This window comes from Deinococcus hopiensis KR-140 (genome assembly GCF_900176165.1).
GTDB lineage: Bacteria > Deinococcota > Deinococci > Deinococcales > Deinococcaceae > Deinococcus > Deinococcus hopiensis.
The window spans coordinates 1465913-1577125 of the sequence record NZ_FWWU01000009.1; the positions used below are offsets into that span (position 1 = coordinate 1465913).

113 protein-coding genes and 1 pseudogene (1 of these 114 running past the window's edge) are annotated in these 111213 nt (G+C 69.1%); 61 read left to right on the plus strand and 53 right to left on the minus strand.

Annotated features, from left to right (window positions below; all coding sequences use genetic code 11):
• Positions 1–492: the 3' portion of an MDR family MFS transporter gene (locus tag B9A95_RS20660; protein ID WP_084048995.1), read on the plus strand. 1602 nt of this gene lie to the left of the window's left edge; 492 of the gene's 2094 nt are visible here — the last part of the coding sequence; the start codon falls outside the window, past its left edge; the stop codon is at positions 490–492.
• A gap of 63 nt (positions 493–555) precedes the next feature.
• On the opposite strand, the gene B9A95_RS20665 is transcribed toward B9A95_RS20660, so the two are convergent.
• From B9A95_RS20665 to B9A95_RS20675, 3 genes are read right to left on the minus strand one after another with little or no spacing between them, the layout of a single operon-like run.
• Positions 556–1284 (minus strand): DUF4388 domain-containing protein, encoded by a 729-nt coding sequence (locus tag B9A95_RS20665; RefSeq protein ID WP_084048996.1) that lies wholly within the window; start codon positions 1282–1284, stop codon positions 556–558.
• A 17-nt stretch (positions 1285–1301) separates the two neighbouring features.
• A complete protein-coding gene (locus B9A95_RS20670) occupies positions 1302–2780 on the minus strand; it encodes an NAD(P)H-hydrate dehydratase (RefSeq protein WP_245808414.1) in 1479 nt (492 codons plus the stop codon).
• Positions 2777–3631 (minus strand): tetratricopeptide repeat protein, encoded by an 855-nt coding sequence (locus B9A95_RS20675; RefSeq protein WP_084048997.1) that lies wholly within the window; start codon positions 3629–3631, stop codon positions 2777–2779. The genes B9A95_RS20670 and B9A95_RS20675 overlap by 4 nt, the downstream gene beginning before the upstream one ends.
• A gap of 24 nt (positions 3632–3655) precedes the next feature.
• On the opposite strand from B9A95_RS20675, the gene rsmA reads away from it, so the two are divergent.
• The 3 genes from rsmA to B9A95_RS20690 all read left to right on the plus strand — a co-directional run bounded on the left by rsmA (position 3656) and on the right by B9A95_RS20690 (position 7307).
• Positions 3656–4516 carry a 16S rRNA (adenine(1518)-N(6)/adenine(1519)-N(6))-dimethyltransferase RsmA gene (rsmA, locus tag B9A95_RS20680; protein ID WP_084048998.1) on the plus strand — a complete coding sequence of 287 codons (861 nt, stop codon included), beginning with the start codon at positions 3656–3658 and terminating at the stop codon, positions 4514–4516.
• A 157-nt stretch (positions 4517–4673) separates the two neighbouring features.
• Entirely contained in the window at positions 4674–5606 is a 933-nt protein-coding gene (locus tag B9A95_RS20685) for a carbohydrate kinase family protein (protein WP_084048999.1), read from the plus strand.
• Positions 5607–5711: 105 nt separating this feature from the next.
• The gene (locus B9A95_RS20690; RefSeq protein ID WP_084050874.1) at positions 5712–7307 is read left to right on the plus strand and encodes a gamma-glutamyltransferase family protein; all 1596 of its coding nucleotides are present in this window, start codon (positions 5712–5714) and stop codon (positions 7305–7307) included.
• 8 nt (positions 7308–7315) lie between these two features.
• Here B9A95_RS20690 and B9A95_RS20695 read toward each other — a convergent pair whose 3' ends face one another.
• The 12 genes from B9A95_RS20695 to B9A95_RS20745 all read right to left on the minus strand — a co-directional run bounded on the left by B9A95_RS20695 (position 7316) and on the right by B9A95_RS20745 (position 20328).
• On the minus strand, positions 7316–8140 hold the full coding sequence (locus tag B9A95_RS20695; protein ID WP_084049000.1) for an SDR family oxidoreductase: 825 nt from the start codon (positions 8138–8140) through the stop codon (positions 7316–7318).
• Between the two features lie 159 nt (positions 8141–8299).
• On the minus strand, positions 8300–10645 hold the full coding sequence (gene recG, locus B9A95_RS20700) for an ATP-dependent DNA helicase RecG (RefSeq protein WP_084049001.1): 2346 nt from the start codon (positions 10643–10645) through the stop codon (positions 8300–8302).
• A 164-nt stretch (positions 10646–10809) separates the two neighbouring features.
• A complete protein-coding gene (locus tag B9A95_RS20705) occupies positions 10810–11742 on the minus strand; it encodes a DUF808 domain-containing protein (RefSeq protein ID WP_084049002.1) in 933 nt (310 codons plus the stop codon).
• Between the two features lie 104 nt (positions 11743–11846).
• A complete protein-coding gene (locus B9A95_RS20710) occupies positions 11847–12389 on the minus strand; it encodes a DinB family protein (RefSeq protein WP_084049003.1) in 543 nt (180 codons plus the stop codon).
• Positions 12377–13201 carry a Cof-type HAD-IIB family hydrolase gene (locus B9A95_RS20715; RefSeq protein ID WP_084049004.1) on the minus strand — a complete coding sequence of 275 codons (825 nt, stop codon included), beginning with the start codon at positions 13199–13201 and terminating at the stop codon, positions 12377–12379. The genes B9A95_RS20710 and B9A95_RS20715 overlap by 13 nt, the downstream gene beginning before the upstream one ends.
• A gap of 155 nt (positions 13202–13356) precedes the next feature.
• Positions 13357–14280 (minus strand): PhzF family phenazine biosynthesis isomerase, encoded by a 924-nt coding sequence (locus tag B9A95_RS20720; RefSeq protein WP_084049005.1) that lies wholly within the window; start codon positions 14278–14280, stop codon positions 13357–13359.
• Positions 14281–14452: 172 nt separating this feature from the next.
• Positions 14453–15793: an asparagine--tRNA ligase gene (gene asnS, locus B9A95_RS20725; RefSeq protein ID WP_084049006.1), complete on the minus strand. Its 1341-nt coding sequence runs from the start codon at positions 15791–15793 to the stop codon at positions 14453–14455.
• Positions 15771–15953 (minus strand): hypothetical protein, encoded by a 183-nt coding sequence (locus B9A95_RS34030; RefSeq protein ID WP_170928732.1) that lies wholly within the window; start codon positions 15951–15953, stop codon positions 15771–15773. Before B9A95_RS34030 ends, asnS begins: the two co-directional genes overlap by 23 nt.
• A 798-nt stretch (positions 15954–16751) precedes the next feature.
• Complete coding sequence (tpiA, locus tag B9A95_RS20730) at positions 16752–17492, minus strand: triose-phosphate isomerase (RefSeq protein ID WP_084049007.1); 741 nt, start codon at positions 17490–17492, stop codon at positions 16752–16754.
• A gap of 83 nt (positions 17493–17575) precedes the next feature.
• Positions 17576–18745: a phosphoglycerate kinase gene (locus tag B9A95_RS20735; RefSeq protein ID WP_084049008.1), complete on the minus strand. Its 1170-nt coding sequence runs from the start codon at positions 18743–18745 to the stop codon at positions 17576–17578.
• 82 nt (positions 18746–18827) lie between these two features.
• A complete protein-coding gene (gene gap, locus B9A95_RS20740; protein ID WP_084049009.1) occupies positions 18828–19823 on the minus strand; it encodes a type I glyceraldehyde-3-phosphate dehydrogenase in 996 nt (331 codons plus the stop codon).
• Positions 19824–19995: 172 nt separating this feature from the next.
• On the minus strand, positions 19996–20328 hold the full coding sequence (locus B9A95_RS20745) for a hypothetical protein (RefSeq protein WP_084049010.1): 333 nt from the start codon (positions 20326–20328) through the stop codon (positions 19996–19998).
• A 149-nt stretch (positions 20329–20477) separates the two neighbouring features.
• Here B9A95_RS20745 and B9A95_RS20750 point away from each other — a divergent pair, with 149 nt between their 5' ends.
• From B9A95_RS20750 to B9A95_RS20775, 6 genes are read left to right on the plus strand one after another with little or no spacing between them, the layout of a single operon-like run.
• Positions 20478–20921 carry a DUF1775 domain-containing protein gene (locus B9A95_RS20750; protein WP_084049011.1) on the plus strand — a complete coding sequence of 148 codons (444 nt, stop codon included), beginning with the start codon at positions 20478–20480 and terminating at the stop codon, positions 20919–20921.
• 60 nt (positions 20922–20981) lie between these two features.
• Positions 20982–21380, plus strand: coding sequence for a copper resistance CopC family protein (locus B9A95_RS20755; RefSeq protein ID WP_084049012.1), 399 nt, complete (start codon positions 20982–20984; stop codon positions 21378–21380).
• Positions 21380–22189 (plus strand): CopD family protein, encoded by an 810-nt coding sequence (locus B9A95_RS20760; protein WP_084049013.1) that lies wholly within the window; start codon positions 21380–21382, stop codon positions 22187–22189. The genes B9A95_RS20755 and B9A95_RS20760 overlap by 1 nt, the downstream gene beginning before the upstream one ends.
• Positions 22161–22715 carry a hypothetical protein gene (locus tag B9A95_RS20765; protein WP_084049014.1) on the plus strand — a complete coding sequence of 185 codons (555 nt, stop codon included), beginning with the start codon at positions 22161–22163 and terminating at the stop codon, positions 22713–22715. The genes B9A95_RS20760 and B9A95_RS20765 overlap by 29 nt, the downstream gene beginning before the upstream one ends.
• The gene (locus B9A95_RS20770; protein ID WP_084049015.1) at positions 22694–24103 is read left to right on the plus strand and encodes an aspartate kinase; all 1410 of its coding nucleotides are present in this window, start codon (positions 22694–22696) and stop codon (positions 24101–24103) included. Before B9A95_RS20765 ends, B9A95_RS20770 begins: the two co-directional genes overlap by 22 nt.
• Positions 24104–24127: 24 nt before the next feature.
• Positions 24128–25108, plus strand: coding sequence for a PIG-L deacetylase family protein (locus B9A95_RS20775; RefSeq protein WP_084049016.1), 981 nt, complete (start codon positions 24128–24130; stop codon positions 25106–25108).
• On the opposite strand, the gene B9A95_RS20780 is transcribed toward B9A95_RS20775, so the two are convergent.
• Both B9A95_RS20780 and B9A95_RS20785 read right to left on the minus strand, forming a co-directional pair.
• Complete coding sequence (locus B9A95_RS20780; protein WP_084049017.1) at positions 25091–25741, minus strand: GNAT family N-acetyltransferase; 651 nt, start codon at positions 25739–25741, stop codon at positions 25091–25093. The genes B9A95_RS20775 and B9A95_RS20780 overlap by 18 nt on opposite strands.
• Entirely contained in the window at positions 25734–26450 is a 717-nt protein-coding gene (locus B9A95_RS20785) for a phosphatase PAP2 family protein (RefSeq protein WP_084049018.1), read from the minus strand. The genes B9A95_RS20780 and B9A95_RS20785 overlap by 8 nt, the downstream gene beginning before the upstream one ends.
• A 177-nt stretch (positions 26451–26627) precedes the next feature.
• Between B9A95_RS20785 and B9A95_RS34035 the strand changes: the two genes are divergently transcribed.
• On the plus strand, positions 26628–26801 hold the full coding sequence (locus B9A95_RS34035) for a hypothetical protein (protein WP_170928733.1): 174 nt from the start codon (positions 26628–26630) through the stop codon (positions 26799–26801).
• Positions 26802–26962: 161 nt separating this feature from the next.
• Here B9A95_RS34035 and uvrC read toward each other — a convergent pair whose 3' ends face one another.
• A complete protein-coding gene (uvrC, locus tag B9A95_RS20790) occupies positions 26963–28813 on the minus strand; it encodes an excinuclease ABC subunit UvrC (protein ID WP_084049019.1) in 1851 nt (616 codons plus the stop codon).
• Between the two features lie 335 nt (positions 28814–29148).
• Here uvrC and B9A95_RS20795 point away from each other — a divergent pair, with 335 nt between their 5' ends.
• Positions 29149–30555: a GGDEF domain-containing response regulator gene (locus tag B9A95_RS20795; protein WP_170928734.1), complete on the plus strand. Its 1407-nt coding sequence runs from the start codon at positions 29149–29151 to the stop codon at positions 30553–30555.
• Positions 30552–32840, plus strand: coding sequence for a PAS domain S-box protein (locus B9A95_RS20800; protein ID WP_084049021.1), 2289 nt, complete (start codon positions 30552–30554; stop codon positions 32838–32840). The genes B9A95_RS20795 and B9A95_RS20800 overlap by 4 nt, the downstream gene beginning before the upstream one ends.
• Before the next feature lie 32 nt (positions 32841–32872).
• On the opposite strand, the gene aspS is transcribed toward B9A95_RS20800, so the two are convergent.
• From aspS to B9A95_RS20815, 3 genes are read right to left on the minus strand one after another with little or no spacing between them, the layout of a single operon-like run.
• Positions 32873–34612 carry an aspartate--tRNA ligase gene (gene aspS / locus B9A95_RS20805; RefSeq protein ID WP_084049022.1) on the minus strand — a complete coding sequence of 580 codons (1740 nt, stop codon included), beginning with the start codon at positions 34610–34612 and terminating at the stop codon, positions 32873–32875.
• Positions 34609–35901: a histidine--tRNA ligase gene (gene hisS, locus B9A95_RS20810; protein ID WP_084049023.1), complete on the minus strand. Its 1293-nt coding sequence runs from the start codon at positions 35899–35901 to the stop codon at positions 34609–34611. The genes aspS and hisS overlap by 4 nt, the downstream gene beginning before the upstream one ends.
• A 55-nt stretch (positions 35902–35956) precedes the next feature.
• Positions 35957–36325 (minus strand): IPT/TIG domain-containing protein, encoded by a 369-nt coding sequence (locus tag B9A95_RS20815; protein ID WP_084049024.1) that lies wholly within the window; start codon positions 36323–36325, stop codon positions 35957–35959.
• Positions 36326–36363: 38 nt separating this feature from the next.
• Here B9A95_RS20815 and B9A95_RS20820 point away from each other — a divergent pair, with 38 nt between their 5' ends.
• The gene (locus B9A95_RS20820) at positions 36364–37320 is read left to right on the plus strand and encodes a diacylglycerol/lipid kinase family protein (protein ID WP_084049025.1); all 957 of its coding nucleotides are present in this window, start codon (positions 36364–36366) and stop codon (positions 37318–37320) included.
• Between the two features lie 20 nt (positions 37321–37340).
• Here B9A95_RS20820 and B9A95_RS20825 read toward each other — a convergent pair whose 3' ends face one another.
• The 3 genes from B9A95_RS20825 to lnt form a co-directional block, all read right to left on the minus strand.
• Positions 37341–38309, minus strand: a complete 969-nt coding sequence (locus B9A95_RS20825) for a tyrosine-type recombinase/integrase (protein ID WP_084049026.1) — start codon at positions 38307–38309, stop codon at positions 37341–37343.
• 152 nt (positions 38310–38461) lie between these two features.
• The gene (locus tag B9A95_RS20830) at positions 38462–39544 is read right to left on the minus strand and encodes an aldose epimerase family protein (RefSeq protein ID WP_084049027.1); all 1083 of its coding nucleotides are present in this window, start codon (positions 39542–39544) and stop codon (positions 38462–38464) included.
• Positions 39545–39620: 76 nt separating this feature from the next.
• Positions 39621–41066, minus strand: coding sequence for an apolipoprotein N-acyltransferase (lnt, locus tag B9A95_RS20835; RefSeq protein WP_084049028.1), 1446 nt, complete (start codon positions 41064–41066; stop codon positions 39621–39623).
• Positions 41067–41155: 89 nt separating this feature from the next.
• On the opposite strand from lnt, the gene B9A95_RS20840 reads away from it, so the two are divergent.
• Entirely contained in the window at positions 41156–41860 is a 705-nt protein-coding gene (locus B9A95_RS20840; protein WP_084049029.1) for a metallophosphoesterase family protein, read from the plus strand.
• A 35-nt stretch (positions 41861–41895) separates the two neighbouring features.
• A pseudogene (locus B9A95_RS20845) lies at positions 41896–42391 on the plus strand (transposase); the annotation flags it as partial.
• Between the two features lie 107 nt (positions 42392–42498).
• Here B9A95_RS20845 and B9A95_RS20850 read toward each other — a convergent pair.
• On the minus strand, positions 42499–43659 hold the full coding sequence (locus tag B9A95_RS20850; protein WP_084049030.1) for an alanine--glyoxylate aminotransferase family protein: 1161 nt from the start codon (positions 43657–43659) through the stop codon (positions 42499–42501).
• 256 nt (positions 43660–43915) lie between these two features.
• Between B9A95_RS20850 and B9A95_RS20855 the strand changes: the two genes are divergently transcribed.
• The 6 genes from B9A95_RS20855 to B9A95_RS32565 all read left to right on the plus strand — a co-directional run bounded on the left by B9A95_RS20855 (position 43916) and on the right by B9A95_RS32565 (position 49193).
• On the plus strand, positions 43916–44605 hold the full coding sequence (locus B9A95_RS20855) for an HAD family hydrolase (RefSeq protein ID WP_084049031.1): 690 nt from the start codon (positions 43916–43918) through the stop codon (positions 44603–44605).
• A gap of 5 nt (positions 44606–44610) precedes the next feature.
• Entirely contained in the window at positions 44611–45582 is a 972-nt protein-coding gene (locus B9A95_RS20860) for a dipeptidase (protein WP_084050875.1), read from the plus strand.
• Between the two features lie 3 nt (positions 45583–45585).
• Complete coding sequence (locus B9A95_RS20865) at positions 45586–46464, plus strand: C40 family peptidase (RefSeq protein ID WP_084049032.1); 879 nt, start codon at positions 45586–45588, stop codon at positions 46462–46464.
• A complete protein-coding gene (locus B9A95_RS20870; RefSeq protein ID WP_084050877.1) occupies positions 46452–47480 on the plus strand; it encodes a dipeptide epimerase in 1029 nt (342 codons plus the stop codon). Before B9A95_RS20865 ends, B9A95_RS20870 begins: the two co-directional genes overlap by 13 nt.
• Positions 47477–48679, plus strand: coding sequence for a Gfo/Idh/MocA family protein (locus tag B9A95_RS20875; protein ID WP_084050876.1), 1203 nt, complete (start codon positions 47477–47479; stop codon positions 48677–48679). The genes B9A95_RS20870 and B9A95_RS20875 overlap by 4 nt, the downstream gene beginning before the upstream one ends.
• Before the next feature lie 247 nt (positions 48680–48926).
• Positions 48927–49193 (plus strand): hypothetical protein, encoded by a 267-nt coding sequence (locus B9A95_RS32565; RefSeq protein ID WP_139806916.1) that lies wholly within the window; start codon positions 48927–48929, stop codon positions 49191–49193.
• Positions 49194–49281: 88 nt separating this feature from the next.
• Here B9A95_RS32565 and B9A95_RS20885 read toward each other — a convergent pair whose 3' ends face one another.
• From B9A95_RS20885 to fsa, 7 genes are all read right to left on the minus strand, one after another.
• Positions 49282–50028 (minus strand): alpha/beta fold hydrolase, encoded by a 747-nt coding sequence (locus B9A95_RS20885; protein ID WP_084049034.1) that lies wholly within the window; start codon positions 50026–50028, stop codon positions 49282–49284.
• Entirely contained in the window at positions 50025–50798 is a 774-nt protein-coding gene (locus B9A95_RS20890) for an alpha/beta fold hydrolase (protein WP_084049035.1), read from the minus strand. The genes B9A95_RS20885 and B9A95_RS20890 overlap by 4 nt, the downstream gene beginning before the upstream one ends.
• Positions 50799–50958: 160 nt before the next feature.
• Positions 50959–51588 carry a pyridoxal 5'-phosphate synthase glutaminase subunit PdxT gene (pdxT, locus tag B9A95_RS20895; protein WP_084049036.1) on the minus strand — a complete coding sequence of 210 codons (630 nt, stop codon included), beginning with the start codon at positions 51586–51588 and terminating at the stop codon, positions 50959–50961.
• 52 nt (positions 51589–51640) lie between these two features.
• A complete protein-coding gene (gene pdxS / locus B9A95_RS20900) occupies positions 51641–52537 on the minus strand; it encodes a pyridoxal 5'-phosphate synthase lyase subunit PdxS (protein WP_084049037.1) in 897 nt (298 codons plus the stop codon).
• A 62-nt stretch (positions 52538–52599) separates the two neighbouring features.
• A complete protein-coding gene (locus tag B9A95_RS20905) occupies positions 52600–52971 on the minus strand; it encodes a response regulator (protein ID WP_170928735.1) in 372 nt (123 codons plus the stop codon).
• A 58-nt stretch (positions 52972–53029) separates the two neighbouring features.
• The gene (gene rho, locus B9A95_RS20910) at positions 53030–54307 is read right to left on the minus strand and encodes a transcription termination factor Rho (protein WP_084049039.1); all 1278 of its coding nucleotides are present in this window, start codon (positions 54305–54307) and stop codon (positions 53030–53032) included.
• Positions 54304–55029 (minus strand): fructose-6-phosphate aldolase, encoded by a 726-nt coding sequence (fsa, locus tag B9A95_RS20915; RefSeq protein WP_084049040.1) that lies wholly within the window; start codon positions 55027–55029, stop codon positions 54304–54306. Before fsa ends, rho begins: the two co-directional genes overlap by 4 nt.
• A 518-nt stretch (positions 55030–55547) precedes the next feature.
• Here fsa and ileS point away from each other — a divergent pair.
• A complete protein-coding gene (gene ileS / locus B9A95_RS20920) occupies positions 55548–58838 on the plus strand; it encodes an isoleucine--tRNA ligase (protein ID WP_084049041.1) in 3291 nt (1096 codons plus the stop codon).
• 211 nt (positions 58839–59049) lie between these two features.
• Positions 59050–59838, plus strand: a complete 789-nt coding sequence (locus B9A95_RS20925) for a methyltransferase domain-containing protein (protein WP_084049042.1) — start codon at positions 59050–59052, stop codon at positions 59836–59838.
• Here the strand turns inward: B9A95_RS20925 and B9A95_RS20930 are convergent.
• Positions 59819–60646, minus strand: coding sequence for a DegV family protein (locus B9A95_RS20930; RefSeq protein ID WP_245808416.1), 828 nt, complete (start codon positions 60644–60646; stop codon positions 59819–59821). The two genes, B9A95_RS20925 and B9A95_RS20930, sit on opposite strands and share 20 nt — an antisense overlap.
• A gap of 132 nt (positions 60647–60778) precedes the next feature.
• On the opposite strand from B9A95_RS20930, the gene bshA reads away from it, so the two are divergent.
• Together bshA and B9A95_RS20940 are read left to right on the plus strand one after the other, a co-directional pair.
• A complete protein-coding gene (gene bshA, locus B9A95_RS20935; protein WP_084049044.1) occupies positions 60779–61924 on the plus strand; it encodes an N-acetyl-alpha-D-glucosaminyl L-malate synthase BshA in 1146 nt (381 codons plus the stop codon).
• Between the two features lie 3 nt (positions 61925–61927).
• The gene (locus B9A95_RS20940) at positions 61928–62638 is read left to right on the plus strand and encodes a GNAT family N-acetyltransferase (RefSeq protein ID WP_212648362.1); all 711 of its coding nucleotides are present in this window, start codon (positions 61928–61930) and stop codon (positions 62636–62638) included.
• Between the two features lie 53 nt (positions 62639–62691).
• Here the strand turns inward: B9A95_RS20940 and B9A95_RS20945 are convergent, their stop codons facing one another.
• Positions 62692–63258, minus strand: a complete 567-nt coding sequence (locus tag B9A95_RS20945) for a hypothetical protein (RefSeq protein WP_084049045.1) — start codon at positions 63256–63258, stop codon at positions 62692–62694.
• Between the two features lie 286 nt (positions 63259–63544).
• Here B9A95_RS20945 and B9A95_RS20950 point away from each other — a divergent pair, with 286 nt between their 5' ends.
• Positions 63545–63751 (plus strand): VOC family protein, encoded by a 207-nt coding sequence (locus B9A95_RS20950; RefSeq protein ID WP_139806917.1) that lies wholly within the window; start codon positions 63545–63547, stop codon positions 63749–63751.
• A gap of 168 nt (positions 63752–63919) precedes the next feature.
• Here the strand turns inward: B9A95_RS20950 and sucD are convergent, their stop codons facing one another.
• The gene (gene sucD / locus B9A95_RS20955) at positions 63920–64831 is read right to left on the minus strand and encodes a succinate--CoA ligase subunit alpha (RefSeq protein WP_084049046.1); all 912 of its coding nucleotides are present in this window, start codon (positions 64829–64831) and stop codon (positions 63920–63922) included.
• On the minus strand, positions 64831–65979 hold the full coding sequence (sucC, locus tag B9A95_RS20960) for an ADP-forming succinate--CoA ligase subunit beta (RefSeq protein ID WP_084049047.1): 1149 nt from the start codon (positions 65977–65979) through the stop codon (positions 64831–64833). Before sucC ends, sucD begins: the two co-directional genes overlap by 1 nt.
• A 183-nt stretch (positions 65980–66162) precedes the next feature.
• On the opposite strand from sucC, the gene B9A95_RS20965 reads away from it, so the two are divergent.
• The 3 genes from B9A95_RS20965 to B9A95_RS20975 all read left to right on the plus strand — a co-directional run bounded on the left by B9A95_RS20965 (position 66163) and on the right by B9A95_RS20975 (position 68332).
• Positions 66163–67209, plus strand: a complete 1047-nt coding sequence (locus B9A95_RS20965) for a M24 family metallopeptidase (protein WP_084050879.1) — start codon at positions 66163–66165, stop codon at positions 67207–67209.
• On the plus strand, positions 67206–67712 hold the full coding sequence (locus B9A95_RS20970; RefSeq protein ID WP_084049048.1) for an RlpA-like double-psi beta-barrel domain-containing protein: 507 nt from the start codon (positions 67206–67208) through the stop codon (positions 67710–67712). The genes B9A95_RS20965 and B9A95_RS20970 overlap by 4 nt, the downstream gene beginning before the upstream one ends.
• Positions 67713–67870: 158 nt before the next feature.
• Positions 67871–68332, plus strand: coding sequence for a type III secretion system chaperone family protein (locus B9A95_RS20975; RefSeq protein ID WP_084049049.1), 462 nt, complete (start codon positions 67871–67873; stop codon positions 68330–68332).
• A gap of 104 nt (positions 68333–68436) precedes the next feature.
• Here the strand turns inward: B9A95_RS20975 and pepF are convergent, their stop codons facing one another.
• Positions 68437–70254: an oligoendopeptidase F gene (pepF, locus tag B9A95_RS20980; RefSeq protein WP_084049050.1), complete on the minus strand. Its 1818-nt coding sequence runs from the start codon at positions 70252–70254 to the stop codon at positions 68437–68439.
• Between the two features lie 57 nt (positions 70255–70311).
• A complete protein-coding gene (locus B9A95_RS20985; RefSeq protein ID WP_084049051.1) occupies positions 70312–70899 on the minus strand; it encodes an isochorismatase family protein in 588 nt (195 codons plus the stop codon).
• A gap of 70 nt (positions 70900–70969) precedes the next feature.
• Between B9A95_RS20985 and B9A95_RS20990 the strand changes: the two genes are divergently transcribed.
• Positions 70970–71860, plus strand: a complete 891-nt coding sequence (locus B9A95_RS20990) for a LysR family transcriptional regulator (RefSeq protein ID WP_084049052.1) — start codon at positions 70970–70972, stop codon at positions 71858–71860.
• Here the strand turns inward: B9A95_RS20990 and B9A95_RS20995 are convergent.
• Positions 71857–72639 (minus strand): TrmH family RNA methyltransferase, encoded by a 783-nt coding sequence (locus B9A95_RS20995; protein WP_084049053.1) that lies wholly within the window; start codon positions 72637–72639, stop codon positions 71857–71859. The two genes, B9A95_RS20990 and B9A95_RS20995, sit on opposite strands and share 4 nt — an antisense overlap.
• Positions 72640–72745: 106 nt before the next feature.
• Here B9A95_RS20995 and B9A95_RS21000 point away from each other — a divergent pair, with 106 nt between their 5' ends.
• The 3 genes from B9A95_RS21000 to B9A95_RS21010 all read left to right on the plus strand — a co-directional run bounded on the left by B9A95_RS21000 (position 72746) and on the right by B9A95_RS21010 (position 74679).
• On the plus strand, positions 72746–73126 hold the full coding sequence (locus B9A95_RS21000) for a YchJ family protein (protein ID WP_084049054.1): 381 nt from the start codon (positions 72746–72748) through the stop codon (positions 73124–73126).
• A gap of 78 nt (positions 73127–73204) precedes the next feature.
• Positions 73205–73756 carry a hypothetical protein gene (locus tag B9A95_RS21005; protein WP_084049055.1) on the plus strand — a complete coding sequence of 184 codons (552 nt, stop codon included), beginning with the start codon at positions 73205–73207 and terminating at the stop codon, positions 73754–73756.
• Between the two features lie 35 nt (positions 73757–73791).
• The gene (locus B9A95_RS21010) at positions 73792–74679 is read left to right on the plus strand and encodes an NAD(P)-dependent oxidoreductase (RefSeq protein WP_084049056.1); all 888 of its coding nucleotides are present in this window, start codon (positions 73792–73794) and stop codon (positions 74677–74679) included.
• Between the two features lie 11 nt (positions 74680–74690).
• Here B9A95_RS21010 and B9A95_RS21015 read toward each other — a convergent pair whose 3' ends face one another.
• From B9A95_RS21015 to B9A95_RS21030, 4 genes are all read right to left on the minus strand, one after another.
• The gene (locus B9A95_RS21015; protein WP_084049057.1) at positions 74691–75596 is read right to left on the minus strand and encodes a GNAT family N-acetyltransferase; all 906 of its coding nucleotides are present in this window, start codon (positions 75594–75596) and stop codon (positions 74691–74693) included.
• A complete protein-coding gene (gene nagZ, locus B9A95_RS21020) occupies positions 75593–77053 on the minus strand; it encodes a beta-N-acetylhexosaminidase (protein ID WP_342744604.1) in 1461 nt (486 codons plus the stop codon). Before nagZ ends, B9A95_RS21015 begins: the two co-directional genes overlap by 4 nt.
• A 46-nt stretch (positions 77054–77099) precedes the next feature.
• The gene (locus B9A95_RS21025; protein WP_084049059.1) at positions 77100–77288 is read right to left on the minus strand and encodes a hypothetical protein; all 189 of its coding nucleotides are present in this window, start codon (positions 77286–77288) and stop codon (positions 77100–77102) included.
• Between the two features lie 61 nt (positions 77289–77349).
• Positions 77350–78102 carry a serine/threonine-protein kinase gene (locus B9A95_RS21030; RefSeq protein ID WP_084049060.1) on the minus strand — a complete coding sequence of 251 codons (753 nt, stop codon included), beginning with the start codon at positions 78100–78102 and terminating at the stop codon, positions 77350–77352.
• A gap of 85 nt (positions 78103–78187) precedes the next feature.
• On the opposite strand from B9A95_RS21030, the gene lepB reads away from it, so the two are divergent.
• Positions 78188–78964, plus strand: coding sequence for a signal peptidase I (lepB, locus tag B9A95_RS21035; RefSeq protein WP_084049061.1), 777 nt, complete (start codon positions 78188–78190; stop codon positions 78962–78964).
• 73 nt (positions 78965–79037) lie between these two features.
• Here lepB and B9A95_RS21040 read toward each other — a convergent pair whose 3' ends face one another.
• From B9A95_RS21040 to B9A95_RS21055, 4 genes are all read right to left on the minus strand, one after another.
• A complete protein-coding gene (locus B9A95_RS21040; RefSeq protein WP_084049062.1) occupies positions 79038–79370 on the minus strand; it encodes a DUF503 domain-containing protein in 333 nt (110 codons plus the stop codon).
• Between the two features lie 11 nt (positions 79371–79381).
• A complete protein-coding gene (locus tag B9A95_RS21045) occupies positions 79382–79606 on the minus strand; it encodes a heavy-metal-associated domain-containing protein (RefSeq protein ID WP_084049063.1) in 225 nt (74 codons plus the stop codon).
• Positions 79606–80103: a DUF1999 domain-containing protein gene (locus B9A95_RS21050; RefSeq protein ID WP_084049064.1), complete on the minus strand. Its 498-nt coding sequence runs from the start codon at positions 80101–80103 to the stop codon at positions 79606–79608. The genes B9A95_RS21045 and B9A95_RS21050 overlap by 1 nt, the downstream gene beginning before the upstream one ends.
• A 151-nt stretch (positions 80104–80254) precedes the next feature.
• Positions 80255–80797 (minus strand): nucleoside deaminase, encoded by a 543-nt coding sequence (locus B9A95_RS21055; protein WP_084049065.1) that lies wholly within the window; start codon positions 80795–80797, stop codon positions 80255–80257.
• 197 nt (positions 80798–80994) lie between these two features.
• Here B9A95_RS21055 and B9A95_RS21060 point away from each other — a divergent pair, with 197 nt between their 5' ends.
• From B9A95_RS21060 to ilvD, 5 genes are all read left to right on the plus strand, one after another.
• Positions 80995–82692 (plus strand): long-chain-fatty-acid--CoA ligase, encoded by a 1698-nt coding sequence (locus B9A95_RS21060; protein WP_084049066.1) that lies wholly within the window; start codon positions 80995–80997, stop codon positions 82690–82692.
• Positions 82693–82776: 84 nt separating this feature from the next.
• Positions 82777–85191 (plus strand): transglycosylase domain-containing protein, encoded by a 2415-nt coding sequence (locus tag B9A95_RS21065; protein ID WP_084049067.1) that lies wholly within the window; start codon positions 82777–82779, stop codon positions 85189–85191.
• 105 nt (positions 85192–85296) lie between these two features.
• Positions 85297–85698 carry a penicillin-binding protein gene (locus B9A95_RS21070; RefSeq protein WP_170928736.1) on the plus strand — a complete coding sequence of 134 codons (402 nt, stop codon included), beginning with the start codon at positions 85297–85299 and terminating at the stop codon, positions 85696–85698.
• A gap of 12 nt (positions 85699–85710) precedes the next feature.
• Positions 85711–86235 carry a hypothetical protein gene (locus B9A95_RS32570; RefSeq protein ID WP_139806918.1) on the plus strand — a complete coding sequence of 175 codons (525 nt, stop codon included), beginning with the start codon at positions 85711–85713 and terminating at the stop codon, positions 86233–86235.
• Positions 86236–86315: 80 nt separating this feature from the next.
• Positions 86316–88010, plus strand: a complete 1695-nt coding sequence (gene ilvD / locus B9A95_RS21080) for a dihydroxy-acid dehydratase (protein ID WP_084049070.1) — start codon at positions 86316–86318, stop codon at positions 88008–88010.
• A gap of 463 nt (positions 88011–88473) precedes the next feature.
• Here the strand turns inward: ilvD and B9A95_RS21085 are convergent, their stop codons facing one another.
• Both B9A95_RS21085 and B9A95_RS34720 read right to left on the minus strand, forming a co-directional pair.
• Positions 88474–88938 (minus strand): DUF4291 family protein, encoded by a 465-nt coding sequence (locus tag B9A95_RS21085; protein WP_212648363.1) that lies wholly within the window; start codon positions 88936–88938, stop codon positions 88474–88476.
• Positions 88931–89140: a DUF4291 family protein gene (locus B9A95_RS34720; RefSeq protein WP_212648364.1), complete on the minus strand. Its 210-nt coding sequence runs from the start codon at positions 89138–89140 to the stop codon at positions 88931–88933. Before B9A95_RS34720 ends, B9A95_RS21085 begins: the two co-directional genes overlap by 8 nt.
• Positions 89141–89380: 240 nt before the next feature.
• On the opposite strand from B9A95_RS34720, the gene B9A95_RS36370 reads away from it, so the two are divergent.
• From B9A95_RS36370 to B9A95_RS21130, 10 genes are all read left to right on the plus strand, one after another.
• Positions 89381–89626, plus strand: coding sequence for a class I SAM-dependent methyltransferase (locus tag B9A95_RS36370; protein WP_281255884.1), 246 nt, complete (start codon positions 89381–89383; stop codon positions 89624–89626).
• Positions 89623–89931: a class I SAM-dependent methyltransferase gene (locus B9A95_RS36375; RefSeq protein ID WP_281255885.1), complete on the plus strand. Its 309-nt coding sequence runs from the start codon at positions 89623–89625 to the stop codon at positions 89929–89931. The genes B9A95_RS36370 and B9A95_RS36375 overlap by 4 nt, the downstream gene beginning before the upstream one ends.
• A gap of 199 nt (positions 89932–90130) precedes the next feature.
• Positions 90131–90430 (plus strand): hypothetical protein, encoded by a 300-nt coding sequence (locus tag B9A95_RS21095; protein ID WP_084049072.1) that lies wholly within the window; start codon positions 90131–90133, stop codon positions 90428–90430.
• A 392-nt stretch (positions 90431–90822) separates the two neighbouring features.
• The gene (locus B9A95_RS21100) at positions 90823–91143 is read left to right on the plus strand and encodes a hypothetical protein (RefSeq protein WP_245808417.1); all 321 of its coding nucleotides are present in this window, start codon (positions 90823–90825) and stop codon (positions 91141–91143) included.
• 71 nt (positions 91144–91214) lie between these two features.
• Positions 91215–91898, plus strand: a complete 684-nt coding sequence (locus B9A95_RS21105) for a cytochrome c biogenesis CcdA family protein (RefSeq protein WP_084049073.1) — start codon at positions 91215–91217, stop codon at positions 91896–91898.
• Positions 91883–92563: an ABC transporter ATP-binding protein gene (locus B9A95_RS21110; protein ID WP_245808418.1), complete on the plus strand. Its 681-nt coding sequence runs from the start codon at positions 91883–91885 to the stop codon at positions 92561–92563. Before B9A95_RS21105 ends, B9A95_RS21110 begins: the two co-directional genes overlap by 16 nt.
• Positions 92564–92597: 34 nt before the next feature.
• Positions 92598–93383 (plus strand): heme exporter protein CcmB, encoded by a 786-nt coding sequence (locus tag B9A95_RS21115; RefSeq protein ID WP_084049074.1) that lies wholly within the window; start codon positions 92598–92600, stop codon positions 93381–93383.
• Between the two features lie 251 nt (positions 93384–93634).
• The gene (locus B9A95_RS21120; protein WP_084049075.1) at positions 93635–95449 is read left to right on the plus strand and encodes a sensor domain-containing protein; all 1815 of its coding nucleotides are present in this window, start codon (positions 93635–93637) and stop codon (positions 95447–95449) included.
• Positions 95446–96180 (plus strand): hypothetical protein, encoded by a 735-nt coding sequence (locus tag B9A95_RS21125; protein WP_084049076.1) that lies wholly within the window; start codon positions 95446–95448, stop codon positions 96178–96180. The genes B9A95_RS21120 and B9A95_RS21125 overlap by 4 nt, the downstream gene beginning before the upstream one ends.
• On the plus strand, positions 96177–96809 hold the full coding sequence (locus B9A95_RS21130) for a response regulator (RefSeq protein WP_084049077.1): 633 nt from the start codon (positions 96177–96179) through the stop codon (positions 96807–96809). The genes B9A95_RS21125 and B9A95_RS21130 overlap by 4 nt, the downstream gene beginning before the upstream one ends.
• Positions 96810–97003: 194 nt before the next feature.
• Here B9A95_RS21130 and B9A95_RS21135 read toward each other — a convergent pair whose 3' ends face one another.
• The gene (locus tag B9A95_RS21135; RefSeq protein ID WP_084049078.1) at positions 97004–97723 is read right to left on the minus strand and encodes a hypothetical protein; all 720 of its coding nucleotides are present in this window, start codon (positions 97721–97723) and stop codon (positions 97004–97006) included.
• A gap of 154 nt (positions 97724–97877) precedes the next feature.
• Here B9A95_RS21135 and ccsA point away from each other — a divergent pair, with 154 nt between their 5' ends.
• From ccsA to B9A95_RS21175, 8 genes are all read left to right on the plus strand, one after another.
• A complete protein-coding gene (ccsA, locus tag B9A95_RS21140) occupies positions 97878–98588 on the plus strand; it encodes a cytochrome c biogenesis protein CcsA (protein ID WP_084049079.1) in 711 nt (236 codons plus the stop codon).
• Positions 98589–98696: 108 nt separating this feature from the next.
• Positions 98697–99155, plus strand: a complete 459-nt coding sequence (gene ccmE / locus B9A95_RS21145; protein WP_084049080.1) for a cytochrome c maturation protein CcmE — start codon at positions 98697–98699, stop codon at positions 99153–99155.
• Positions 99156–99165: 10 nt separating this feature from the next.
• Entirely contained in the window at positions 99166–101163 is a 1998-nt protein-coding gene (locus B9A95_RS21150; protein WP_084049081.1) for a heme lyase CcmF/NrfE family subunit, read from the plus strand.
• A gap of 11 nt (positions 101164–101174) precedes the next feature.
• Entirely contained in the window at positions 101175–101753 is a 579-nt protein-coding gene (locus B9A95_RS21155; RefSeq protein WP_084049082.1) for a TlpA family protein disulfide reductase, read from the plus strand.
• The gene (locus B9A95_RS21160; RefSeq protein ID WP_084049083.1) at positions 101750–102274 is read left to right on the plus strand and encodes a cytochrome c-type biogenesis protein; all 525 of its coding nucleotides are present in this window, start codon (positions 101750–101752) and stop codon (positions 102272–102274) included. The genes B9A95_RS21155 and B9A95_RS21160 overlap by 4 nt, the downstream gene beginning before the upstream one ends.
• Positions 102271–103314 (plus strand): c-type cytochrome, encoded by a 1044-nt coding sequence (locus B9A95_RS21165; protein ID WP_084049084.1) that lies wholly within the window; start codon positions 102271–102273, stop codon positions 103312–103314. The genes B9A95_RS21160 and B9A95_RS21165 overlap by 4 nt, the downstream gene beginning before the upstream one ends.
• Complete coding sequence (locus tag B9A95_RS21170) at positions 103311–103874, plus strand: Rieske (2Fe-2S) protein (RefSeq protein WP_245808419.1); 564 nt, start codon at positions 103311–103313, stop codon at positions 103872–103874. Before B9A95_RS21165 ends, B9A95_RS21170 begins: the two co-directional genes overlap by 4 nt.
• A gap of 20 nt (positions 103875–103894) precedes the next feature.
• Positions 103895–104386 carry a GNAT family N-acetyltransferase gene (locus B9A95_RS21175; protein WP_084049085.1) on the plus strand — a complete coding sequence of 164 codons (492 nt, stop codon included), beginning with the start codon at positions 103895–103897 and terminating at the stop codon, positions 104384–104386.
• Here the strand turns inward: B9A95_RS21175 and B9A95_RS21180 are convergent.
• Entirely contained in the window at positions 104378–105445 is a 1068-nt protein-coding gene (locus B9A95_RS21180; RefSeq protein ID WP_084049086.1) for an LLM class flavin-dependent oxidoreductase, read from the minus strand. The genes B9A95_RS21175 and B9A95_RS21180 overlap by 9 nt on opposite strands.
• A 112-nt stretch (positions 105446–105557) precedes the next feature.
• Here B9A95_RS21180 and B9A95_RS21185 point away from each other — a divergent pair, with 112 nt between their 5' ends.
• Entirely contained in the window at positions 105558–106421 is an 864-nt protein-coding gene (locus B9A95_RS21185; protein ID WP_084049087.1) for an HpcH/HpaI aldolase/citrate lyase family protein, read from the plus strand.
• Positions 106418–106909, plus strand: a complete 492-nt coding sequence (locus B9A95_RS21190; RefSeq protein ID WP_084049088.1) for a MaoC family dehydratase — start codon at positions 106418–106420, stop codon at positions 106907–106909. The genes B9A95_RS21185 and B9A95_RS21190 overlap by 4 nt, the downstream gene beginning before the upstream one ends.
• Before the next feature lie 131 nt (positions 106910–107040).
• Here B9A95_RS21190 and B9A95_RS21195 read toward each other — a convergent pair whose 3' ends face one another.
• Together B9A95_RS21195 and B9A95_RS21200 are read right to left on the minus strand one after the other, a co-directional pair.
• Positions 107041–108405, minus strand: a complete 1365-nt coding sequence (locus B9A95_RS21195) for an MATE family efflux transporter (protein ID WP_084049089.1) — start codon at positions 108403–108405, stop codon at positions 107041–107043.
• Between the two features lie 98 nt (positions 108406–108503).
• Complete coding sequence (locus B9A95_RS21200; protein ID WP_084049090.1) at positions 108504–109499, minus strand: aldo/keto reductase; 996 nt, start codon at positions 109497–109499, stop codon at positions 108504–108506.
• A 124-nt stretch (positions 109500–109623) separates the two neighbouring features.
• Here B9A95_RS21200 and B9A95_RS21205 point away from each other — a divergent pair, with 124 nt between their 5' ends.
• The gene (locus tag B9A95_RS21205; RefSeq protein ID WP_084049091.1) at positions 109624–111177 is read left to right on the plus strand and encodes a sensor histidine kinase; all 1554 of its coding nucleotides are present in this window, start codon (positions 109624–109626) and stop codon (positions 111175–111177) included.
• The last annotated feature ends 36 nt before the right edge of the window (positions 111178–111213 follow it).

The following is a 111213-nucleotide window of genomic DNA, read 5'->3' on the forward strand; positions in this document are numbered from 1 at the left end:
GACGTTCCTGCGGGCGGTGTTGGGGCTGCCGTTCGCACGGGCTTCGCCCAGACCTACGCCGCCATCGCCGCCGCCGTGAACAGTGGTCAGCCGGCCCGCCTCGCGGCCGTGGCTGCCAACCCGCGGCTGCCCGCCGAGCTGCGCGCCCGCCTCACGCAGCTGCCGCCCCAGGCGCTGCAAAACCCGCAGGCCCGCGCGCAGGTACTGGCCGGAATCAAGCGGGGCCTGGACGCGGCCGGAGCGGCCGCGTCCAGGCAGGCCCAGCAGAAGGCGCTGGACGCTGCCCTGGCGGGTGTGAACGATGGTGAGCAGCTGGCCCTTGTCGCCGTCCGCGCCCAGAAGGTCGCCTTCGCCAACACCATTTCCAGCATCTACCGCTACTCCATCCTCGTCGCGGTGCTGGCCTTCCTCGCCACGCTGATGATGCCCAATCTTCAGATGCCCACCCGTAGGGCGGGCGAGCGGATGGCTCCAGCGCACGTCGAGGTGTAGGGACATTCGGAAAAGGAGGCGGGGTGGGATGTGCTCCACGCCCGCCTCCTTCCTGTCCCCAACTTATTCCAGATCCAGGTCCCCGCCGTTCGACAGGTACTTCTGCTCCCATACCAAGTCGCGCAGCACCCAGCCGGTACCCGGAAAACGCAGTCCGGCCCGGATCTCGGCCACGATGTGGGCCCGCACGTCCTCCTCGGGAAGGCCGCTGGCAATCACGTCACCGAGGTTGCGCTCGCCGTCGAGGGCCGCGGCGACGGGCGAAGGCGTGCTCCGGGTCGTGCCCGCGCGCAGGCGCAGGTTGTGCCACGCGAATTTTCCGGTCGGCTCCGCCTGGCCCGCCCGCACAGCCTCGGACAGCGTCTGCGCGACCTCGAACAGGGGCCGCTCGGCTTCTCTCGTGGCGGCGCGCACGCTGCGGCCCTCCGGCACATCGAACAGGGGGAGTGTTCCCCGGTAGACCCGGCTGGGGCTGCCGATCACGTCGCAAATCATGTCCCACTCGTCCGAGGCGCGCGCCCAGTCGGTCGTGAAGTGGTCGTACGGCCCCAGCGAGGTCCCGGTCACGCTGCTCATGCGGAACTCAAATTCTCCTTCGGTGGGCAGCAGCGGACTGGCGTGGATGGCGTCCAGCCCCAGCCAGTCCAGAATGCCGCCGCCGACGATCTCGCCGTTCAAAAAGGCCACCGAGTAGGGGACCTCGGTCCGGACCTCCAGCACGCCGGTCTGACGGGTGGTGTTCACCAATTCCATAATCCCCATCAGGGGCAGGTCGGAGAGGAGTCCTTGCATCTGTGGGGTTCAGGCTATCATTCCCGGCCCCGGGCGGCAAAGGCACCGGCCAGATCCCGCCACGCGCCGCCCAGCTCAGCGCTGACATCGCTGGCGATCAGCCCATACCCGTGCCGCGCTCCCGCCCGTTCGCCCGCCCGCGCGTGCAGCCGCACCCCCGCTACCGCCGCGTCCCTGGCCGTCATTCCCTGTCCCATCAGCGCGGCGATCACCCCTGAAAGCGTATCGCCCATGCCTGCGCTCGCCATGCCCGGGTGCCCGCCCCGGCTGACGGTCAGGCCTTCAGGGTGCGCCACGACGCTCGGTCCGCCCTTCAGGACGAAGACTCCGCCGAAGCGTTCTCGCAGGGCCCGGGCGGCGGCGAGCGGGTCTGCCGCCACCTCGCCCGGCTTCACGCCCAGCAGCCGCCCCGCCTCACCGGGGTGTGGAGTCCACACGCAGCGTTCGTGCCCCGCGCCCGCCAGCTCCGGCTGCAAGGCGTCGGCGTCCAGCACGGTGGAACGGCCCCAGCCCAGCACCTGCCGCGCGAGAGCGGCCGCGTCCGGTCCCAGGCCCATGCCCAGGCACACGGCGTCCGGCGCCCCCGCTCCGTATGCCTCGGACAGCGCCGTTCCCAGGTCCGCACGCCTCCGCACCATCAGCTCGGGCGTGATCAGCGGCACCTCTGCCGCCGAGTGGACCGTCACGAGTCCCGCTCCTGCCCGCAGCGCTCCCAGCCCCGCGAGCGCCGCCGCCCCTACCGTACCCGGATGCCCGCCGATCACCCACACGCGCCCGGCCGTGCCCTTGTGGGCGTCAGGGAAGCGCACCGGGAGCAGCGCCCCGACCTCCGCGTCCCCAGGACAGTCTGCCAGCGCCTCGGCCCGCCGCCACTCCTGCGGCAAGGTGAGCGGCGCGACCACCACCTCGCCCGCCCGGTGCGCCGCCGGGCCGAACAGCAGGGCCACTTTCCATCCGGTCAGCGTTACCGTGAGGTCCGCCCGCACCGCTGCCCCCGGCACCTGCGCCCGCGCTGCGTCCAGACCACTGGGCAGGTCGATCGACACCACGGGCCGCCCCGCCGCGTTCACCGCCTCCACCACCCCGGCCAGTGTCTCCCTCAGGGGAGGGGTAAATCCCGTGCCCAGCAACCCGTCCACAAGCACGTCCGCTTCCCGCGCCCACCGCGTCACCGCCCCCGCCGACAGGGGCAGCGGCCTCACGCCGAACGCCCCCAGCCGCCGGCGGTTGAGCCGCGTCAGGAAATGCCGCGCCGGCGCGGCCAGCACCCGAACTTCGTGGCCCCACGCGGCCAGCAGCCGGGCGGCCACGAGGGCGTCACCACCGTTTGCGCCGCCCCCCGCCAGCAGCAGCGCGCGCCGCCCCGCAAAGTTGGCCTGCACCTGGGCGGCCACCGCCCGCCCCGCCTCCTCCATCGCCGCATCGAGCAGCCCGGCGTCCGAGAGCCGTGCGTCGATGGCGCCCAGGCCAGCCGGGGAAAAGACCTGCCCGGTCACGCGCCGCCCCCACTCCGCAGCAGCAGGAACAGCACCAGCGCCCCGGCAGCGATCAGCACCCAGCGCACGAGCTGGGGATTGGTCGCCAGCCCACCGCCCCGGCCGCGCATCTCCTCGCGCGAGTCCTCCTGCGCGCGCCGCACGCTCAGGCGCTGGGCCCGGCGAATGGCCCCCACCGACTCTTGAACCTTGCCCTGCCGCCGCAGCGCCACACCGAGGTTGTGGTGCGCGCCGTCGTACTCGGGATTCAGGCGCAGCGCCTCGCGGTACTGCGCCTCGGCCGCCGCTGGGTTCCCCCCCTCCAACTCCAAGTTCCCCAGATTCGTCAGGGCCCGGTAGTGCCCCGCGTCCGCCGCCACGGCTTCGCCGAACAGGGCGCGGGCCTCGCCCGCTTCCTCGCGCAGCGCGTGCAACACGCCCAACAGGTTCAGCGCCTCGGGCCGGGTCAGGGGATGGTCCAGCGCGGGGACCAAACGGACGCGCAGCGCCTCCGGTTCCGTCTCTCCGCCCGTGCCGCGCCCCAGACCGTCCAGCGCAGCGAGCGCTGCCTCCAGCGTTCCGGGCCGCAGCAGCGAGCGCAGCAGCGCGGCCTCGCCGGTCAGCCCCACTTCCGCTGCCCGGTCCAGGGCCTCGCGCAGCCCCGCCCCCACCCGCTTCGCCTGGGGCAGTTTGCGTGCCCGTACGGCGTCTTGCACGTTCACCACGTCCTCCAGCACGTCCGTTACCTCGGGCCGTACACCCGAGAGCCGCGCCGTCGCCAGCGCCCGACGCCACTCGCCCGTGCGGGCGAAGGTCTCCCACCTAAGCGGGGCGTCGGGCGTCGAGAGGGTCGCGGGGCCGGGGTCCGTCATGGGCGGAGTATACTGACGCGCTCTGTGACCCGCCCTGACCCCACCGATTTCCCCACGTCCACGCTGCCCCTGTACTCGCCTACCCGGGTGCGCGACCTGCTGGCCCGCCACGGATTGAAACCCACCAAGAGCCTGGGGCAGAACTTCCTGATCGACGGCAACATCCTGCGCGCCATCGCCGAGGCAGGTGGGGCCGCGCCCGGCGTGCCCGTGCTGGAAATCGGTCCTGGCCTGGGTGTGCTGACCCGCGAGATCGCCTCCCGGGGCGCGCAGGTTACGGCCCTGGAGAAGGACGAGCGGCTCAGGCCGGTCCTGTCCGAGACGCTCGCCGGACTGGACGTGCGCGTGATCTGGGGCGACGCCCTCGACTTCGACTACGCCTCGCTTCCCGAGGGCACCCGCGTCATCGCCAACCTGCCCTACTACATTACCGGCGTGCTGCTCTCGCGCTTCATGCACGCGCCGGGCGTGGTGTCGGCCACAGTCCTGGTGCAGAAGGAAGTGGGTCAGCGCCTCGCCTCGCGCCCTGGCGAGGACAACTACGGTTTCCTCAGCGCCCTGGCCGCCCTGCACGGAACGGTCCGGCACATCCGCGACGTGCCCAAGGGGGCTTTCCTCCCCGCGCCCGACGTCACGAGCAGCGTGGTGCGGCTGGACTTCGACCGCACCCGCCCGCTGCCGGACCCGGCCTTCCTGAAATTCGTGGAGACCGCGCTGCACCACCGCCGCAAGACCCTGCGCAACAACCTGCGCCTGAGTGGCCTGGACGGCGAGGCCGTCGGTGAGGCCCTGCAGGAAGCAGGACTGCGCTCCGATGTGCGCGCCGAGGACGTGCCCCTGGCGGACCTGCAGCGGGTCGCCGCTGTGCTCGGCGTGATACGTTAGCGGCACGTCTCCCGCAGACCCCGCGAGCGCCCTGCCCCGACGGGGAGCGGACGCCTCGCATTCAGGGCCTGTCCGTCCAGACGCCATTTGACTTCTTCCCGCCCCCACGGCGTATTCGAGGGCCGTTCTGCTTTCTCCGGCCCGGAGGTTTCCCCACGTGAAGTTCTACGTCATCGGTGACGTCACCGTCGATCATCTGTACCACCTCTCCCGCCTCCCCGAACCCGGTGAGGAGGTGGCCCCCACGCGCGCCACCATGCAGCCCGGCGGTGCGGGCGGCACCATCAGCGTGACCCTGGCCCGGCTCGGGCACACGGTCACGCTCGCCGCGCGGGTGGGGGACGACCCCTTCGCAGAGTACGCCCTCGCCAGCGTGCGCGAGAGCGGCGTGTCGCAGGCCGCGATTCAACAGGACCCCGAACTGCTCACCAGCACCATCACCGTCATGCAGACGCCCGACGGCCAGCGCGCCATGATCAGTCACGGAGCTGCCAACCGCCAGCTTGACCCCGCCAAGCTCAAGAAAAAGGACATTGAGGGCGCTGACGCCCTGATCGTCAGCGCCTACAGCCTCACCGAGGGGCCTCAGCGCGAGTACGCCCTCAAGGCGATCGAGATGGCGCAGAAGGCCAAGAAACCGGTGCCGGTCTTTATCGACCTCGGCACGGGGGCCGTGAACAAGGTGGGGGGCGAACTCATCGCCAACGTGACGGGGGCGGACTACCTCACCCTTAACCAGCAGGAACTCCTCGCCCTGACCGGCACGAACAGCATCTCCACCGCACTCGCCAAGCTCGGGGCAGCGGGCGCGCGGCGCGTGGTGGTGAAGGTGGGCCGCATGGGCTCCATCGTCTGGACGCCCACCGAGACCGAACTTGTGGACGCGATCAAGCCCGAGGGCCAGGTGGTGGACAGCACGGGGGCCGGCGACACCTTCACCGCCGCGTTCGCCCACGCCGTCCTGACGGGGCAGCCCTTGCCCCAGGCCGCCCGCATCGCCAACGCCGCGGGTGGCCTCGCTGCCACCCGCGTCGGCGCGCAGGCCCGCTCCATCACCCCCGCTGACCTCGAAGCGGCGCTCGCCCGCTGAGTTCGCCGTTGTCCCGTTCCCGGCCTGAGAAGGCCGGGGTTTTCGCTTCAAGGGTGGTTTTTGCTCCCCGCCCTCCGCCCCCCCTTCTGCCTTACCCTGTCTTGCATGCCCTTCCAACCTGAATACTCCGCCGTCCGGCGCCCGGTCTACGCCCAGCGGGGCATGGTGGCCACCTCACAGCCCCTCGCCGCGCAGGTGGGGCTGGGTATTCTCCAGGCGGGTGGCAATGCCGTGGACGCGGCCATCGCCACCGCCGCCGCCCTGACCGTGCTGGAGCCCACCAGCAACGGCATCGGCGGCGACCTCTTCGCCCTGGTGTGGAGCGGGGGAGAGCTGTACGGTCTGAACGCCAGCGGCGCGGCTCCGGCCGCCCTGAGCCTCGACAGCCTGCCTGGAGGTGCGATGCCCCGGCACGGCTGGACACCCGTGACGGTGCCCGGTGCAGTGCGGGGCTGGGCCGATCTCCACATGCGTTTCGGCCGCCTGCCTTTTGCGGACGTGCTCGCACCCGCCATCGGTTATGCCCGCGGAGGCGCCCCCCTCTCGCCCGTTCTCGCCGCCAACTGGGCGCGGGCGACCCGCATCTACCGCGCCCTGGGCCTGCCGTTTTTTGGCGAGTGGTTCCGGACTTTTGCCCCGGACGGCTTTGCTCCTGCCCCGGGGGCCCTGTGGCGCAGTGAGGCCCATGCCCGGACGCTGGAGCAGATCGCCGCCACGGGGGGAGGGTCCTTCTACGAGGGCGAACTCGCCGCGCAGATCGGCGCGCACTCGCAGGCCACCGGTGGTTTTCTGCGCGCTTCGGACCTCGCCGCCCACCGCTCGGAATGGGTGACGCCCATTCACGTCCGCTACGGTGACCACCTCGTTCACGAGATTCCCCCCAACGGCCAGGGCATCGCCGCCCTGATCGCCCTCCAGGTCCTGGACGGCCTGGAGCTGCCCGATCACCGCGACGATCCGGACGGCCTGCACCTCGGGATCGAGGCGATGAAGCGCGGTTTCCACGACGCCCATACGTTCGTGGGTGATCCCCGTCATACGCCTGTGAACGTAGAACACCTTCTCTCGGACGCGAATACGCAGGCCCACCGCGCCTACCTCTCGGGGGCCGCCCACGATCCAGCCACCCATGCCCCCAGTGCGGGCGGCACCGTCTACCTCGCGGCGGCTGACGGAGAGGGCAATATGGTCAGCCTGATTCAGAGCAACTACATGGGGTTCGGCAGCGGCATCGTGGTGCCCGGCACCGGCATCGCCCTGCATAACCGGGGCCACAACTTTAGCCTGCAGGCGGACCATCCCAACGCCCTCATGCCCGGCAAGCGCCCGTACCACACCATTATTCCCGGCTTCCTGACGCGTGCCGACGGCACGCCCGTCGGGCCTTTCGGCGTCATGGGCGGTTTTATGCAGCCCCAGGGGCACGTGCAGGTCATCTTGAACACCCTGCGCTACGGCCTGGACCCCCAGCAAGCGCTGGACGCTCCGCGCTGGCAATGGCTCTCAGGCCGGGCGGTGGAGCTGGAACCGGCCTTCGGTGCAGGGGTGGCGCGTGCCCTCGCTGCCCGTGGGCACGAGGTCCGGGTGCAGCTCGATTCCGGTTCCTTCGGGCGCGGCCAGATGATCCGCCGCAATCCCGGGACAGGGGTGCTGGAGGGCGGCACCGAGAGCCGCGCGGACGGGCATATCGCGGTGTGGTAGGCCCCCGTCTACCCCTGGCCTCCCACATACTCCTCGCTGAGGTTCCATAGCCTCAGCGCTGCCCCGTCGTCCAGCGCCTGCGCAGCGGGGCGCGCCTCGCGCTCCTGATCGAAGTAGCGCCCGGTGGCGGTGATGCTCGCGTCACTGGCCAGCAGGATGCTCGTCCGTGCGCCCTGCTCGGGCGAGATGGCGAAGCGGTCTATCACGCCCCATACGCGGTTAAAGAAACCGCCGTTGTTGTACCCGAAACCCGTTCGGACGCGGCCCGGATGCAGACTGTTGCTCCGTATTCTCGGCTCGCGGCGGGCGAGCTCACGGGCAAACAGCACGTTGGCGAGCTTGCTCTGGTTATACGCTGCCCACCCGCTGTAGCCGTGCCGGAACTCCGGGTCATCGAAGCGGACGCGCCCAAAGGCGTGCGCCGATGACGAGACGGTGATCACCCGGGCCTCCGCCGCCCGCAGCAGCGGCAGCAGTTCGCGCGTCAGCAAGAAGGGCGCGAGGTGGTTGAGCGCCCACGTGGTCTCGGTGCCCTCCCGCGTTTCCTGCCGCCGGTTGAACAGGCCTCCAGCGTTGTTTACCAGCACGTCGAGTCGCCTGGACCGCTCCTGGAACTTGGCGGCGGCCTGCCGCACTCCCGCGAGTTCGGACAGGTCCTCCACCAGCGTCCCCGCGGCACCGATTTCCCGCGCCACCTCCGCCGTCTTCTCCGGGTTGCGCCCCAGAACCCACACCCACGCCCCCTTGCGCGCCAGTTCCCGCGCCGTCACCAGGCCGATGCCGCCCGTCGCGCCCGTGACCAGCACCGTCTTGCCCGCCATTCCCTCAGTCATGCGGCCAGGATAGGGCGGTGCCCATCCCAGACCAAAAAAGGTAAGGCTGACCCGTTTGACGTCAGCCTCCCGGCGCGGCGGGGATCACTGACCCGCCTTTAAATTGTTGCGCTGATGACCCCAGTGTACGGGGCAGATCTCACGGCGCTGTCACAACCGCTAGATCACCTCGCGGAAGGCGACGCTGTGGCTGCGGCTTTGCAACTCGCCCTTGAGGTACTGAAGGCGCGGATGCTCCAGTTTCGGATCGTGCGCCAGGATGTGCTTGGCGAGTTCGCGGGCCTGCTCGATGATCTCGGTGTCGTTCGCGAGGTCGCCCAGCCGCAAGTCTGGAACGCCGCTCTGCCGGGTGCCGCGAATCTCGCCGGGGCCGCGCAGCTTGAGGTCTGCCTCCGCGATCACGAAGCCGTCCGTGCTGCCCTCGATGATCTTGAGGCGCTGCCGCGTCTTCTTGCTGTGCTCCCCCGCGATGAGCAGGCAGTAGCTCTGCGCGCTGCCGCGTCCCACCCGGCCCCGGAGCTGGTGAAGCTGCGAGAGCCCGAAGCGCTCGGCGTTCTCGATCACCATCACGCTGGCGTTGGGCACGTCCACGCCCACCTCGATCACGGTGGTGCTCACCAGAATGTCGAACGCGCGCGAGCGGAACCGCTCCATGATGTGCTCTTTTTCCGCTGCCGACATCTTGCCGTGCAGCAGTTCGATGCGGGCCTCGGGCAGGATCACCCGCAGATCGTCTGCCAGTTGCGTGGCCGCCAGCAACTCCAGATTCTCGTTTTCCTCGATCAGGGCCGTGACCACGAAGGCCTGTCGCCCCTCCCGAATCTGGCGCATGACAAAGCCGTAGGCCTGCTGCCGGTGCGTGTCCTGAATCAGCTTCGTCTCTACGGGCGTCCGTCCGGGCGGCAATTCGTCGATGATCGACAGTTCCAGGTCCCCGTACGCCGTCAGCGCCAGGCTACGCGGAATGGGTGTGGCGCTCATGACGAGCACGTCCGGGCGACCCGCCAGCAACTTGCGCCGCTGCATCACCCCGAAGCGGTGTTCCTCGTCCACCACCGCCAGCCCGAGGTTGTCGAAGCGCACGTTCTCCTGAATCAGCGCCTGGGTGCCCACCACCACATCCACCTCGCCCTCGGCGATGCGCGTTTGCATCTCCAGCTTCGCCTTCGGCGTCATCGCGCCCACCAGATACCCCACCCGCACGTCGAGCTTTGCCATGTACCCCACGAGGTTTTCAAAGTGCTGCCGCGCCAGGATCTCGGTGGGGGCCATCAGCGCGCCCTGGTAGCCGTCGCGCACGGCGAGGTACAGCGCGCACGCGGCCACCGCCGTCTTGCCGGATCCGACGTCCCCCTGCACCAGCCGGGCCATCTGCCGCTCGGCGCGCATGTCGTCCGTGATCTCCAGCAGCACCCGCCGCTGGGCGTTTGTGAAGCGGAAGGGCAGGGCGTCCTCGAACGTCGAGATGTCGCTCCCCGTCGCCTGGAAGCGCTTGCCCTGCAGTACGGCGTCCTCGCCCTGCAGCAGCATCCGCAATTCCAGAAACAGGTACTCGTCGAAGCGCAGCCGGTGGTTCGCCCGCGAAAGCTGCTCCTCATCCGCCGGAAAGTGAATGCCCCACAGCGCGTCGCCCAGGTCCGTGACCCTGTACTTGCGCCGCCAGTGGGCCGGGAGGTAATCGTCGAGCGGCACGGCCTGCAACGTCCGGTGCGCCGCCTTGCGCAGGAATTCCTGGGAGATGCCGTCCTTGGAATCGTACACGCCCACGATTCGGCCTGTACTCAGGCTTCCCTTGGCGTCCTCCACCGTCTCCAGATGCTCGACGGCCAGCTGCACGCTTCTGCCGAACTTCTTGACCCGCCCCGTGAGCACCAGCCGCGCACCTTCTTTCAGCTGCCGCTCGATCCACGGCTGGTTGAACCAGCTCGCCCGTACCCGTCCGCCCGCTGGGGTCTCCAGCGTCACCTCCAAGATCAGCATTCCCGGCTTGGGCGTGCGGCGCGATTTGGACGTGACGCGGCCCTCCACCGTGACCTTCAGGCCTTCTTCCACCGCGTCCAGGTCCGGCAGCGCCCGGCGGTCCTCGTGGCGGTGTGGGTAGGCGTGCAGCACGTCCCGGAGGGTATGCAGGCCCAGGGACTGCAATTTGCGCGCGCCGCCCGGCCCTGTGTCCAGCCGCCCCACTTCAGCGTCCGGCGGCAGCCGTTCACCCGGCGCGGCGGCGGGCACGGCCTGTTTGATCGTCCGGGCAGGACGCGGGGCCTTCGCAGCCTTTTCCTGCCCGTCCAGCAGCTCCAGCGCCCGCCCCAGCGCTTCAGCCCGGGCCACACCGTCGAGCTCCGCGTATCCCCGCAGCACCTCGCGCACGCCCGGAAAGGGCCCGGCCAGCGGCGAGGCCAGCAGCCGCTCCACGCCGCCCGCCACCACCCGGTCACCACACCCTGCCGCCAGTTCCGCCGCCAGGGGACGCCGTAACTTCTCCCGCATCTCCGCGACTGTCGCCATCGCGCTCAGGCTACCAGCCGGTCGGCCCGAGGGCGGGAAGGCGCATCACGCTGAAGAATATATATCACAAACGGTGCTGGGGAAACCGCACAACCCGTTCTCGGGAAATGGCAAACAGATTTTGCCCGCCCGGTTCCAGGAGCAGGCGCTGCTTGTTCCTCTCCTCAATGCTTGCGCCCCAGCATGTGCATTCCCACCACGACCGCCGCACCCACCAACAGGCCCACCATGCCTGAGCCCATCGTCTCCACGGCCCACTCCACCGCGCCCGAGCCGAAGGGCACGGCGTGACCCGCCCGGTGCGCGTCCTCGTGGAGGACGCGCACCGGGCGGGTCACGCCGAACTTCTCGAGTCCGTCGAGCAGGATGTGCCCGCCCACCCACAGCATCGCCGCGGTGCCCACCGACGACAGCAGTGACATGACGGCCGGCATGCCCCGCACCAGCCCGCGTCCAAAGGCCCGACCTGCGCTGGAACCCCGCTCCGCCAACCGTAACCCGAAGTCGTCCATCTTCACGATGAGCCCCACCACGCCGTAGACGAGCGCCGTAATCATCACCGCCACCACCGCCAGAATCAGCGCGCGGGCAAAGAAGTTCTGGTCCGCCACCTCTGCCAGCGCAATCGCCATGATCTCCGCCGAGAGGATAAAGTCGGTCCGCACTGCGCCCGACACCATCTGCTCCTCATGCGCGGAACTGTTTCGCTGGGCTGGGTCCTCCTCGGCGCCCTCGTGGTGCCCGGCAACAGCCTCGTACAGCTTTTCGGCGCCCTCGTAGCACAGGTAGGTGCCGCCCAGCATCAGCAGCGGCGTGATGGCCCACGGCAGGAACTGGCTGAGCAGCAGTGCGGCAGGCAGGATAAACGCGAGTTTGTTGCGCAGCGAACCGCGCGCAATCCGCCAGATGATGTGCAGTTCACGCTCTGGCGCAAATCCGGCCACATACCTGGGCGTGACGGCGGTGTCGTCCACCACCACGCCGATGGCCTTGATCCCCGCCTTGCCCGCCGCCGCGCCGATGTCGTCCACCGACGCGGCCGCCAGCTTGGCGATGGCCGCCACGTCGTCGAGCAGCGCCACCAGGCCGCCACTCATCGCGAGACCCCAGGCGCGGGAGAGGGGCGGTAGGAAAAGGAGACAGGGCAAAGGCAGGCAACCATCAGGTCACCAGCCTATCAACCCGGTTCCCTCGGCGCCGCTTAGGAAGTCTTGCTCTCCGCCGCCAGCTGCTCCAGCCCCCGCCGCAGCGCCCGGCGATGTGCAGCCATATGCCAGGTGGTCATACGCATCCAGTCCAGTCCGTCAAGTTGCCCCAGGAAGGGATGAAAATAGGTGCGGGCAGGATTCGCCTCCGGCTGCAACGCTGACAATACCTCTCCGGCCTGCGCGTGCCGCTCCAGCAGCGGCCCGAACTCCTCTCCAGCTCCAGGTTCCGTTCCGGGCGGGGCCTGCCGCTTGCCGTCTTTCATCACACCGCGCTGTTCGGGACCGGCGCGCAGTTCCCGGTCCGACAGCAGCAACTGGACCAGTCGTCCGGTGTTCTCGTTTACCCGGATCACGTGCTCGGTTTCCTGCGCGGGGGACCACTCGCGCTCTGGCAATCGCGTGTGCCAGTGGGTGACGGCCGCCCGGGCCGTCTCTCCGAAGGCCCGCAGCTCCTCCCGAAACCGCTCGGCCGTCACTTCTGCCGTCGGGTAGGCCTCACGCAGCTGGGCAAGTTGCCCTCCATTCACTGAATGCATGCCGGCAGTGTACCCGCCTCCAGCGAGAGGGCCAGCCGCACCGCCTCCGCGAGCCCACCCTCATCCACATGGCCGACGAAATGCCGGGCCGCCGCCCGCGCCTCGGCGTCCGCGTTGCCCATCGCCACGGGGTGCCCCACAACGGCCATCGCCGTCACGTCGTTGTGGCCGTCGCCCACCATCATCACGTTTTCCAGAAGCACGCCATAGGCTGCCGCCACCCGCGTCACCGCGCTGCCCTTGCTCACCCCGGCGCGCGTTACGCTGATAAACATCACGTCCGGCATCACCGGGCTCCCTGCAGGATGCAGGTCCAGCCCCGGGTGAGGCTCGGCCTGAACCACTGGCGACTCCGCCTGCGGCACCACCCACTGGGCCCGCACCCGTGTGCCTGTCAGCGAGTCGGGCGACCTCGGCTGATAGGGAAGACCCAGCAGCTCAGCGTGCCGCCGCGCGTACTCTCCCGGCTGCGTGACCGCGTATTCCGTGTCGGTGTACACCTCCAGCAGCCGCCCCTTGTGCGCTGCCCGGTCCAGCAGCAGCGTGAGGGCCTCTTCGGGCAACGCCTCGGACAGACTCTCGCCCGTGCCCACATTCACCACCGACGCTCCATTCTGAAAGACGTGCCACCCGTCCGGGTCCAGCCGGCGGGCATAGCCGAGCGCGTTGCCCAGCGCTGGCCGCCCCGAACACAGCGCCACGCGTACCCCCCGGCTCCGCGCCTCTGCGAGCGCCGCCCACACGTCCTCCCGAACCACGTTGCCCGTGCCCACCAGCGTTCCGTCGACATCCACACAAATCAGTCCCAGCACAGCGCCTCCTGCATGCGGGGCAGTGTACGGCGGCGGGCAAGGGAAGGCCCAGGGGCTGCGTGGATGAGACGAAGAAAGATGCGAATATATACAATACAAGACTGGGATACTCCAGGCGTGAAGCGGAGGATCACGCCCCCCGCGTCGCCCACCCTCTACCCTTTCAAGGTTCCCATGCGGCCGGCTGGCCCCGCCCCTGCCGAAGTCCAGATGCCTTCGCGGTTCAGCACGGCCCGTCCCCCCACCCGCACCTGCCCGGGGGTTGGCCCATTCAGGGTTACCGTCACCTCGACCTCACCCGGTGTGCCGAGCGCGTGGCCCTGGTACACCACGCCGGACGCCCGTTCGCCCCGCAGGGGCAACCGCCCCTCACGCGCCAGCAGGGAGATCAGGGCACCGGCGGCGCTCCCCGTCACCGGGTCTTCGGGAATCCCCACGGCGGGGGCAAAGTCCCGCGCAGCGAAGCGGTTAACACCCACCGGCGCGTACGTGTATACGCTTGTCACGCCCAGTACGTCAGACAGCGCGTGAATGCGCGTCAGGTCCGGCTCCAGCGCGTCCAGAATCACCGCGTCCAGCAGCGGCACGAACACGCTCCACAGGCCCGTACTCGCTGAGGCCAGGGGCAGCCCCCGGTGAATCATCCGTTCGTCCAGCCCCAGGGCGTCGGCCAGCTGCCGACGCAGTTCCCGCGCCACCGGGCGGCTTTCCAGCGCACGCTGCTCCATCCAGACACGCTCGGGGCCTTCGGTTCCCAGCTCCAGCGACAGGGGAATGCGGCCCACCAGCGTCTCCAGCACGAGTTCCTCCCCGGTCCAGCGCCCCTCCTGCGCCAACCGCAACCCCAGCGCCACCGTCGCGTGCCCGCAGAACTCGATCTCCTGGGTGGGGGTGAAATAGCGCACCCGCGCCTGCCCATCGGCCAGCCGGGTCACGAAGACCGTTTCCGGCGTTCCCAAGAATGTCGCCAGGGCCTGCATCTGCTCTTCGGACAGCGCCTCCGCGTCCAGCACCACGCCCGCCTGATTGCCGTGTCCGGGCGTGTCGGTGAACGCGCTCACCTCGCAGTACGCGATCATGCCGTCACTGTAGCGCAGATGGCGCCAGCACGCCCTGTTCCGAAGGCCGAACCGGCAGCTGGGCGAACCGATGAGACTCAGTTTGCTTTTCTAAGCACAAGGGGAGTCATGAGACAACCGTTTCACAAGCGTTGTATTCCCGTCGCTTTCGCACGTGCCCCCAAGCCGGTACTCAGGGTCTCATTCGCGTCAGCATCCGGGCAAAGGGAATGGCCTCGCGCACGTGTTCTGTGCCGGTGATCCAGGCCACGACACGCTCCAGACCCATACCGAAGCCCGCGTGAGGCACGCTGCCGTAGCGGCGCAGGTCCAGGTACCACTCGAAGGCTTCCAGCGGCAGGCCCTCGTGTTCGATCCGCGACTTCAGCAGGTCATAGTCGTGGATGCGCTGTGAGCCACCGATAACCTCGCCGTAGCCTTCGGGGGCGATCATGTCGTCGCATAGCGCGAGGCGGGGGTCTTCGGGGTCCGGCTGCATGTAGAACGCCTTGATGGCCGCCGGATAGCGCTCGATGATGACAGGGCGGTCAAAGTGGTGCCCCAGGATCGTCTCGTGCGGCGCACCGAGGTCGTCGCCCCATTCCACGGGCTGCACGTCTGGCTGCACGTTCGTGGGCAGATCGCCCGACTCGATGTGGGCGCGCACGATCGCCAGCGCCTCGGTGTACGTCACGCGCGGATAGTTGCCCTCGGCAGCTCCGCGGAGCTTCTCCACGTCGCGCCCCAGCAGCTCCAGCTCAGCGGCGCACTCCTCCAGCACCCGGCGCACGAGGAACGAGACGAAGCGCTCCTGCAAGTTCATGTTCTCCACGTGATCGCTCGGCGCGACTTCGGGCTCGATCATCCAGAATTCAAGCAGGTGCCGCCGCGTCTTGCTCTTCTCGGCACGAAAGGTCGGCCCGAAGGTGTAGACCTTGCCGAACGCGAGCGCGCCCGCCTCCGCGTGCAGCTGCCCCGTTTGCGAAAGGTACGCCTTGTCCTCGCCGAAGAGGTCAATCTCGAAGAGTTCGGTGGTGCCCTCCGCCGCGTTTGGCGTGAAGAAGGGCGAGTCGAAGCGGACAAAGCCCTCGCCGTGAAAGAAGTCCACCACAGCGCGCTGCACGCAGTCCCGCACCCGCAACACGGCCCATGGACGGCGGTGCCGCAGCCACAGGTGGCGCTGGTCCAGCAGAAACTCGGTGCCGTGTTCCTTCGGGGTGATGGGGTATTCGCCGTGGTTCTCGCCCACTGGCACGAGCGCCCGGACGCTGAGTTCCACTCCCCCGGGCGCACGCTCGTCCGTCCGGACCTCGCCCGTGACGGTGACCGCCTGCTCCTGCGAGAGCCGCCTCGCCGCCTCAAACACGTCCTCTGACACGTCGCCCTTGAAGACGGTCGCCTGCACATACCCGCTGCCGTCACGCAGCTTGAGAAACTGAATCTTGCCCTTGCCGCTCTTGTCCGTCAGCCACGCGCTCAGCGTGACTGTCTCGCCGACGTGCCCCTGAAGGTCACGGATGGAAACAGAAACCATAAGCGGAAGTATACGGGCACGTGCCAAGCCTCCCCTCGAGCGTGACCGTCTCGCCGTTCGCCGAAATCCGCAGGCGTTCACGTGAAATCCCCACCGCATCCGCCGCCCGCAGCGCCTTCTGAGCCACAGTGCGGTGGTCGAGCGCCTGGGGGTACGTCACCACCGCCTCCAGACAGAGGCGCGCAGGCCTCCAGCGGGCGTTGGGCGTCCATGATCATCGGGTTTCCGCCCAGCGCCCGCCCCGCCCGAATACAGATGGTGCCGCCCGCCCAGTACACCGTCGGCTCGCCTCCACCCGAAAGGCGAAGCCCGGTACTGCGCCCATTCGCTCCAGTATCGCTCCGCCGTGCTGGCCGGGCGTGCGGCGCGCCGTAACAGGGCTCGCGCCCCAAATGATCGGGATGCAGGTGCAAGACCACCGTGAGGTCCACGTCCGCAAGCACCTCCGGCACCGGCAGGTCCACCGTGGGCTTGGGGCCGTTGCCCCCAAAGGAAGGCAGGCTGTGGCGGGAGGCCAGAAAGGGACCGATGAGCAGCGTCGGCCCGCCGAAGTTCAGGCGAAGGGCCGCGTTCCAAACGGGTTGAAGTTGCGTACCGCTCCCGAAAGGCCACGGAGCCGTACCCGGCCGAGCGGGTGTGCTGGGGTGGACAAAGGAGAAAAGAAAATTGCGGCGCCGAAGAAGCCTCTGCCGGCGCCCGCAGTTGCGCGACGGTGTCCTCCGACTTGCGGCCGTAAAAGGCCAATGTTTCTTCCACCGGAATGGGCCCATGCCCCCCGCCGTTCGCCGCTCCGCATGCCCGCAGCCTCAACCCTGCCGTCTGGTTCAGCAGCAAGGGAAGCAGGACCGGCATTCCTGCCAGGCTTTAATAATAAATTCACAAATATTATAGCAAACAAAGTGTTTCACAAAATAAAAATATCCCCGTCTGCTCAGAACGGGGAAGGGCCTCTCGCCGCTTACTTCAGCGCTGCGTTCATCGCGAGCACGTCCGCCACTTTGAGGCTCGCGCCGCCCACGAGGGCCCCGTTGACGTTGGGCTGGGCGCAGATCGAAGCGATGTTGTCCGGCTTCACGCTTCCGCCGTACAGCACGCGAATGCTGTCTGCCAGAGCACCGTAGGGTTCGCGCAGCGCCTCCCGAATGGCTGCGGCCAGTTCCTCGGCGTCGTCGGCCGTGGCCGTTTTGCCCGTGCCGATGGCCCAAACGGGTTCGTAGGCGATCACCACGTTCTCGGCCACGCCTTCCAGGCTGCCGCGCAGCTGCGCGAGGGTGTAGGCCACGTGCTCGCCGCGCTCGCGTACGTCGAGGCCCTCACCCACGCACACGATGGGGGTCAGCCCGTGCGCCTGCGCCCGCCGCGCCTTGGCCGCCACCACGGCGTCCGTTTCGCCGTGGTACTCACGGCGCTCGGAGTGGCCCACCACCGCATAGGTGACGTGAACGTCGCGCAGCATGGCCGCGCTGATCTCGCCCGTGTAGGCTCCGGATTCGTGCGCGGACACGTCCTGCGCGCCCACATCCACGCCGCCGGGCAGCGTTTCCTTGAGGCCGTACAGGGCCGTGAAGGGGGCCATCACGGCGAGTTCCACAGGAGCGCGCTCATAGCCCTGCGCGAGTTCCCGCGCCCAGGCGCGCGCCTCGGTGGGCGCCTTGTTCATCTTCCAGTTGAGGGCGAGCAGGGTTCTGGGTTTGGTCATGGTTCTCCTTGGACTGGGTTGAGGCGTTGGGTTTTGGGCGCTGGGAACACTTTAAAACCGAACTTCCAGCGCCCCATCCCTCTTTACTTCATCGCTTCCACGCCGGGCAGCGCGCGGCCTTCAAGCAGTTCCAGGCTCGCGCCGCCGCCGGTGCTGATGTGGCTCACGCGCTCCGCCTGACCACTCTGGTTGATCGCGCTCACCGAGTCGCCGCCGCCGATTACGGTGTACGCGCCTCCGCCGAGCTCGGCCACCGCCTTCGCAATCGCGTTCGTGCCGCCCGCAAAGGCCGGGAACTCAAACACGCCCAGCGGGCCGTTCCAGAAGACCGTCTTTGCGCCCTGCAGGGCCGTGGTGTACGCCTTTACCGTCTCGGGTCCCGCGTCCAGACCCTGCCAGCCGTCGGGAATGGCGTCGCTGGGCACCACCCGGGTCTGGGCGGCGGCAGCGAAGCTGTCCGCCGCCACCACGTCCGTGGGAAGCATCAGCTTGTCGCCGTACTCGTCAAGCAGCCGCCGCGCGAGGCCCAGTTGGTCGTCCTCGTGGATGGATTCACCTATTCGGCCGCCACGCGCCTTGATAAAGGTGTAGGCCATCCCGCCGCCGATCAGCATGCGGTCCACGCGGGGCAGCAGGTTCTCGATCACCTTGATCTTATCGCTGACCTTTGCTCCGCCGATGATGACCACGTAGGGCCGCGCCGGTTCCGTGAGCAGCCGCGAGAGGGCGTCCACTTCCGTCTGCAGCAGCGCGCCCGCCGCGTGGGGCAACCCTGCCGCCACCCCGCTCACTGAAGCGTGGGCCCGGTGGGCGCTGCCGAAGGCGTCCAGCACGAAGGCGTCGCCCAGACGCGCGAGCTTCGCGCCCAGTTCGGGGTCGTTTTTCTCCTCACCCGCTTCGAAGCGCACGTTTTCCAGCAGCGCCACCTCACCGGGCTTCAGGGCATGCACCGCTTCCAACGTGGCCTCACTGCCCGGCAGCGAGCCGATGAACGTCACGGGCCGCTCCAACACCTTTTCAAGCACGTCCGCCACCGGGCGCAGGGAGTACTTCTCCTCGGGCCCGTTCTTGGGCCGCCCGAAGTGACTCATCAGCACCACGGACGCGCCCGCGTCCAGCAGTCGCCGCAGGGTGGGCAGGCTCGCCGTAACGCGCGTCTGGTCCTGCACCACGCCTTCGCGTACGGGCACGTTGTAATCCACGCGCACAAGGACGCGCTTTCCAGCGACATTTAAAGAGTCGAGGGTTTGCATGTCTTCTCCTTGATGAGGCGTCAGGAATCAGGGGTTAGGTTTTAGGGTGTTCCTAAGACCTAACCCCTCACCCCTAAGCCCTTTAAGCGCCCTTCGCCTGAACCAGTTGCACCAGGTCCGCGATCCGGTTGCTGTAGCCCCACTCGTTGTCGTACCACGAGAAGAACTTGACCAGGCTGCCCATCGCCATCGTCAGGCCGCCGTCGATGATCGCGGAGTGCGGATCGCCCACGATGTCCTGCAGCACGATGGGGTCTTCGGTGTAGGAGATGATGCCCTTGTGGCTGCCCTCGGCGGCCTGCTTGAACACGGCATTCACTTCCTGCGCCGTCACGTCGCGTCCCAGGATCACGGTCACGTCGCTGATGGATCCGACGGGTGTGGGTACGCGCAGCGAGGTGCCGTCGAACTTGCCCTTCAGCGCGGGGTACACCTGTGACACGGCCTTGGCCGCGCCGGTGGAGGTGGGGATGATGTTCACGGCGGCGGCGCGCGCGCGGCGCAGGTCCGAGTGCGGCAGGTCCAGCACACGCTGGTCGTTGGTGTAGGAGTGCACCGTGGTCATAATCGCCTTCTCGATGCCAAACGCCTCGTCCAGCAGCTTCATGGGCGCGCCGAGGGAGTTGGTGGTGCAGCTCGCGTTGGAGATGATGTGGTGCGCGGCCGCGTCGTACTGCTCCTCGTTGACGCCCAGCACGATGGAGATGTCCTCGTTCTTGGCGGGCGCGGTGATGATGACCTTCTTCGCGCCGCCCTGCAGGTGCTTGCTGGCTCCATCGCGGCTGGTGAAGATGCCGGTGGACTCGATCACGATGTCCGCGCCGAGCTCACCCCACTTGATCGCGGCCGGGTCGCGCTCGGCGAGCGCGTGGATCTGCTTGCCGTTCACGGTCAGGCTCGACTCGTCGTACTCAACGGTGCCGTCGAAACGTCCGGCGGTGGAGTCGTACTTCAGGAGGGTCGCCAGCGTCTTGTTGTCGGTCAGGTCGTTGATCGCCACCACGTCCACGCCCCGCGCGACGAGAATGCGGAACACCAGACGCCCGATGCGGCCGAAGCCGTTGATGCCTACTTTCATGTGGTCTCCTCCAGGAACAGCGCGAATTTCTGTGGGGTCCCCTCCCACCCGGGGGAGACAGGCCCACGCGTGACCGAGTGTAACCCACGTTTCCCGGACTGCAGGGCGTGGTGTCCAGAACACACCAACCCTTCAGGCCGGGTGAACTGGACAACCGTCCCCGTCCGGCGCTCTAGAGTGCGCCGTGACCCTTCGCCGCCCCCGCGGGTACGCACGCGCCCTCGCCGCGCTGCTGGCGGTGTTGGCGGCCTTCGCGTACCCGCTCCGGAATGTGGCAGCTGCGCCGCCGGCGGTGGGCGTGGTCGATCACCGCCATGCGCCGCCCCACCATCCTGCCAGCCATGAGGCACACTGCCTCTTTTGCCTGACGGGCGCGTTTGCCGCTGGGCCCGGGCGTGCCCCCGCGCTGCCTCCGCTCGCCCGGCAGTTCACCGCTGCCGTTCGCCTGCACCCCCGCGCGCCTCAGACCCGCCTGCTTCTGCTGAACGCCCGCGCCCCCCCGCAAGCAGCGGGCCAGAAGCCTGCCTCACGGCTTGCCCTGAGGCGCGGCTCTTCTCCTTTCCCATCGCCGCAGGACGCGCGCGCGCGCGCTCCCGAGAGTCGTCCTCGTGGTGGTCCGCTGCGCGCCTGCTCGCCTCACCCTCTGGAACCTTCATGTTCAAGCGCGTCATCTCCACCCTGCTGCTCACCCTGCTGTCCCTCGCCGCTGCCCACGCCGTCGTGCGTACGGAGGCGGGCCTCACCGAATCCACCGCCGCAACGAGCGAGACGTACCGCCTGCAGGTGCCCACCGAGAAGAACGTCGCCACCACGGGCGTGCGGCCCGTGGTTCCGGCGGGGATGACCGTGACCCGCTTTCAGGTGCTGCCCGGCTTCGTCCGCAGCCTGAAGATAAACGGCGACGGATTGATTACCGAAGTGAGCTGGAAGGGCCGCATCGCTCCGCAGGAGTACGCCCGCTTCTTCTTTCAGGCGCGCAATCCGGCCCAGCCTGGTCCCGTGAGCTGGAAGGTCGACCAGACCTACGCGGACGGCTCGGTGGTGGCGTGGGGCGACACGAGCCCCGACGCGCCCGCGAGCAAGACGGCGATCAAGTGAGGGTCTGACCGCTCCCATTCAACGGGGGAGGGGAAGCCTCCCCTCTCCAGCGAGGTGTCCATGCGTTTTTTCTTTCCCCTGCTCGCCGCCCTGACCCTGGGCACAGCCCTCGCGCACACCGAGGTCAGGATGCAGAGCCCTGCTCCGGGCCACACTGTTGCGGCCCCAAAGACCGTCGTCCTCCGCTTCTCTGAACCCACCGAACTGCGGTTTTCCACCTTCAAGGTGGTGCCGCTCCCCACGGGGACAACGCCCGACAGGGCCGCCGCCGATGCCCTCGCCCGCAAGGACGACGGGGCCGTGCGCGCGGACACCGCTCCCCGCTTGAGCGGCGTGGCGGCCCGCCTGGGCCTGCCCCTGCGGCCTCACCTGAAGCCCGGTGCTTACCTCGTGGCGTGGCGCGTGCTCTCCGACGACGGGCACCCCGTCACCGGCCACACCACCTTTACCGTGCGCTGATGCTGCCTGCCCTCGCCGCCGCGCACCTGCTGACGCTGCTCGGGGCCCTGCTGCTCGTCGGCGGAGCCTGGAGCCGCCGCGCCCTGACGCCCGGGCACCCGGGCCACCACCTGCTTGCCGTGGGCTTTGGCCTGCTGCTGCTGGGCACCGCGCTGGAGGTGGGCTCGACCCTGCGGGATCTGGGCTTCCTGACGCTGGATGACGCGGCGGCGTACCTCACCGGCACCGTGCCCGGCCGCGCCGCCCTGACCCGCCTGATGGGCGCGGCCCTCGTGCTCGCCACCGAGCTGTCCGCCTGGCCCGCGCCGCTTTTTGCCCTCGCCGCCGCGCTGCTGCTGTGGGGTGAGGCGGGGGCGGGGCACGGCGCGACGCACGGCGTGACGGCGCGCCTGCTGACCGCCCTGCACGCGGGGGCGATGACCGTCTGGCTGGGAGGCGTCACGGCCCTGCTGCTGCATCCTTTGCCCACCGGGGACCTCGCGCGGCGCTTTACGCCCGTGGCCCTGGTGTGCGTCTCGCTGCTCGTCTACAGCGGCGCGGCCCTGACCGTGGAGCACCGCGGCGCGTTGGGCGGGCTGACGGGGGATCCCTACGGCCGGACGCTGCTGCTCAAGCTTGGCTTCTTCACGTTCGCGCTGCTCGCTGCCCTGCCCGTGCGCCGCGCCTTTGCCCGTGGCCTGCCGGCCCGCCCCCGCCTCGCCGCCGAGGCGCTGCTGCTCCTCGCGGTGCTGGGGGTCACGGCCACGCTGGGCACCACGCCTCCACCCACCCACGCGGAGCGTGGCGAGGCGCACGGCCACGGGCCGTGAAGGCCTGTCGCCTCGCCGGGGTGGTCCGCGAAATCCTGGGGGTGCGCGCTCCCCACCTGCGGCGCGGCCCAGCACATTCGTCAACCGGCTGTCGCCCGGCGCCGCGTTTGTGGCGCGGGACCCCACCGCCAACCACGCCGATTTCGGCCGGGTGCTGCGCGAACGGGAGCGCCTCCATTGCCCCCGCGTCCTGTTCGTCTACCGCTCCCTCCTGAGACGAACCGGGCAGACCATGACGGTCCCGGAAGTGCGCCTGTCTCTGGGCACACGTCCTGTCTACAGCCTCGGCAACGCCGTGTACAGCGAGGAGCGGCCTCCTTCGCGGAAAGGCTGGGACCACCCCGCCCACCACACCGTGTTGCTCGCCCTCCTGATCGGCCACATCCACGGCGGGCAGATTCGCCTGCTGGGCCGCAGCGCCGGAGATCACGGTGCCGGAACGCTGAGCCCTTGCTCAGACGGCCCGCCTGCCCCTCCCGGTGGGCGGGCGTCATACTGCGGGTCATGGCGTACTCGCTCCTCGTGATGAAGTTTGGCGGCACCAACATGCAAGACGCGCAGGCGATCCGGCACAGCGCCTCCCTCGCGGCCCGCTCCGTGCGTGAGGGCGCGAAGGTGGTGGTCGTCGTCTCCGCGATGGCGGGCGTGACCAACGGGCTGCTGCGCCTGGCCGACGCGGCCCAGAAGGGCGACATCGCCTCGGCCAACGACGACATCGCCGCCATGCGCACCCGCCACTTCGCGGCGGCGCAGGAACTTGGGGCGGCCCCCGACTCGGCCACGGTGCGCGAGATCCGCGAACTTCACGAGACCCTGCGCCAGGCAGTGTACGGCGTGTACCTTTTGCGCGAGTTGACCCCGAGGAGTCGGGACCTGATCGTGGCCTTCGGCGAGCGCCTCTCCGCCCCGCTGATGTCCCTGGCGCTGGAGCAGGGCGGATGGCGCGCCCACCACCTCACCGGTGGGCAGGCGGGCATCATGACCGACGCGCACTTCGGCAACGCCCGGCCCCTTCCGGGCAGCTACGCGCGCATCCGTGACCGCCTCGGCGGCCTGCTCTCGGCTGGGGTCACGCCGGTGGTGGCGGGCTTCATGGGCGAGAACGAGGACGGGGCCATCACGACGCTCGGGCGCGGCGGCACCGACTTTTCCGCCACCATCGTCGGCAAGGCGCTGGTGGCCGACGAGGTGTGGGCCTGGAAGGACGTGGACGGCGTGATGAGCGCCGATCCCCGGGTGGTGGGCGACGCCCGCAACATCGAGGTCTTGAGCTACGGCGAGGTGATGGAGCTCGCCTACTTCGGCGCCAAGGTCCTGCACCCCCTCGCGGTGACGCCCCTGCGCGAGGGGGGCATTCCCCTGCGCGTCAAGAGCGCGGCCGATCCCGACTTTCCCGGCACCCTGGTGCAGGAAGCGCCGCACAACGACGCGGGGCACCCGGTCAAGGCCGTCACCGCCATCCGCCACGTGTCGCTCATCAACGTGACGGGCGCGGGCGTCCTCGGGGTCCCCGAAGTCGTCGCCAGCCTCTTCGACGCCATCGCCCGCGAGAACATCACCCTGCTGATGGTCTCGCAGAGCTCCTCCATGAGCAACGTCTCGCTGGCGGTGCAGGGCAGCGAAGCCCCACGCACCCTCGCCGCCCTGCGGCGCGCGGTGACGGGCGAGCTGAACATCGAGGAGCAGCCCGGTGTGGCGGTCCTCGCCATCGTGGGCGCGGGCATGCGCGGCCAGAAGGGCGTCGCGGCCCGTCTGTTCGGGGCGCTGGCCAGAGAGGACGTGAACATCCTGATGATCAGCCAGGGCTCTTCCGAGCTCAACATCTCGGTGGCGGTGGAAGACGCCCAGGTGGAGGGGGCCACCCGCAGCGTCCACGCCGCCTTCGGCCTTGGTGAACGTGTGGCGGCGCACTGACCGGCCGGGGCGTACACTCCTCCCGTGCCTGCCCGGTTGCGCCTGCCCGCCTTGATCTCGGCCCTGCTGCTCGCGTCGGCGCTGATCATCAACACCACGGGCGTGCTGCGGCTGTTTTACCCCCGGGCCGCCGGCGCGGTGGCCGCCCTGCCCCCGGCCCCGCCGTATCGCCCCGGCGAGCGGGTGCTGGTCGTCTCGCCCCACCCCGACGACGAGACGCTCTGCTGCGCCGGGAGTATGCAGCAGGCGCGGGCGGCGGGGGCCGAGGTGTGGGTGGTGTGGCTCACCAGCGGCGACGGCTTTGAGCTCGACGCCGTGCTGCTTGACCGCGCTCCCCGGCCCGCGCGCGACAAGCTGACCGGGCTCGGCGAGCGCCGCATCGGGGAGGCCACCCGCGCGGCGGCCCGGCTCGGCGTGCCGCGAGACCACCTGATCTTTCTGGGTTATCCCGACGGCGGCCTGATGCGCCTCTTTCTGGAGCACTACGCGCAGCCCTACCCCTCGCGCTACACCGGCCAGATCCGGGTACCCTACCGCGAGGCCCTCTCGCCCGGCGCGCCCTACACGGGGCGCAGCGTGGAGCGCGACCTCACGCGGGTGCTCGACCGGGTGCGGCCCGACGTGGTGCTCGCGCCCAGCGTGCAGGACGCCCACCAGGACCACCGCGCCGCAAGCTACTTCATCACCCGGCTGCTCGCGGCGCGGGGCGAGGAGCTCAAGCTGCGCTTCTGGATCGTTCACGGCGGCCTGGAGTACCCGCTGCCCAAGGGCCTGCACCCCCACTTTCCCCTGCTGATCTCACCGCGCGGCAAGGGCCTGGCGTGGCAGCGGGTGGACCTCACCGCCGTGCAGGAGGACACCAAGCTCGCCGCCCTGCGCGAACACCGCTCGCAGATGAACGTGATGGCCCGCTTCCTGGAAGCCTTCGTCCGTGAGAACGAGTTGCTGACCGCCCAGCCGGTCCCCGAGCGCGGCCGTGGGCGCGGCTCAGCTCCCCCCCGGTAGCGTCCGGACCATCACGATGTGCGTCGCGTCCCGCCCCAGCCAGGGCCGCCAGAGCGGCGTCTTCCTCGCTGCCCACACCCGCAGGCCCCGCCGCTCATACAGGGCGACGGCCGCCGTATTCTCCGTCGTGGTGGACAGTTGCACCCCCGCCGCTCCCCGGACGCGCAGCGCTTCGAGGTACGCGTCCAGCAGCGCCCCCCCCAGCCCCAGCCCCCTCGCTTCCGGGCGCAGGTTGAGGTGCAGGTGCGCCGGATACGCCTCCTCGGGCGCGTGCGGACCCGGATAGCGCGCCGCCCGCGTGAGATAAGGCAAGCAGCCCACCAGCTGCGGGTACGCGCCCCGCAGCGCGCCCCACGCCACCCTTCCGAGCACCTGCACAAACCGCCGGCGGTATGCGTCCATGTCGGCCGTGCCGATGATGTAGCCCAGGAACTGTCCCCCGGCCTCGGCGGCAAAGCCCAGGGGTCCGTTGAGCTCCTCCAGAAAGTACGCCCGCGCCCACAGCTCGCCAAACAACGCCGTGTCCGGAAAGTAGCGCGCGGCCGATTCACCGAAAAACCCCGTCTCGTAGGCCACCGCCGCCACAGTTGCCAAGTCCCCGGCCTGCAGCGACCGGACGCGCCCCTCAGGCACCCGTCACGCCCCGGCCGTCGTGGTCCAGCTCGCCGGGCGGCGCGGTGACTTGCGGCGTCTTTTTCAGCCGCCGCCAGCGCCGCGACAGGATCAGGTACAGGCCCGTGACCCAGGCGGTAGAGGTGGCGAAGCCCGCCAGCACGTCGGTGGGGTAATGCACGCCGAGGTAGTTGCGGCTGATGCCCACCGCGAGGCCCCACAGCACCCCCAGCACCGCCAGCGGCCACGAGCGCGAGCGCGAAAAGATCAGCGCCACCGCCACCCCCAGCGCCATGTTCGCCATCGCGTGGCCGCTGGGAAACGAGTAGCCGGGTTCGGCCAGCACCGCCAGCAACTGGTCCGGGCGGGGCCGCTGAAACACGAGTTTGGCCAGCACGTTCAGCAGCGTGGCCCCGCCCACCGCCGCCACCAGAAACCAGGTGTGCGCCCGGGTACCGAAGCGGTACAGCGCCAGCCCGATGGCCGCCGTGACCAGGGGCAGCACCCGCACGCCGCCGATCAGGGCGAGGGCCCGCGCGGCCGCCGTCAGGCCCGGCGTGCGGTGCGCGGCGTACCAGTTCAGCAGCCCCTGATCCCAGGGAAAGCCCCCTCCCCGAAACACGTCCTCCGTCAGGTCCGCCACCAGCAGCAGCGGAGCCAGCACCCCCAGCAGCAGCAGCGCGAGCTGCGTCCAGTGACGCGCAAGCAGGGCGGGAAGGTCACGGCGCATCTCCCCACTGTAGGGCGCGGGCCCACCCCAGCCATACCGGGAAAACGTTGAGGAAGCCCGCCTGAGCCATTCGGCCCACTGCGCCCTGCGCCACCCCGCCGATGCCGGAGCGGGCGAGAAGAGCGCACCATAGGCACCGCCCCGGAGAGCGGTTGCTCCGGGCCGAAAGGAAAGCCCATGTTGACCCTTCAACCCAGCCACGGTGCCGAACGCGCCCGGCAACTGCGCACCGAGGCCCAGCGCGAACGCGAGGCCAGAGCAGTGGGCCGCGCCGCCAAGCCGACCGGGAGCCGCCTCCTTCGGACCCTCCTCAGCGCTTTGCACCTCGCTCCCCCGGTCCAGCCCGCATGACGCCCGCCCACTTCACTGCGCCGCGCCCCCTCCAACGCTGAGGGGGCGTTTCTGTTGGTTGGCTAAAAATATATACAACCACTCCTGACGCCTGGGGCCACCCTCCTCCAGCAGGACACAGACAGTGATTTCCCGCCGCCGTTCCCGCCTGCCCGCGGCCCTTACGCCGGCGCAACCCTCCCAGCCCGCTGCGCCAGATACGCCTTCACGCTCTGCGCGGCCCGCAGGTTCATCCCCGGCACCTGCGCGATCTGCTCCGGGGTCGCGGCCGCGAGCTCTTCAAGGGACGTGAAATGCTCCAGCAGGGCGTCCCGGCGCTTTTGCCCGATGCCCGGAAGGTCGTCGAACACGCTGCTGAGCATTCCCTCACCGCGCAGTTTGCGGTGGTAGCTCACCGCGTATTGGTGCACCTCGTCGCGCACACCGATCAGCATCCGCAACGCCGGGTGGGTGTGCGGCAGCAAGAGCTCGCGGTCCACCCCCACCTCCGTGCCCGACGCCAGCCACCACTGCGCTCCGTACCTTGCGGGCAGGATGATCCGCTCCTCGCGCTTGGCGAGGCCCACCACCGGCACCTGCACGCCCGCGGCCTTCAGGGCGTCCAACGCGGCGTTCACCTGTCCCCGCCCGCCGTCAATCAGCAGCAGGTCCGGCAGCGGCAGCTTGTCACTCAAGCTGCCCGTGAAGCGCCGCGTCACCGTCTGCCGCATCGCCAGGTAGTCGTCCGGATTTTCCAGCCCGCGCACCTTGAAGCGCCGGTGCTCCCCGCGCCGCGCCCGTCCCCCCTCGAACACGACCATGCCCGAGACGATATTCGTTCCGAACAGGTTGGAGTTGTCGTAGCCCTCGATGCGCCAGGGCCGCTCGGGCAGGGCGAGGACCTCGCGCAGCGCGTCCAGGCCCGGATGATCGCCCCGCCGCTCCAGCAGCGCGAGTTCGGATTCCAGGCCCACCGAGGCGTTGCGCTGGGCCATTTCCACCAGGTCCGCCTTGTCGCCGCGCTTGGGCGTGCGCATCTCCACCCGCCGCCCGGCCTTCTCGCTGAGAAAGGCGCTCCACGTCGGCGCGTCCTCGAATTCGGCGGGCAGCAGAATCAGCGGCGGCACGTGCGTGGCCTGGGTGTAGTAGTCGCGCACAAACGCGCCGAGCACCTCACCCAGCTCGCCGCCACCCTCCGCGTCCGTCAGGAAGCGTTTGTCGCGTCCCACCACCCGTCCGCCGCGCATGCGGAACAGCTGCACCATGGCGTACTCGCCTGCCTGCGCCGCCCCCAGAAAATCCAGATCCGTCTCCTCGGACACAAAGGCGTGCTGCTCGGTTCCGAACAGCTTTTCCACCGCCGCCACCCGGTCACGCACCCGCGCGGCCTGCTCGAAGTCCTGGGCCTTCGCGGCCGCCTTCATGTCCTGGCGCAAACGGGCCAGCACCGGGGCCGCGCGGCCCTCCAGCAGCGCCTTGACGTCTTCCACCACCCGCGCGTACTCGGCCGGGTCCGCCGCCTCCACGCACGGGCCCAGGCAGCGGCCCATGTGGTAATTGAGGCACGGCCGCGGCTTGCGTTGCAGGGGCAAGCCCGAGTTCTTGCGCAGCGGAAACATCGTGTCCACGAGGTGCTTGACCCGCCTCACGGCGGAAGCGTCGGGGTACGGCCCGTAATAACTTCCCCCGTCTTTCAAGACCCGCCGCGTTATCAACAGCATGGGGAAATCCTCGTTCGTCAGCTTGAGAAAGGGGTAGTGCTTGTCGTCCTTGAGCAGCACGTTGTAGTGCGGGCGGTGCTGCTTGATGAGGTTGGCCTCCAGCACCAGGGCCTCGACCTCATTGCGGGCCGTGATGAATTCCAGCGCGTCCGCGAGGGCCGTGAACTTGCCGCTCTTGCCGCCCGCCTTGAAATGCTGGGCCACCCGCGAGCGCAGGTTCACCGCCTTGCCGATATAGATGGGCACGCCCCCCCGGCGAAAGAGGTACACCCCGGGCGAGGCCGGAAGCACGGGCAGATCGTCGAAATGCACGGCCCCAGGATAGGGGAGAGCCCCGGGCCCGGACCGTGACCCGGGACGCCTGGCCCACTGCCTGCCAGGGCTGCGTCCGTCTCCCTGCCTGCCCGTTTGCCACAACCAGGCGGGGCGTAGGGGCGGCCCACCCACGCGGCGGGAGCCTTGGCCCACGCGACCCGGCCGGTCACCGAATCCGTTCGTGGGCAGGCCGGCTGGCCGGCGCTGAGGGTGGGGGAGACGGTCCGCGCGCGGTAGGGCCGCCGGTGCGTCATAAAGCTGTCACGGCCCGCGCACTAGAGTCCGGACGACGACCCCGCCCCTACCCCTCGCCCGCAGGAGGACCCTGTCCCTTGGCCCGAATTCGCTCCCAGACGCAAGCGTCCGGCCACACCATCCTGGTGGTGGACGACGACGCGGACCTGCGTACCACCGTCACCCGCCTCCTGCAGATCGACGGGCACGAGGTCCTGGCCGCCGAGGACGGCAGTGAAGCGCTGCGGCTGTGCCGTGAGCGGGACATTCACCTCATGCTGCTCGACTACTTCATGCCGGGCATGACGGGCGAGGAGGTCGTGCGGCACGTGCGCGCCTTTGATCCCCGGCTGCAGATCGTCCTCCAGACCGGCTACGCCTCCGAAAAACCGCCCCGGCAGATGCTGCGCGAGCTTGACATCCAGGGCTACCACGACAAATCCGAGGGCCCCGAGGGCCTGCTCGTATGGGTGGACGCCGCCCTCAAGACCTTCCGGCACGTGCGCGCCCTGCACGCCTCCCGGGACGGCCTGGACTACATCCTGCGCGTCACGCCCGAACTGCACCGCCTGCAGCCCCTCGAAGACCTGCTGCACGGCATCCTGCTGCAGATCCAGGGCATCCTGGGCTTTTCCAGCGCCCTGGTCGCCACCGTGCTCTCCCCGCCCACGCCGGAGGTCCCCAGCGCCCTGGTGGCCACCCCCGAGGACCGCGAATTCGTCATTCGGCTGGGAACCGGCCGCTACGAGACGGGCCACTGGGGCACCCTCAGCGGGCACGAGCAGCACCTCGTCCGTGAGGCGGCCCAGAGTGGCCAGACGCAGCGGGACACGCAGATGGCCCTCCCCCTCCGGGTGGGCGAGCGCGCCGTGGGGGTGGTGCTGGTGGACACGACCTTCTCGCCGCAGACGGACCTGCACCTGCTCGAACTGTTCGCCACCCAGGCCGCCGTCGCCATCGAGAATGCCCGGCTGTATTCCCTCGCCACGGTAGACGACCTCACCGGCCTGGCAAACAAGCGGGCGTGGCTGGGCCGCCTCGCCGAAACCATGCACCTCGCCGCCCGGCACGACTTTCCGGTCAGCGTGCTGGTGCTCGACATCGATCACTTCAAGCGGGTCAACGACTCCTACGGCCACCTCGCCGGGGACCGGCTGCTCGCCGAACTGGGCGGGGTGCTCGCGGGGGGCCTGCGCCGGTCCGACGTGGCGGGGCGCTACGGCGGCGAGGAACTCGTCGTGCTGCTGCCGCACACCGACGCCGCCGGGGCCGGCGTCATCGCCGAGCGCCTGCGCCTGGCCGTCTCGGGCCTGCGGGTGCCCTGGGAAGAGGCGGGGCTGCAGGTCACGGTCAGCATTGGCGTGGCGACGCGGCGGGGCGAGGAGGTTGGCCCGGACCTCCTCGCCCGCGCGGACGCGGCCCTCTACGCTGCCAAGCGCGCCGGGCGCAACCGGGTGGTGCAGGCCCCCAGCGCCGCGCAGGAGGCTGGGGAGCCGCGGGCATGAGTACGCTGGACCGGCAGCTCGAAGCCCTGCTCGACCTCATCGACGGGGTCGTGTGGGAGGCCGATCCCGTCACCCGGCAAAACACCTTCGTCTCGGCCAAGATCCGGGCGCTGCTGGGTTACACGCCGGCCGAGTGGCAAGCGGTCAGCCGCTTCTGGGACAACCTGCTGCACCCCGACGACCGCGGGCGCACCCTCAGCGAAACCGAGCGCGCCATCGCGTCCGGACGGCCCTACCGCCTGGAATACCGCCTGCGCGCCAAGGGGGGGCGCTGGGTCTGGCTGCAGGACATCATCACGCCCGTGCGGGAGGACGGTGAACTGCGTGCCCTCGGCGGCGTGATGATCGACGTGACCGAGCAGAAGCGCGCCCGGGAGGCCCTGCACGGGCTGGAGCAGCGCTACGGCCAGATCTTTCAGGCCAGTCCCATCGGCATGACGATCACGGCCCTGGCAGACCTGCGGATCCTGGAGGTCAACGAGGCCTTCGTGCGCATGACGGGTCACGCGCGCGAAGACCTGCTCGGCCACACCACCGGGGAGCTGCGCCTGTGGGCCGAACTCGAGCAGCGCCCGCGCCTGGAGCGGCTGCTGCGCCGCCTGGGCCACCTGCGGGAACGCGAAACCGTGTTGCACACCCGCACCGGAGAGGCGCGCGACGTCCTCGTCTCGGGCGAATACCTCGAACTCGGCGGCGAGCCCTGCGCGCTGACCCTCATCCAGGACGTGACCGGGCGCAAGAGGACCGAGCGCCACCTGCGCCGCGTGGAGGGCCGCTTCCGCTCCCTGGTGCAAAACAGCGTCAACGTCTACAGCATCCTCGATGAGCGCGGCGTCTACACCTATATCAGCCCGGCCGCGCGCACCGTCCACGGCGTGGAGCCGGAAGCCATGATCGGCCTGTCGCTGTTTGAGCAGCTTCATCACGAGGACCTCGCCCGCGCACGCGAGGACTTCGCGACGCTGCTGCAACACCCCGCCCAGACGGTGGTGAGCACCTACCGACACCGCTCGGGCGGCGGGGCGTGGCGCTGGCTGGAGGTCAGCAGCTCGAATCTGCTGCACGACGATGCGGTCCGCGGCATCGTGTGCAACAGCATGGACATCACCGAGCGGAAAGAAGCCGAGGCCGCCCTCGAGCGCAGCGAGGGCCGGTTCCGCTCGCTCGTTCAGCACGCGTCGGACCTCATCACCGTGCTCGACGTGGACGGCAACATCATCTACGAGAGTCCCAGCATCACCTCGGTGCTCGGCCACGACCCCGACGCCATGCAGGGGCAAAACGCCTTCGCCTTCGTCCACGAGGACGATCACCTCACCCTCGGCGGGCAGTTCGCGGCCCTGATCGAGGCCGGGCCCGGAGCCACCACCCGGCCCACCTTCCGCTTCCGCGCCCAGAGCGGCGAGTGGCACACCCTGGAAGCCCTCGCCACCAACCTGCTCGCGGACCCCCACATCGCGGGAATCGTGGTCAACTCGCGCGACGTGACCGAGCGCGTGCAGGCCGAGGCCCGGCTCCAGGCCAGCCAGGCGCAGCTGCTGTCCTCCGAGAAGCTCGCCAGCCTGGGTCGGCTCACGGCAGGCCTCGCGCACGAGATCAACACGCCGCTCGCCGCCGCCATGAATTACCTGCATGAGGCCAGGACCCTCATCGAGGAGTACCGCGACTCCATCGGCCAACCCGAAGTGACGCCGGAAGACCACCGCGAGATCGCGCGCGAGGCCCTCACCGCGCTGGAGGAAGCGGGCAAGACCACCGCGCGCATCGGGGAATTTATTCGCCAGATGCGCGGCCACACGCGCGACACCGTCAGCGGCGTTCAGGAATTTGATCCCGCCAAGATCGCGGGCGATACGCTGACCATGCTCGCGCACGAGGCCCGCGCCGCCAAGGTGGCCCTGCACCTCGAAACGCCGCGCCACGCCCTGACCCTGCGCGGCGAGCCGGGGCGCTTTACCCAGGTGCTGACCAACCTGGTGATCAACGCCGTCCACGCCTGCGAGGCGGTGGAGGACCGTCCACGCCGGGTGGACGTGCGTTTCGTGTCCCCCGATGGGGACCTGGCGATGGAGGTGGAGGACAACGGCACGGGCATCCCGGAGCACGTGCTCACCCGCATCTTTGATCCCCTCTTTACCACCAAGGATGTGGGCAAGGGCACGGGCCTCGGCCTCTCGATCATCCACGACATCGTGACCGGCCACTTCGGCGGCACCACCGAGGTGCAGACCGAGCCCGGCCGCGGAACCACGTTTACCGTGCGGTTTGGCCCTTCGGCCAGTTGACCCTCACGCCGCCCCGGGGGGGGGAGTGCCGCTCAGACCGCCCCCGAATCCCGCACCGCCACGCCCACCTCGGCCAGCTGCGCGTCCTCCACCGGCGAGGGGGCCTGCGCCATCAGGTCCGCCCCCCGGTTGTTCTTCGGAAAGGCGATCACCTCGCGGATGCTCGCCGCGCCCGCCATCACCATCACCAGCCGGTCAAAGCCCCAGGCGATTCCGCCGTGGGGGGGCGTGCCATACGCGAGCGCGTCGAGAAAGAAGCCGAACTTCTCTGCGGCCTGCTCGGGCGTGAAGCCGATGGCCGCGAACATCTTTTCCTGCACCTCTGGGTCATGGATACGGATGGACCCGCCGCCGACCTCGAAGCCGTTCAGCACCAGGTCATACGCCTGCGCCCGCATCTCGCCCTGCCCCGGGGTACCGAAGAGGGAAACGTCGTCCGGATGCGGCGCGGTAAACGGGTGGTGCATGTACGTCCAGGCCCCCGACGCCTCGTCGAACTCCAGCTGGGGAAAATCCAGCACCCACGACACGTGAAACGGTGGCCCACCTGCCGCCAGATCAAACAGGTCCCGCAGCGCCAGCCGCACGGCCCCCAGCGCCGTTACGGCCCTCTTCCACTCGCCCGCCGCGAACAGCAGCGTGCCGCCCTCCTGCACGCCCGTCCGCCCGATCAGCGCCGCCGCCTGCTCCTGGACGAACTTGCTGATCCCACCGGTAAAGCCGTCCCCAGCGCGCCTCAGCCACGCCAGTCCCCGCGCCCCGTTTTGCTTCGCCACCCGCTCCAACTCGTCGATCTGCCTGCGCGTGAGTTCTGGCGCAGCCAGCACCTTGACCGCCCCCGCCTCCGCAAAGGCCTGAAACGCCCCAGCCCGGAACAGGTCCGTCACGTCCACGAAGCTGGAACCAAAGCGCAGGTCCGGCTTGTCCGAGCCGTAGCGGTCCATCGCTTCCCGGTAGCTCAGCCGCGGAAAGGGGAGGGCCAGCTCCACGCCCAGCACGTCGCGGAAGACGGCGCTCAACAGCCTTTCTTGCAGCTCCAGCACGTCTTCTTGCGTCACGAAGCTCATCTCCATATCGAGCTGCGTGAAGTCGGGCTGCCGGTCCGCGCGCAGGTCCTCGTCGCGGAAGCAGCGCGCGAGCTGGTAGTAGCGGTCTATCCCGGAGATCATCAGCAGTTGCTTGAACAGCTGTGGCGACTGCGGCAACGCGTAGAACTCACCCGGATTCAGCCGGCTGGGCACCAGAAAATCCCGCGCCCCTTCCGGCGTGGATTTGGTGAGCATCGGCGTCTCCACTTGAAGGAAGCCCTCACCGTCCAGAAAGCGCGTGACCGCCGCCACCGCCTTTGAGCGCAGAATCAGATTTCGCTGCATCTCCGCCCGGCGCAGGTCCAGGTAGCGGTACTTGAGGCGAATGTCCTCGGCCACCGCGTCGCCCTTGTCCAGTTCGAAGGGTGGGGTCTTCGCGGCGTTCAGCACCGCCACGCGCGAGGCCATCACCTCGTAGTCGCCCAGGCCCCCCTTGCGCTGCGCTTCCGGGCGCAGCCGGAAGCGGCCCTCCACCTCCAGCACATATTCGCTGCGCACCGCGTCCGCTCCGGCAAACGCCGGCGAGTCCGGCTCCACCTCCACCTGCACGGTGCCCGAGCGGTCGCGCAGTTCGATAAAGATCAGCCCGCCGAGGTCCCGCCTGCGGGTGGCCCAGCCCTGCAAGGTGACCGTCCGCCCGACGTGGGCCTCACCGAGTTCACCGATATAACAGCTCCGTTTCACGCCCGCTCCTCCAAAAAAGTGTGAAGTTCCGAGACGGCCACTTCCCGCGACTCGCCCGTCTTCAAATCCTTGATGTTCAGCACGCCCCGCGCGGCTTCCTCGCTGCCGATCACGGCGGCGAGGCGGGCCCGGCGGCGGTCCGCTTCCTTGAAGACGCTTCCCGGCTTCAGCGCCCGGTAGGCGAACTCCACCCGTCCAGCCTTGCGGGCCTGGAGCCCGATCTGCGCCGCGAGCCCCACGTTCTGTTCGTCCATCGCGGCGAGAAAGAGCAGCGGCCCCTGCACTTCCGGAAAGGCCACACCCTCATCCTCCAGCGCGAGCAGCAGCCGCTCGATGCCCAGGGCCCAGCCCACGGCGGGCACTTCCGGTCCGCCCAGCTGTGCCGCGAGGCCGTCATACCGCCCGCCCCCACCCAGCGCCGACTTGGCCCCTACGCCTTCGTGGTGCAGCTCCCAGGCCGTGCGGCGGTAGTAATCCAGCCCACGCACGATGGAGGGGTCGATGTCGAACGGCACCTCCCACGCGCGCAGGGAGGCCTGCACCGCCCCGAAGTGCGTCCTGGCGTCCTCACCCAGAAAGTCGAGCATGGGCCGCACGCCCAGTTCACCGATCAAGTCCTGGTCCTGGGCACTTTTGGAATCCAGAATCCGCATCGGGTTGCGCGTGAGGCGGTCTTTGCTGTCGTCCGAGAGGCGCTCCAGATGGGGGGTGAACAGCGCGCGCAGGTAGCCGTTGTACGCTTCCCGGTCGGCCGGGTCACCGATGGAGCCGAGCTTGATCCGCCCGCGTTGGAGGCCCAGCTGCACCGCCACCGCCCACATCAGCGCAACCGCTTCGGCGTCCACAAGAGGATCGGGGCTGCCCAGCACCTCGTAGTCCACCTGGTGGAACTGGCGCAAACGGCCCTTTTGCTGCCGCTCGGCCCTGAACATCGGTCCGTGCGTCCACAGCTTCAGCGGCGCGGGCAACTGCTTGAGGCCGCCCTCCAGGTAGGCCCGCACCACGCCCGCCGTCGCCTCGGGCCGCAGCACGTACCCGCCGTGGTCCCCGAAGTAGTACACCGTGAACATCTCCTTGCGAACGATGTCGGTGGAGCCGCCCACGCCGCGCTGAACCAGCTCCGCCTCTTCAAAGAGAGGCGTTCCGATAAACTGCGCTCCCGCCCGCTCCAGCGCCCGCCGCGCCACCTCCTGTACGTGTCGAAAGGCGGAGGCCTGAACGTCTCTCGAGAGCTTTGGACTGCCGTCCGGAAGGTGATCCTGGGTGCCCTTGGGGCGCTGCAGAGGCATAACCCTGGAAGTGTAGCAGGGGGTGGGCGGTCAGCGATCGGCGCTGAGGACTGTTCTACTGGCGCACGCTGTAGGGCAGTCCGGTGGACTGCATGCCGCCCACGTCCACAAACAGCCACGATCCGCCCACGGGGGCGTCGGCGGGAATGGTGAGGACGATCTGGCTGTCGGTCCAGGACTGCACGGCGCTGCCCGGGAAGGTGTAGCCGCCGGTGCCGTTCAGGTCGGCGCCCAGCCGAACGCGGCCCGTGTTGGGTCCACCCAGGAAGCGGCCCTGGACGGTCAGGGTTCCCCCGCGCGGCGCGGATTCGGAGAGCTTGATCAAGACGGGCGTGACGGTGACGCCCGCCACCGCTCCCTGGCGGGGAGCGCAGGACGACAGGACGCCGAGAAACAGTAAAGAAGCAAAGAAGAAACGCACCATAGCAGTAGCCTCCGTACAGGCAGTCTAATGAGCGCGACATGACGGGTCAAACCGCCGCCCCCCCCACTCCGCCCCAGACGACCAGCAAGCGCGTCCTGGTCGTCTTCAATCCCCGCAGCGGTCAGGGGAACAGCGGTCTGGAGGAGTTCGTGGACCTGCTGCAAAGCCTCGGGGTGGAGGTCACGCAGCGTGAGCTCTCGCCAGACACCCGGATGGAAGAACACCTGGGTGACGTGCAAGACCACCACGCCGTCGTCGCCGCCGGGGGAGACGGCACCGTGAGCAGCCTCGCCTACGCGGCGCGCTACAAGGATGTGCCGCTGCTGGCCTACCCGGCGGGAACGGCCAACCTGATCGCGCAGAACCTCGGGTTGTCCCGCGATCCCAGCGAACTCGCCCGGGTGTTGCTGGAGGGCCACACCGTCCGGGTGGACCTGGGGGAGATCGAGGTGAAGGGCGAGAAGCGCGGCTTTGCCATGCTCGCCGGCGCCGGCGCGGACGCCGCGATGATCCGCGACTCCGAAGACCTCAAGGAGAAGTACGGTGAACTCGCCTACGTCATCAGCGCGATGCGGCAGATCAATCCCAAAAAGACCACCTTCCACCTCGTCATCGACGGTGAGGAGCGCACCTTCGAGGGCATCGGCGTCATGGCCGCCAACTTCGGCATGGCCAACTACCGCCTGCCCATCACCTCCGATATCAGCCCCAGCGACGGTAAGTTCACGGTCGTGCTCATCAAGGCCGGGAACATCCTGCGCCTGGTGCCCAACATCATTGACTCCGTCCGCGGCAAGCTCGGCCTCGGCGATCCGATGTTCAGCGGCAACCTCGAAACCCTGGAGGCCAAGAGCGTCACCGTGGATGCCGACGAGCCCTTTCCCCTGCAGTTCGACGGCGAGCTTCACGTCGAGACCACGCCGTTTACCGCCAACGTCTTGCCGGGTGCGGTGGCCTTTTTGACGCCGGCGCGGAAGACAGATCTGGACACCTGAGCCCGCGCCAGGGGTTTGTCCTAGCGGAAGCCCTCCACCGCGTCGCCGAGATCGTCCTCGGGGAGTTCCACATACCGGCGCGTCGTGTCCACCTGCTCGTGCCCGAGAAAGCCCGCCACACGCGTGAAGTCCTTCACGGCGGCGTACAGCTGCGTGCCCGCGTACTTCCGGCCCGCGTGAAAACCCCGGAACTCATGTTCCCGGCCACACTTCAGGGCGAGCTTTTGCAGCCGCGCGTACGCCGTGGAGTACGCGCTGAATTTCACGATCTTTCCGGAGTGGGGAAGGGGACGCTCGGCCCGGAGGGCTTCGAGCGCCTCACGCAGCCGGGCGCTGAGCGGCACCACGCGCGCCTTGTCCCCCTTGCCGTGCGCCACCAGCAGTCGGCGGCGGCCCAGGTCCACATGCGCCCACTCGACCGCCAGCGCCTCAGCGATCCGCAGCCCCGCGTGGGCCATCAGGAGCAGCAGCGCGCGTTCCTGCGGATCGGCCTCGGCGAGAAGCGCCTGCACGAAGTCGGCGCGGTACGGCGGATTTTTGACGATGCTTTTGGTCCGGTCCTTGGGCCGCTTGACGTCCCGGAAGGGATCGGCGTCCGTCGCCCCCGCCCACCGCAACGCCCGGTACAGCGCCGAGGCCGCCGCCACCCGCGCCTGCACCGTGGCGGGCTTGAGCCCCGAAGAAGTCAGCGCCGCCACGTACAGCGCCGGCTCGCGCCGCCCCGGGCGCAGCAGGTTCCAGCCGTGCTCCCGCGCGTGGTCGAGCAGCACTTCCACGCCCTTGCGGTACGCGCGCAGCGTGTGCGGACTGAGGCGCACGCCCGCGCTGGTGTCGCTGGTCACGCACGCCATGGTCAGCGCCCACAGCTCCGCACACGCCTTGTCCCGCGCCGCGGTGATGGCCCGGACCCGGAGGGCCTCGTCACCCAGGCCCGCGAAGGCCCGGGCCTGGGTGAGGCGGTCCCCGGAGTACGGTACAAGGTCAGACATAGCCGATGATAACATGCATTATCAACGCCGTGCGCGGTGGCCACCGTCTTCACGCGCGAACCCCGACGGCCCACGTGCCGGTCGGCCGAGCCGACTGCGCCGCGCTCTGATTCGGCGCAAGCCGTTTCCAGCACCCAGCATTTTCCCCGGCGTCAGGCCCGCACCGAGCAGCGGTAAACGGTGCGCGACGTGAAGGTCTCGCCGGGGCGCAGCACCACGTTCGGAAAGTCGGGGTGGCCCGGCGAGTCGGGAAAATGCTGGGTTTCCAGGCACGCGGCCCAGCGGTGGCCATACACCTGCCCGCCCTTGCCAGCGATGGAGCCGTCGAGAAAGTTGCCCGAGTAAAACTGCACGCCGGGTTCGGTGGTCTGCACCGTCAGCACGCGGCCGGAGGTGGGATCAAACAGTTCGCCCACCGTCCGGAGCCCCGAGCCCCGCAGCACGAAGTTGTGGTCATACCCCCCCGCGAAGCGCAACTGCTCGTCCTCGTCGTTCACCCGCTCGCCGATGCGCCTGCCCGTGCGGAAGTCCAGCGGCGTGCCCGCCACCGGGCGCAGCTCACCGGTGGGAATCAGGGTTTCGTCCACGGCCGTGATCTGGTCCGCGTGCAGGGTCAGTTCGTGGTCCAGAACGTCACGTTCCCCGCCCGCCAGGTTCCAGTAGGTGTGGTTGGTCAGGTTGAGGACGGTGGGCGCGTCGGTGCTGGCCGCGTAGTCGATGACCAGGGCGTCTTGCGTGAGGGTATACGTCACGCGCGCGGCGACGTTGCCCGGGTAGCCCTCTTCCCCGTCCGCGCTGAGGTACGAGAATTCGACGGCGGGAACGGGCCCGCCGAGTATCCGGCCTTCCCATACCCGGGCGTGAAAGCCGGTGGGGCCGCCGTGAAGGGCGTTGGGGCCGTTGTTCAGGGCAAGCTGGTGCACCTGGCCGTCCAGGGTAAAGCGCCCTCCGCGGATGCGGTTGCCGTAGCGCCCGATGGTGGCGCCGAAGTACGGCGAGGTCGCCGGATCGAAGTAGGGCTCGGCCCGGTCGTGCCCCAGCACGACGTCGGCCGGGACACCGGCGCGGTCCGGCGCGTGCAGGCTGACCAGGATGGCCCCAAAGTTGGTGAGGGCGGCCCGCAGGCCGCCAGCGCCCGCCAGCGTGTAGAGAAACAGGGGCTGACCGTCTGGGGCGTTGCCCCAGGGCTGCACGGTGACGGGTGGGTGGGACTCGCCGGGCGTGGATACGTTCATGTCGCCCGCCAGTATCACAGTTTGGGACCGCGGTGCCTCGCCACCCGGTCCGGACAACCCCCACAAATCTTGCGATTTACCGACTTCGCCGTTCCAGCCGCGCGGCGTACAGGAGCAGCGCGCCCGCGAGCAGCAGGGCGGGCAGATCGCCCAGGCGCATATACAGGGTCTGCCCCGACAGCAGCCGGGGCCGCACGTGCACGGCTCCCTCGCCCCGCTCCAGCGTCTGTACGGGCCGCCCGAGATCGTCCACCGCGCCCGCAACGCCATCGTTGACGCTCCGGACCAGCCAGCGCCGCGTCTCGATGGCGCGCACCCGGCCCATCATGAAGTGCTGCTGCACGCCCCAGCCGTCGTACCAGCCGTCGTTGCTGGGGTTGACGAGCAGCCGCGCGCCCTTGTTCGCCAGCTGCCGCGCCACCCAGGGAAACACGCTGTCGTAGCAGACGTAAGCGCCGTAGGCGACGCCACCCAGGGTAAGGGGCGTGAGCGTCTGCGCGGCGGGAATGGGCGTCAGCTCAAAGCCCAGCGTCCTCTCGATCAGGCCGTAGGCGGGACGCAGCGGGCCGTAGAGGGGAAAATACTCTCCAAAGGGCACCAGGCGGGCTTTTTCGCTGCGTGTGGTCAGCTGCCCCGCGGCATCGATGCCGATCACGCTGTTGCGCCTGGGGATCTCGCCCTGGGGGGTGCCCAGGCCGCTGATGCCGGGCGCGGGAAAGGACGGGAAAAAGGTGGTCGACCGGCTGGCTGTGAGGGCGGTTTCACTCCAGATCACCAGTTCGCCGGGGGTCCTGGCGGAGCTCAGGCGGCGCTGCGCTTCCAGCTGCTGCTCGGGCGAGACGTACTGGGTGGCCCGGCCGAAGGAATCGAAGGTCGTGCGCAGCGCCAGCACCGGCTGCACCGGGCCCTCGCCCGGAAGGCGCGTGATGCCGTAGGCCAGGGCCGCGAGCCAGGTGAAGGTCAGCAGCGCGTGGGGCCGGTGGCTGCCCCAGCGCAGGGAGACGAGCGAGGCGGCGGTGGCGGCCACAAGGACGCTGCCCAGCAGCACGCCTCCCAGGTCCGCGATCTGCAGGGCAGGTGTGGGCAGCAGCGTGTAGCCCAGGGAGGGCCACGGAAAGGCGAGCGGACCCAGGAAGCGCAGCCATTCCAGCAGGACCCAGCCTCCCGCCAGTCCCCAGACCCGGGCGAGGGGCGTGCGAAAGGCGCGGGCGACGAGCCAGGCCATCCCCGCAAAAAATGTGCCCTCCAGGGCGTACAGCGCAATGGCAAGTGTGCCCATGACCGGGCTTCCAAACAGCTTGGCGAGAAAGGCAGTCAGCCACCACAGGTGGACGGCGCTCTGGACACCGGCGGCCCACCACAGGCGGCCCGCGACCTGCCGCGGCGTACCGGCGCGGGCCGCAAAGGCGAGCGCGAACGCCAGGGGAAGCGGCGACAGGAAGCTCCAGGGCAGCGGCAGGCCGCAGGCAGCGAGCAGCGCGCCGAGCAGGGCGGCGGTCAGAAAGGGCGGCACTGTAGGCACCGCGACATGATACGGGGGGGTGGGCCTGTACCCCACCCTAACGGGGAGTTCACGCGGGTGGGGAAGCGGTGGCGTAGCATGGACACACCTTGAGATTGGCTTTTATCAGTGACTTGCACGGCAACATTCACGCGCTGACCGCGATGAAGCGCTTTTTGGTGGACCAGGCGGTCAACCGCGTCATCGTGATCGGTGACCTCGTGGGCTACGGGGCCTCGCCCGGACCGGTGATCGACTTCGTGTCCCGGGAGGGCTGGACCGCCGGCATGGGATCGAGCGACATGCGCGTCGCCCTCGAGCTCGGCGAACGGGCAGACCGGCACGGCGTCGCAGATCAGGTCCTGAGCTGGACGCGCCAGGTCCTGACCCCCGGGCAGCTGGAATACCTGCGTTCCCTGCCGCCGGGTGGCCGCCTGATGACGCCGGTGGGGCGCGTGCGGTACTTTCACGGCTCACCCCATGCCCCCGACGAGCGCCTTGACCTGATGGCTCCCGAGCGCGAACTCGAGGAGCTCGCCGAGCGGCTCAACGCCCGGGTGATCGTCGTGGGCGGCTCTCACGTGCCGTTCGTGCGCGTGATAGACGACACCACCTTCGTGGACCCCGGTTCGGTGGGACTGTCGCTCAACCACGAGCCCGGTGCGGACGTGGCCATCGTGGACTGCGTGGGCCGCCGCCCCAAGGTCACCCTGCACAAGGTGAGCTACGACTACGCCTCCTCCGCCTTCGACATCATGGCCTGGAACCTGCCGCCGGTGATCGCGGAGGTGATCCGGACGGGACGCATGGGCTAGAGGAGAAGGTCATCCAAGATGAGGAGAAAGGCGCTGTGAGCAGCGGAAGGACTGCAGGAGCCGGCGGACCTGGCCCGAGCGATGTGGCCGGCGAGACATACGGATTTCTGCTGCCGTATCTGGCACTGCGCCCGGAAGACGCGCCGCAGCGTCGCTCTCCCCTACGCGATGTGCGGAATGCGCTGCTGTGGACCAGCCGCACTGGGGCGCAGTGGGAGGATCTCCCGCATGACTTTCCACCGCCTGAGATCGTACGATCTCAGGCCAAACGGTGGTTTGAGGCGCACTGCGTTCGAGAATGCGGTGCATGACTTACGTTTGCTCAGCCGTGTTCAGCAACAGCTTCAGGGTGAACCCTCAGCGATCATCATCGGCAGCCGCACGCGGCAAAGTACACCGGAAAGTGGATCTCGAGCAGGCGCTGACGGCGCCAAAAAACGCAAGGGCACGAAGGTACATCTGGTGGTCGACACACTGCTTCACCTGGTCACCTCACTGGCCAATGGGCAGGACCGAGCCCAGGTTCAGGCACCAGCCTGTTTTCGCATGATGTCTTTCCCAGCCTCCAGGAGAGCGGTCAGCAGGAAAAGTCCGCATGAGCCTTTCGGCCCAGGCGGACGCTCCTTCCCGCCGTGCCGTTACCGCCCGACCAGCAGTCCCAGCGCCTCCTCAAAGCGGTCTGTGAGGCCGCGCTCGCCGAGCAGCTCCTCCAGCGCCAGCATCAGGGTTCGGTAGGGGCCGGGGCGCGCGGCCTCGCCCATCAGGCCCAGCCGCCAGATCAGGCCGGCAGTGGCCCCGAGGCCGCCCGTTACGCTGATCTCGCGCTCCCGCAGGGCCGCCCGCACGCCCGCGTCGTCGAAGCCCTCCGGGAGCCGCAGGGCCAGGACCGTCGGGAGCCGGGCGGCGGGGTCTTGCACATAGTGAGAAAACCCGAGGGGGGCGAGGGCAGCCGCAATCGCCCGGTCCATCTCACGCACGCGTGCTTGACGCTGGGGCAGCCCTTCTTCGAGGGCGGCGCGCAGCGCCGCGTGAAAGGCGAAGTGCAGGTTGACGGGCACGGTGTGGTGGTAGCTCTGACGGTCCCAGTAGTCGCGCAGACCCTCGAAGTCGCAGTACCACAGCGGTGTGGGGGTGCGGCGGGTGGCCTGCCGCTCAAGCGCCCGCTCGCTGATCGCCACCGGGGCCACGCCGGGAGGGGCCGACAGGCACTTTTGCGAGCCGGTATACACGTAGTCGATGCCCCACGCTTCCATGGAGAAGGGCTCCATACCGGCGGTGGTCACGGCGTCCACACTGAGTAAGGCGCCGCTGCCCCGGACGACCTCCGCCACGGCGGGCAGCGGGTTGAGTACGCCCGTGCTCGTCTCGCCGTGGACCATCGCGACGAGCGTTACGCCGCCGAGGTTCGCGGCCACCTGCGCTGGATCGATCGGCTGTCCCAGCGGAGCCGTGACCCGGCGCACCCTCGCGCCGTAACGCGCCGCCATCTCGGCCATCCGCGCCCCGAACGCGCCGTTGACGCACACGAGCACCTCGTCGCCCGGTTCCACCAGATTGGCGAAGCCCGCCTCCATGCCCAGGCTGCCCGTCCCCGCCAGCAGCGCCGTGAAGGTGCCCTCCCCTGCTCCGTACAACTCGCGCAGGTCCTGCTGGATCGCTGCATTCACCGCAAAGACTTCGGGGTCCATGTGCCCCCGCATGGAGCGCGTCAGCGCCTGCTGCGCCCGGGGGTGCAGCGGCGTCGGCCCGGGGGTCAGCAGGGTATGCGGCGCAAAAGGGTCAGCAGGCGAGTCGAGCATGGCCCGCAGTGTAGCAACTTCGGGGTGACTGCGCAATATTATTGCTAAAATAGACTTCTTTGGTACCACCTGAGACATTTTATTGCTTAAAATGACCCATTTCGGCACTGAGAGCGGGGGATTTCCAGGAGGGCCGGCATCTTCGCAGCGCCGGACGGACGCCTGGGGGCAGGCTTGAAGTCTTTGTCCTTTCCTTCACTCCTTTTTGCGCTTGTGAAACATACTTTTTATTTGGTCACGCTAGACTCGGGAGACCATGCGGCTGCCTGACCATCCTTCTGCCCTCCGCGCCGTGCTGTTCGACCGGGACGGAACCATCGCCACCACCGACCGGGAGGTCTACCGCGAAGCGGCGGGGTGGCTGGGGGCCCGCACCGGCCTGGACACGCGGTCGATCTCACAAACGCTGTTGGCCCACTGGCAGGAACGCGCGGAGGGCTGGCGCGAGGTGCGGTCCGAGGCGGACGAGGAGGCGTTCTGGGCAGCGTATATGGACGCCTTGGCACAGCGGCTGAAGCTGGGCAGGGCGCATGCGGCGGCGCTGCTGGAAAACTTTCCCTACGAGCGGTACCTCAAGGCGGTGCCGGACGCGCGGGAGGTGCTGAGCCGCCTGCGGGCGCGGGGCCTGAAAATCGGGGTGCTGAGCAACACCTTCCCGAGCATCGACCGGACGCTGGCGGCCACTGGCCTCGCCGACCTGGTGGACGTGGCGGTGGCGAGCTGCGCGGTGGGCGTCCACAAGCCGGATGCGGGCGCGTTCGGCGCGGCGCTCGAAAGGCTGGGTCTGCCCGCGGAGGCGGTGCTGTTCGTGGACGATTTGCCCGAGAACGTGGAGGCGGCGCGGGCGCTGGGCATGGCGGCCGTGCGGATTGACCTGACTGGGCAGGCGGGAAACGCCATCCACAGTCTGGGGGCCCTGCTGCCGATGCTGGACGGTCCCGCTTGAGCGCTCTGCTTATCGACGGTCACCTGGACCTGGCGTGGAACGCGGCGCAGGGGCGGGACCTGACGCTGGCGCTGGAGGCCCTGCGCGCGCAGGACCCGTCGGAAGGCGCAACGGCCACCGTGACGTTCGGGGAGTTGCGCGCGGCGGGCACGCGGGTGTGCTTCGGCACGCTGTTCGCGCTCCCGGGCGCGGGCGGGTACGCGGACCACGCGGGCGCCCGGGCACAGGCGCTGGCGCAACTGGAGCGCTACCGGCGGTGGGAGGACGCCGGCCACGTGCGGCTCCTGCGCTCTGGAGCGGAGGTGGAGGCGCACCTCTCGGTCCCGGAGGGGCCCATCGGCGCCGTGCTGCTGATGGAGGGGGCGGACCCCATTCGGGACGCGGGGGACCTGCCCTTCTGGGTGGACGCGGGCGTGCGGGTGATCGGGCCGGCGTGGGGCAGAACGCGGTACGCGGGGGGAACAGACGCCCCGGGACCCCTCACCGAGGCGGGGCGGGAGCTTGTGGCGGCGGTGCGGGACCTGGGCGTGACGCTGGACGCCTCGCACCTGGACGACGCTTCGTTCTGGGAAAGCGTGGAGATCGGCCCGCGGATGATCGCCTCGCACTCGAACAGCCGCGCGCTTCTTCCCGGCAACCGGCACCTGACCGACGAGATGGCGCGGGCGGTGGTGGCCTCGGGTGGGGTGATCGGGCTGGTGTTCCTCAGCACGTTTATACGTGGGGGCTGGGCGGTGGGGCAGCCGCGGGCGGAGCTTGACGAACTGGCCGCGCATGCCCGGCACTACGCGGGCGTGGTGGGCTGGGAAGCGGTGGGCCTGGGCACCGATCTGGACGGGGGGTTTGGCCTGGAAAAGGCCCCGGCGGGGGTGGAGCGCTACCGGGACGTGCCCCGCCTGCTGGCGGCGTTGCCCGCTTCAGCGCGCGCGGGCGTGGCTGGTGAGAACTGGCGGCGGTGGCTGACGCGCTACCTTTAGGGGGTGACTGCTCCCCCACTGGACCCGCGCCTGCACGCCTTCGACTCCGAGCTTCGGCTGGCCGACGTTTCCCTGCAGGGGCGGCTGCCCGGGGAAGGCTGGACGTACCTGACGCCGCAGGCCGGGCGCGCGGGAAACGCGCGGCTGAGCCTGCGCTCGCGGCCGGAAGCGGACGCCACCCAGGTCACCGAGGCCCTGCCCGGTGAGGCGCTCGACGTGCTGCGCGCCCGTGAGGACGGCTGGGCCTGGGTGCGGACCCGGCGCGACGGCTATCCGGGCTGGGCACGCGCGGAAGGCCTGACCGAGGCCCGCGCAGCGGAGGAGGAAGTGACGGTCACCGCGCTGCGGGCCCACGCATTTGCCGGACCGCGGGTAAGCCGCGCCATCCGGGCCGAGCTGTGCGCCGGCGCTGCCCTCTGGAGGCGCGAGGGGGAGGCCGTGCTGGAAGACGGGCGGCGGTGGGTGCCCGTCACGCTGCCTGCCGGGGAGGACGCCTGGGTGCAGGAGGTGATCCTCTTCCCCGTGGAGGTGGTCGACGCGGCCGAATACGCCCTGCGCTTTTTGCACACGCCCTATGTGTGGGGCGGGCGCAGCGCGTGGGGGCTGGACTGCTCGGGGCTGTCGCAACTGGCGTATGCGGCGTTGGCGCGCGCCATTCCCCGTGACGCCGATCAGCAGCAGGCGGCGCTGACGCCGGTGGTGGAACCCCGGCGCGGTGACCTCGCCTTCTTTCCCGGGCACGTCGGCGTGATGCTCTCGGCGCGTGAGGTGGTCCACGCCAACGCCACCCATATGCGGGTCACGGTGGAGACCTTCGGTGAGGGCGACTATGGGCAGCGGCTGGCGGCGTCTTGCACGGGCTTCGGGCGGTGGACGCCGTGAGCGTGACCTGGGAAACGCGGGAGCTGCGCACGGCGCAACCTTTCGGCATCGCGCGCTGGACGCATTCGGTGTATCCGCGCACCTTCGTGACCTTTGAGCACGGGGGGGTGTGGGGCCAGGGGGAGGCGGCGCCGAACGCCTTTTACGGAGAGACGGGCGCTACGGTGGAGGCGACCTTGCCCCTGCTGGCCGGTGCGCTGACAGACGGGTGGGACTGGGACGGGCTGCACGCCCGCCTCACGGCGCGGATGCCGCAGGGACACCCCAGCGTGAAGTGCGCCCTGGAGATGGCGGCGCTGGACTGGGCGGCCCGGTCCGTGGAGCTCCCGGTCTGGCGGTTGCTGGGGCTGTCGCCGTCCCCGCTGCCGGAAAGCAGCTATACGGTCAGCCTGGGCGAGTTGCCCGAGATGCGGCGGCAGGCGCGTGAGGCGGTCGGGCGTGGGCACGGGGTCTTGAAGGTCAAGCTGGGCACCGCGGCGGACGAGCGGGTGGTGGAGGCCCTGCGCGAGGAGGCCCCGCACGCGGCGCTGCGGGTGGACGCCAACGCGGCGTGGACCCGGGCGGGCGCACGGCGCATGCTGGGGGTGCTGGAGGCGGCGGGCGTGGAACTCGTCGAGCAGCCGCTCGCGGCGGGAGATCTGGAGGGGCACGCGGCTTTGCGGCGGGTGTCGCGCGTGCCCCTCGTGGCCGACGAGAGCCTGCACCACGTGGGTGATGTGCCCGCCCTCGCGCGGGCCTTCGACGGCGTGAACCTCAAGCTCGCCAAGCTGGGCGGGCCGCTGCAGGCGCTGGCCGCGCTGAGGCTGGCCCGCGCGCACGGCCTCAGCGTCATGGTGGGCTGCATGATCGAGAGCTCGCTCGGCATCGCCGCGGCCGCCCACCTCGCGGGGCTGTGCGACTGGGCCGATCTGGACGGGGCGCTGCTGCTCGCGGACGATCCGTACGCGGGACTCCTCTGGACGGCCGGCCATCTGGAACGGCCCGGCGGCGTGGGGTGGGGGGTGCAACGGGCGTGACCACCGTCGCCATCCTGGGCTGCGGAAACCGGGGCGCAGACGTGTATGCCCGGCATCTGACCGGGCAGGGCGCGCGGGTCACGCATCTCGTGGACCCCCGCCCGGCCCGGCTCGCGGAGGTGGCCGCCAGGCTCGGCGTCCCGGCGAAGGCGTGTCTTGCCGACTGGAACGCCTTTTTTGCCCTGGGACGGGTGGTGGACGCGGTGGTGATCGCCACGCCGGACGACGCCCATGTAGAGCCGTGCGCGCGGGCGCTCGCGCTGGGGTACGACGTGTTGCTGGAAAAGCCGGTGTGCCTTGAGGAGGGCGAGATCGCGACGCTGCTGGCGGCCGAGGCGGCGTCCACGGGGCGGGTCACGGTGTGCCACGTGCTGCGGGCCACCACGTTTTTTCGCGCGGTGCGGGCCGTGCTGGACTCGGGGCGGCTGGGGCGGCTCACCGGCATACAGCACGCGGAGAACGTGGCCTTCTGGCACTACGCGCACTCCTACGTGCGCGGCAACTGGCGGGCGAGCCCGCCCGCCGCGCCGTTCGTGCTCGCCAAGAGCGGGCATGACCTCGATCTGCTGCGCTGGTTCGCCGGCGCGCCGCCCATTCGGGTGAGCAGCGAGGGGCGCTTGAACCATTTCCGACCCCAGGAGGCTCCGCCGGGGGCCTCGGACCGCTGCGTGACGTGCCCGGTGGTGGACTGCCCGTACGACGCGCGGCGCATCTATGGGGAGCGTGATCCGGGCGTGTGGCCGGTGACGGTGCTCACGGCGGGCGGGGTCTCGCTGGCGGAGGCCCTGGAACGGGGGCCTTACGGCCGCTGCGTGTATATGGGCGGGAACGACGTGGTGGACCACCAGGTGGTCACGGTGGTCTTCGAGAACGGCGTGACGGCAGGGTTGACCGTGAGTGCCTTTACGCACAACAACGCGCGTACCCTGAAGCTGCTGGGGACGCACGGCGAGCTGCGGGGGCACATGGAGCGCGGGGAGATCGAGGTCCACGATTTCCGCACGGGCGGCGTGGAGCGCCTGACCGCGAACGTGGCGGGCAACCACGGGGGTGGGGACGCCGGACTCGTGGCGGCGTGGCTGGCCTCTTTGAGGGGTGAGGCCAGCGTGCCTATCCCGCTTGCCGAGTCGCTCGACTCGCACCGCGTGGCCTTTGCGGCCGAGCGGGCCCGGCGGGCCGGAACGGTGGAGCGGCTGTAGGTCAGGCCGGGGGCACGGCGAGGTCCAGCTGCGCGGGCGTCCGGCGGTTCACGGAGGTCGCCGTGCGTCCCCAGCCGCCGGGACACACCGCGTTGCCGTACCGGGAAACGCCCACGGTAACGGCGCTTTTCCGGGGTGCAGCGGCCCGGAGTTCTTGGAGACCATGGACCGGCAGCGCGGGGGCAGACCCACCAGCCCGCCGGTGATAAAGGCGGCCGCGGGTGTTCTCGGACGTGGCCCGTCGCCCGTGCCCACGACGCGGACCCCGCCCGAGGGCGTCCCCGGCTTCCGGGACCGCCTGGTGGGCCTCTTCCATGTCTGCGCTGCGGGACGGCGGGCGCGCCGACGCGGGCCGCCCCACCGCTGGAGGAGTGGAGTTCCGCCCGCCGCCGTGCAGCTGCACGAGCGAGATCGGCGCGCGCCGCAGAGCCACCCCGGCGTGGCGGGGCTGGGGCTGGGGCTGGCCAGCTCCGCAGCGGCTGTACGCGGCTTTCAGGGCCTTGGGCGCGGGTGAGGAAAACCATCAGGCGTTGGCGCGCAGCACGGCACTCTTGCGCAGTGGGCGCTCTGGCTGGGGGAGGTCATGGGGTGGCAGCCGGGCCTCACGGCGCCAGTCCTGCCAGAAAGTCGAGGGTCAAGCGGGCGACGGTGGCTGGAAAGGTGTCGGTCAGGGCGTGGGTGCCGCCCGGCAAGACGCGCACCACGGCGTCGGGGATGGCCCCGCGGATGGCTTCGAGGGTCCACAGGTGAATCACCGGGTCGCGGGTGCCGCTCAGCAACAGGGTGGGTACCCCGACGAAGGGCAGCAGCGGGCCGGTATCGTGCACGACCTGGTCGCGCGCCAGGCGGTACATCACGCCAGGTCCCGAGCGCAGGTAGGCCCGCATGCCCGGAAGCAGCAGTCCCGGGCGCTCGCGCGGGAGGTCCAGCAGCAGCCGCAGCAGCTGCACCGGCACCACCGGGTTCTCGGGAATGCCGGTGGGCGCGCAGGCGATCAGCGCCGAGGCGCAGTGCGGGTACCGCGCGGCGAGGTCAAACATGACCTCGCCGCCCAGCGAGTGCCCCAGCAGGGGAACGCCGCACAGGTCCGCCGCTTCCAGCCACGCGGCGAGGTGGTCCGTGAGGTCCTCGATGCGGCCTGGAAAGCCGGGGCGGCCCTCGCTGTGGCCGTGCCCCGGAGGATCATAGATATAGACGGTGCGGCCCAGGGCGAGGGCGCGCGACACCCGGACGTACATCCACGACGCGCAGCCCAGTCCCGGCACAAGGACGAGCGGGGAGCCGTGGCCGCGCACCCAGGCGTGGGTGAGGAGGCCGTTTACCCGGATGTACTCCGCGTGGCCGCTCACGCGCCCTCCCGGAGAAAGTCGAGCACCAGGCGGTTGAAGGCTTCCGGCGCGTCCACCATCACCACGTGCCCCGCGCGGGGAATTTCCTCGTAGCGTGCTCCAGGAATGGCGGCGGCGAGGGCGCGGCCCAGCGTGGCGGGGACCAGCGCGTCCCGCTCGCCCCAGATCACCAGGGTGCGGACCCCAAGGCCGGGCAGCAGGTCCTGCACCGAATCGCGCAGCAGGTCCCGGGCGCTGCGCCACAGGTTGAGCGGTCCGCTGAGCGCGGCGTCGGCGAGGATACGCGGCACGAAGCTCACCCGCCCCGTCATCAGGGCGCGCGGCAGGTTCAGCGCCACGCGCCCTGGCTGCCCGCGCAGCAGGCCGCTCGCGCACGCGAGAATCAGGTTCCTCACACGTGCCGGACGCAAGGCCGCCACATGCAGGCTGATGTGCCCACCCATGGAGTGGCCGATGAGCGTCACGCCTTCGAGGTTGAGCTGGTCGAGCCACGCGGCGATCAAGGCCGCCGCCTCACGCACCCGCAGCGCGCGCTGCCGCCGCGCCTGACCGTAGCCTGCCAGATCGATGGTGTAGACGCGGTGCTGCTCGCTCAGGGCCGTGACGTTGCGCCGCCACCAGCGCGCCGAACCGCTCAGACCGTGAACGAGGACGATGGGCGCGCTGCCCTTCCCGGTCACCTCATAGCCCAGCCATGCGCCCGCGTGGCGAAAAGCCAGGGCGCGGCGCCTCTTGTGGGGCCGGAGACGTGTGGAGAGGCGGGAGCGCATGGCTGGGCGTCAGCGTAGCGTGTGGAGGATGGGCAGCGGTGGGTCTTGAAGAAAGGGTGAGCGGGGGGGGTTCTCATGCTCCCTGCTATTTGTATATATTCAAGGCATTCAAGAAATCGTGTCCGGCGCCCCCCTGGGGGGACGCCGGACAGCGCAGCGGTCAGGCAGGGACAGCCGTGGCCATCTCCAGAAACAGCGCGTGGAGGCGGACGTCGGGCGTCAGTTCGGGGTGGAAGGAACTCGCGAGGAGACGTCCCTGGCGGGCCAGGACGACCCTTCCACGGTGGTGGGCCAGGACCTCTACGGCCTCTTCTGCGGATCTCTGCGAATCGCCCGCCCGCTCAATGACCGGCGCCCGGATAAAGACGGCCGGAAAAGGCTCCTCAAAGCCCTGGACCTTCAGCGGCGTGTGAAAGGAGTCCACCTGCCGCCCGAAGGCATTGCGGCGCACGGTCAGGTCCATGACCCCCAGGCTGTCCTGGTGGCCGCCGAACTGCGGCGGGGCGCCGTGAACCTCTCGGGCCAACAGGATGGCTCCAGCGCAGGTGCCCCACAATGCGCCGCCCGAGGCGTAAAAGTCCCGGACCGGCTCCCACAGCCTGTACTCCCCCATCAGCCGGGCGATGGTGGTGCTCTCACCGCCGGGCAGGACCAGGCCCTGCAGCCCCGCGAGGTCCCGCGGAAGCCGCACTTCCGTTACCCGCGCCCCCAGCGCCTCAAAGCGCTGGCGGTGCTCGCGGAAGGCCCCCTGGAGAGCGAGGACGCCGATGTGGGGGGAGCGGCCCGCCATTAGCGTTTGGCCTTTGGGCTGCGGCACGAAAAGCGAGCGGCCAAGGGCTTGTTCACCATCCCCGTCCCGCCAGCCGCTCGGCGGGCAGGAGGGCGTCGATGTTGATGCCGGTCATGGGCGCGCCGAGGTCCTCGCTGAGTTCGGCGAGCAGTTCGGCGTTTTCGTAATGGGTGACGGCCTTCACGATGGCCTGGGCGCGGCGCTCGGGGTTGCCGCTCTTGAAAATGCCGCTGCCCACAAACACGCCGTCCAGGCCCAGGTGCATCATCAACGCGGCGTCGGCGGGGGTGGCAACGCCGCCCGCCGCGAAGTTCACCACAGGCAGCTTGCCGTGCTCGCGAACGTACTGCACCAGGTGATAGGGGGCCTGGAGGTCGCGCGCCACCGTCATCAGCTCTTCACGGGGGCGGGCCTGAATGGCGCGGATCTCGCCCAGCACGGCGCGGGCGTGGCGCACGGCCTCAATGATGTTGCCGGTGCCCGCTTCGCCCTTAGTGCGGATCATCGAGGCGCCCTCGCCCACCCGGCGCAGGGCCTCACCGAGGTTTTTCGCGCCGCAGACGAAGGGCACCTTAAAGGCCGCCTTCTCGATGTGGTACTGGTCATCGGCGGGAGTCAGGACCTCAGACTCGTCGATAAAGTCCACGCCCAGGGCCTGGAGAATCTGCGCCTCGATGATGTGCCCGATCCGGACCTTCGCCATGACCGGAATGGTCACGGCGGCGATAATCTCCTTGATCATCTTGGGATCGCTCATGCGCGCCACGCCACCGTCGGCACGGATGTCGGCTGGCACGCGCTCCAGCGCCATCACGGCGGTGGCCCCGGCAGCCTCGGCAATCCTGGCCTGATCTGCCGTTACCACGTCCATGATGACGCCGCCCTTGAACATCTCGGCGAAGCCCTGCTTGATCTGCTCGGTTCCGGTCTGGGGGATGGCTTCGGTCATGAAAGAGAGAGTAAAACAAAACTGGCCCCAGGAGCAGGGCCAGAAGAGGGGGTAAGAAGGGGTCAGTTACGCCTGGCGCCCCGGGCCACCCGGCCAATGGCCTCCACGAGTTGCGAGGGCCGGAAGGGTTTGACGAGGTACTCGGCCACGACGGGGGGCAGCGGGGCGGACGCGCGGCTGAGCCCGGACAGGAAGACGACGGGGGGCAAGCGGTCCCCGAGGGCACCGTGAAGGCGGCGAACCGTCTCGAAGCCGTCCCAGGGGGTCATCAACACGTCCAGAACGATGACGTCAAAGGGAGCGGCGGTGGCGGCTTGCAGCGCGTCCGGGCCGCTGCTCGCCGTGACCACAGCAAAGCCGTGCAGGGTGAGGGTGAGGTCGAGCAATTCGAGAATCTGGGCCTCGTCGTCGACGACGAGAAGCCGGAGATCCACGTCCTCCGGGCTCACGGGCGGCGCGAGGGGCGCAAAGGGGGCAACGCGGGCAGCGCCTTCAGCCTCCCGCGAGCGCTTGCAGGAACTCGACGTTATTGCGCGTCTTGCCCATCCGCGAGAGCAGCATCTCCATCGCGTCGGCCGGGTCCATGTCGGAAATCACCTTGCGCAGCAGCCACATCTTTTTCAGGACTTCCGGCTGGAGCAGCAGTTCCTCGCGGCGGGTACCGGACTTCAGGATGTCGAGGGCGGGGAAGATGCGGCGCTCTTCCAGGCGGCGGCTGAGCACCAGTTCCGCGTTGCCCGTGCCCTTGAACTCCTCGAAGATCACGTCGTCCATTCTCGAACCGGTTTCGACGAGGGCGGTGGCGAGGATGGTCAGCGAGCCGCCCTCGCGGATGTTGCGGGCCGCGCCGAGAAACCGCTTGGGCCAGTGCAGGGCATTGGAATCCAGACCGCCCGACAGGGTGCGCCCGGTGGGCGGCGTGACGAGGTTGTTCGCGCGGGCGAGGCGGGTGATGGAGTCGAGGAGAATCACGACGTGCCCGCCTTCCTCCACGATGCGCCTCGCGCGTTCGTGAACGAACTCGGCCACCCGGACGTGGTGCTGCGGGGGCTCGTCGAAGGTGGAGGCGATCACTTGCGCGCCCTGCACGCTCTCACGAAAGTCGGTGACTTCTTCGGGGCGCTCGTCCACGAGCAGCACCATCACCGTCACGTCGGGGTAGTTCTTGACGATGGAGTTGGCGATCTTTTTGAGCAGGGTGGTCTTGCCAGCCTTGGGGGGCGCAACGATAAGCGCGCGCTGGCCCCGACCGATGGGCACGAGCAGGTCCACCACCCGCAGAGACAGGCTGCCCTCCATCAGCGGATCTTCGAGGACGAGTTGCCGCTCGGGAAAGGTGGGCGTCAGGTCATCGAAGCGCGGGCGCCGGCGGGCGGACTCGGGGTCCAGGCCGTTGACGGCCTCCACCTGCACCAGGGTGCCGTAACGCTCGTTCTCGCGCGGGCGGCGGGCGCGGCCAATCACCTCGTCGCCGGTGCGCAGGTGGAACTGCTTGATGACCCCGGCGGTCACGAGGACCGAGCGGGAAGTGGGGTCGAGCAGGTCTGCTTGCAAAAAGCCGTAGCCGTCGGCGCTGATGTCGAGGTAGCCCCGCGCGAGAATCTGGCCCTCGGCCTCGGCCTGACGCTCCATAATGGCCAGCGCCAGGGCGTCTTTTTTCAGCTTGCGGTAGTTCTCGATGCCTGCGCCTGCAGCCAGGAGGTGCAGCTCCGGCAAGATCTTCTGCTGAAGCTCGTGAAAGGGCAAGGGAGAGGTGAGGGGTTCGGTCACTGCTTACTGCCTCCCTGTTCGTTCACGCCGCCCTGCTGCGGATTGGTTCCGGCTTCGCTGGGGGGAGTCTGGGGCTGGGCTCCGGCGCGCTTGGCCCAGTCTTTCATAAAGCCGTCGAGCCCGGCCTGGGTCAGCGGGTGCTTGATCATCTGCGCGAAGACCTTGTAGGGGATGGTGGCGACGTCGGCGCCGGCGAGGGCCGACTGGACGACGTGGGTGGGGTGGCGGATGGAGGCGGCGAGCACCTTGGTGGCGATGTCGCCCATCACGTAGGCCTCCTTGATCTGACGGATGAGTTCCACGCCGTCCCAGCCGATATCGTCCACACGGCCCGCGAAGGGGCTGATATAGGTGGCTCCGGCGCGGGCGGCCAGGAGCGCCTGGGGCACCGAGAAGCACAGGGTCACGTTGGTCTTGATGCCTTCGGAGGTCAGGGCCTTGCAAGCCTGCAGGCCGGCGGGCGTGAGGGGCAGCTTGACGACGACGTGCTCGCTCCAGGTTGCGACGTCCTTGCCTTCGCGGATCATGCCCTCGGCGTCGAGGGAAGTCACCTCGGCGCTGATGGCACCGCCAACGAGCGCAGCGATTTCCTGGATGACTTCCTTAAAGTCGCGGCCGGAGGAAGCCACCAGGCTGGGGTTGGTGGTGACGCCCGACAGGACGCCCCAGGCGTGAATCTCGCGGATCTCGTCAACGATGGCGGTGTCGATAAAAAATTCCATGTGGATGTCCTCCAGGGGGTGAAGCTTGGGAGATGCGGGGCGTGACCCGCGGGTTGCCCTTCAGTTCACCACACTTCGCGGGCCACGTCACGCCGGGGGGGGGCCGTCATGCAGCGGATTGACCCGGCCATGCTACGCGCCTACCATGAACGCAGCCCCAGCAGTTGTGGGGGCCAGCAGGCGACCGGAAGAAGAGTACGCGGGAAGAGGGGCCCAGTGAGCGAGTCAGGGACGGTGAGAGCCTGACGGGGCGTCACCCGCCGAAGATCCCCTTTCGCGCCGGACGAAGAACGGCCGTCCCTCACGGAGATGCCCAGTAGAACGTCCCGGAACTCCGCCCCCCGGCAGTGGGCGACGAGGAGGCCACGTCAAACGTGGCGAAGTTGGGTGGTACCACGCGTCACACGGCGCGTCCCAGCATGCAGGTGTCTTTCGCCTGCGCGCTGGGACGTTTTTTTGATTTCCCAACCGCTTGACCTCACGCGCTCAGACCTTCAGACCCCCTCCAAGGAGCCCCCATGACCACCACCGATTCCAGGCCCACCTCTCCCCTTTTCCAGCCCGTGAACTCGCAACCCGACTTCCGCGCACTGGAGACGGGCGTGCAGGCGCTGTGGCAGGAGCAGGGCGTCTTTGCCCGTACCCAGGAGCGTCGTCCCGGGCAGCCCGAATTTGTGTTCTACGAGGGGCCGCCCACGGCGAATGGGCGTCCCGCACTCCACCACGTCCTGGCGCGTTCGTTCAAGGACCTGTTTCCGCGTTACAAGGTGATGCGGGGCTATCACGTCACCCGCAAGGGCGGCTGGGACACCCACGGCCTGCCCGTCGAGATCAGTGTGGAAAAGAAGCTCGGGTGGCTGGGCCGCAACCACGGGGCGACGCGCGAGGAACTCGAAGAATTCAACCGCCTGTGCCGCACGTCGGTGTGGGAAACCATTCAGGAGTGGAACACCTTCACCGAGCGGCTGGGGTACTGGGTGGACCTTCAGGACCCCTACATCACGTACCAAAACCGCTACATCGAGAGCGTGTGGAACCTGCTGGCGCGCCTGAACGCCCAGGGGCTGATCGCGCAGGACTACAAGGTGGTGCCCTTATCCCCGCGCATCTCCACCACCTTGTCCAAGGCCGAGCTGGGCGAGGTGGATTCCTACCGGATGGTGGACGACCCTTCGGTATACGTGCGCTTTCCAGTGATCTGGCAGACGCTGCCGGAAGCGGCGCGGGCGGCGCTGGAGGGTTTGGAGGACGCTGACCGCGAGAACCTCGCGCTGGTGGTGTGGACGACGACGCCCTGGACCCTGCCGAGCAACACGCTGGCGGCGGTCAACGCGGACCTGACCTATGTGGCGGCGCGCGGCGAATCGGGGGTGATCATCGTGGCGCAGGAGGCGGTGGAGCGTTTATCGGCGCTGCATAAGAACGCTCCGGCGCTGGAAGTGCTGGCCTCCTTCCCGGGACGCGATCTGGAGGGAACGGAGTATGAGCCGCCCTTTCCGGAAGTGGCCGCCGAGCTGGGCGTGGTGAAGGAACTGCACGAACGCAACGCCGAAGGCCGCCCGGTCATGCATTTCGTCACGCTGGCCGACTTCGTGTCGGCGGCGGACGGCTCGGGCGTGGCGCACGAGGCCCCGGCCTACGGTGCAGAAGACTTGGAACTGGCCCGCAGGTACGGCGTGCCGCTGATGTTCGGGGTGGATGACCACGGCATCCTGCAGGTGACGGCCGAACGCGGGAAGTTCTTCAAGGACGCCGACAAGGGGCTGATCGCGGACCTCAAGGCGCGGGGCCGGATGTTCTTTGCCGGCACGCTGCGCCACCGCTACCCCTTCCACGACCGCACGGGCGATCCCATCTTGTATTTCGCCAAGAAGGGGTGGTACATCCGCACGGCGAGCGTCTCAGAGCGGATGCAGGAGGAGAACCAGAAGATCAACTGGGTCCCGGCAAACATCAAGAACGGGCGCTTCGGCAACTGGCTGGAGGGCAATGTGGACTGGGCGATCAGCCGGGAGCGCTATTGGGGCACGCCGCTGCCCTTCTGGCTGAGTGAGGACGGCGACCTGCGCGTGGTGGGCAGCGTGGCCGAGCTGTCGGAGCTGACGGGGCGTGACCTGTCGGAGTTGGATCTGCACCGGCCGTACATCGACGACATCACCTTTGCGCTGGGGGGCAAGACCTACCGCCGGGTGCCGGAGGTGCTGGACGTGTGGTTTGATTCGGGCTCGATGCCGTATGCCCAGTGGCACCTGCTCACCGACCCGACGGGCGAGCGCGCGCTGCCAGGAGCCGGAGCCAACAAGGAGACGTTCGAGAACCACTTCCCCGCGGACTACATCTGCGAGGCCATCGATCAGACGCGCGGATGGTTTTACAGCCTGCACGCGATCTCGACGATGCTGTACGGCCAACCCGCCTACAGGAACGTGATCTGCCTGGGCCACATCGTGGACGAGCAGGGCGCGAAGATGAGCAAGAGCAAGGGCAACGTGGTGGAGCCGCTGCCGCTGTTCGACCGGTACGGGGCCGACTCGGTGCGCTGGTACATGTTCATGGCGTCGGACCCCGGAGACCAGAAGCGCTTTTCCGAACGGCTGGTGGCCGAGGCGCAGCGCTCCTACGTGAACACCCTGTGGAACGTGTATTCCTTCTTTGTGCTGTACGCGAACCTGGACCAGCCGGACCTGGACGCCGCGCCCGTGGTGGCTGCCCGGCCCGAGATGGACCGCTGGCTGCTCGCCCGGCTGGAGGAGACGGTGCGGGAGGTGACGGTCAGCCTGGACGCCTATGATGCGCGCGGGGGCGGACGGGCGCTGGAACGCTTCGTGGACGACCTGAGCAACTGGTATGTGCGCCGCAGCCGCAGCCGGTTCTGGGGCGGCGAGGGTGGAGTGGACGCCTCCGCCTACGCCACGCTGCACGAGGCGCTGCTCACGGTCTCGCAGCTCACCGCGCCCTTCACGCCGTTCCTGGCCGAGGCCATGTACGGCAACCTCACGCGGGGGCAGGGGGCCGACAGCGTGCACCTGACCCACTGGCCCACCGTGCGCGAGGAGCGGCTGGACCGCAAGTTAACCTCGGAAATGGCCGCCGTGATCAAGGTGGTGGAACTGGGGCGGGCGGTGCGCGGGGCGCACAACCTCAAGACCCGGCAGCCGCTGGCGAGCGTGACGGTGCGGGCGAGTTCGCCCGAGTTGACCCAGGCGCTGCGCCGCTCTCAGGAGCAGCTCCAGGAGGAGCTGAACGTCAAGGGCGTAACCTTCCTGGAGGGCGTGACGGACCTCGTGCAGTACAGCCTGCGTCCCAATCTGCCGGTGATCGGCAAGGTGTACGGCAAGGCGCTGCCGCAGGTACGCGCGGCGCTGGCGGCGGCAGATGCGGCGGCCGTGGCGCGGGCGGCGCAGTCTGGCGAGCGCTTTACCGTGGAGGCAAACGGCCAGAGCTTCACGCTGACGCCGGATCAGGTGCTGGTGGACGCCAAGGCTCCCGAAGGCGTGGCGGCAGCCGAGGACGGCGGCTTTCTGGTCGCGTTCGATACCACCCTCACCCGGGAACTGGTGCTGGAGGGCCTCGCCCGGGACCTCGTGCGCGGAATACAGGAGGCCCGGAAGGCCGCAGGCTTCGAGGTGCAAGACCGCATCCGGCTGGCTTTGGGCCTGGAGGGCGACGCCCTGGAAGCGGGGCAGGCCTGGGTGGAGTTTATCGGCGGTGAAGTCCTGGCAACGGAGTTGACCTTTGGCAAGGGCGAGGGATACGCGGCTGAAGTGGAGGGCGGAACGGCGTACCTGACGCGGGTGCAGGAGGCGTAACTGCCCGGTACAACTTTGTACCGTTTGCTGCGCGAACGTCCGCGTAGGTGTTGAGGGCAGCCCCACGGGAAAAGCTGCCCCAGGGGCTCCCGGCCTTTCGCCAGGGGCCCCACAGTTTCCCCAGCGGGCTGTAGCTATTCAAGGGCATTGTCGTGCCGTGTCACCACTGCGGTACGGACACACTCCTGCCTTCTCCATCTACGCTGAACGCATGACCTGGAACCCAGACGAGTACCACCGCCACCGTGAGGCCCGGAGCGCGCCAGTGCGTGATCTGCTCGCCCTTCTTCCTGATCTGCCTTACCGCGACGTGGTGGACCTGGGATGCGGAACAGGGGAGCATACGCGGAGGCTCGCAGAGCGCTTTCCAGACGCCAGGGTGCTGGGGCTGGACAGCAGCGCACAGATGCTGGCCGCAGCAAGCGTGGAGGGCCTCCCCAACCTCCGCTTCGAGCGGGGCGACATTCTGGACCTGACGGGTGAATATGACCTGATGTTTTCCAACGCGGCGTTGCAGTGGCTCCCGGACCACAGGGCCCTGCTGGGAAGGCTGTGGACCCACCTGCGGCCCGGCGGCGTGCTGGCCGTGCAGGTGCCGGCCAACCATGACCACGACAGCCACCGCCTGCTGACGGAGACGGCGCGAGACTTTCAGGCCGAACTGGGCGGGTTTACGCGCTTCGGCACGGCGCAGGGCGCTTCGCCCGTGCTGACGCCGGCAGCCTATGCCGAGCGCCTGGACGAACTGGAGGGCACGGACATCACCGCGCTGAGCAAGGTCTACCCGGTGGTGCTGCCAGGCGCGGAGGGGATTTTGGACTGGACGCGGGGCACGGCGCTGGTGCCGTACCTCTCGCGGCTGGGGCCGGAGGACGCCGAACGCTTTACGGCCGCCTACCTGGCGCGGTTACGGGAACGCTGGCCCGGCGCGCGGGTGTACTACGCCTTTACGCGCCTTCTCCTCGCGGCCAGAAAGGGCGCTACAGCGGGCGGGCCATGATCCCGTAGGTGCCGGGGCCGACGTGGGCTCCGATCACCGGACCCATCAGCTGCACGCGGCCGCGCCCCACATTGAGCTTGCTGCCCTTCACGTAGGTCTGGAGCTCGGCGATACGCCCTGGATCGCGCCCCGCATGGGCGACCGTGACCGCCACAGGTTCGCGGCCGAAACGGCTTTCCATCTGGGACAGGATGTCCCGCGCGGCCTGGGACGCCCGGACGCGGCGCACCGCCTGGAGGCGGCCATCGTCGAAGCGCAGGACCGGACGCACGCCGAGCATGTTGCCGACGAGCGCCTGGGTGCGCGAGATGCGGCCGCCCCGGCGCAGGTACTCCAGTGTGGGCACAGTGAGTTCCACGAGGAGGCGCTCGCTGAGGGTGCGGATCGCGGCGAGCGCCTGCTCCATGCCGCCGCCCGCGCGCACCACCTCGCGCGCAGCCATCAGGAGCTCGGCCATCGGAAAGGAGGCCATGTGGCTGTCGTGAACGTGAATGCGGTCCCCGGCATTCAGCGCCCGGGCAGCCTGACGGGCATGCTCCACGGTGGTGGACAGGTGCCCGCTCAGGTGAACGCTCAGAATCTGATCGTGGGTTTCCAGCAGCTCGCGGTACTTCGCCTCGAAGGCCGCCTGCGTGACGGGCGCGGTGGTGACGGTGCCGCCGCCCCGCTGGTACTCGTACACCCGGTCCGGGTCAATGGACTGCCAGTCGAGGAAAGACTGCCCGCCAAACTGCACGTGCAGCGGCACGACGTGAAGGTGGAGTTCTCCGGCCGCCTCGGGCGGCAGGTCACAGGTTGAATCGGTCACGAGGGCGAGCATGCTGGCGATCAGACTAGGGGACGCCCTCTGACAAGACTCTGTGTCCTCGCCCCACTTTGAGGAACAAACTGAAAGAAAAACTGGCGCATTCCTGACACCTCTGCGCCTATACTCCCCCCGATGAGGCAAGCGCCGGAAAAAATCGCAGTGCTGTGTCATTCGGGGGCCGGAGGCTCAGGCGTGGTGGCGACCGAACTGGGCCTGATGGTGGCCCGGGCTGGGCATGAGGTCCATTTCGTCGGGTCTGCCGTGCCCTTTCGGCTGGCCGGACACCAGGGCTTTCAGGGGCCGTACTACCACCAGGTGAGTTCCTTCGCCTACGCGCTGTTCGAGCAGCCGTACCCCGAACTCGCGGCGGCCAACACGCTGACCGAGGTAATTCTGGAACACGGCGTCACGCTCTCGCACGCGCACTACGCGATCCCGCACGCGACGGCGGCCATCCACGCCAAGTCCATCACGGGCCGCAGCCGGGTGGTGACCACGCTCCACGGCACCGACGTGACGCTGGTGGGGGCCGAACCCGCCTTCCGGCACACCACGCGGCACGCCATCGAGCGCAGTGATCACGTCACGGCGGTGTCGCACTTCCTCGCCGAGCAGACGCGCGAGGTCTTCGGCGTAGACCGCGAGATCGAGGTGATTCACAACTTCGTGGACGCTGAGCGGTTCGTACGGGTGACCGATCCGCGCGTCCGTGCCCGCTTTGCCCATCCCGACGAGGCGCTGCTCGTGCACGTCAGCAATTTCCGCCCGGTCAAACGGGTGGAGGACGTGGTGCAGGTGTTTGCGCGCGTCGCCTCCGAGATGCCCGCGCGGCTGCTGATGATCGGCGACGGCCCCGAGCGGCCCCGCGCCTTTGAGCTGGCCGGACAACTCGGCGTAATTGGGCGCACGCAGTTTCTGGGCTCGTTCCCCGACGTGCAGACGGTGCTGGGCATCAGCGACCTCTTCTTGCTGCCGAGTTCCAACGAGAGCTTCGGCCTGGCCGCTTTGGAGGCGATGAGCTGCGAGGTGCCCGTTGTGGCGGCGCGGGCGGGCGGCATTCCCGAAGTGGTGGAGGAAGGGGTGACGGGCTTTCTCGCCCCGGTGGGCGACGTGGACGCGATGGCCGACGCCGCGCTGCGGGTGTTGCGGGACCGCGACCTGTACCTGGGCATGGGCCGGGCGGCCCGGCAGGCCGCGCTGACCCGCTTTCACCCGGACCGGATCGTGCCGAAGTACCTGGCGTCGTATGCGCGTACGGTGGGCGAGGCGGTGTATTAGGCTGTGACGCGCTCAGATTCAGGGGCGGCAGAGCACGTCCTGAACGACCCGATCTGGTCCGCTCTGATGGGCCCACACGCTCACCTCGCTCAGGGGACAGGGGCGGCGAGGCGGTATCCGGGGGAAGTCAGTCCCTTTTGCGCGTTTGATGTTTCGTCGGAAGGGGCTTACGGAGACCTGGCGGCGCTGCTCGGACCGGGCGAGGCGGCTGCACTCCTTCGGCCACACCCTGAATCTCCCCCGCCCGGCTGGAAGCTGGTGTACGGCGCGGCCCTCTTGCAACTGGTCTGCCCGCTTCCCAGCCGTCTGCTCCCGGCTCCAGAGGAGGCCGTCACGCTGGGAGCGACCGACGTGCCCGAGATGCTCGCGCTCGTCGAGTTGGCGCGCCCGGGGCCTTTCGGTCCGCAGACCCTTTCGCTGGGACGGTACATCGGGGTGCAGGACGGAGACCGGCTGGTGGCGATGGCGGGCGAGCGGCTCCACCCGGCAGGCTTCGTGGAGGTAAGCGCGGTCTGTACCCATCCGGAGTACCGCGGACGCGGACTGGGGGCAAGCCTGACGGCGGAGGTGGCGCGGGGCATCTTCGCGCGGGGCCTGACGCCGTTCTTGCACGTTATGCCGGACAACGTGGGCGCGCGGCGGGTGTACGAGGCGCTGGGCTTTGCTGTGCGGGCGGAAATCGCGCTGTCGGTCCTCAAGCCCGTGGGTGGATAAAAAGTCCACCCCCGGGCATGCTTGGGGGTGGGCAAGAGGACGACTTGAGCAGGTCAGCGGCCGGTTGCCACCGACACGTCCACCTGACCCTCGATAAAGGGGGCCACCTTGATGGCCTTGCCCACCTCCACCACAAAGGCGTTCCAGCCACGCTTGAGGTCCACGGCGTAGCCCCGATTGGCCCTGACGGTCACGTCGGTGTTGACCCATACCACAAACAGCGAGCCCCGCCCAGCGTCGGGCGTGACCTCGCGCAGCGTCTCACCCTCATCGTGCTGGCCGTTCTTGTTGACGTCCCGGTAGGTGAAGAACTTGAGTTCGGCGGTCTGGGCCGGGCCGCTCACCATGACTGGATCGAGCACACCGGGCCAGGAGATGTTTTGCGAAGTGATGCCGGTCTGGGCGCGGGCACTCGGGGGCGGCGTGGGGATTTCCAGGCGGAAGCCGCCCGCGTTTACGGGCACCGAGACGATTTCCTGAACGGGCTGACCCGAGGAGGTCACCGCCCAGCCGCTCACCCGCGTCTCCGGGGTGACGCCGCCGGTCACGCTGCCCGTGACGGTGAGGGCCCCGCCTGTGCCCAGAAGCGGAGCGGCGAGGAGCAGGAGGCGCGTCTTCATGGCTTCAGTGTACGCCCCGCCGCTCGGCGGATGTGGCGCGCAGAAACCTTCTGACGGGGCGATCAGGAGGGCCGTGCGCCTGAGGCTGTCGCCGCCTTTCGCCGCTCTTCGTCAAGCGGGGGCATGTGCGGCGGCTACACCCTGGATTTGACGGCGCTGGCTGTTTGAGCTGGCCTCGTTTGGGGAGGGGTGGCGCCGAGCTTGCGTCCCGCACACGCCTCGCCGCGAGGGACCGCTGCGCATCTTCGGGCTCCCCGATCCGGTGGCCTGGGGAGCGTTTGTCTCCATGACCCTGCAGCCGGGCAGTCACCTCCAGTTCGCCGAGCCATCCGTGAGCGAGATCCAGATGGCCCACTTCGCCTTTCTCGCAGACGACGCACGCTTCGGCGAGATCTACGCACGCATGGTGGAGGGCGACGCTGCCCAGTCAAATCAATGCAAGCCTCGGCGGGCGAGTGCTGCACTTCAAGGACCTGGCGCGACACGGGTGTAAGGTTGCGGTTTTTGGGGGGTCATTTTCCCCTCTTCCCGCAGCGCTGAGCCGCCGATCAGCGGATGGACCGGCACGGCCCGCAGGAAAGGGACCCACCTTGCAGTCCAACACGCTCTACAAAGGAGGAGGCCCGGGCACACCATCCCGGGCCTCCCCTTCAGAAGTTTTTTAGGCGTTGACGTTCAGCGCCTTTTTCACCAACTCGATGATCTCCGGCATGGTGTCGGCCACGGGCACGTTTGCGGCCTTGAAGGCGGCGAGCTTGCTCTCGGGTGTGCCCACGTTACCCATGATGATCGCGCCCGCGTGGCCCATGCGCTTGCCTGCGGGAGCCGAGCGGCCCGAGATAAAGGCCACGACGGGCTTTTTCATGGAAGACGCGATGTACTCGGCGGCGGCTTCCTCGTCGGCTCCGCCGATCTCACCGATCACCACCACGGCGTCCGTGTCCGGGTCCGCCTCGAACATGGGAAGTACGTCCGCGAAGGTGGTGCCGATGACGGGGTCACCGCCGATACCGACGGTGGTGCTCGTGCCCATGCCCGCGTCGTTGAGCAGCTTGGCAGCCTCATAGGTGAGGGTGCCCGAACGGCTGATAAGTCCGATGCGGCCGGGCTTCTCGTAGATGCGGTTGGGCATGATGCCCACTTTGGCTTCACCATTGGTCACGAGGCCGGGGCAGTTGCCGCCGATGAGGCGAATGCCCTGGCCGCCCTGGGCGCGGCTCTGCGCGTCGAGCTGCTTGACTTCCTGCACGGCGCGCATCATGTCCACCGTGGGCACGCCCTCAGTGATCAGGACGATCAGGGGCATTCCGGCGTGGGCGGCTTCAAGCACCGCGTCGGCGGCCCCGGCCGGGGGCACGAAGATGATGGAGACGTTCGCACCGTGGGCGTCTTTGGCCTCGGCCACCGAGTTGTAGATCGGCCAGCCCTCGAAGTCGGTGCCGCCCTTGCCGGGAGTCACGCCCGCCACCACCTGGGTGCCGAATTCCTTCATGGCGCGGGAATGCGAGGCGCCCTCGCGTCCGGTCATGCCCTGCACGATGACCTTGCTGTTCTTGTCGACGAGAATGCCCATTATTTGTTCGCCTCCTTGGAGGCCTCGTCGGCGGCCTCGAACATGGTGGGGTACATCTGAATCAGGGGGCTGTTGACCTCGGCGAGCAGCGCCTTGGCCTCGTCCTCCGCCGTTCCAGCGATACGCATGCGCACGGGCTTGGTCAAAATGCCCTCATTCAGCGCCTGGATGACGCCCTTGGCCACCTCGTCGGCGCGGGTGATACCGCCGAAAATGTTGATGAAGATCGACTTGACGTCGGGGTCCTTGGACACGAGCTTGACCGCGTTGTACACGATCTCGGCCTTCGCGCCGCCGCCAATGTCGAGGAAGTTGGCGGGCTTGGCCCCGGCGCGGTTCACCACGTCGAGGCTGGTCATCACGATGCCCGCGCCGTTGCCCAGCACGCCGACATTGCCGTCGTCGAGCTTCACGTAGGCGAAGCCGTATTTGCTCGCCTCGATTTCCAAGGGGTGCTCGGCTTCCAGCTCGCGCCAGTCGGACAGGTCCTTGTGGCGATACATGGCGTTGTCGTCGATCTCGAACTTGGTGTCGAGCGCGAGGGGCGTGCCCGACTCGTCGACGAACAGGGGGTTGATCTCCACGAGCACGGCGTCCATCTTCAGGGCCGCCTCGCTCATCTTGACCATCATGTCGGCGATCTTGTTGAGGTTGCCCTTGAAGCCCGCCTTGATGGCGACTTCACGCGCCTCGTAGGGACGCAGGCCAGTCACGGGGTCCACGCGGTGCTTGATGATCTTTTCGGGGGTGGCTTCCGCGACTTCCTCGATTTCCATGCCGCCCTCGGCGGAGGCCATCAGGGTGTAGCTCTGCACGTTGCGGTCCACGATCATGCCGACGTAGTACTCGGTGCCTGCGTCGATGTCGACGGCCTTGGTCACGAGAACCTTCTTCACCGTCAGGCCCTTGATGTCCATCCCGAGGATCTTCTGGCCGTTCTCAAACGCCTTGTCGATGTCCGGGCTGAACTTTACCCCGCCCGCCTTGCCGCGGCCACCGACGTGGACCTGCGCCTTGACGACGACGGCCTGACCGAATTCACGGGCGATATCGCGCACCTCGTCCGGGGTGTAGGCGACCTTGCCTTCCTGCACATGGACGCCGAAACGGCGCAACAGTTCCTTGCCCTGATACTCGTGAAGTTTCACGGTGGTCTTTCCTCCTTGAGTTGGGGCGGCGGCCAGGCACGCTGGCCCTCATTCGTTGTCCCGATGAAGGAGTATAAGCCGCATTTCAAATGCCACGCGCCGTTGTCCCCGACAAGGAGACAAAGCCGCCGACGGTGAGGACCGGCCCGCTTGGCGGCGCAAGGCCGTGTTACGTTCCTCCTCATGAGTCGATTGGAACAGACGCGCGCCGCGCTTGGGGCGGCGGGGGTGGACGCCCTGTGGATCAGCCATCCGGCGAACGTGCGGTATATCTCCGGCTTTTCAAGCGGGTCAGACGGCAAGGCGCTGGTAACGGCGGGCGAAGCGGTGCTGTATACCGACGCGCGCTACACCGTGCAGGCGGCGGCGGAGTCGGCCCTGCCGCAGTTCATCGCGCGCCCACCCGGAACGTACGAGGACGCCGCCAGCCGGGTGAAAGGCCTGCGGGTGGGCTTCGAGGCCGAGCACCTGACGGTGGCGGGGCTCGAAGCCCTGCGGCGTCACTGGGACGCGGAGCTGGTCCCCACGCGCGGGGTAATGGAGGGTTTGCGCCTGATCAAGTCGGCGGAGGAGGTGGCCCTGATTCGGGAAGCGCAGGCGATTGCCGACCGGGTGTTTGCGGAGGTGCGCCCCATGATTCGCGCGGGCGTGCGCGAGCTGGACGTGGCGCTGGAACTGGAAATGGGCCTGCGCCGCGCTGGGGCCGAGGTGGGCTTCGACGTGATTGTGGCGGGTGGGCCGCGCGGCGCGATGCCCCATGGAGTGGCCTCGGAACGGGTCCTTGAGGACGGCGAGCTCGTTACGGTGGACTTCGGCGCGAGGTGGCGGGGCTACCACAGCGACATGACGCGCACGGTAGCGGTGGGCACACCTTCTGAGGAGATGCGCCGGGTGTACAGGGCTGTGCTGGAAGCCGAGCAAGCGGCGGTGGCGGCGGTGCGGCCCGGGATGAAGTCGGGCGACTTAGACGCCGTGGCGCGCGGAATTCTGGAAGAGCACGGTCTGGGCGAGGCGTTCGCGCACTCGCTGGGACACGGAGTGGGGCTGGACATCCACGAGGGGCCGGGCCTGAGAATGGGTACGGACACGCCGCTCGAGCCCGGCATGGTCATCACGGTTGAGCCGGGCGCGTACCTGCCGGGCGTGGGCGGTGTACGCATTGAGGACCTCGTGCTGGTGACCGATATGGGGTACGAGGTGCTGAGCCTGACGCCGAAGGAGAGCGTATGAAGCTGCGCGCCCTGGTGCTGGCCGGGCTGATGGTGCTGGGATCTGCCTCAGCGGCGGGGACGTACCGCGTCCGTTCGGGGGACTCACTGTGGACGGTGGCGCGGGCACACGGCACGACGGTGACGGCGCTGCGGCAGACGAATCCGGGGGTGCGGACCCACGCCCTGCAGATCGGACAGCGGCTGCGGCTTCCGGCACGAACGGTTCGGACCTCGGGCCAGCATGCTCCGGACACCGCCTACCAGCGCGGCCTGGCGGTGTGGTATGGGGGCCGCTACAACCGGCACACGCGCATGACGGCGGCGCACCGCACACTGCCGCTGGGAAGCTGGGTGCGGGTGACGCTGCGCAGCGGACACAGCGTGGACGTGCTGATCAATGACCGGGGGCCGTACGGCAGCCGCACGCGGGTAATCGACCTGTCGCGGACGGCGGCGTCGCGGTTGGGCATTTTGAGCGCGGGACGCGCGGCCGTGACGGTGCGGGTGCTGTCGCGGCCCTAAAGGCGGCGTTCGCAAAAGCGCTCCCAGCGAAAAGGGGGTGTTAGAATCTGCCCCGGGTTTTGTCTCTGTAAGGAGTGCGGGAGGCGGGGCCACGTCCGGGCACTTCTGTTCGGACGCGGTTTCAGCCGGACGCACCCTGCCCAAGAGGAGGAGTTTCAATGACGATGGAAACGGCGCTTTTGACGCTGGACACGCTGGCGAAGTACCTACGTGACAAGGAAGTTCAACTCGACATCGAGGACAACGCGGGGCAGCGCTTTATCCGTATGGGATGGCGCTTCGATATGGGTGACGCCGCCGTGCTGGTTTCGGTCAACGACGGCCCGAACAACACCAGCCGCCTCGAAGTCACCTGCGTGACCCAGAAGGCCTACACTGACCGCCGCCAGGAAGTCATGACGCTGCTCAACGACCGCAACCGTGAGCGGGCGTTCAGCCGCTCGATCGATGCGGACGGCAACGTCTGGCTGGAGTACGTGGGTTTTTATCCCACCCTGGTCGAAATGCCTCAGGAAACCTTCGACACCCTGTTCGGCGGCGTCCTGATGCACTTCCAGGACGACTACGCCACCCTGGAGGGCTACACCGCCGGGCCGCAGTTGCAGCAGCCCCAGGCGTAAACGGGGCAGCGAAGGAGGGCGGGGAAGCTTCCCCGCCCTCTCTTTTTGCGTCTATAGAAGTGTAAATCGACTCACATCTACAGGCTTGTGAAGCTGGTCTGGAATCAAGCTCTCGCCCGCTGCAGTTCCTCCAGCCGGTCTACGTAGCCCGCCAGGGTGCGGAACGTCGCCTCCACGGGTTCTGGGCTGAGCATGTCCACCCCGGCCTCGCGCAGGGCGTCGATAGGATCGAGCGCGCCGCCAGAACGGAGGAACTTCAGGTAGCGCTCGCGGGCGGCCTCCGGGTCCTCTGCGAACTGCGCGAGAAGTTGATGGGCCGCGCTGATGCCCGTGGCGTACTGGTAGGCGTAGAAGTTGGCGTACAGGTGGGTGGAGAACTGGGCCCAGAGGATGCCGCTGCGCTCATGGTCCATTTCCACACCCTCGCCGTAGCCCTGCTTCAGCAGCCCCGCGGTGAGGTCGATCAGGTCTGGGGCGCTCAGGGTTCCCCCCGCCTCGATGCGCCGGTAAGCCTCCAGCTCAAAGGCAGCGAGCGTGGGCATGATGAAGAAGTAGCGGTGGAAGTTGCCGAGCGCCTCCTCAATCAGGGCCACCTCGAAATCGGTGTCCCCAGCCTCGCGGGCCCGGTGCAGGAGGTGCTGGCGCACCATCGCCTGATTGAAATTGGAGGCCACCTCGGCGTGAAAGAGGGTGTACCGGGGCACCGAGTAGGGGTGCTCACGCTGGGAGAGCAGCGAGTGCATGGAGTGGCCGATCTCATGGGCGAGGGTGGAGTAACTGCTCAGGGTGCCGTTCCAGGTCATGAAGATGTAGGGTTTGACGCGCCCGCCGCCGTTGGAATACGCGCCCTGGCGTTTGCCGTCGTTCTCGGCGTAGTCCACCCAACGCCCCTCGGTGAGTCCCTGCCGCATGTCTTGTATATATTCAGGACCGAGGGGGGCCATGCCTTCCTCTATCCAGCCCACGGCCTGCCCGTAGCTCACTTGCCGGGGCGGGACGAGGGCGGCCTTCACGTCATACTCGCGCAGTTCGGAGAGGTTCAGCCACGCGCGGCGCACATTCCAGTACCGGTGCCAGGTGGGCGTGTGGGCGCGGTAGGTGCTGAGCAGGGTGGTGACGACTTCCACCGGGATGCGGTCTGGGGCGAGGGTGGCCGTGATGGCGTCGGGGTAGCGGCGCGCGCGGGCCAGGAAGACGTTCTGGCGCACGTTGGTGGCGTACATCGCGGCCTGGCTGTGGCGAACGGCGAGGTGGGCGTCAGCGTAGTTTTCCCAGGCCTCGCGGCGCACCTCGCGGTCTGGGTGGCTGGTCAGGCGGTCCACGTTGCCCTGGGTGACGGGCTCCCCTCCCGCTGTGCCGAACCGCAGGTCCATGTTGGCCAGGGCGGGGTGGATGCCGCGCTCGGAGGCGAAGGGGGCCTGCACCGCGCCGAGGAGCTCCTCGACTTCGGCCGAGCGGACGTGGGGTTTGCCGCGCACGATGCGCTCCAGGCGGATGCGGTGGTCTTTCAGGGCGGGGGAATCCAGCCAGCCACGCACCGTTTCCTCGTCCAGGGAGAGCAGTTCAGGCTGGGCGAAGGCGGTCACGCTGCCGAACTGCGCGCCGATGCCGCTGGCGCGGTCCCGCCAGGCGGCGGCCACGGCGTCGCGGCCGTCCACACTGGCGCTCATGCCCGCGTAGGACATGAGGCGGGTCAGGCGCAGGGCCACCTCATCGGCCCCGTTGAGGTAGGCGGCGAGCGCTTCCGGACCCTGGCTCAGCTTTCCGGCATGGGCGGTCAGGGCGTCGATGGCGGCGGGCAGGTTCCCGGCCTCGGCCTCCCACTCAGCAGGCGTGGCGAACAGGGCCTCAATGTCCCAGGTCTGCTCGCGGGGCACGTCGGCGCGGAAGGGCAGGGCCGCCTTTTGCTCGGTTGTGGTCATGGGCAGGAGGCTAACACCGGGGCGTGAGCCAGGGGGACTCGGCCAGATGGCTTACGTTCAGGGCTGGAGGACAGGCTGGGGCAGGAGGGAGACAATCTCATCCACACGGCCTACCTCAGCGAGGCGGGGAAACAGAACCGAGAGGCTGTGCTCGTGCGACGGCAGATGCAGGTCCGTCGTGGCGTCAGCGGCCACAGTCACGTTGTAGGCGCGGTCGTGGGCCTCGCGGGCGGTCGATTCCACGCCAATGCTGGTGGAAATGCCCGCCAGGACCACCCCCGTCACACCCCGGCGGCGCAGCTGGAGATCGAGGTCTGTCGCGTAGAAGGCCCCCCAGTGGTGCTTCGTGACCACGATGTCGCCCGACTCGGGGCCAAGCTCGGCGGGAAAATCTGCGAAGTCTGCGGGCAGCGCGGAAGGGATGCGGGGTGCATCGGCGCGGGGCCGCAGGGTGTCGCCCCCATCGGGAGCAAAGGCGACGTGAACGAGCACCACGGGTCGCCCAGAGTGGCGAAAGGCTTCGGCCAACCGAACGGCGTTGCGCAGGACTTCTGCCGAGGGATGGGCGGTCGGCATCCGCAACACCCCAACCTGAAGGTCGATCAGGACGAGGGCGGTTTGGGAATCGAGGGAAGTGATGGGCATGGGTCAGGGTAGCCGTCCCCCCGCCCCCAAATCCAATGATGTTTCTGGCATCCTGATATAGAAAAAGCCTATGGCCGACTTCAATGCGTACCGAAATTTCGTGGCGGTTTACCGGCTGGGCAGCGTATCAGCGGCGGCGCGGGCGCGGCACCTGACGCAGCCCACGGTCAGCCAGCAGCTTGCCGCGCTGGAGGCGCAGGGGGGTGAGCGGCTGTTTGTGCGGACGGCCCGGGGCATGGAGCCGACGGCCGCAGGTCAGGCCCTCTACGCGCAGGTGGCCGACGCGGTGGACCGTCTGGAGGGGGCGACGCGGCGGGGACGCCAGGCGGCGGCGCAGGCCTGTCCCCTGATTCGCCTCGGTACCACCCCCGAATTCTTTCAGGCGTTCGTGTTGCCGCACCTGCCCGCCCTGGGAGCGCGGTGGCAGGTGTCGTTCGGGGAGGCGCGGGACCTGCAAGCGCGGCTGGAGGGGGGCGAGCTGGACGCGGTGCTCTCGGTGCGGGTGCCCACGGGCCGGGCGCTGGACGGGCAGGTGCTGCGCCACAAGCGGGTGGTGCTCGTCGCGCCGGGAGATGCCCAGCCTCCCGCTGACCGGGGGGGACTGGAGGTGTGGCTGCAGACCCAGCCCTGGGTGAGTCACGAGCCGGAACTGGGGCTGCTGCGGCGGTTCTGGCGGCAGCACTTCACCGGACGGCTGGAGGTGCAACCGGCGTTGACCGTGCCGGACCTGCGGACGGTACTGACGGCCGTGGAGGCGGGCATCGGGGTGGCCCTGCTGCCAGAATTCCTGTGCGCGGAGGGACGGCGGGCAGGGCGGCTGCTGGACCTGCTGGGGCCACAGCCGCTGTTTTCACGCGAGTATCTGGTGCTGGCCTACCGCGAGGCGGACGCGGAGCGCGAGTACATCCGGCGGCTGGCGCACCTGCTGTCGGACGGGTCGGAGCGGCCCACCGCCACTTAGCGCCGCTGGCGCACGCACTCGTACAGCACGAGGGCCGCCGCCGTCGCCACGTTGAGACTGTCGGCGGCTCCACGCATGGGAACCCGCACCGGAAGTTCGGCCGCACGCCACGCTGGGGGCAGGCCCTCGTGTTCCGCGCCGAGGACGAGGGCCACCCGGCCCGTCAAGGGCGCGTCCCAGTAGACGTGGGGGGCGTCGGGGGTACAGGCGACGCGGGTAAAGGCGTGCTCGGCCAGCCAGGTCAGCGCCTCCTCTTCAGACAGGGAAGCGACGGGCACAGCAAAAACGCTGCCCTGGGAGGCGCGGATCACGTTGGGGCTGTACGCGTCGGCCCCACGTCCGAGGACGATGACTCCAGCGGCCCCCGCCGCGTCGGCCGTTCGCAGGATCGCGCCGACGTTGCCGGGTTTTTCCAGACCGTGCAGCACGACGACGAAGGTGTCCGCTTCAGGCACCGGCAGGCGGGGGGAGGGCGCAGGCAGGGTGGCGAGGAGGCCGTCGGGGTTCTCGCGCCCGCTGACCTTCTCGAAGGCTTCGCGGGAGAGGCGGACGCGGGGGTCCGGCAAGACGCGCTCCACCTCCACCGCCTCGGGGCTGTACAGGGCGTCGCAGGTGTAGATGGCGAGCGGCAAAAAGCCTGCCGTCAGCGCGCGGGAGAGTTCGCGGGCCCCCTCGACGAGGATGACGCCCTCGGCCTCGCGCTCACGGCGGCTCCGCAGGCGCACCAACTGCTTGACCTGCGAATTTTGAAGGGAGGTGATCACGTCGGGCTCGGGCATCGGCCCTCCAGTATGCCGGGCGGGCAGGCGGGGACATAGACCCGGCGCATGGGCCAAAACGCGGAAATGGGGCGTGCGGCTTCACGCCAGGCGTTAACTTGTCGCCATGCCTCTCCCCTTTCCTCCGTTCAAGCCGTGCCCCTGCGGCTCGGAGCGCAGTTACGGCGCGTGTTGCGGACCACTCCACACGGGCAAGCAGCCTGCCGGAACACCCGAGGCGCTGATGCGTTCGCGGTACTCGGCCTACGCGCTGCGCGACACGGCCTATGTCCGCCGCACCTGGCACCCGGACACCTGCCCCCGTGACCTGAATCTGGAAGAGGACGGAGCGAAATACACCGGGCTGACTGTCCACAGCGCCCAGGACAACGAGGTCACCTTTACGGCGACCCTGAAGGTCGGGGGCCGCGCCCACCGCCTCAGGGAGCGCAGCACCTTCGAGTGGCGGAACGGGGAATGGGTGTACGTGAGCGGCGCGCAACCGTGAGACGCCACCGAGTGGGGTGGGCCGCGTACCCTGGGGCATGATCTCCACCTCTGGACTTTTCTGGGACGGGCACGGCGCATGACGGCCGTTCTGATTCTGATGGTGATTTTCGGCGGCGTATCGCTGATGAAGTACGTGGACACCACCCGGATGGCGCGGCGGATGGAGGGCCGCCTGCCCGACGGGGCGCAGGAACGGGCAGCGCTGCACGCGCCACCGGCCCAACCCCTGCCCGGGCCCGAGGCCGTCGAGACGCTGGTGCTCAAGCTGCCTCCGCGAGCGCGGGAACGGGCGTGGACCATTCTGTGCGCTGTGGTGGACGCGCAGGCCAACTCTGGGGCGCTGGACGCGCGCACCGCGTACCTCCTCACGGAGACGCGCCGCAGCTACCTGCCCGAGACGTTGCGGGCCTACCTGAACCTGACGCCCGGCGCACGCGAGCGCCTGGGGGTGCAGGGCCAGCCCGCCGAGACGCTGCTGACCGAGCAGCTCGCCCTGATCGAGGACGGGGTGCGGGAAGCGCTGCGGCACGATCATGCGGCGGCGGACCGGTTGCTGGCCCAGGGCCGCTTTCTGCGCGAACGCTTTCAGGGGGAGAACGCGGGCGGTGACCTGAAACTGCCTGGCTAAGGCGCATCTTCCCCACTGGGCGCTAGCCTGGACCCATGACGAGGACACTGGCTTTTCTGGGACTGGGCGCGATGGGGCGGCCGATGGCCGGGCACCTGGCCCGCAGGACAAACGAACTGGGCGGGCGCACATTGGTGTGGAACCGCACGGCGAGCAAGGCTGAAGTTCATGCGCGCGAATTCGGAAGTCAGGCCGTCTTGCTGGCTGAAGTGGCCGGGGCGGACGTGATTTTTTCCTGCCTGCCCACGAGCGCCGAGGTGGACGGGGTGCTGGCGGAGCTGGGCGAGCATCTTCGCCCCGGCACCGTCTGGGTGGACTGCACGAGCGGGCACCCGCAGGCGGCGGGGCGGCAGGCGGCGGAGCTGGCGGCAAGGGGCGTGAGCTTTCTCGACGCGCCGGTCAGCGGCGGCACAGCCGGAGCCGAGGCGGGCCGGTTGACCGTGATGGTGGGTGGTCCCGCGGAGGCGCTGGAGGGCGTGCGCCCAGACCTGGCCTTCGCGGGCAAGGTGGTCCGCGTGGGCGGCAGTGGCGCGGGGTTCGCGGTCAAGGCGATCAACAACGCGCTGCTGGCCGTGAACCTGTGGGCGGCGGGCGAGGGCCTCGCGGCGCTGGGCCTGGGCGGCGTGGACCTGGGGGCGGCGCTGGAAGTCATCAACGCGAGCAGCGGGCGCTCGAACGCGACGGAGAACCTGATCGGGCAGCGGGTACTGACGCGCGAGTTTCCCGCGACGTTTGCCCTCGGCCTGCTCGCCAAAGACGCAGGCATCGCCGCCGACGTGGTGCGCGACGCCCGGGGCAGCGCGCCCGTGCTGATGGCGGTGGAGGCGCTGTACCGCGCGGCGGCCCACCTGATCGGCCCAGACGAGGACCACACGGCGGCCCTGCAACTCGTGGAGCGGATGAACGCCGTGGAGTTGCGCTGAGGGCCGAGCCTTTAGACCATTTGGCCCTCCAGCCGCAGGTGGATGTAGGTCTGCCATACCCGGAACCCCAGCTTCTCGTAGAAGGGGGCAATGCCGGTCCAGTCGATGCCCATCACCTCGGCTCCCCGCTCCCGCAGGCGGTGCATCGCCGCGAGCATAAAGGCCCGGCCCACGCCGCCGCCGCGCAGCTCAGGATGAATACCGATGGGACCGAGGCCGCCCGCAAGGCCCTGCGCTCCACAGGCCGCGCGCAGGGCGTCTGGAAACAGCAGGGAGGGGAGGACGGCCGGGTCTTCCTCGGTGCCGATGAGGGCAAAGCCCAGCACGCGCGAACTTTGGGCCAGCGCCAGCAGTTGCGCGGGCGAGCGCTCGCCCACCGCCGTGGCGTCGTGCGTCCACCGGGGGGAGAACACACGGTCGGTGAGGGTCTGAACGGCGGACAGAATGCCCTCTTCGCGGGCGTCGGTGAGGCGCAGGGAACCAGACAGGGCGAACGGAGGCAGCGGCGCACGCACATCGGCGGTCATGTCCACGCTGATCCGGCCGGTGCGGACAAAGCCCAGATGCTCGAAAAAGCCGACATTCGCCCCAGTGGCTCCGGGCAGGAAATGGCCGCGTTCCTCACCCACAGCGAGTGGGACGGGACCGAGACGTTCGCGGACCTGCCGGATGAGGGCGTGCCCCAGCCCCTCTCCCCGGCGCGCGGGATGGGTCAGGATCAGGCGCAGGTGGCCGTGAGCGTAACTTTCGGGGCGGCGAAAGGCGGCGAAGGCGACGAGCCGCCCCGCGTTGTCGCGGGTCCACGCCCAGCCTTCCAGTGGGCCGAGGCGGTCTGCGAGCCCCCGGGGATGAGGCACCCGCTCCGGCCAGGCGGCGGTCCAGAGGGCGGCGATTTCGGCGACGGTGGGCGCCGTCACGCGCCGAAGGGAAGGCGGCCGGGCGCTTTCCCCCCTCCCCTGAGCCAGCCCAGCAGGGCCGCGCGGGCCTCCGGGCGAAAGCCGTAGGTCAGGACGGCGGGAGCGTCTACGTCCAGTACGGCGTAGGGGTTATACAGCGCGAGGTGCAGGTCAGGCCGCGCCCCACGCAGGGCCGGCGCGCGGTGGCGGCCAGTGGTGGCGAGCAAGACGGGCGTGCCGGAACTTCGCAGGGCGTTCCAGTCAAGTGCGGCCGGATCGTCGTAGTCGTGCAGGGTCACCCGGTAGAGCTCTTCCAGTTCGCGGGCGAGCATGGCGGCGTCCACGCTCGCCTCGCTGACGTTCTCACGCACCACCCGCCGGGGCGCGACGAGCAGGATGGGCGTGCCGGGCGGAGGCGGCGCGGGCTGACGGTAGGTGGTCAGGCCCCGCGCCCACGCTCCGGCGAGCAGGAGCCTGTCTGCCGCAGGATCAGACGCGGGGTCTGCCTCCGCCGGAAAAGTGGCGGCCAGGGCGTGCAACCGCGCGAGGCTGGCGTCCACCTCCCCGCGGCTCAACCCACCGCTCAGCGCGGTCCCGATGGCGGTGAGCGTCTCCTCCTGCACCTCACGGCGGCCCAGCGCCATCACCAGATCCGCTCCGGCCTTCAGGGCCTGCACCGCCGCCTCGCCCCGGCCGTAGTAGGCGTCGATGGCCTGCATGCCCATGCTGTCGGTGACGACCACGCCGCCGTAGTTCCACTCGGTACGGAGCAGGTCCGTCAGTACGGCGCGCGACAAGGTGGCGGGATGGGTGGGATCCAGGGCGCGGTAGACGATGTGGGCGGTCATCACGGCGGGCGCGAGGGGCAGGCAAGCGCGGAAGGGGGCGAGTTCCACCGCTTCGAGTTCGGCGCGGGACCGGTCCACCCGGGGCAGGGCGAGGTGGCTGTCGAGATGCGTGTCACCGTGACCGGGAAAGTGCTTGACACAGCCGGCGACGCCCGCCCAAAGGTGGCCGCGCAGGGCCGCCGCACCGTGGCGCGCGACGAGCCGCGGGTCCGCTCCGTAGGCCCGCTCGCCGATCACCGGGTTGGCCGGATTGACGTTCACATCGAGAACGGGGGCGAAATTCCAGTTGATGCCCACCGAGCGCAGTTGCCGGGCCAGCGCCGCATTGACTTCCTCGGTCAGGGCCTCGTCGTCCGCCGCGCCCAGGCCCATCGCCGAGGGAGCGTGCGGCCAGAAGGTCGGGCGCAGGATGGCCCCGCCCTCGTGGTCGATGGCAATCAGGGCCGCACTGCCCATCACTTCCCGCAGGTCCGCGCACAGCCGGGCGAGCTGCGCGGCGTCCCGCACGTTCTTGCCAAACAGGCACACCGCGCGGATGCCGTGCCGCTGCAGGTGCGCCGCCGTGTCCGCGTCCAGCGCGGGACCGGGAATGTCGACCATGACGAGGGCACCGGGAGGGGGCGAAATCACCCTCTCAGCGTAAGGGATAGCGGCGTGGTCGAGGCGGCATACCGCGTCACCTGTGAAACAGCCGGGCGAGAAAAACGATGAGGGCGAGGATGGACCGCAGCGCGAGCCCGAGCAGGTCCGGCAGGAACTCTCCGGCAATGTTGAGAACAGCCTGAATGCGGCGGCTCCGCCTGGCCAGCCGCTTTTTGGAGGGAAGTGGGCGTGCCCGGGCTGGGGAGCGAACAGGAAAGCGCATGAGGGAAAGTACGCCTTCGGGGCAGCGAACGTTCCTGGCCCTGCAGCGCTGCCCCTCCCCTTCAGTACGGCAGACTCGCCAGTTCCAGCAAGCGCTCGCGGGCCTCGGGAGCATTGCCCAGGCGGCGGGTGCGGTCGGGCTCGGTGAGCTGAACCAGCAGGGCGTCGAGGGGATCGGGCAGGGGTGGCGGCGGAAAATCGGGGCCGGAGAGCGCGCCGTGCAGGCCCCAGCCCAGCAGCACGCCGACGGCGTACAGGTCGCTCTCGGGGCCCAGGGGCTCGCCCCGGGTGGCCTCGGGGCTTTGGAAGGCGGCGGTGCCCATGCGCATGGGCGTGTCAAAGCTCTCACGGGTGGGGCCCGAGAGGTCAAAGTCCACCAGCTTGGCGCTGCCGTCGGGCTCCACGATGATATTTTCGGGCTTCACGTCGCGGTGCACGATGCCGCGCCCGTGCAGGTAGGCCAGGGCGTCGAGCAGGTGCACCAGCGTGAGCAGGTAGGCCCGCCGCTCGTGGGTAAGGGCCGGACGCTGCGCGTAGCGCTCAAACAGCAGGTGCCCGCGCGCCAGCGTGACGATCAGCGCGGGCTGGTTGTCCACCCGCACGGGCGCGATCACGCGCACGAGGCGGGGGTGGTCCAGGCCCGAGGCGTTGCCGTACTCGCGCACCGCATGGGCGGCGAAGTGCTCGTCGAAAATTTTTACGGCGCAGGGCTGACCGCCGGGTCCCACAGCGAAGTACACAACGCTGTGCGAGCCACGCCCGAGCGGGCGCACGAGGCGCACCCCCTCTCCCACGATCTGTCCCGCCAGCGGCATCTCCTCCACACGGTACTTCAAAAGGGGCACGGCGCGGTATCCCCCGTGCGGTCCGCTATCTTGACTCGGAGAACGAAGGAGCCGCATGACAAGACTGAAACAAGCGCCGGGGCCGCTCGCCAAGCTCTGGAAGGAAGTGCTGGAACCCATCGTGTTCGCGGTGGTGATCACCCAGTTTCTGGCGACGCTGGTCGGCGTGGACGGCGTGAGCATGATGCCCAACCTGCGCGACCGCGAGCGCGTGTTCGTGCCCAAGTACGAGACCTGGCTGCACAAGGCGGGTGTGGGCGAGTTCTCGCGCGGGGACATCGTGATTTTCAAGCCTCCCCGTGAGGCGGCCGCACAGGCGAGCAACCTCACCAAGAGCGCTTTCGGGCTGTGGAATTACCGTCCCTTCCTGATCAAGCGCCTGATCGGCCTGCCCGGCGACCGGGTTAAGGTCTCGGGCGGCGAGGTGTTCGTCAACGGGCAAAAGCTGAACGCGGGCTGGACCACCGACTACTGGAAAGCGCAGGGCTGCTGGGACACCGAGAGCGATCTGGCGAACAATGCGGCCTCGGCCGCGGCGGGCATCTTGCAAGACCAGCCCGAGATCACGGTGCCGGAAGGGCACTACTTCGTGATGGGCGACAACCGCACCGCGGGCGGCAGCGAGGACTCGCGCCTGTTTGGGACCGTGCCCCGGCGTGACGTGGCGGGCCGGGCCGCGGCGGTCATCTGGCCGATTATGCGCAAGCAAAACGTCAAGTACGACTGCACCGCGGGCCATGTCGACTCGTTCAGCGGTCCGAATGTGCTGAATTGGCGGGCGCTGGCTCGGCCGGAGGCCTTTGGTGCGCTGAAGTCGCAACTGGGCAAGTAGACGGACGAGAAGGAGGCGCTCACCCCCGCGGGGGTGAGCGCCTCCTTCCTTTGCGCCCCGCAGGCCGTAGGCGCTAGAGACCGTCCTCCTCGCCGCCGTCCTCCTCGCCGCCCAGCACGGAGATATCGGTTTCTTCCCAGGCCACGCGGTACCCGCCCTCACGGGCGATAAAGTCGGCGGCCATCCGCAGGGTTTCTTCCACCCAGCCGTAGTCGTTGCTCAGGGTGGCGACGCCCAGCACCTCCCAGTCGTGGGCATTGAGGCCGTCGAGGCGGGCGACGGTGAGGGGATAGCGGGCCTTGAGTCGCTCGACGACGGGCCGCACCAGGGCGCGTTTTTCCTTGAGGTTCGACACCCAGGGCATCTCGACGCGCACAGTCAGGATGCCCACATACCCGAGGGCCATTCCCGCCCGCCCTACAGCATTCCCGCCAGGAAGCCCTGCGTGCGTACGGCGCGCACGAGGTCCATGACGGTCTGCTGGCTGGGGTCGTAGTCAATCTCGATCTGGCCCTCGTCGGGGGTGGCCCGCGCGATGCCGGGCAGGCCGCGCAGGTGGGCCGCGACCCGCTCGCCGGATTCGCGGTTCATGCCGCGCACGCCGAGAAGCACACGGATGGGTTTGTTCGTCATGCCGGTCATTATGCCCCCCCTCCCGCGCCTACACGCTGTCCAGGAGCCGTGTCCGCCCGCGTGCCCAGGTGGCGCACGGCGTATTGGCCCGTCACGTGCGCGCCCTCTTCGCCGGCCGCCGCGACCAACTGGGGGATCAGGGCAAAATGCACCTCGTAGACGGCCGTATCGTAGGCGCTCTTGACGGTGGCGTGCAGCAGCCCAGAAGCGACCGAAGGCCCAGCTTCAGGGCTCAGCAGCACCGTCCGCACAAGGACGATGGGCCGGTCGCCCTGCCAGACGTGCTGCGCCAGAACCGCGCCCTGGACCTCTCCGGCCTCGTCGCCCGCGACGAAGGAGTGTTCGCTGCGCTCGTAAAACTTCAGGGCCGGGAGGCTGGTACTCAGGCGGCCCTCGCGCTCGCGTTGGGGCAGGGTATCGAAGGCGGGGTCCAGGTGGCGCTGTGCGGCAAGGTCCAGCGCCTGCAGGGCCGGGTAGTCGGCTTCGGAAAAGGTGCGGTAACGCATGGGGTCAGGGTAGCGTGGAAGCTGTGGGCGGTTGGGCCCAGCGCAGGCCCAGCGCTCAGCGGGCTGTACCAGCCAAGCGCTCGTCTGCGGACCTGTAGGGCCGCTGGCAGAGACCTGACGGGTCCCATCAGGGGAGAGGGTCAAGCGCGCCTCACTCCACCTCGGCCGTTTCCACCGGGTAGCGCCCGCGCCACAGCGCCCAGCCTTCTTCGGGAAAGGCCCGTTTGGCCTCGGGGGCAAAGAGGCGTGCGCCCTCGGCTTCCAGCTCCGGCACGGGGCAGGGCACCACGTCGGTGTCCTGCATGGCGGGGTGATCGCTCCAGGCGATCAGCCGGCCCGAGCCGCCCCAGGGATCGTGGGTGGCCCACACCACGCGGCCCACGCCGAGCAGGGCCGCCGCGCCACCGCACATCAAGCAGGGTTCCAGGCTGGTGTAAAGGGTGAGTTCTGCTCCCTCCCGCACCTTACCCAGCGCGAAAAACAGGTCCATCTCGGCGTGGGCCACGCTGGCCGCCCCCACGTGTTCGGGGCTCTGGGCCTCGCCCACCCGGTTGCGGCCCCGGGCGATCACACGGCCTTCGGCGTCCACGAGGACCGCCCCGACGGGCGCACTTCCGGCCACTTGGGCTTCACGGGCCAGCCGCAGGGCTTCTTCCAGATGGGGACGGTGAACAGCGGGATCAAGCGCAGGCATGGCGGCAGTGTGGCACGCCCTCCCCAGCTGTCCGGTGAGGTAAGGGCAAGGTTCTCCACACCCGTGAACCTTGAACTGCGTTTATACTTGAACCCAGTTCAATAACTCAGACGGGCCACCCGGCTCGCGTGGTTCCCGCCGCCCCACGAGGGGTGAGCGGCTGGAGGAGGGGGAAGGCCGTGCCAACGACAGGAGCGATGACAAGACCGTGGCTGGAGCAGTACGAGAAAGGCGTACCGCGCGACTTCGCGCCGGGCAACGACGTGCTGCCGGACCTGTTGCGCCGCAGCGCCGAGGGGTATGCGGACCGGACCGCGCTGACCTTCCTGGGTGCCGTGACCAGTTACGGCGAGTTGTGGGAAGACGCGCTGCGCTTCGCCGCCGCACTGCAAAAAATTGGGGTGCAGCCCGGCGAACGCGTCAGCGTCATGCTGCCCAACTGCCCGCAGTTCGTGGTGGCGTTCTACGGCGCGCTGCTCGCCGGGGCCACGGTGGTGAACACCAGCCCGCTGTACGTGCCGGGCGAACTCGAACACCAGCTGCGCGACAGTGGCAGCGAGACGCTGATCCTGCTGGACACGTTTTACCCGCGCTACACGCAGGTGGCGGCCAGGGTGCCTGTGCAGCGCGTGATCGTGACTGGGATTCAGGACGCGCTGCCCTTTCCCAAGAACGTGCTCTATCCCCTCAAGGCGCGGCGAGAGGGCAGCTGGGTGGGGGTGAAGGCGGGCGGCTCGGTGTACAGCTTCAAGGCACTGCTCAAGGGCCAGGCCCCCACGCCCCACCCCGTGACGGTTCACCCCGACGGGGTGGCGCTGCTGCAGTACACCGGCGGCACGACCGGCGTGCCCAAGGGCGCGATGCTGACGCACGCGAACCTCGTGGCAAACGCCGGGCAGGCCCGCGCGTGGATGACGGACCTTCAGCCCGGCACCGAGGTCTGCCTGGCCGCCATTCCCTTTTTCCACGTGTACGGCATGACGGTGGCGATGAACCTCAGCGTGCTGATCGCAGCGAACATCGTGCTGGTGCCCAACGCGCGCGACATTAAAATGGTCCTCTCGCAGATCGCCGAGAGCGGCGCCACCCTGTTTCCCGGCGTGCCCACGCTATACAACGCGATCAACAACCACCCCGACACGCCCGCGCATGACCTGACCAGCATCCGCGCCTGCATCAGCGGCAGCGCGCCCCTGCTGCTGGAAACGGCGCGGCAGTTCCGGCAAATCACGGGCGGAGCGAATCTGGTGGAAGGCTACGGCCTCACCGAGGCCAGCCCCATCACCCACACCAACCCGATTGCGGGCGAGCAGCGCGAGGGCAGCATCGGCCTGCCCGTGCCCGGCATGGACGCCCTGGTGATGAACGAGTTGGGCCAACCCCTTGCCTGCGGCGAGGTGGGCGAGCTGTGGGTCTCGGGCCCCAATATCATGCGCGGCTACTGGGGACGACCCGACGAGACGGCAGGGGTGCTGCGCGAATACGCGGGCCAGACCTGGCTGCTGACGGGCGACATGGCGGTGATGGAGGAGGGCGGCTATTTCCGCATCGTGGACCGCAAGAAGGACCTGATTATTGCGGGCGGTTACAACATCTACCCGCGCGAGGTGGAAGAGGTGCTGATGACCCACCCGGCCGTGCTGGAGGCGGCGGCGGTGGGGGTGCCCGACGCCTACCGGGGTGAGAGCGTCCACGCCGTGGTGGCCCTCAAGCCGGGGGCGAGCGTTACGGAAGCCGAAATCGTCGCCCACTGCCGCAATGGGCTGAGTCCCTACAAGGTGCCGCGCAGCGTGGAGTTCCGCCCCGAACTGCCCAAGACGGCGGTGGGCAAGGTGCTGCGCCGCCAGCTGGCGGAGGAGGCGCGGGCCGCGGGGGAGCAGAAGGCGGCGAGCTGACCTCCCCTTTCCCCACGCCCCGGGAGCCGCGCAGGTGCCGGGGCGTTCTCGCGGCCTCATTCGGCGCGAAACGGCTGCTCTATCATGGCTGGGTATGCCGCATTCCTGCCCCCTCCCGGGAGACAGCCCTTGTTCCTGAGATTTCTCAAACTCACCACGTCGCTCCTCCTGGCGGGAGGGGTGGCCGCCGCCGGGGTGGGAGCCACCTACGTGACCAAGTGGACGCGGGAGCTGCCCGACTACCGCGAGCTCGACAACCTCAGCCTGGGGGCCGAGACCCGCGTGTACGCAAGGGACGGCACACCGCTGGGCACCCTGGTGCCTACCATCGGCGAGCAGAAGATCAGCCGCACGCTGGTCCGGCTCGACGAGATCAGTCCCTTCATGACCGCGGCGCTGATTGCCAACGAGGACCGGCGGTTTTTCGAGCACTACGGGCTGGACCCCTACGGCATCGGGCGGCAGTTTCAGCGCCTGGCGCGCGGTGAGGAGGCCCAGGGCGGCTCGACGCTAACCAACCAGCTCATCAAGAACACGCTGCTGCTCGACGAGTACAACCAGGCCAGAACGCCGGACCGCAAGATCAAGGAGTGGTTGCTGAGCGTGCAGGTGGAGCGCGCCTTTACCAAGGAAGAGATCCTGCGCAACTACCTCAACGCGATCTACTGGGGGGACGGCGGCCCGGTGGAGTTGTACGGCATCTACTCGGCGGCGCAGGCGTACTTCCGCAAGACGCCCAAGCAGCTTTCCCTGGCCGAGAGCGCGTACCTGACGGCCCTGATCCCGAGCCCCAACCGCTACCGCGATTACAAGGGACAGGTGCGGCCCGTTATGAAGACGCTGCTGGCGCGCATGGTGGAAGACAAGTGGATCACCCAGGTTCAAGCCGACGCCGCGTGGCACGAGAAGTTGCAGCCACGCGGGTGGAAGGTGACCTACGACGCGGGGGGCAACGTCACGTCGGCGCAGCTCGTGGACCCCTCGGCCAAAGAACTCAAGGCGGTGACCACCACCCGCGCGGGGCACTTTACCAGCCAGGTGGAGCAGGAACTGATCCGGCGCTTCGGACGGGAGAAGGTGTACGGCTCGGGCGGCCTGCGGGTCTACACCACCCTGGACCCCAAGATTCAGGACGCGGTGGAAACGGCCAGCCGGGAAGCACAGGGGGTCTCGGCGCAGGGGCTGCCGCGCGGGACAACGCTGGGAGCCGTGATTACCGACCCCTACACCGGGGAGGTACTCGGTATGGTCGGCCAACGAATCGTGCCGGGACGCCCAATCCCCGACTGGAACAATGCCGCGCAGGGCCAGCGGCAGATCGGCTCGACCATCAAGCCGCTGCTGTACACGACGGCCCTCTCGACCGGGCTGACCGAGGACCACCGCGAGGACGACAAGCCCATCTCGTTTCCCTGCGACAGCTGCAAGGGCGGCGTGTACAGCCCCCAGAACTTCGAAGGCCATACCACCTACCGCAGCATGACCATCCGGGAAGCGCTGGACCGCTCGCTGAACCTGGTCACGGTGCGCCTCGCCGACCGGATCGGCCTGCAGACCTTTTTCGGCAAGCTGCGCGAGCTGGGGCTGCAGACAAACGACGGCACCGGCCTGGCAGCGGCGCTGGGCGCGGTGGAAACCACGCCGGTCAAGATGGCGGCGGCCTACGCGCCCTTTGTGAACGGTGGGCTGTACCGCGCGCCCCGTTACATCGCCCGCGTCACCACGGCCCGGGGCGAGGTGCTGTACGACGCGGCCAATGATCCCACCAAACCCAGGCGGGTGTGGTCGCCGCAGGTGGCTTGGCTGGGGCTGGACATGATCCGGGGCGTGGTCAACGACCTGACCCCGGCGCAGGGCGGGCTGGCCAGCCGGGCCAAGTTCGGCGACTGGCCGGTCGGCGGCAAGACGGGCACGAGTAACGGTCCCAAGGACTTCTGGTTCGTGGGAACCACGCCCCTGTACACCGGGGCCGTATGGGTGGGCAAACAGCAGGGCGGCGAGATGCCCGTCTCCTACTACTCGGGATTTGTCAACGCGCCCATCTGGCGGCGCATGATGGAACTTGCCCACGCCGGCAAGACGCCCACGAAGTTCGTGGAACCGCCTGGCATCCTGTATGTGAACGCCCCGGACCCGGGCTGGCTGCCAGGCGTGAAGATGGCGGTGCTGGACCCCAGGTTCAAGACCGACCAGACCCAGGTCGTGCAGGATGACCCCGCGCCCACCGTCTACAACGAGGTGGCCTGGTCGCCCAGCGCGCCTGATCCGCGCACCGCGCTGGTGCCGGTAGACCGCACCACCGGCCGCCTCGCCACTGAATTCACGCCGCCTGAGAACGTCGTGATGCGCCGGGTGGACATTGAGGCCCTGCCCGGCTACTCGCCGGACCCCAACCCTGCTCCCCTCAAGGACGAACAGCCGGACCCGCAGGCCCTCAAGGCTGTGCGCGCGCCGGGTACGGCCCCAGCCCCCACGCCCAAGGACGACACCTCGCCCTGAGCCTCGTCCTCTTCACGGACCCCCGGCTGCGGCTGGGGGTTTCGTCTGCCTCTGCCACCGCCTCTCACCGGCCTATCATCCACCCCGGCGGCAGGGGCGCGCATCATGCCGGGGATGAAACGCGCGCCCCTGCTGACCCTCCTGCTGGCCCTGGGCACGCCCGACGCGGGAGCGCGGGTGCGGCTGGGCGAGGCTCTGCCCGCTCATCCCTGGGCAGAGGCCGGGCGCGAGGTGATCGTGGTGTACTCGCACGACTGCGGCGACCTGGGTGAACTGTGGGGCGCGGTGATGAGCGCCGGACTGCCGGTGCGCGCCGTGAACGCCGAGGACGTGCCCGCCCCTGCGCCTGCCGGGCTCAACGTCTGGCGGGGCGCCGAGGCCACCGCCTTTGCCCGTGCCCTGCGCGTGGGCACCTATCCGGCGGTGCTGCTGGTGCGCGGCGGGCGTGTGCTGAACGCCTGGGAAGGGACGTTCCGGGGAGACCTGGGCATCACGCCCGGGTCCTGATCCCTAGCGGCCTTGCGGCGTGAAGAGGGGACCACCCGGGTAGGGATTTTTACGCTGCACCTCTTTCCTGGCCTGCGCGGCGAGGTGACGGACTGCTTCGGAGCACAGAACTGGGCGGCGCTGCGCCGGGGCTTTTCCGGCAGGCCCACCGTGCGAGGCGACAGGACCGTATCGCGTGGGCAGACCGTTCCTGGCCCACCTGCTGCGGCCACTGGGGCAGCTGTGCGCGCTGCGCCGCCCGCTGGGGAGGAGAACACCTTCTTCCCGCAGGCCGACCGCTCAGCCCGCGCGGCGGGGAGAGTCGAGTTCGAGGCGCCGAACTCCGCCTGCACTTCGTCGCGGTGCAAAAAGCGCACTCCGCGCCACAGCCCGGGCAGGAACTCGCACCACCCGCGCTTCATGCCCAGCGGTCGCTACGTCACGGCCCTCAGCGAGCAGGCGTGGGTCTCAGGGGGGAACCGCCTTGTGCCACAGGTCCTGATGATCAACCTCCCGGGGGAGCCCACCGTCTTCGGCTTCCTTTGCCGTCCACTTTGAAGCGGGTGGAGGCAAACCCGCAGCCCTCCCCTGTCTGCGCCACCTGCCACACGCCCGCAGCCCATGCACTAACGTGACCCATGACCGACACCACCGCAAAGAAGAAACTGAACTGGAACAGCCATCACGTCACCCAGGGCGACGAGCGCGCCCCCAACCGCGCGATGCTGCGGGCTGTGGGGTTCGGGGACGGCGATTTCGAGAAACCGATCATCGGCGTGGCGCACGCGCAGAGCAACATCACGCCCTGCAACAACGGGCTGGGCGAACTCGCCGGGCACATTACCGATGCCATTCGTGAGGGCGGAGGGATGCCGCAGGTCTACGGAACCATTACCGTATCCGACGGCATCTCCATGGGCACAGAGGGCATGAAGTGCAGCCTGGTCAGCCGGGAAGTGATCGCGGACTCTATCGAGACGGTTTCCCGGGGCCAAAGCCACGACGGCGTAATCGTGGTCGGCGGCTGCGACAAGAACATGCCCGGCGCGATGATCGGCATGGCGCGGCTGAACATCCCCGCCGTCTTCGTGTATGGCGGCACCATCAAGCCGGGACACTACGACGGCAAAGACCTGACCATCGTGTCGGTGTTCGAGGCGGTGGGCGCGTTCGGCGCAGGCAAGATCAGCCGCGAAGACTTCGAGCAGATCGAGAAGCGTGCCTGTCCCGGCAACGGCTCGTGTGGGGGCATGTACACGGCCAACACCATGTCCTCTGCCTTCGAGGCCCTGGGCATGAGCCTGCCGTATTCCAGCACCATGAGTGCGGTGGACGCTGAAAAGGCCACCTCCTCCGCCGACTCCGCCCGCGCCCTGCTGGAGCTGATCAAGCAAGACATCCGCCCGCTGGACATTCTGACCAAGGAGGCCTTTGAGAACGCCATCACGGTGGTGATGGCCGTGGGCGGCTCGACCAACGCGGTGCTGCACCTGATGGCGATTGCTCACGCCGCGGGCGTGCCCCTGGGCCTGGAGGATTTCGAGCGCATCCGCGAACGCACCCCGATCTTCTGTGACCTGAAGCCGAGTGGGCGCTACGTGGCGACCGACCTGCACGCGGTGGGCGGAATTCCGCGCGTGATGAAGATGCTGCTCTCGGCCGGGCTGCTGCACGGCGACTGCCTGACGGTGACGGGCAAGACGGTGGCCGAAAATCTGGCTGACGAGCCGCACCAGCCGGAAGAGGGACAGGACGTGATCTTGCCCTACAGCCAGCCGCTGTATGCGCAGGGGCACCTCGCCATTTTGCGCGGCAACCTCGCGCCGGAGGGCAGCGTCGCCAAGATCAGCGGCCTGAAGCAGATCAAGATCACCGGCCCCGCACGGGTGTTCGACTCCGAAGAGGAGTGCATGGGCGCGATCATGGGCGACCAGATCCGCGCCGGAGACGTGCTATTGATTCGCTACGAGGGACCGAAAGGGGGACCGGGGATGCGGGAGATGCTCTCGCCGACCTCCGCCATTATCGGCAAGGGCCTCGGCGACAGCGTGGGCTTGATCACCGACGGCCGCTTCTCGGGCGGCACCTACGGCCTGGTGGTGGGCCACGTCGCCCCCGAGGCGTATGTGGGCGGTCCCATCGCCCTGGTGCAGGAGGGCGACACCATCGAGCTGAACGCCGAGACCTGCGAGCTGACCCTGCACGTGGACGACGCGGAGATCGCGCGCCGCCGCGCCGCCTGGGTGGCGCCCGAGCCCAGATACAAGCGCGGCGTGCTGGCAAAGTACGCGAAACTGGTCAGCAGCGCTGCGCAGGGGGCCGTGACGGACTGAATCTTCCCGGTGAGAAAGGGTGAGGCGCTTATCTTCCGCCTCACCCTTTTCTATGGGTGATTGACCGTACAGGCGGCGCGTACACTGCCGGTATCCGGAATATCTGTATCCCCCACGCTGTGCCCCGCTGGGCACCCCGGTCCTGGCCGTCCCCCAGAATCCAGCGGCAAAGTGGCGGGCGCTCACGGCGGGAAAGAAGCTCGGCGACCGCATGTCTGGCCGCGGGGTACAAAGGCGCCGGTGGGCGGCGTGGCGCTGCATGCAGACCACCGTGCAGCTGTACCTGTGCCCCGATGGCAGCTTCGTGCGCGCCGAGAAGCGGAGTGACGGCGGAAGTGCCGGGCATGTGAGCGGCGCGCCGGTACAGGATGGCAGGATTGCCGCTGAGAGCGCCCCCACGAACAGCGCCCTGGGAGGGAGCGTGCCGACAACGCGGCCGTGCGCGTGCCCGACCATCAGCGCTTCACGCAACCCTCGCGCGCGTGCCCGGTGGGCAGGCTTGGCAAATGCGCGCGGTGTACGCCGCCATGGCCGTGCAATTCAAGCCGACCGAGCGTGAACTGTCGGAGACGCTGCCGAGCGGGCGCCAGTCCACGTTCAGGAACCGTGTCCGCCGTTCGCGCCCAAAGCCGCTGATGTCCTCCACGTCCAGCAGCCACGCGCCGTTCAGGCGGCGCAGGGCCTCTCCGCGCAAGCTGAGCTGGACCGCCGGGGGTCTTTGCAGGGCGGGATCTGGGTCCCACTGCAGGCGCACGTCCGAGCGCTTCACGGCCTCTGCCCAGTCTTCCTGGGTGGCACAGCCGGACGCGCCGAAGCTGGGGGCCACCGCTTCCGCCAGCATTGCTTCAAAGCCCTCACGCTTTAGCCGCAGGGCCAGCGTCGCTTCCTGATTTTCCTTGGTCCCCAGCCCGAGCGGTACATCATCCACACGAAGTTGGGCCGATCCAACGTATGCGGGCGAAGCTGTACTTACCGCCGAAGCGCCCATACCGCGCGGCAAAGTGGCCGGTGGCGGAGCGGTACACCTGATGGACCACCACGCTCTCGGCGCCGAACTGGGCGAGGATATGGCGGCCCTCGTCCGGCCGACGGACGGTCTGCTGCGGGAAGAGCGAGGTGCGGAGGTGCATCCCCGGATTCTGGAGGCACGCCCCAGCCAGGCACAGCGCGAAATGGCGGAGACTGCCCCTCGGCCAGGAGGCTTGCCTGACCCGCGCCGAACCTTTGGCCGTCTCCCCGCTGCCCCCACGCTGCCGCTGACTGCGCTTCTTTCCTCCGGGGTCCGCCGGAGCCAGAAGCCTGCTACCGACGCACCCGCCCTCTATTGGGCGGGGTTTTTCTTTGTTTCGGTGGCAACAGAAGAGAGGCCCATGACCGAAATCACCGCAGACCACTGGCGGGCCGGGCACTACCGCGACCGTCACGCCTTCGTCTTCGAAGCGGGCCGCAACCTGGTTACGGGCTGGCCCGGGCCACAGGCAGGCGAGCACATTCTTGACCTGGGCTGCGGCACAGGCGAGCTCAGCGCGCAGACCGCGGAGACCGGCGCGCGGGTGGTGGGCGTGGACGCCTCAGCGGAGATGATCGCGGGGCGCGGGCAAAGCACGGGGGCGTGACCTTCGAGGTGGTCGACGCCCACCACCTCGCCTACGAGCAAGAGTTCGGCGCCGTGTTCAGCAACGCCGCCCTGCACTGGATGAAGCCGCTGCCCCGCGTCTTTTCCAAGGTGGCCCGCGCCCTGCGGCCTGCCGGACGGCTGGCGCTGGAGATGGGCGGCGGGGACAACGTGCTGGAGGTGCGCCGGGCGGTGGAGGGCGCGCTGGCCGAACTGGGACTGCCCGCACTGACGCACCCGTGGGTCTTTCCCGTCGCGCGTGGCTGGAGGGCTTCGGGCAGGGGTGGCTGGCTCCACGCCGGGTGAACGGAGCACCGTGATCTCGCGGGCGGACGAACTGACCCGCCACCACCTCTGGAACACACAGAACTGGGTGGCGGCCCGAAGTGCGGCTGCGGGCGCTGGCGGCGCGAACGGGAGGCCGAGCGGCGGGCAGGTGGCGAGGAGGGGGACAATAGGCGATAGGCAGACCGCCCCATGCCCCTGTGGTGGCGTACCCTGAGGGATGGACCTACACGAGATCGCCATCCGTGGCGGCTGGCGGGCCCTGGTTCCCCCAGGGTTGCGCGGCGCTCAGGAGCGGATGGAGCGCCAGGGGGTGCACTTTTTCTGGACCTGCTCCGGTGAGGGAGCGTCGGCCACCTACGTCTTCAACGCGGGCCGCCAGGACGGCAGCGCGGTCATCGCGTCGTGCGACGGCTCGGAAATGCCGCGTCAGGCGATCAGCGAGGTCATTCTCGAGACCATGACCGCCCTGGGGGCCTTTCCCCAGCAGGCCGCTCCTCAGGGCAGGTCCAGACGGTAGGTCCCAGGCCGGGCCTGACCGCCCCTGCCCTACTTTCCGCCCCTGAAGGAGCACGCACGATGGACAAGATGAGCCGCGCCTCCGTCCGCCAGTTCGCCTCGACGAGGTGCGACATCGACCTGACCCAGAACTGCGCGGGGACGCCCAAGACGTGGGCCTGATGCAGGCCGAGCGGTACCCGAGCGCCGTCGCCGGGGTCATGCAGGGACAGGCGCAGAACTGAGCTGCCGGCCCCTCTGCCCACTTCTGGCCTGTCCCCCCGTTCTCCTGCGGCGCCCGCCGAGCTTTGCCGCAGCGCCCTGGCCGTTTGCCCGTCTCCCGTCTTCGACTTGACTGAGGTGTTCGTACCTACCCAGCGTTGGTATGACGCGCCCGTAAGAAAAGAGGCCTCCATGTCTCCCACTCCACACCCCGCCCTGTCCCCCCTGACCCTGCGCTGGATGCCCGGCACCTCCGACCGCGTTCACTTCGAGAAGGGGGGCCGCACCTTCACAGTCCTTCTGCGTGACGTGCAGCGCAGCGACGCCCACAGCCTCAATCCACTGTACCTGCGGGGCCGCGTCACCCTGGGCGTCACGCGCGTTCACCTCGCGGACCTGATGGGCCCCTTGCGCCAGCACGTCAGTCGGGAAACCACCGGAACGGCTGCCGGCGCGTGGGTAGAAGGGGGTGGGCGGGCCGACGAGGAACCGCAGGACCAGTCCCCAATCTGAAAGCCAGACTGGGAAAGACCACGGGGACGCCCGCCCTGGCCCACTTTCCTCCCCTGGGCTAGACTCCGCCCATGCTTGCCCCCTCCGGTGCCCCGCCGATCACGGTGGCCTTTCTCGCGGGCCTGATCTCGTTCCTGAGTCCGTGCGTGCTGCCGCTGGTGCCCAGCTACCTGGGCGTGATGGGTGGAGCGCGGGCTCCCATGGCGCGGGCGCTGGGCTTCATCCTGGGTTTCGGGCTGGTGTTTATCGCCTTTGGGGCCACCGCGAGCGGGTTGGGCGCGCTGCTCACCACGCACAAGGCGCTGCTGGGCCGCCTCTCAGGCGTGCTGATCGTCTTTTTCGGGCTGGTAATGCTGGGCGTGGTGCGGTTGCCCCTGCTGATGCGCGACACCCGCGCGCTGGCCGACGCGGGTGGGTACGGACCGGTGGCGCTGGGGGCGGCCTTTGCTTTCGGCTGGAGTCCCTGCCTGGGCCCGACGCTGGGCAGCATTCTGGGACTGGCCGCCAGCTCCGCGAGCTTAAAGGCCGGCGTGGGCCTGCTCGCCGTATACACCCTGGGGCTGGCCGTGCCCTTCCTGCTCGCCGCGCTGCTGTGGCACCGCGTCAACCTGAGGCGACTCAACCGCTATGCGGGCGTGTTCGAGAAGGTGGGAGGGGCCATCCTCGTCGCCGTGGGCCTGCTGATGGCGGCGGGGCAGTTCACGCGGTTGGCGTCGCTGTTTTACGAGGTGATGCCGTCGTGGATGAGGGTATAGGCGCGGCGGCGCCCTTCGCCCACGTCCCGCCCTCCATTCACGCCGTTCAGCTGCGTGACTTGTGGCTCAGATTGGGCCGCGAAGTCATCCTGCGGGGCGTGACGCTGGACGTGCCCACCGGGGAGGGCGTGACCCTGCTGGGTGAGAACGGGGCGGGCAAGACCACGCTGCTGCGCCTGCTGTCCTCGGGCTTGCGGCCCACGCGGGGCGAGGGGCGGGTGATGGGCTTTGACCTGCGCGACGGGCGGGCGGTGCGGGACCACGTTCACCTGATGCCTGTGGACGGCGGGCTGTACCCGGACCTGACGGGAGCGGAGAATCTGGAATTCGCCCTGAAGATGCATGGGCAACGCGGCGACGTGGTGAGGGCGCTGCGGCGGGTGGGCCTGGAACGGGCCGCCACGCGCCGTGTCCGGTTCCTGTCGGCGGGAATGCGAAAAAGGCTGGCCCTCGCCCGCGCGCACCTGCTGGCCCGGCCCCTTACGCTGGTGGACGAGCCCTTCGCCAATCTGGACGACGCCGGGCGGGCGCTGACCCTCGATCTGCTGGAGGACCTCACGGCAGGAGGCGTCACGCTGGTGATCGCCGCGCATGAGCCCCACCTTGCGCGGCGGGTGGCTTCCCGGGCGCTGCGGCTGGCGGGGGGACAGGTGAAGGAGGCGTGAGGCTGATGGCGCGCGGCCCACGCCCTGGGGAGGCATGCGCTTTTGCCTGCCGCTTCCGCACATCTACAGCCCACACGCGGCGGACCGCACGCCGCCGGATCCGCACCGCCCGGCGGTGGGGACACCCGTGACCACCGCCCTGACCCTCGCCCTCAAGGACCTGCGCGTCGCCGGACGCACGCGCGACACACTGCTCGCCACCGCCTTTTTCGCAGGGCTGGTGCTGCTGGTGTTGGGGCTGGCGCTGGGGGGCGATACAGCGGCGCGGACTGCGGCGCAGACGGCTGGAGTGGCGTCGGGCGCGGTGTGGACGGCGCTGGCCCTGGCCGCCGCGGTGGGCGCACAGCGCGCCTTCGCCCAGGAACAGGAGGCGGGGGCGCTGGAGCAACTGACGCTGTATCCAGGGCCGCACGGAGCGCTGTACCTGGGCAAATTGCTGGGCGTGTTGGGGCCACTGCTGCTGGTGGCCGCCTTCACGCTTCCGGCGGGGCTGATCCTGTTTGGGGCGGTGGGAACGGGGCGGGCGGTAGCGTGGGGGGCACTGGCGCCGGTCACCCTGCTCGGCGTGGTGGGCTTTGCGGCAAGCACGACGTTTTACGGCTCCATCACGGTCAATCTGCGGGCGCGCGAGGCGCTGCTGCCCGCCCTCGCCTTTCCTATCCTGGTGCCCGTGGTGGTCGCCAGCGTAAAGGCCACGGCCCTGCTGCTGGACGGCGGCTGGTCTCCCGAGGTGGGCACCTGGCTGACCTTCCTGGCCGCCTTCGACGTGGGCACGGTTATCCTGGCGACGCTGCTGTTTCCCTTCGCCGTGGAGGGGTAGCGCAGGGCAGACGGGGCGAGCACGGATGAGGGCAAGGACGCGCCGAGCGTCAGGAGGACCAGCAGCGTCAGGAGCTTTGACGCGGTTTGTTCCTCCTGTGGGGCAGCGGAGAGCGGAGCCGCTGTCCTGGGAATCACGCTGGACCGAACGCCCTTCCCCACGCTTCGCTCCGGCGATGGGGCGGCACCCCCGACTAAAGTTCAAAGACAGCTGCGCTGGGGCGGGCTTACAGTCGGGGCGAGGACCCAACCTTGACCCAGACCCTGCCTGCCCCCCGTCCACGCCGCCCCGGCCTGCTGAGCGATCTGCTGCGCCCCCGCACCTACGCCGAGGGACTGTACCTGCTGCTGTCGTTTCCGCTGGGGCTGGCCTACTTCTGCGCCCTCGCGGTGGGGCTGGCGCTGGGCGCTTCGCTCGTCATCGTGTGGGTGGGGCTGCCGCTGCTGCTGCTCGTGCTGGTGGGTGCCCTGGCCGCCGCCAACTTCGAGCGTCTCCTCGCCGCCCGGCTGCTGGGCGTGCGCCTGCACCGCTTTCCCCGCCCGCGGCCGACCGATGGGTGGTGGCCCTGGGCTGTTCAGCGCCTGGGCGACGTGGGCACCTGGAAGGCGCTGCTGTACCTGCTCGTCAAGTTTCCGTTCGGGCTGGCGTCCTTCACCCTCGTGGTGGTGCTGCTGTCCCTGAGCTTCGGCCTGCTGTCGGTACCCTTTTTTGAGGGGGCCGACGCCCTGGTCTTCGGCCACCGGACCCTTAGCCTGCCGGGCCTCGCGGCGCTCCCGGTGGCGGGAGTGGGCGTGCTCGTCTTTACGGCCGGGGTGGTGCGGGGACTGGCCCACATCTGGAGTCGCCTGGCCGGAGCGCTGCTGGCCGACGCCGAGGACGGCCAGCAGGCCCGGCGGGAGGTGCGGGCCCTGAGCCGCTCGGCGTCTATCATCGCCTTTGCTGGATCGCTGGAAGAAACCCTGGGCACCCTGATCGCCCAGGCGCAGGAGGCCACGGGCGCGGCAGCCTTTGCGGTGTGGCACCTCGAACCCGGCGGGGAGGGTGGCCCAACCTGGAAGCTCGGTGCGGCCCGGGGCTTGCCGCGAGGGTTCACCGCTGGTCTGCGGGACGTGTACCAGCACGCGCCCCCGCTGGGCGACGCACTGCGCTTCGGTCAGGCGCACACCCTGCCGGACGCGCGGCGGGTGTGGCTGGGCGACGAACGCTACGCCCCTGTCCACACCTTTCTGCCCCTGCTGACCTGGGAGGGCGTCACGTCGTTGCCGCTGGTGTACCGGGGCGTGCCCGTGGGACGGCTGGACGTCTTTACCCCTGAACGCGGACCCAGCCGCCGGGAACTGGAATTTCTGGGCGCGCTCGCCGATCAGGCGGCGGTGGCGGTGGAGAATGCCCGGCTGTTCGCCCGGGTGCAGGAACAAGCCAGCCTCGAAGAGCGCCAGCGGCTGGCGCGCGAGCTGCACGACTCGGTGAGCCAGGCGCTGTACGGAGTGACGCTGGGCCTGCGCACCGCCCGCAGCTGGCTGGACCGGGACCCCGCGCGGGCCGCCGAGCCCATGGAGTACGCCCTCTCGCTCGCCGAGGGCGGCACCGCCGAGATGAAGGCGCTGCTGTTCGCCCTGCGCCCCGAGTCGCTGGAACAGGAAGGGCTGGTGGCCGCCCTGGGCAAACAGGCTGACGTCCTGAGCGCCCGCTACCGGTTGAAGGTCCACACCGACCTCGGAAGCGAGCCTTCCGCAGCGCTGAGCGTTAAAGAAGCGCTGTTTCGCATCGCGCAGGAGGCCCTGCACAACACCGTCAAGCACGCCGAAGCCAGCGAGGTCTGGCTCTCGCTGCGGCAGAGCGGCCCGTCGCTGGTCCTGTCGGTGAAGGACGACGGACTGGGCTTCGATCCGCGCGCCTCCTTTCCCGGGCACCTTGGGCTGCACTCCATGCGTGAACGGGCGCAGGGTGTCAGCGGGCAGCTCCGCCTCGAAACGGCCCCCGGGGCGGGCGTAGGACTCACCGTCACGGTGCCCGCCGGGGAACTCGCCCTTACCCGAGCGTCCCTCCAAGGAGAACAGAAATGAAACGCGCTGCCCTCGGCCTGCTGCTGGCACTCGCCGCCCTGACCCTCGCCTACGCCACGTCCCGGCCCGTCGACCCCTCGCGCGCCGCACACGCGCAGACCCTCACCGAGCCGCTGGGGACGTCGCGCGTCGCCAAGCTGGAGATTCATGTGCCCGCCGCCGATGTGCGGGTGGACACGCGGGCGGGAGCCGGGCACCTTTTCGACGCCCAGGCCACCCCTGCGGCGGGCCGTCTGGTCCGTCGGCTGAGGCCCACAGGGCCCCTCGTGTACGAACTGCAGGCGCCGGGGCGCGGACCGGGGGTGCCATGGTGGCTGTCGTGGAATGGTCAGGAGCGCCGCACGCTGGACCTGGCCCTCAATCCGGCCATGCCCACGGAGTTGGCGCTGGTGTCGAACGTGGGCGAGATGAAACTGAACCTGCGCAACGCTGCCTTGCGCCGCCTGAAGCTGCAGGGCCATGCGGGCGACATCGGCGTGATCCTGCCCGCCCGGGGCCAGTACCGCGTCCACATCGCCAGCAAGCTGGGTGAAGTGGCGGTCGTGCTGCCCACCCGCCTCGCGGCTCGGGTGACGGTGCGGCAGCGGCTGGGGGACCTGTCCATGCCCCAGGGCTTTACCCGGCGAGGCGACGTGTACACTTCGGCTGGCTACGCCCAAGCGGCGCAGCGGGTGGACCTTACCATCGAGGCGAACCTCGGCGATGTGGCGGTGAGCGTGGAGGGCGAATGACGGTACGGGTGCTGTTGGTGGACGATCACGACGTGGTGCGTCAGGGGCTGCGGATGTACCTGGGCCTGGACGACGAACTTGAAGTCATCGGCGAGGCCCGCAACGGCCAGCAGGCCGTGACCCTGGTGGCGGCGGACCCGCCCAACGTGGTGATCATGGACCTCCTGATGCCCGTGATGGACGGCGTCACGGCCATCCGAGAGATCAAGCGCCAGCACCCGGAAGTGGAGATCATCGCCCTGACGAGCGCCCTCGACGACAGCAAGGTCATCGGGGCCGTCGAGGCCGGGGCCTGCGGCTACCTGCTCAAGGACGCCTCGTCGAACGTGCTGCTCGAAGCCATCCACGCGGCCGCCCGGGGCGAGGTGCGCCTGCACCCGGAAGCGGCCCGGAGGCTGGTGCGGGAAGTGCGCGCCCCCGCCACCCAGGAGACGCTGACCCCCCGGGAAACGGAGATTCTGAAGCGCATCGCCCGGGGCCACGCCAACAAGGTCATCGCCCGGGACCTGGAGGTCAGCGAACCCACCGTGAAGGCGCACGTGTCAAGCCTGCTGGGCAAGCTGGCCGTCACGTCCCGCACCCAGGCAGCGCTGTTCGCCCTGCGCGAGGGGCTGGTGGGGCTGGAGTAGGTGGGAATCAGGGGAGGGCTAGACGCGTCAGCCGGGGTGAGGAATTGGCCCAATCCCAGGAAATACAAAGGGGTGCAGGGCTGGACCGCGGCGAGGACGGGGCGGCCCCGTCCTCGCGGCAGGTGTTCTCGCCATACGCATCCACGCGCCAAGCGGTCTTGGCGCCGGAGCGCACGAACAGACGGCGCCCCGCCCTACTCTCCCGCCACGAGCAGCACAGCCTGGCCATCGTGATCACCCGTGGTTTCCTCCACCGTGTCGAGCCTTGAGCCCATTTCCACGTACCCGGCGAGTTTGAACGGACCGCCCGCATTCAGCCGATCTGCCAGATTCTCCCGCGCCACCTGAAACGAACGGTACGGATGCCCCGGTTGCGGCAACAGGCGCACACCCTCGCGGCTGAAGGCCCCGGTCCAGGCGTAGCCGCCGGGCACAGGCACCGGGCCGAAGATACGGCCGTGGTTGTTGGGGAGCCAGAAGGGCCCGTCGCTGAACGCTTCGCCCGCTCCGCTGGGAAGCATGGGGTAGAGCTGGCCGCCCACCTCCCCGAAATAGCCGGTGGAGTGCCCACCCCTTGGTCCGTATCCGGCCGCCTTCATGGCGCTGAGCAAGCGGGCGCTCGCCTCCCCAGGGGTCCGGGCGGCCCGGTCCAACAGCACCACGTTCACCGCTTCACGCAGCGTCCGCCCCCCCACCTTTTCCCCCAGCCAGGTGGCGGGCACGAGGGCAGGGGTGATCATCCAGCGGCCCACCTCCCCGACGCCGGGCACCGAGACGGGCGCGTCGGCCGGGCGGTAGGTGGCGGGGTCTGGCAACGGGGCAGCGGGAGAGGTGGCCGAGGGTGCGCAGGCAGCGAGGACCGCGGCGGACGCGAGGGCCAGGGCCAGCAGGAGCAGGGCACGGGGGCACTTCATGCCCTACCCTACCCCGCCACACCGGTGATCAGGGGCGGGGACACTCGCACCTGTTCCGCCAGCATCAAAAACGCGATCCTGTGGGCACGAAAGCTTCCTGCTTCTGCGCTGCTCACGGTGACGCGGCGGCGAGCAGGTCAGAATGAGGTTCGAGATGAAACGAGACCGAGTAACGCCGCTGCTGGGGGCCGCCACCCTCCTCGCCCTGCTGACGGCCGTGGTCCTGGGCCTACGCGCTCCACTGGACGTCAACCAGGGCTCGCTCGTGCGGCTGTTTTTCGTCCACGTGCCCAGCGCGTGGCTGAGCTACCTCGCCTACGGCGGCACGGGCCTGTTCGGGCTGCTGTACCTCGTGACCCGCCAGCGCCGCTGGGACCGCCTCGCCATGAGCAGCGGCGAGATTGGCCTGCTGTTCACGGTGGTCACCATTGTGGGCGGGATGCTGTGGGCCAAGCCGACCTGGGGCGTGTACTGGGTGTGGGACGCACGGTTGACCACCACGGCCCTGAGCCTCGTGGTGTACGGCGGTTACCTCCTGATCCGCAGCCTGATTGACGACCCCGAGCGCCGCGCCCGCGTCTCGGCCGTGGTGGGGCTGGTGGGTACCCTGTACGTACCGGTGAACTACATGGCGGTGGAGTGGTGGCGCGGCGTGCACCAGACGCAGACGCTAAAGCTGCTAGGCAAGATCCGCTTCGACGCCGCTCCCATCTACGGCTGGGTGCTGCTGGCCGCCGTGACGGCCTTCACGCTGCTGTACGTCTACCTGTTGCGCGTGCGCGCCATCCTGGCCGCGCGGGAAGAGGCGCGTGAGGAACGCGAACTGATGGCAGACCTGACCGGCATGGAGGTGGCCCGTGGATAAGTACAGCGGCTACGTCTTGGTGGTGTACGTGGTGACGTTCGCGCTGCTGCTGGGCTACCTCGCCTGGATGTGGCTGCGCCTACGGCGCACGTCGGAGGAGGACCGGGAGTGACCGCGCACGCCCCTCTGCCCCGCGCGCGTCGGCGTCGCCGCAACCCGCTTCCCACCGTGCTGGGCGTGCTGGCCCTCGTGGCGCTGACGGCCTATATCGCCTTTTCCAACTTGGGCAAGAGCCTGGAGTATTTCGTGACACCCACCGAATACCAGCAGCAGCAGGCCCAGCTGGAGGGCCGCCCCCTGAGGATCGGTGGGCTGGTGAAGGCCGTGAAGTATGACCCCCAGACGCTGGAACTGAACTTCAACGTGACCGACGGCGGCGCGACCTTTCCCGTGCAGTACAAGGGAGCCGTCAGCGATCTGTTCAAGGAAAACCAGGGCGTCGTGGTGCGGGGGCAGTTTCGGGGACTGACCTTTCACGCTTCCGAACTCATCGTGAAGCACAGCGAGGAATACAAGGTGCCGCAGACGCAGGCCGAACTGAAAGACCTCTTGCAGCGGGAAAAGTAACGGAGCGGGGATGCTCAATCTGATTTCCTTTTCGTCGAGTGCCCTGGGCGCCCTGGGACAACTGGGGCTGCTGGGCGCGGTGGCCTTTACGCTCCTGGGCACCTGGCTGGCCTTCCTCGGCGGCGTGCGGGGAGACGCGCGGGTGACGGAAGCGGCGCGGAGAACGGTGTGGGCGGTCTTTTCCCTCGTCACGCTGGCCGTACTGACGCTGATGGTGGCCCTGCTTCGCGACGACTTTTCCGTACGCTACGTGGCCGAACACTCCATGCGCGTCTCACCCACCTGGGTAAAGGTGACGGGCCTCTGGGCCGCGCTGGAGGGCAGCATCCTGCTGTGGGCGTGGTTGCTCTCCGGCTACGCCTTTATCCTCAGCCTGACGCTGAGGCGCGACGCGCTGCGGCCCTGGGCGCTGGGGGCGATGTTCGCCAGCCTGCTGTTTTTCGTGGGCGTCTGCGCCAGCGTCGCGAGTCCCTTCACGCCGCTCGCCACGCTGCCGGTGGATGGGCGTGGACCCAATCCCGCCCTACAAAACCACTGGATGATGGCCATTCACCCGGTGCTGCTGTACCTGGGCTTCGTCGGCCTGTCGGTGCCCTTCGCCTACGCGGTGGGCGCGCTCGTGACGGGGCGACTGTCCGATCACTGGGTGGTCGTGACCCGGCGCTGGACGCTGATCGCCTGGGCCTTTCTCACCGCGGCCATCGTGGCGGGCGGCTGGTGGAGCTACGAGACCCTGGGTTGGGGCGGGTACTGGGCCTGGGACCCGGTGGAAAACGCCTCCTTCATTCCCTGGCTGCTGACCACAGCCTTTCTGCACTCCATTCAGATTCAGGAGCGGCGGGGCCTGATGCGCGCGTGGAACGTGTGGCTGATCGTGCTGGCGTATGCGTCCACAGTGCTGGGCACGTTCCTGAACCGCTCGGGCATCGTCCAGAGCGTTCACGCCTTCGCGGGTGGACCGGTGGGGCCGGTGTTTCTGGGCTTTCTCGCCTTCCTGCTGATCCTGGGCATCGGGCTGGCGGCGTGGCGCGCGCCCCACCTGCGCGACGAGGCCGAGGCACCCACACCCCTCAGCCGCGAGGGGGCCTTCCTGGCGGGCAACTGGCTGTTTCTGGTGTTCGCGGTGATGGTGCTGGTGGGTACCCTCTTTCCCACCATTGTCGAGGCGGTTCAGGGACGGCGGGACGCCTCGGTGGGGCCGGCCTTCTACAACGCCTTTGCGATTCCGCTGGGGCTGGGCCTGCTGCTCCTGATGGGTGTGGGACCGCTGCTGCCGTGGCGGCGGGCAGAAGGTCAGACGCTGTGGCGGGCGCTGTGGCCGCTGCTGCTCTCGGGCATGGGGGCGGCGCTGGTGGCGTTTGCCGCTGGGCTACGGGGCTGGGGCGTGCTGGGCACGGTGGCGCTGGGCGCGTACAACCTCGCCGGTCTGGGGCTGCTCACCGCCCGCGCTCTACGCGAGCGGCGGGCAGCGGGGCGAGGCGGCAGTTTCCCCGCCCTCGTGGGCGAGCAGCCCCGGCGGTACGGCGCGTACCTCGCCCACAGCGGCCTCGTGGTGATGGCGCTGGGGCTGGCCTTCTCGGGCGCCTACCGGCAGGACGCGCAGGCCACGCTGAACGCCGGGGCTACGCCCACCATCCTGCTGCACGAATCGCTGGCGCTGGAAGCCGTGCGGAGCGAGGCGCGGCCCTACGGCAAATCCACCGTGGCCCGGGTGAGGATCGATGGCCAGCCCTACGAGGCGCGGCTCAACACCTACATTCAGGCGGACGGGGCCACGTTCCCCTCCCCCGCCGTGCGCTACGGGCTGCTGGGCGACACCTACCTCGTGCTCACCGCTTCCGATGGGCAGGGGCGCTGGGCCAGCGTGCGCCTGATCGAGAGCCCGCTGGTGTCGTGGATCTGGTGGGGCACCCTGATCGTGGTGTTGGGCGCAGTCGTCACGCTGCTCCCTCCGCGCCGGGCGGCGGTGCGCGTGCCCAGCATTCAGGCGGCTCCGGCCACCGATTGAGAGAACCGAACATGACCGAGATGCCTTCCTCTTCCCCCACCGCCTCCCCTGCTGCGCTCCCACTGTGGCGGCGGCTCCTGCCTCCACTGATTGCGGCCTCGCTGGTGGGCGTGCTGGGCGCGGCCCTGCTCAGCCCCTCGCGTGGGGCGACGACGGGCGGCCCGCTCATCGGTAAACCCGCGCCCGCCTTTACCCTTCAGAGCCTGGACGGTACGCAGCTCAGCCTCGCCTCGCTGAAGGGCCGCCCCGTCGTGCTGAACTTCTGGGCCTCGTGGTGTGGGCCGTGCCGCGAGGAAGCGCCCCTTTTCCGCGAACTCAGCGGGCGGCAGGGCGCAGGGCTGGCGGTGGTGGGCATCTTGTTCCAGGAGACGAGCGAGAAGAGTGCGCGCGACTTTATCCGCGAGTACGCCCTCGCCTACCCGACGCTGAAAGACCCCGGCATCAATACGGGGGTGAACTACGGAGTGTCGGGCGTCCCGGAGACAGTGTTTATCGACAAGAACGGCACCGTGCAGCATATGGACCGGGGCGGCCTGACGCGTGAGAGGCTGAACGCGGGGCTGACGAAGATCGGGGTGGAGGGGCTTTGAGGCGGCCTTTGGCCTTTGGCCGTTCGCCGTTCGCGCGGTTGCTGTCCGCGGTGGGTGTGACGCTGCTCTGCGGCGCGCTGGCCGCTGCGCCCGTCACGCCGCTTACCCCCGCGCAGGAGGCGCGCGCCGCCGCCATCCAGAAAAACCTGCGCTGCCCGCTGTGCGATACGGGAGAGTCGATCTCGGAATCGGGCAGCGACATCAGCGTCAAGATGCGCTCGTCGGTGCGCGAGCAGGTGGCGGTGGGGCGCACGGACGCAGATATCTACGCCTACTTCGCCCAGCGGTACGGCAACTTCGTGCTGCTGGACCCGCCCAAGCAGGGCCGCAACCTGCTGCTGTGGGGAGCTCCACTCGCGGCGCTGGTGGCCGGAGGAGCGGTGCTGGCGGGCTTGTTGAAAAGAAAACCGGACGCGGGGAATCCAGCGGCACCCACACCCGAAGAACCCTTTGATCCCTTTCTGGCGCAGGTGCAGCGGGACACGCGGCGCGGGGGTCCTGACGTGGGGGGCGGCCCGTGATCCTGAGCGTGGTGCTGCTGGCGCTGGTGGTGCTCGCGTCGCTGGCCCTCGTGCTGGAGCCGCTGCGGGCCTCGGCCCCGGCGGACCCGGACGCGGCGGAACGCACCCGGTTGGAAGCCGAGCAAGACCGGCTGTATGGGGAACTCGCCACGTTGGAGGACGAGGCGCGCCGCCCGGACCTGGAACGCCGCGCGGCCCTGACCCTGCGGGCGCTGGACGCCCTGCCCCCTGCGCCCCGGAGTGGACGGCGCACCCGCCCAATGGCCCTCGCTGGCGCCGTCCTCGCCGCCCTCGTTACGGTGGCCGGGGCGCTGACTTTCGTGCCCCGCTGGCAACTGGCCTCCCTCTCTGCGGGCGAGGCGCAGAAGGTCCGCAACGTCCTCTCGCTGCCCGAGTTGCGCCGCCAAGCGGAGGCGAAGCGCGATCAGACGGCGTATCTGGCGTGGGGAAAGGCGGCCTTTGGTGCCGAACAGTATGACCAGGCGGTGCAGGCCTACGGCAACGCGCTGAAACTCGACGCCCGGCAACCCGAGGCGCTGCGGCGGCTGGGCATCCTGCTGCTGACCCGGCCTGATCAGGGCGGACGCTCCGCCAAGCCCGAAGACGCGCAGCAGGCCTTCCTCCTGATCCGCACCGCCGCGCAACTCGCGCCGAACGAGGCCGAGTCACAGCTGCTGCTGGGCTTCGCGCTGGCCCGCTTCGGGCAGGACAAAGACGCCCTGACGGCCCTGGAACGCTACCGGACCCTCGATCCCCAGGGCCGTGACGCCGACGAGATGATTACCGCCCTTCGCGCCCGCCAAAACGAGGACGATCCGGGGCTGCGGGTGTACGCCGCCAGTTGCGCGAGCTGCCACGGCCCGGAAGGTGCGGGAGGTGCGGTCGGCCCCAGCCTGCGGGCCTCCACCCTGACGCGGGCGGGCCTGCAGAACGTCATTGTGCTTGGGCACGGAGCGATGCCCGCCTTTCCCAATCTGAAGCCCACTGAACTCAAAGCCCTGCTGGACGTGCTGGAGCGCTGGCAGAAGGAAGGGCCGTGAGGCTCAGCCGCCGCGAGGTGCTGGAGCGCTGGTGGACGCTGCCGGTGGCGGGCACGCTGGGCGCATTCGGGTATATGGGCTGGTACGCCTCACGGGTGACGTTCGGCAAGCGCAAGGCCGGAGCACCGGATTTTCAGCCGGGCGAGGCGGTGCGGGTGACCACCACGGGGACTCTGGCGCAGGACTGGGCCGAGGTGCCCTTCACCTATGGGGGACGGCCCTGTGTGGCCCTGCACGTTCCCCGTCCCGTTGCAGGGGGACTGAGCGTGGGGGGGGTCCACTACGCGGCCTACTCGCGCGTCTGCACCCATCTGGGCTGCTTGGTGAACCTCGTGCGGGACCCCGAGGTGCTGGCGTTCGCGTACAACTACCGCCCGCCGCAGAACGACCCGCACCCACAACTGGGCTGTCCGTGCCACTTCAGCGTATTCGATCCGCTGCGGGCGGGAGAAGCCGTGTTCGGCAAGGCGTACAGGCCGCTGCCCCGCGTGCGGCTGGAGGTGCGGGGCGGCGACGTGTACGCCACCGGCATCGAAGCTGCGCCTGCCGCCGGCACATAGCCAGAGCTATGTTGACGGGCATGACGGAGCTGACCCTCACCTGGAGCGATGTGGAGGCCGCCTCCCGCGTCCTGATCGCCACCGCCACGCACCGTGCCAAGCGGGGTGAGCCGCTGTGGACGCCGACGGGCCTCACGCCCGAGCGCCTCTCGCGGCACTACCCAGCGCAGGGCTGGCGGGTGGCGTGGCAGGGCGGGCAGGCGGTGGCCACTTACGTGTTGCTGGACGCGGACACCCTCTTCTGGCCGGATGATCTGCCGGGTGTGGCGCGCTACCTACACAAACTCGGCGTTCACCCGGACGCGCAGGGACAGGGGCTGTCAGCGCGGATGCTGGAGGACGCCGTACAGCAAACCCACCGGAAAAAATGTTCATGGCTGCGGCTGGATACCGCGGCCAACCGCCCCAAACTCCGCGCGCTATACGAGAATGCGGGCTTCCGGAGGGTGGACGAGGTGGAAGTGAAGGGCCTGCGCGTCGTGCGGTACGAGTTGCCCATCATGTCAGGCTAAACGCCGCGCCACCTCTGCCCGCACCGCGGGGGCCACCACCGTCCCGAACAACTCGATAGAGCGCATGATCTGGGCGTGGGGAAAAGTGCCCACGCTCATCTGCATCAGGAAGCGCCGGTGACCGAACAAGGCGTGCTGGGCAAGAATTTTCTCCGTCACCTGTTCGGGATCACCGACGAAGAGGGCCCCCCCGAGGGTCCGTTCCGCCTCGAAGTGGGCCCGGGTGATGGGGGCCCAGCCCCGCTCGCGCCCGATGCGGTTCATGACCACCGCGTGTGGCCCAAACGCCTCGTCGCCCGCCTGCTGGGAGGTGGGGGCAATGTAACCGTGCGAGTTGATCCCCAGGGAGGGGGTCGCCGGACCGTGTCCCGCCGCCTGCGACGCCGTGCGGTACAGCTCGGCGAACGGTCCAAACTGCGCCCACTGCCCCCCGATAATCGCCACCGCCATCGGCAGGCCGAGCGTCCCTGCCCGCCGCGCCGAGGAAGGCGTGCCGCCCACGGCCAGCCAGAGGGGCAGGGGATCTTGCACCGAACGGGGATAAACGCCCTCGCCGCGTAGAGGCGCGCGCGTGCGGCCCTGCCAGCTTACCTGCGTCTGCGCACGCAGCCGCAGCAGCAGGTCCAGCTTCTCGGAAAACAGGGCGTCGTAATCGGCGGGCATTCCGCCCAGGAACAGGGGAAAGGATTCGGCGAAAGACCCTCGCCCCACCATAATCTCGGCCCGGCCGCCCGAAACCAGGTCAAGGGTGGCGAACTGCTGGTACACGCGTACGGGGTCCTCGGTGCCCAGCACGGTTACCGCGCTCGTCAGACGGATCTTTCGCGTGCGGCCCGCCATGGCCGCGAGCACCGTAGGGGGCGAGGACACGAGGTAGTCTGGGCGGTGGTGCTCGCCCACGCCGAACACGTCCAGCCCGACCTGATCGGCGAGTTCGGCTTCCTCCAGCAGGTCCTTCACGCGCTGCTGGGGCGAGACGGTCAAGCCGCTCACCGGGTCCGGCGTCAGGTCCCCGAAGGTGTAGAGGCCCAGCTGGAAGGGGGTGGGAGACGTGGTCATGCTTCTACTGTGCCGTAAGGAGAGGCCGGAGCACAGCCGCATGTTCCCTTATGCTGAGGGACGTGCTGACGAACGTTTGTTTGCCTGCGTTCTACCTTTTCAGGAGGAACACATGAGCGCCGACTTGCCCCGTCCCCGCAGCGTGTTGTTCGCGCCGGGCAACCGCGCAGACCTGATCGCCAAGCTGCCGCGCACAGCGCCCGACGCCGTCGTGATCGATCTGGAAGACGCCGTGCCCGGCACGTCCGGGGCGAAGGCCGCTGCCCGTCCCATCGCACGCGACGCCGCGCGGGACCTGATCGCCGCCGCGCCACACCTGGCGGTGTTCGTGCGGGTGAACGGCGTGCATTCGCCTTTCTTCTCCGGTGACCTCGGCGTGCTGACGCCCGAACTCGCCGGAGTGGTGGTGCCCAAGCTGGAGTCGGCGGCGGACGTGCGGGCTGTGGTGGAGGCGCTGCGGACGCGAGGGCTGGGCCTTCCCCTCCTCGCCGGACTGGAAACGGGCGCGGGGGTGTGGAACGCCCGTGAGATTCTGGCCGAGCCGCCCGTACAGTGGGCCTACTTCGGAGCCGAGGACTACACCACGGACCTCGGTGGGGGGCGCACGCCCGGGAACCTGGAAGTGCTGTACGCCCGCTCACGCGTGGCTCTCGCCGCGCGGCTGACGGGCGTTCACGCGCTGGACATCGTGGTCACGCGCCTGAATGACGCGGAAGGCTTCCGCGAGGACGCCGCGCAGGGCCGTTCCCTCGGCTACGGCGGCAAGCTGTGCATTCACCCGGGCCAGGTGGCGCTGGCCCATGAATTCTTCGGCCCTACCGATGCCGAAGCCGGGCGTGCCCGCCGCTTGCTAAGCGCGGCCCAAGAGGCGGCGGAAGAAGGCCGGGGGGCCTTCGCCTTCGAGGGGCAGATGGTGGACGAACCCATGCTCGCCAAGGCCCGCGCCATTCTGCACGCCAGAGGAGAGACCCTGTGAACGAGGACCTGCTGCGCCCCCAGGGGCGCTATTTTGAAGAACTTCCCACGGGCACCGTCATCCGCCACCGCGTGACGCGCACCGTGACAGAAGCCGACAACGTATTTTTCACGACGCTCACCATGAACCCCCAACCCCTGCACCTCGATCACGAGTACGCGGCGGCCACCGAGTTTGGGCGGCCCCTGGTCAACAGCCTGCTGACGCTGAGCCTCCTCGTGGGCCTGAGCGTCCACGAGTTGACGCTGGGCACGCTGGTGGCGAACCTGGGTCTGAGCGACGTGGTGTTTCCCAAGCCTGTCTTTCACGGCGACACCATTCGGGCGGAGTCGGAGGTCCTCGAAGCCCGCGAAAGCCGCAGCCGCCTGGACGCGGGGATCGTGGTGGTGGAGCACCGCGCCATCAACCAGCGCGGCGAGGTGGTGGCGCAGTGTCAGCGGACGGCGCTGATGCAGAAGCGACCGTCCTCGGTGAGCGGTGAGCCCTAAGTGTCAAGGAGAGGACTTCTCTTTGACTGAGCCCAGCGAGCGAGCTTGAATGGACATGGGGGAGAATGGGGAGCCGGCAGGGATGCCCTTCCACGCGCGGCGCCACGCCATTCGGACAACTGCCCCAGGTTTCAGTCCGCTCCACCCAGACTGGCCTGCTCGTCGATCACCCGGCTCCAGACCACTTGACGGGTGCGCCAGGCGAAGATGCCCACCTTGACGATTTCCTCAGCAGCGCGGGCGAGCAGCACGCCCCAGATGCCCAGGTCCAGACCGAAAGCGAGCAGCCACGCGAGCGGCAATCCCACCAGGAAGGCGGAGGTGGCGTCCCCGATCAGCACGCCCCGCGTGTCGCTGGCGGAGGGCAGCACCCCGCCACCCCGCACCATATTGGCAACTTTGGCCACCTGCACCGCGGCGTTGAGCAAGATGGTGCTCTGCGCCACCGCCCGCACTTCCGCTCCCACCTGCGGGTACAGCAGGGGCAGGAGAAACGCCGAGCAGGCGAACAGCGCTCCGAAGGCCAGGCCCGTCAACACGCCGAAGCGCTCCACCACCCGCGCCCGTTCCCGCGCCAGCCGGGCGTCCCCCTGCCCCACCGCCTGACCGATCAGCGCCGTGGCGGCAGGCACCAGCCCGAAGGAGGACACGACGAAGATGCCTTCCAGGGTATAGCCGATCTGCGCCCCCGCCAGGACGGACGTGCCCAGCCGGGCGAGCAGCAGCGCGTACAGCAGATTGCCGCCGCTCCAGGCGAGTTGCGTGGCGGCGAGAGGCAGGGAGAGGCGCAGCAGCTCAGCGGTCAGTACCCGGCCCTGCGCGCTCAGCCCCAGCCAGGCCGGGCGCACGAAGCGGCGAGGACCGTACAAGAAGCCCAGCAGCAGCGCCACCCGCAGCGCCTGGCCGCCCAGCGCTCCCCAGGCCGCGCCCACCAGGCCCAGCCGCGGAAAGCCCGCCAGGCCGCGCACAAGCGCGTAGCCCAGCGCCACGTTCACGGCGGCGGCGAGGATGGTGGCCGCCATCGGTACGCGGGGCCGTTCCAGCGACCGCAGCACGCTGCCCATCACCACACTCAGCACGATGAGGGGCACCCCCAGCAGCGCCACCTGAAAGAAGGGCCGGGCCGCCTGCTCCAGCTCGGCCGGAGCTCCCAGCAGCGCAAGCAGGGGCCGGGCAAAAGTATGCAGGGTCAGCGTCAGCACCAGCGTCACGGCCCCGGCCAGCAGCAGGGCCGTGCCCGTGGTGCGCGCCACCGCGTCCCGGTCCCCCGCGCCGTACGCCCGCGCCACCAGGATACCCGCGCCCGAACCGAGGGTTCCCAGGGTGAAAATCGCCATCAGCGTGACGTTGTTCGACAGCCCCACGGCGGCGACGGCAGTGGCGCCGAGGGAGGCGACGATAAGTTGGGCCAGAAAGTTGAACAGCAGTTGGACAAACGCTTCCAGGCTGGCGGGTAGGGCCAGCCGCAGCACGTCCCGCAGGTGAGAACTGAACACGGTAAACCTCCGGCGAAGTCGCCAGAACGGGAGCGGGCCAGCGGGAAAGCCCGCCCCCACGGCAAGGGTGAGGGCGGGGAGTGGGAGCAAAACTCAGGTCAGTCCGCCGCCTCGTACCAGTTGCGGTCCCAGCGGTGGGCAGAGAGCTTTTTCACCTGCTCGGCGGGCAGGCCGTGCCCGTCAGCGAGCGCAACGTTACGCTCCACGTTCCGCACGCTGCGCATCCCGACGATCACGGTGCTCACCGCCGGGTGCGACAGCACGAAACGCAGGGCCGTCTCGGGAAGCTGTTCGGTGGTGATGCCCAGGTCCGACCCGATGGCGCGCAGACGCGGTTGCAGCTCCGCCTTGCGGTTGCCGCCGAAGTAGCGGTTGCGCCAGTCGCCTTCGGGGAAGGTGGTCTCGGGCGTAATGCGGCCCGTCAGGCTGCCCTCATCCAGCGCCACGCGCACGATCACACCCACCCCGTTGGCGAGGCAGGCGTCGAGCAGGCGGTCTTGCGGCGACTGGTCAAAGACGTTGTAGATGACCTGCACCGTTTCCACCGCGCCCGCCTCCACAGCCTTGATTGCGTTGTCCGGCTGGTGATCGTTGATGGAGATGCCGAAGTGCCGGACCTTGCCGTCGCGCTTGAGTTGCGCGGCCGCCGCCTGCCAGTCGCCCTGACCCAGCCAGGAGTCGTTCCAGACGTGAAGCTGCTGAACGTCGATGGTGGGCAGACCCAAGCGCTCCAGGCTGGCTTGCGTCATGCGGATTACGTACTCGCCGGGATAGGCCTCGTCGGCGGTGGCTTCGGGGGGGGCAGGCCAGCGCAGGTTCTTGGGACTGATCTTGGTGGCGACCAGGGTACCGGGATGCTCGCGCGCCACCTGCCCGACGAGGCGCTCGCTGTGACCATCGCCGTAGCCCATGGCTGTATCGATAAAGTTGCCGCCCAGCTCGATGTAGCGGCGCAGGGCGGTAAGGCTCTCGTCGTCCTGCGCGCCCTTCCACATGTCGGCCCCGATGCCCCAGGCCCCGTAGCCGATCTCGGTGACGTGAAGGCCGGTACGGCCCAGCGGACGGGTATGCAGCGGAGGGGTCTCTAAGCTCATACGGCCCACCCTACGCCTGTTGCCGGACGGGTGGCATAAAGGCTGACTTTAGGCTTACACACAACAAAAGGCCGGTATTCTGAAAGCGCCTGTGGACCCGGCTTACACTGGAGCTGGCCCGCCTATGCCCTTGCCCCCCATCTCTGAATCTCTGATGCCGGACCAGGCGGCGCCCACTCCCGTGGACCCACGGTCCGGCTACCTGCTCGCCGCGCTGCTCGCCGGGGCGGCGCTGATCCTGCGCCAGGCGCTGACACCGGTGCTTGGAAACGATCTTCCCTATCTGCTCTCGCTGCTGGCCATCACCACCAGCGCCGTGATCGCGGGCGAACGTCCGGCCCTCCTCGCCACGCTGCTCAGCGCCGCGGGCATCAACTTTCTGGTCACCCAGCCCCGTTTCCGCTTCACCCTGGTCCTTTCGCTGTCCGAGTCGGTGGGTCTGCTGCTGTTTTTGCTGGTCGGCATAGGCATCAGCTGGCTGGGAGGCAAGCACCTGGCAACGCTGCAGCAGGCACGCGCCGGAGCACAGGCCCTGCGCGAACGCGAGGCGCAGCTGCGTGCCCTGACCGACAACCTGCCGGGCGCGATGACCTATCAGGCCGAGCGGCTGCCCGGCGGCACGACCCGGTTCCTGTATGTGAGCGGGTCCGTCCAACGCCTGCTGGGCGTCTCGCCGGCGCAGGTCTACTCCGATTCCGGCGAGCTGTACGGTCTGATCCTGCCCGAATACCTGCCTGCCGTGCTGGAAGCCGAGGAACGGGCGGTGCGCCTAGGCACCACCTTTGAGATCGAGGTGCCCATGCGGTTGGCGGACGGCAACCGGCGCTGGATGCACCTGGCCTCCTCCCTGCGCCGGTTGCCAAACGGGCGCGAGCTGTGGGACGGCGTGGCCTTCAACGTGACCGAACGGCGGGAGGCGCAAGAAGCCCTGCAGGCGCTCAACACCGCGCTGGAGGAGCGGGTGGCAGAGCGAACTGAACAGCTCGTGCGCTCGAATCAGGAGCTGGAGCAGTTCGCCTACGTCGCCTCGCATGACCTCAAGGCCCCCCTGCGGACGATCACCAGCTTTCTGCAGCTGCTGGAGCGGCGCTACGGCGATCAGCTTGACGAGCGGGCCACCACCTACATCCAACACGTGGTAGAGGCGGCGGCGCGCATGAACCTCCTGATCGACGATCTGCTGGCGTACGCCCGCCTGGGCCGCGAGCGCAAGGTGGGCCGTGTGGAACCGGAAAAAGTCTTGCAGGACGTGCTGAATAACCTCCACAGCCTGATCGAGGAGCGGGGCGCGCGCGTGGAGGCCGGCCTCCTGCCCCCCGTGCAGACCGACGAGACGCAGCTGCGCCAGGTGCTGCAAAACCTCGTGGGCAACGGACTGAAGTTTCAACCGCCAGACCGGGTGCCCGAGGTCCAGGTCCGCGCCGAGCGCCAGGGCGACCGGGTGCGCTTCGCAGTGCAGGACAACGGCATTGGCATCGAGCCCGAATACCATGAGCGGATTTTCGGCGTCTTTCAGCGCCTCCACACCCGCAGCCAGTACGCGGGCAGCGGTGTGGGCCTCGCGATCGTCAAGCGCATCGTCGAGGAGGACGGGGGACACATCGAGCTGCACTCCATCCCCACGGAGGGCACCACCTTCTTCTTCACCCTGCCCGCTGCAGACGGGCCTACTTCCTGATCTTCCAACTCTCGCTTCTTCTTTGCATTTGAAAAA

Bases quoted from the DNA above. Each gene is read 5' to 3' on its own strand.
- B9A95_RS20665 (WP_084048996.1), bottom strand. From the start codon at position 1,284: ATGCAAGGACTCCTCTCCGACCTGCCCCTGATGGGGATTATGGAATTG.
- B9A95_RS20675 (WP_084048997.1), bottom strand. From the start codon at position 3,631: ATGACGGACCCCGGCCCCGCGACCCTCTCGACGCCCGACGCCCCGCTT.
- B9A95_RS20690 (WP_084050874.1), top strand. From the start codon at position 5,712: ATGCCCTTCCAACCTGAATACTCCGCCGTCCGGCGCCCGGTCTACGCC.
- B9A95_RS20695 (WP_084049000.1), bottom strand. From the start codon at position 8,140: ATGACTGAGGGAATGGCGGGCAAGACGGTGCTGGTCACGGGCGCGACG.
- recG (WP_084049001.1), bottom strand. From the start codon at position 10,645: ATGGCGACAGTCGCGGAGATGCGGGAGAAGTTACGGCGTCCCCTGGCG.
- B9A95_RS20705 (WP_084049002.1), bottom strand. From the start codon at position 11,742: ATGAGTGGCGGCCTGGTGGCGCTGCTCGACGACGTGGCGGCCATCGCC.
- B9A95_RS20710 (WP_084049003.1), bottom strand. From the start codon at position 12,389: ATGCATTCAGTGAATGGAGGGCAACTTGCCCAGCTGCGTGAGGCCTAC.
- B9A95_RS20720 (WP_084049005.1), bottom strand. From the start codon at position 14,280: ATGATCGCGTACTGCGAGGTGAGCGCGTTCACCGACACGCCCGGACAC.
- asnS (WP_084049006.1), bottom strand. From the start codon at position 15,793: ATGGTTTCTGTTTCCATCCGTGACCTTCAGGGGCACGTCGGCGAGACA.
- tpiA (WP_084049007.1), bottom strand. From the start codon at position 17,492: ATGACCAAACCCAGAACCCTGCTCGCCCTCAACTGGAAGATGAACAAG.
- B9A95_RS20735 (WP_084049008.1), bottom strand. From the start codon at position 18,745: ATGCAAACCCTCGACTCTTTAAATGTCGCTGGAAAGCGCGTCCTTGTG.
- gap (WP_084049009.1), bottom strand. From the start codon at position 19,823: ATGAAAGTAGGCATCAACGGCTTCGGCCGCATCGGGCGTCTGGTGTTC.
- B9A95_RS20750 (WP_084049011.1), top strand. From the start codon at position 20,478: ATGTTCAAGCGCGTCATCTCCACCCTGCTGCTCACCCTGCTGTCCCTC.
- B9A95_RS20755 (WP_084049012.1), top strand. From the start codon at position 20,982: ATGCGTTTTTTCTTTCCCCTGCTCGCCGCCCTGACCCTGGGCACAGCC.
- B9A95_RS20760 (WP_084049013.1), top strand. From the start codon at position 21,380: ATGCTGCCTGCCCTCGCCGCCGCGCACCTGCTGACGCTGCTCGGGGCC.
- B9A95_RS20770 (WP_084049015.1), top strand. From the start codon at position 22,694: ATGGCGTACTCGCTCCTCGTGATGAAGTTTGGCGGCACCAACATGCAA.
- B9A95_RS20785 (WP_084049018.1), bottom strand. From the start codon at position 26,450: ATGCGCCGTGACCTTCCCGCCCTGCTTGCGCGTCACTGGACGCAGCTC.
- B9A95_RS34035 (WP_170928733.1), top strand. From the start codon at position 26,628: ATGTTGACCCTTCAACCCAGCCACGGTGCCGAACGCGCCCGGCAACTG.
- B9A95_RS20800 (WP_084049021.1), top strand. From the start codon at position 30,552: ATGAGTACGCTGGACCGGCAGCTCGAAGCCCTGCTCGACCTCATCGAC.
- hisS (WP_084049023.1), bottom strand. From the start codon at position 35,901: ATGCCTCTGCAGCGCCCCAAGGGCACCCAGGATCACCTTCCGGACGGC.
- B9A95_RS20815 (WP_084049024.1), bottom strand. From the start codon at position 36,325: ATGGTGCGTTTCTTCTTTGCTTCTTTACTGTTTCTCGGCGTCCTGTCG.
- B9A95_RS20820 (WP_084049025.1), top strand. From the start codon at position 36,364: ATGACGGGTCAAACCGCCGCCCCCCCCACTCCGCCCCAGACGACCAGC.
- B9A95_RS20825 (WP_084049026.1), bottom strand. From the start codon at position 38,309: ATGTCTGACCTTGTACCGTACTCCGGGGACCGCCTCACCCAGGCCCGG.
- B9A95_RS20830 (WP_084049027.1), bottom strand. From the start codon at position 39,544: ATGAACGTATCCACGCCCGGCGAGTCCCACCCACCCGTCACCGTGCAG.
- B9A95_RS20850 (WP_084049030.1), bottom strand. From the start codon at position 43,659: ATGCTCGACTCGCCTGCTGACCCTTTTGCGCCGCATACCCTGCTGACC.
- B9A95_RS20855 (WP_084049031.1), top strand. From the start codon at position 43,916: ATGCGGCTGCCTGACCATCCTTCTGCCCTCCGCGCCGTGCTGTTCGAC.
- B9A95_RS20890 (WP_084049035.1), bottom strand. From the start codon at position 50,798: ATGCGCTCCCGCCTCTCCACACGTCTCCGGCCCCACAAGAGGCGCCGC.
- pdxT (WP_084049036.1), bottom strand. From the start codon at position 51,588: ATGGCGGGCCGCTCCCCCCACATCGGCGTCCTCGCTCTCCAGGGGGCC.
- pdxS (WP_084049037.1), bottom strand. From the start codon at position 52,537: ATGACCGAAGCCATCCCCCAGACCGGAACCGAGCAGATCAAGCAGGGC.
- fsa (WP_084049040.1), bottom strand. From the start codon at position 55,029: ATGGAATTTTTTATCGACACCGCCATCGTTGACGAGATCCGCGAGATT.
- ileS (WP_084049041.1), top strand. From the start codon at position 55,548: ATGACCACCACCGATTCCAGGCCCACCTCTCCCCTTTTCCAGCCCGTG.
- B9A95_RS20925 (WP_084049042.1), top strand. From the start codon at position 59,050: ATGACCTGGAACCCAGACGAGTACCACCGCCACCGTGAGGCCCGGAGC.
- bshA (WP_084049044.1), top strand. From the start codon at position 60,779: ATGAGGCAAGCGCCGGAAAAAATCGCAGTGCTGTGTCATTCGGGGGCC.
- B9A95_RS20945 (WP_084049045.1), bottom strand. From the start codon at position 63,258: ATGAAGACGCGCCTCCTGCTCCTCGCCGCTCCGCTTCTGGGCACAGGC.
- B9A95_RS20950 (WP_139806917.1), top strand. From the start codon at position 63,545: ATGACCCTGCAGCCGGGCAGTCACCTCCAGTTCGCCGAGCCATCCGTG.
- sucD (WP_084049046.1), bottom strand. From the start codon at position 64,831: ATGGGCATTCTCGTCGACAAGAACAGCAAGGTCATCGTGCAGGGCATG.
- B9A95_RS20965 (WP_084050879.1), top strand. From the start codon at position 66,163: ATGAGTCGATTGGAACAGACGCGCGCCGCGCTTGGGGCGGCGGGGGTG.
- B9A95_RS20970 (WP_084049048.1), top strand. From the start codon at position 67,206: ATGAAGCTGCGCGCCCTGGTGCTGGCCGGGCTGATGGTGCTGGGATCT.
- B9A95_RS20975 (WP_084049049.1), top strand. From the start codon at position 67,871: ATGACGATGGAAACGGCGCTTTTGACGCTGGACACGCTGGCGAAGTAC.
- pepF (WP_084049050.1), bottom strand. From the start codon at position 70,254: ATGACCACAACCGAGCAAAAGGCGGCCCTGCCCTTCCGCGCCGACGTG.
- B9A95_RS20985 (WP_084049051.1), bottom strand. From the start codon at position 70,899: ATGCCCATCACTTCCCTCGATTCCCAAACCGCCCTCGTCCTGATCGAC.
- B9A95_RS20990 (WP_084049052.1), top strand. From the start codon at position 70,970: ATGGCCGACTTCAATGCGTACCGAAATTTCGTGGCGGTTTACCGGCTG.
- B9A95_RS20995 (WP_084049053.1), bottom strand. From the start codon at position 72,639: ATGCCCGAGCCCGACGTGATCACCTCCCTTCAAAATTCGCAGGTCAAG.
- B9A95_RS21000 (WP_084049054.1), top strand. From the start codon at position 72,746: ATGCCTCTCCCCTTTCCTCCGTTCAAGCCGTGCCCCTGCGGCTCGGAG.
- B9A95_RS21005 (WP_084049055.1), top strand. From the start codon at position 73,205: ATGACGGCCGTTCTGATTCTGATGGTGATTTTCGGCGGCGTATCGCTG.
- B9A95_RS21010 (WP_084049056.1), top strand. From the start codon at position 73,792: ATGACGAGGACACTGGCTTTTCTGGGACTGGGCGCGATGGGGCGGCCG.
- B9A95_RS21025 (WP_084049059.1), bottom strand. From the start codon at position 77,288: ATGCGCTTTCCTGTTCGCTCCCCAGCCCGGGCACGCCCACTTCCCTCC.
- B9A95_RS21030 (WP_084049060.1), bottom strand. From the start codon at position 78,102: ATGCCGCTGGCGGGACAGATCGTGGGAGAGGGGGTGCGCCTCGTGCGC.
- lepB (WP_084049061.1), top strand. From the start codon at position 78,188: ATGACAAGACTGAAACAAGCGCCGGGGCCGCTCGCCAAGCTCTGGAAG.
- B9A95_RS21040 (WP_084049062.1), bottom strand. From the start codon at position 79,370: ATGGCCCTCGGGTATGTGGGCATCCTGACTGTGCGCGTCGAGATGCCC.
- B9A95_RS21045 (WP_084049063.1), bottom strand. From the start codon at position 79,606: ATGACCGGCATGACGAACAAACCCATCCGTGTGCTTCTCGGCGTGCGC.
- B9A95_RS21050 (WP_084049064.1), bottom strand. From the start codon at position 80,103: ATGCGTTACCGCACCTTTTCCGAAGCCGACTACCCGGCCCTGCAGGCG.
- B9A95_RS21055 (WP_084049065.1), bottom strand. From the start codon at position 80,797: ATGCCTGCGCTTGATCCCGCTGTTCACCGTCCCCATCTGGAAGAAGCC.
- B9A95_RS21060 (WP_084049066.1), top strand. From the start codon at position 80,995: ATGACAAGACCGTGGCTGGAGCAGTACGAGAAAGGCGTACCGCGCGAC.
- B9A95_RS21065 (WP_084049067.1), top strand. From the start codon at position 82,777: ATGGCTGGGTATGCCGCATTCCTGCCCCCTCCCGGGAGACAGCCCTTG.
- B9A95_RS21070 (WP_170928736.1), top strand. From the start codon at position 85,297: ATGCCGGGGATGAAACGCGCGCCCCTGCTGACCCTCCTGCTGGCCCTG.
- ilvD (WP_084049070.1), top strand. From the start codon at position 86,316: ATGACCGACACCACCGCAAAGAAGAAACTGAACTGGAACAGCCATCAC.
- B9A95_RS34720 (WP_212648364.1), bottom strand. From the start codon at position 89,140: ATGCACCTCCGCACCTCGCTCTTCCCGCAGCAGACCGTCCGTCGGCCG.
- B9A95_RS36370 (WP_281255884.1), top strand. From the start codon at position 89,381: ATGACCGAAATCACCGCAGACCACTGGCGGGCCGGGCACTACCGCGAC.
- B9A95_RS21095 (WP_084049072.1), top strand. From the start codon at position 90,131: ATGGACCTACACGAGATCGCCATCCGTGGCGGCTGGCGGGCCCTGGTT.
- B9A95_RS21100 (WP_245808417.1), top strand. From the start codon at position 90,823: ATGTCTCCCACTCCACACCCCGCCCTGTCCCCCCTGACCCTGCGCTGG.
- B9A95_RS21105 (WP_084049073.1), top strand. From the start codon at position 91,215: ATGCTTGCCCCCTCCGGTGCCCCGCCGATCACGGTGGCCTTTCTCGCG.
- B9A95_RS21115 (WP_084049074.1), top strand. From the start codon at position 92,598: ATGCGCTTTTGCCTGCCGCTTCCGCACATCTACAGCCCACACGCGGCG.
- B9A95_RS21125 (WP_084049076.1), top strand. From the start codon at position 95,446: ATGAAACGCGCTGCCCTCGGCCTGCTGCTGGCACTCGCCGCCCTGACC.
- B9A95_RS21130 (WP_084049077.1), top strand. From the start codon at position 96,177: ATGACGGTACGGGTGCTGTTGGTGGACGATCACGACGTGGTGCGTCAG.
- B9A95_RS21135 (WP_084049078.1), bottom strand. From the start codon at position 97,723: ATGAAGTGCCCCCGTGCCCTGCTCCTGCTGGCCCTGGCCCTCGCGTCC.
- ccsA (WP_084049079.1), top strand. From the start codon at position 97,878: ATGAAACGAGACCGAGTAACGCCGCTGCTGGGGGCCGCCACCCTCCTC.
- B9A95_RS21150 (WP_084049081.1), top strand. From the start codon at position 99,166: ATGCTCAATCTGATTTCCTTTTCGTCGAGTGCCCTGGGCGCCCTGGGA.
- B9A95_RS21155 (WP_084049082.1), top strand. From the start codon at position 101,175: ATGACCGAGATGCCTTCCTCTTCCCCCACCGCCTCCCCTGCTGCGCTC.
- B9A95_RS21175 (WP_084049085.1), top strand. From the start codon at position 103,895: ATGACGGAGCTGACCCTCACCTGGAGCGATGTGGAGGCCGCCTCCCGC.
- B9A95_RS21180 (WP_084049086.1), bottom strand. From the start codon at position 105,445: ATGACCACGTCTCCCACCCCCTTCCAGCTGGGCCTCTACACCTTCGGG.
- B9A95_RS21185 (WP_084049087.1), top strand. From the start codon at position 105,558: ATGAGCGCCGACTTGCCCCGTCCCCGCAGCGTGTTGTTCGCGCCGGGC.
- B9A95_RS21200 (WP_084049090.1), bottom strand. From the start codon at position 109,499: ATGAGCTTAGAGACCCCTCCGCTGCATACCCGTCCGCTGGGCCGTACC.
- B9A95_RS21205 (WP_084049091.1), top strand. From the start codon at position 109,624: ATGCCCTTGCCCCCCATCTCTGAATCTCTGATGCCGGACCAGGCGGCG.